The organism is Aliidiomarina sp. B3213 (genome assembly GCF_003290085.1).
Classification (GTDB): Bacteria; Pseudomonadota; Gammaproteobacteria; order Enterobacterales; family Alteromonadaceae; genus Aliidiomarina.
The window spans coordinates 173015-266684 of the sequence record NZ_QMKJ01000004.1 but is presented as its reverse complement, the minus strand read 5'-3'; the positions used below and the strand labels follow the sequence as shown (position 1 = coordinate 266684).

Below are 93670 nucleotides of genomic sequence, written 5' to 3'. Positions count from 1 at the left end.
GCAGGTTCTTGATGAAGCCAACAATTTGGCTTCATCCTGCTGAACGGGCTGAGCTCTGCGAAGGCCTGTCCAGGCTTAAAGCCCTTCGCGTTGAGCGAGGGGCTTTTTGTTGATGGCTCCTCCCAATTCCAGAGCAGCTGGGGTTTCGTTCATGCGCCCGGCTAAATTTAACCATTGCTTAAGCGCATAACTTCCATAAGGCTCCCGATAGTCTCTCCACAGAGACGCCGTAAACCCATCCATGGGGGCTTCTCTTCGACATCCTTGTCTCAGAGACTCTGTGGAGAGACTATCGGAATCCTTTCTTATGGAAGCTATGCTTATTCAACATGAGTTATCTCCACAAGATTATAAAGTCAGAGCACAAGCCAGGTGCATCGAGCACCTATCTTGTGCGTTCGTGCTAGGTATTGAGCTACGTTCGTACGGACCGCTGTGCGGTCTGTACGATGATGGTTGTACTCCTCGAATTCAACAGCTCGGTAAGCTAAAGAACAATCATTGACGTCCAACCAAGTCCTGCTATTACTTAAAGTTAAATTTCTCTTACTTGGTGAATATGCGAAAGTTACTAATCTTAATAACGTTAGCCTTTGTAGGTACAGGTGTATTCATTATTCCAGATCTTTTAAGGCAAGATGAGAAAACCAATCTCGGAAATTCCGCTACTCTAACATCTAGTAATGATCAGATTTTGCGTGCTTCGTCCGATATTAGCGATCGCGACTCTCCAGACGTACAGCAAGTAAATGATCCTGATCTTGCTGCGCAAAGCGATGCTGATCCTGTGACTTATGAAGGTTACGTTATTCCAGAATGGGTAGTCGAAGAAGTTAATGTCCTGATGTCTAGAGACATATCTCAACTATCCGGAATGGAACTAAGAAACTTTGTATGGCAGCTAGGGGCCGAAAATTCATGGTATGGCTACTATGCGTTAGATAGAATGAGTCTGGAACAGTTACAATTGTTTGCTGCGAGTATGGCTGATGACTTCCGAGCTCTATATGTTACAAATCAGGCGCAGGCTTTGTTCGTTGATAAATTTGAGGAACGGTTTCCCGTGGCTTTACATCACTCTACTGATGAAGAGACAAAGGCAGAAATTATTTCTCAATTATCCAATAATGCGGTCGAAGTTTTTAATCGCGAAACCATTATTGAGTTTCATAATACACTAGAAATCGTCCCGCGAAATCCTTAGTTAACCCCCTATCCTTGTGATTCTTGCAACAGTGTGAATATCACTATTTTTTAGTGAAAAGACCTACTTTCATCATTCGTTGTTTCAACAAATAAGGTGCTTAATTTGAATAAGTATCTGAAACCTAATAATTATTTTTTTTGGCATTGTTATTGAATAGTAGTTGTATCTTTAACGGTGGTTTGGAGTTTTGAAATGAAAGTTCTAGGTATTATTTTCTTATGTATTTTAGCTGTGATGTTCGGCCCTGCATTAATCGGTGCGATCTTGGGTGGCGCGTTCAGCTTAATCGTTTCATTAGGCGTACTTTTGCTAGTGGGTGGCCTTATCTATTTTGTGGCGTTCCTAGTTTTAGGTAGCGTTTTCTTAGCTTGTTTAGTTGCGGGCGCTGCGGTTTTACTTATGACCATGGGTGCTTGGCTACCGGTTCTGATCGTTGGTCTTATTGCAGTATGGTTTTATAAGCGTACCCAAGCGGCTTAATTTCGGGTAAAGTGATAGCTCAAATTTTTGTTAATTCTCAAGGGTTAATATGCGTTATTGTTTGAGTTTGTTATTCGCGCTTGTGTTCGCTTTTCCCGTTTTAGGTCAGGGCATAGTCGCTGATTCTTTATGGTTAAGAGAGAGCATACCGGGACAACCGAATGGTGCTGGATTTGGTACCATTGAGAACCATAGTTCAAACGACATGGTGTTGGTTAGCGCTCAGATTGATATAGCTGGCGAAGTTCAAGTGCACGAGCACGTGCATGAGAATGGTCAAATGCGTATGCAGCGTATGGAAGGCTTAACTATTAACGCTGGTAGCTCGGTGATGCTTCGCCCAGGAGGTTATCATTTAATGCTTCTTGGTTTACAACAGCCTTTGGTATCTGGCGATACCCATCGCGTAACATTGTTATTTTCCGACGGAACGCAAGTGGAAGTAGAAACAGAAGTTAAACCATTAGTGCGTCAGCACCAACATTAATAAAACCGTTAACTTCAGGAAATATCCTTGTTTTGTAGTAAAATACATAGCATAGACACGGACAAAGGGAATCCACATGAAATTGAATAAGCTAGCTTTAATCACTGCAACAGCAATCGCTGGTGTTGCAGTTATACCAAACGCCAATGCCGATTGGTTGTTCGGCGTTCATGCAGAGGCTCAATATTGGCAAGCGGAAAACGAAGGTGGGATTACGCAGTCTCCGTCTGATCATAACTGGAATTGGGACGACGAGGGCGCAAGTCGACTCAGCGTTAATGTGAATCATTTTGTACCGTTCGTGCCTAACGTCATGGTACAACGGCAGTGGTTAGAGAGTTCTGGTACTGCGGCTCACTTAAATCCTTTAACTATCCGCGGTACTACATTTAACGTACCCGCCGATCCGGGTAATTTGGAAACAAATTGGGATCTTGGCCACGACACATACACGCTTTATTATCGTTTGTTCGACAATAGCCTGATCGAGTTCTACTTTGGTCTGTCGGCTAAGAAATTTAACGGAAGCATGATGGTTTCAGATGGCAACTCTACGTTCAGCCAAGACATTTCTGAAACTGTGCCGATGGGCTATCTCAGACTTACAGCGGGCCTTCCGCTAACGGGGTTCTCTGTTCGAGCTCAAGGTCAGCCCGTGCCTATTGGCGATCATGATGTTTACGATATGGAAGCATCAATCCGTTATGAGTTTTTGGACACGATGGCTTTTGACGGTGTGATCGCCCTGGGGTATCGCCAGTTCGACTTTCAGCTAGACGATGCGTCTGGCCTTTATACCGACTTCTCGTTAACCGGACCGTTCCTGAACGTTTCGCTCCATTTTTAACGAGTAGATGTTCTTTGGAGTGAGAATATACCATGCAGATTCTCCTCCAAAGACTTCATATATCGGCTATTAGGCTCTACTTTAGTAAGCTTGCACAACTCTTCGCCTACCATGGTGTATTTCAAGTAATTCAATACCGAATTCGGTTTCATCGGACATATTTGTAAAACATCTCCGTTGAATTGAAACTTTAAACTCTCTCCGACCTTTAACAGGCCAGACTCAATACTCTCCCCATGTAGAATGCCAATATCCATGAGGGTAAGTAGATCTGGATAATTAAGTCCCGACTTCGCTAAGTTAATCTGTCTCTTTAACGGGGGTTGCAATACGTTCCATTTTGGTGGTCGCGCTTCTGTACCAATGATGATCTTACTTCGTTTCAGTCGATAGTCGAGTACCGTTATAGACTTAGCCTTACGCAAAATTGCTGCTTCATAAGGAGTTATTTTTGCAAGTAAACGTAGAGTTCTTAAAGAGAACGTTCCAGGAGCCATACTTTCAGCCACTAAAACCTTGGCCCAAAGTTCTTGCATTCTTGGGTTGGACGAGCGCTCTGCTAGCTCTATGAACTCCATCAGCCAGTCGGTTTCCGGTGGCGCTAACGACGGTGATGACGCTTTTTCCAGTGCTAAGGCTGTAATCGCTTCTATATTCTGCTGCTTCATTTCAGAAAATAGTGAAGCTCTATTGCTTGCTCGTTCAGCTAAATTACCGAAAAAGTTGTCGCTGTCACGCGGCAGAACACCTAGCGAATCCAAACTTAGCGCGAGCTTATTTAGTGTATTTAGCTTGGCTCTTTTTTGCTGAATCTGTGTGACTGATTTCATAGACTCAACCTCCCTACAATTTCCCCTAACCTCTGTTATCGGTTTATGATGAAAAATATTTAACTGAGAACGGTTTATTTTTATTTATTGGCTACACTTAGAATATCGATAGTGCGTCGTAGTTCTCTTATCGAGATAAGGTGGAAGGGCGAATGGGTGAAGTGGCAAAAGACGATTTATTAGTGTTCTCGGATGAACCCGAACGAGTAAGTCACAGTGGTAAAGCTCCATGGCAGGTACTGATAGCCGATGATGACCCAGAGATTCATGCTGTTACTAAGTTAGCGTTGTCTGACCTTGTATTAGAGGGGCGTCAATTAAAATTCTTCGACGCATATAGTGGAGAAGAAGCGATAAGTATTTTAGAAGCGGAACCCGATATCGCTATGGTTTTGCTGGATGTTGTAATGGAAGCCGAAGACGCAGGGTTAAAAGCAGTAAGGCGTATTCGTGAAGATTTAAAAAACGAAAGCGTCCGCATTGTACTTCGTACTGGCCAGCCTGGTTATGCTCCTGAAGAGGAAGTCATAACCGCGTATGATATCAACGACTACAAGACCAAAACAGATTTAACTCGCAATAAACTTTTAACTACGGTTGTTACAGCACTTCGGTCGTACCGGCAACTGAAAACCATCACCCAAAACCGCAAAGGCCTTGAGAAGATTATTCGAGCAGCCGCAACGCTTATGGAGCGGCACTCAATTATCAATTTCTCCGAGGGCGTTGTTACTCAATTGGCGTCACTTCTGGGTATGTCTCCAGAAGGGTTGTTGTGTGTGCGCACTCACAAGGAAGACAACACAGACGACATAGTCGTACTTGGAGCTGCCGGTCACTACGCGTCCTCTATTCAACGATCATTGTCGTCGATTAACAATAGATTAGTCGAGAGTGCGGTAACTAAATGCTTGGAAACACAAACGCATATCTACTTAGATGGTGCCTCGGTATTTTATATCGAAGGTAAGGGGCATCATGCCGCAGCCTACTTGGACAACCATCGCCCATTAGAGGATATTGACCATCAAATTATAGAGATTTTCTTGGCTAACATTTCTATTGGCTTTGAAAACGTGAACTTATTCGAAGAGCTACGAACAGCCGCATACAGAGACCCACTCACAGGATTGCCGAACAGAGCAGAATTTTGTCGTTTACTACAGTTTTCTTATGAGGAAGGCCACGATCATATTTACGCAATTTGTGATGTAAGTCATTTCAGTGATGTGAACGAAACACTGGGGCAAGAAGTGGGTAACTCATTATTGAAAGCGATTGGTGATAGGTTTCAGAGTTCATTCTCGGAAGACGTTGTTATCGCCCGCATTGGGGCTGATGTTTATGGAGTTATAGGACCGCGCAAGGAGGTAACCCCCGAACGTATCCGACAGATTGCTCAAGAACCGTACATGGCGGGCGAAGATCGAATCCCAGTTCAACTAGTTGCAGGCTTTACGCAAACTCACGGCGCTAGCACAGGGTTAGACATTCTTAAGCAAGGCTACATAGCCTTAAAGGCTGCCAAAGTGAATCGGCTTGATGGCTACGCGTATTTCCACCCGGCAATGGAAGAGGAAACCTCAAGGAGATTGCATCTAGTACGTCGGTTACGGAGTGATTTCCGAGACGAGAAGTTAGCGGTTTGGTATCAACCTCAAGTGAATATATCGACAGGAGAAGTCGTTGGCTTCGAAGCCTTATTAAGGTGGCCACAAGAAGACGGTAGCTTTATTCCGCCCAATGAGTTTATTCCATTGGCAGAGTACTCGGGGCTGGTCGTAGACATTGGCGCATGGGTTCTTGAAGAAGCATGCCGCGATTTACAAAGTCTGAGCGATATATGCGCACGCCCTCTTAGAATGGCAGTAAATGTATCGATTCCTCAGTTTCGTAATAGTGATTTTCCGTCTCAGGTAGAGCGCGTATTAAAACAATACAATATTTCTGAAGGTCGTCTGGAAATAGAAATCACCGAGTCCATCATTATGGATGACCCTGAAACTGTTATTGCTATTTTAAAGCGTCTAAGAAGTGAAGGAGTTGGTGTTGCGGTAGATGACTTCGGAGTTGGATTCTCTTCTTTGAATTACATTCAGAAGTTACCCATAAGCAAGTTAAAAATAGACCGCACATTCGTGCAGAACTCAGATACTAAAAGTGGAGCGGTGATCATTGAAACCATCACTCGGATGGGGCACGAATTAGGACTAACTACCATTGCAGAAGGTATTGAAACTCAAGAGCAACGTAAGCATTTTGAGGGGCTTAAAATACAAGAGGCTCAAGGTTTCTATTTCGCGAAACCCATGCCTCTTGAACAAGTTCAATCGTTTTTAAAGCAGACTAAATGTTGCTTACAGGAAGGTAAATCTTAGTAATAAGAGACAACTTCCTCGGCGACCATTTGGTAACCCACCAACGCTAAGTCAGAGTCTCTGTGCTCCACTTTAACCGTGCCCGTTACCCAAACTGCGTCGTATGTAACAGGGTAAGGAACCCCTTCAGGAAAAGTTACATGTATAATTTGGTTTGGTGGTGGTGGTGGAACGTGAATACAAGCGCCGTAATAAGGCACAAGTAAAAACTCAGTAACGTTACGGTCGTCGCCTTCTAATTGCACTACATAACCAGGAATCTTTATAGTCTCACCATCTAAAGCTTCTACAACAGGAGCGTCTAAGTTGGTTTGTACCTGAGCTTCCGGGTTCATTTCATAATAAGAAGGGTCTTGAACAGGAGGTGCTTCCCAATCACTCGGCTTTAATTCTGACCATCTAACTTCACGGACGTCTGCAATAGCTGTATTCGCCATTAGAAAACTAGCGGCAACAGCAATGAAAGCAGCTTTAACCGAAGAGTTGAAAAGCATAAAACCTCCTGAGTAATAACCTTATTAGGCTTTTTCTTGAGCGCGAGCGTAAGACGTTTTAATTTCTTCTTTCGCAGCTGCTGCGTCGGCCCAACCGTCTACTTTGACCCACTTGCCTTTCTCAAGTTCTTTGTAACGCTCGAAAAAGTGTTGAATCTGAGCTTTCAACAATTCAGGAACGTCATTGATATCTTGAATGTGGTCATATTCTTTGGTGAGCTTGCTTACAGGAACCGCAATAACTTTTGCGTCTTCGCCAGACTCGTCGGTCATGTTAAGAACACCAACAGGGCGGCAGCGGATCACTGAACCAGGTGCTAACGGGTACGGAGTTGGTACTAGTACGTCAACCGGATCACCGTCAAGAGATAGCGTTTCGTTTACGAAGCCATAATTGCATGGGTAGAACATAGGTGTAGACATAAAGCGGTCTACCCAAACGGTACCCGTGTCTTTGTCTACTTCATACTTAATCGGGTCGGCATTTGCTGGGATTTCAATAATCACATTTACTTCTTCTGGCATGTTCTTGCCAGCAGGAACGTCGCTAAGGCTCATGATGTTTTCCTTTTCTAAACACTAATAATTAATCTTGGGTTGTGACTACTGGTCAGGGCGGTCACAAGCTACTTTTTTGTGGTAGTCCAAACACGCATTCACCTCGTTTTTAGACCCCATAATCACTGATATGCGTTGATGTATGTCTGTCGGTTGCAAAGACATAATACGCTCGTAACCCGTGCTTGCTTTACCGCCTGCTTGTTCAACAATAAAGCTCATTGGATTTGCTTCATATAGCAAACGCAATTTACAGGGTTTATCCGCATTTTTATAGTCCGCAGGGTAAGTGAATATTCCACTGCGCGACAGAACGCGATGAACGTCGGCAACCATTGCTGCACACCAACGCATATTAAAATTCTTTTCCCTTGGGCCTTCCTTTCCTTTCAGCAAGTCTTGGATATATGCCTGCATAGGTGGCGTCCAAAAGCGCTCATTTGACATGTTAATGGCAAATTCTTGCGTGTCTTGAGCAATGTTGACTTGCTCGACAGTGAGTAAGAACTCACCCACAGTATGGTCTAGCGTGAATACACGAACACCTTTACCCGTAGTGAGCACTAACATGGTTGACGGACCATAAAGAATATAACCGGCAGCAATTTGCTCGTCGCCAGTTTGTAAAAATAGTTCTTTTCCAGACGCCGCGTGCTTTGGCTTTTCCAGAATTGAAAAAATAGTGCCGACAGAACCGTTAATGTCTATATTTGAACTGCCGTCTAATGGGTCATACGCAACAAGGTATTTTGCGTCAGGATTTCCCATAACCACGTCGTCTTCTTCTTCCGAAGCTACAGCATGAACTAGGTTGGTTTCCAACAACATATTTTTGATCAACTGGTTTGAAACAACATCCAGCTTTTTCTGAGTTTCACCCTGGATATTTTCGTCTAAGGTCGATCCTAAAGTGCCCGCTAAGCTACCTTGGTGAAGACGATGTGAAATTTCTTTTGCAGCAGTGAGGAGCGTATTGATAACAGATATTAAATGGAGCGGTACGTGGTCGTTATTTAATACCGGAATTAAGCGTTGCATGTATAGCCTCTCAATTGCTGGGTTTCAGTGAAAGTTAAGAGTGAACAAAAACGCGCGGTATTGTAACCGATTTCAATTATAAATGCCCGAATTAACGGAAGGTTGAATGTGAAATCCAGTCATGCGGTATTTAGCTAGCAATGTTACAATAAACCCTATCTTAAATTTGCTTCTAGCACAGGAAGTTATCTTGGCACAGCATATTCATATTCTCGGTATTTGCGGCACTTTTATGGGCGGTATTGCGGCCTTGGCTCGTGACATGGGATTGAAAGTTACCGGCTGGGACGCACATGTTTACCCACCGATGAGTACGCAGCTTGAAAACTTAGGCATTGATGTTACCGATAGCCTCGACCCGCAGCAATTTGAAACGCCTCCAGACCTCGTTATTGTCGGTAATGCCATGAGTCGTGGGCATCCTTTGGTCGAGTGGTTACTTGAGCAAAATATCCCGTTTCTTTCTGGCCCAGAGTGGTTGGGGAAAGCCTTACTACGGGATAAACACGTTCTTGCGGTGGCGGGTACACACGGAAAAACCACGACTGCGAGTATGTTAGTTAATATCCTAGAGGCGGCAGGACTCAATCCGGGGTTTTTAGTGGGGGGAGTTGTTCGCCCATTCAACCTAACGGCACGCAATACTGAGAGTCGTTACTTTGTTATTGAAGCCGATGAGTATGACACAGCGTTTTTCGACAAGCGTTCTAAATTTGTCCATTACTATCCAGATACTTTTGTCATTAATAATCTTGAGTTTGATCATGCCGATATTTTTCCTGATCTTGCGGCAATTCAAAGGCAGTTTGCTCATGCGCTTCGTCTCGTTCCTTCCTCGGGGCATGTCATAGTTCCTGAGCAAGACAACGCCATTGCACAAGTATTAGAACAAGGTGTTTGGTCAGAGGTTTACCCTGTTGGTGCGCAAGAGCATCTTCATGTTGAAGATAGTTCGGCTGCTGGCGAAAAATTTACGCTAGTGGAAACAACGAACAAGCAACAGGTTACATGGCCTCTTTTGGGCGAGCACAACGTGAAAAATGCATTGATGGCCACAGCGGCTGCTAGAAAGGTGGGAGTTAGCCTTGAGCAAGCTGCAGAAGCGCTACAGTCATTTGCTGCTCCAGCTCGACGTATGGAAGTAAGAGCGAAGTATCCATGGGTTACATTGTATGACGATTTTGCCCATCATCCGACAGCGATTGCCACAACCCTTTCAGGGCTGCGCCATAAGGTAGGCGAAGATGAAAGAATCATAGCGATTTTCGAGCCACGCTCAAACACCATGAAAGCGGGGGTGCATCAGGGAAAACTGGCATCTGCTCTGGCTGAAGCTGACGAGGTTTATGTGCTACAACCTGAAGGTGCACAGTGGCTAGAAAACGAGGCCCAACTTGCGAGCAATGGTTGGCACCTCTTTTCTGATTTAGCAACTCTAGTGACAGACCTTACTGAAAATTGCACGCCCCATTCAAAGACTGCAAAGGCGCATTGGCTGGTTATGAGTAATGGTGGCTTTGGTGGCATTCATGAAAAACTCATCGCGTTTCTAAACGAAGCCTATGGAGAATATAATGAAGTCTAAACAAGACATTACTTTGGCTTTAACAGGAGCTTCTGGTGCTCCGTATGCGCTTAGGTTGCTAGAGAAGCTTATTGAACAAAAGCAAACGGTACATGTACTGGTTTCTAGTGCCGCACGAGTGGTTCTAGCAACTGAGCATGGACTCAAGTTATCAGCTGCCCCAGAGTTACAGAAGCAGCAGTTGAGTGACTGGCTTACCGAGAACGGGGTTGAAGTTGGTCAAGAGAGCCTCCATGTATACGGCAAAGAAGAGTGGTTTTCCCCTGTTGCTTCGGGCTCTGCTGCGCCTCATCGTATGATTATTTGCCCGTGTTCTACTGGAACGCTATCAGCTGTAGCAACTGGGGCAAGCGACAACTTGATTGAACGTGCAGCGGATGTGGTGCTGAAAGAGCGTGGTCAACTGATTATGGTGCCACGGGAAATGCCGTTTAACGCGATTCACCTAGAGCATATGCATAAGCTCGCATTGATGGGCGTGACCATTATGCCTGCGTCGCCTGGGTTTTATCATCAACCACAGTCGATACAAGATTTAATAGACTTTGTTGTCGCACGCATTCTCGATCATCTCGATTTACCTCAAACCTTAGCCCCTAAGTGGGGCTACGGTCATCAAGAATAAAACGGTTAGGAGTTACACATGACCTATGCGCTGGAGATCAGTGGCTTAAAGAAAACATACCGAGGTGGCTTCCAAGCACTAAAAGGGCTTGATCTTAAAGTTCAGGCCGGAGACTTTTACGCGCTTCTTGGGCCGAATGGCGCTGGTAAATCCACCACTATTGGGGTTATTGCTTCTTTGGTGAATAAAACCGAAGGCAAAGTAAAGGTGTTTGGTTATGACATCGAGACCCAGCTTACCGAGGCCAAAAAGCAAATTGGCTTAGTTCCTCAAGAGTTTAATTTCAACCAGTTTGAAACGGTTCTACAGATAGTGGTTAACCAAGCCGGCTATTATGGCGTGCCTCGTTCTTTGGCTAAAGAGCGTGCGGAAAAGTACCTCACGCAACTTGGCTTATGGGAAAAGCGTAACGACCCAGCGCGCAACCTATCTGGCGGTATGAAGCGTCGTCTTATGATTGCTCGGGCGCTATTACACGAACCGAAGCTTCTCATTCTTGATGAGCCGACAGCAGGTGTAGATATAGAATTACGTCGCAGTATGTGGGACTTCTTGAAGCGAATTAACTCTGAAGGTATCAGTATTATTCTTACCACTCACTACTTGGAAGAAGCGGAAATGCTTTGTCGAAACATAGGTATCATCGACAAAGGTCGTATTATTGAAAATACCTCTATGAAGGCGCTATTAAGCAAATTGAATGTAGAAACCTTTATTCTTGACCTTGAGCCTACAGAAAAGGACATCCAAATTTCTTCCGTGCAAATGCGTCAAGTTGACGATCACACCATTGAGGTAGATGTTCCTAAAACTGAAGGACTAAACAAGGTGTTTGAAGAGTTAAGTGAACAGGGTGTGAAAGTGCTGTCTATGCGCAATAAAGCGAACAGACTTGAAGAGCTATTTGTAGACTTGGTCGAACAAGGTCGAGAAAAGGAGGCATCGTAAGCATGGGGAACTCAATACAATTTAATGCGCTAAAAACCATTTGGATTAAAGAGTGCACGCGGTTTCTACGTATTTGGGTGCAAACACTTGTTCCGCCAGCTATCACGATGTCTTTGTATTTTGTGATTTTCGGTAATCTTATCGGGGAACGCATCGGTCAAATGGGTAGTGTTGGCTACATGGAATTTATTGTGCCCGGTCTTATCATGATGTCGGTCATTACCAACAGCTATTCGAATGTGGCTTCATCGTTCTTTAGCGCCAAGTTCCAACGCAACATTGAAGAGATGCTCGTTTCTCCAGTATCGCACCTAACTATCGTATTAGGTTATGTGGGAGGCGGAGTTGCAAGAGCGCTTATCGTTGCGGTTATTGTAACGTTGGTGTCTAGCTTTTTCGTGCCGCTGAACATTGAAAACTACGGCATGATTATTTTAACCGTGCTGCTCACTTCGACGTTATTCGCATTGGGTGGTTTATTAAACGGTATATTTGGTAAAACCTTTGACGATATTTCTATTATCCCGACCTTTGTTCTTACTCCATTAACGTATTTAGGCGGCGTGTTTTATTCCACTGAGCTGCTCTCTGAGTTTTGGCAGGGCGTGTCGTTGCTAAATCCTATTATTTATATGGTAAATGGTTTTAGGGCAGGATTTATTGGTGTATCGGACATTGCGCCACAAACAGCGTTATTGGTACTTGTCGTGTTTAATGCCGTGTTCCTAACATTGGCATTAAGCCTACTTAAGCGCGGTGTAGGTATTCGTAGCTAATGACAGCTAAAGCTCCGCGATCGATTACGACAAACCAAGAGGGGGTCCACGAAGACCTTCTCGAAGTAGTCGAGCGTTATAAAACTGCCGAATATCGAAAGCCGATTGCGGAGCATACCCAAGTTGCGTTCGACGCCATTAATGAGGTTGTGCAAGGTTGGCAAGGGGACATTATTCTCGACTCTTGTTGTGGAGTTGGAGAAAGCACACTAGAAATTGCTACGCGTTATCCCGAAGCGTTAGTAATAGGTGTCGACAAGTCGGAGGTAAGGTTAAACCGCATAGAAAGTTATGGTGAGCAAAAGGGTGTAGATACCTCTCGCGTTTATATGGTTCGTGCGGACTTAAACGACTTTTGGCGTTTGGCAGTTAATGCCAACTGGTCTCTAGCAAGACACTATTTGCTTTACCCCAACCCGTACCCTAAAAAGAAACACTTACAAAGGCGCTGGCACGCAAGCCCTAGTTTCCCATTCTTACTGAGATTAGGTGGAGTGCTTGAGGTTCGTTCGAATTGGAAAACTTATGTCGATGAATTTGCCGCAGCGCTGCAATGTTATCAAGTAGCTGCCGAAACGAAGCAATACCAACCTGAAGGTGAATACTGGACACCGTTTGAAAGGAAATATCACGGAACAGGTCAAGACATTTGGTTCTTAACTGCTGATCTAGATTAATCCACTAGTTTCCGCAATAGTTTTAAGTTCTTTATGCAACCGCGGAGCCTGCTTCGCAATGTCACGTTGTTCCTGAATCACTTCTTCAAGCATTGCTTCTGTAGTGAGCGGGTTGGCTAATACAGTTCTAAAAACTACCGTAGGTTCACCATGGTACTGGGCCGGCGTTAGCTTTGTTCTCGATACAAACGATTTACCCGCTTCACGTTGGCTCTTCTGAATAAATCGAGTGAGTGAGTTCAATGTTGGACTCAGGGCCTTCATTTGTTCAGCTGTTGCATTGGCTAACGCAGGCTTCAGGAATTCAGGTACATAGCGGTAGGTTAGTAAGCACAATTCCGGCTGGGTTATGACTTCAAAGTCGGGTTGTTGACCAATGAGCTGAGCGAAGTGCTTGGCTTTGTCTAAGCTGGTGTCTATAAGTAATTCGAAACCTTTTCTACCCATTACGTGTAAAGCCGAGTAAACCAGCATTGCCATACCAGCACGTGAGCCCTCAAGAGTATGGCTTCCTAAGTCTTTAGAGCCTCTACGAATGACATATTCGGCGTGATGCTCAATAGAATTGGCAAGATGGGGCTCTTTAAAAAGGACCATACCCGCACCCATAGGCACATACATTTGCTTATGCGCATCAATGGTTACACTGTCGGCACATTCAATACCACGCATAAGAGAGCGGTGTTGGTTGGACAGAAGCGTTGCTCCACCCCATGCCGCGTCCACGTGAAAGTGAGCATTATATTCTTTTGCGATGTCTGCCATGTCTTGCAGAGGGTCGATATGTCCAGTTTCTGTAGTTCCCGCTATACCTACGATGGCAAAAACCTTTCCACCTTGCTGATGAATATCTTGGCAGTGCTGGCGCAAATCATCGGTACGAATACGGTTATTTTCGTCGGTAGCTACGGGTACTAGGTTTTTGCGGCCAATTCCAAGTACGTCAGCGGCCTTCGACAAAGAGTAGTGTCCACGCTCTGACACTAATATCACCAAGCGATTGAGCCCGTAATGTTGCAAGCCAGCTGCTATACCTTCAGCACTAACTCCTGCGAAGCCTTTTTCCGCCGGTAACGCTCTGTTTCGAGCAACCCAAAGGGCTGTAATATTCGCTATGGTTCCACCTGAACAGAATGCCCCTAAAGAATGCTCGGCACTGTGCATCCAGGTTTCATAAAAGGAGTCTTCTTGCTTATACACTAAGTGATGTAGCATTCCTAAAACTTGGCGTTCTAATGGCGTAAAGGCCTTAGAGGTTTCTATTTTTACCAAGTTCTGGTTCAACCCAACCATTAGCTTTGCCAAAGGCAGCAGGAAGTAGGGAAGAGCAGACGTCATGTGACCTATAAATCTCGGGGAAGCGGTATGTACCGAGTGCGCCACAAGCTTGTTTAATAGAGTTTCTGTATGTTCAGAAACAAATTCAGGATTTTCTGGAATCGCGGAATCAGAGAAGTCTCTCTCAATCTCATGAAGCGGCTTTTCTTTCGCAACAATATGGTCGGTAAGAAACCCTTCAAGGTTCTCCGACAAATGGCGTTCTATTCGACCTAACGTTGAATCGGGCGCTTCTGGGATGGTGAAAATACGATGAAGCGCATCAATATTAACGTCCGCTGTGCTTTTCCTAGTCAAACAACTTTCTCCAGAAAATTTGAGCCGCAAACTTTACCATACGAACGAGGAAAAAAGCCACTGTGGGAGGTTTTTGATTGACTACAGCTGAACTTCTAAATTGTCGATAAGACGTGTTTTCCCGACATAAGCAGCTGCCAAAATAACTAAGCTTTGGTCTGTGCTTTCTGGAAGGAGCAAATCAGACTGTCTTCGCACTTCTAAGTAATCGGGTTTAATATCGTGCTTAACCCAATCTTGTCTCGCCTCTGCTATTGCATCCGCCAAGGGTTGTTGGTTTTTCAATGCTTGGGACAAGCGCTGTAAACTCTTTTGAATAATAGTCGCGCAGTTGAGTTGTTCCGTACTGAGGTATCCATTACGAGAACTTAGAGCAAGCCCGTCTTCGTTTCTTTTTGTATCGACACCGACAATCTCGGTGGAAATCGACAAATCGGCGACCATCATTTTGATGACTAATAACTGCTGGTAATCCTTCTTTCCAAACACGGCAAATTCAGGTTGCAGCATATTAAAGAACTTACACACTACCGTTGCGACACCCTGAAAATGCCCCGGACGACTTGCGCCACATAGAATGTTCGAGATTGCAGGTACTTCTACCTGAGTTTGTTGTGCTAATCCTCGCGGGTAAACCTCTTCTGCATGCGGAGTGAAAACAACATTCACGCCCAACTCGGCTAGCGCAGCTTTGTCTTCTTCGAGTGTTCTAGGGTAAGTGGAAAGGTCTTCGTTTTGCCCAAATTGCATTGGGTTTACAAAAATAGAAACAACCACATAATCAGCAAGCGTTTTTGCCTTTTCTACTAAAGCAAGGTGACCAGCATGAAGATTACCCATGGTAGGCACAAAGGCTACGGTTTTCTTTTCTAGTCGCCAAGCGTTTCGCAAATTGCGTAGCTCGTTAATGGTTTCTATTTGCTGCATGAGTTTTACTCGAAAGTGTGCTCTTGGGCAGGGAATTCTTTTCGTTTAACGGCCTGAACATAAGCCGATACAGCACCTTCAAGGCTACCACCGTTAGCTAAAAAGTTCTTAGTAAACTTAGGTAAGTAATCTGCATTCATACCAAGCATGTCGTGCATAACTAGAATTTGACCGTCGGTTTCTGCTCCAGCACCAATCCCAATTACAGGTATGCTTAACGCTTCGCTAAAGCGTTTGCCTAATCCTTTAGGTATACACTCCACAACTAGAAGCTGTGCGCCTGCTTCTTGTAATGCTTTGCCTTCCTCAATTAACTGATTCGCTTGTTGCTCGGTTTTTCCTTGAACTCGGTAACCGCCGATCACGTTAACTTGTTGTGGTAACAAGCCTAAGTGGGCGCATACGGGTATGCCATGCTGCGTTAGATGCTTCACGGTGTCCGCTAAATGTTGCCCACCTTCCATTTTCACCATATTGGCACCTGCTCGCATGAGTTTTGCGGCAGACTGAGCTGCATCGTTGGGGGTGCTATAGCTCATAAATGGCATATCTGCGATAACAAAGCTATTCGGGGCGCCTTTTCGAACGCAAGACGTGTGGTAAGCAATATCTTCTACGGAAACGGCTAGAGTACTGTCATCACCGTGCAGAACCATGCCTAAAGAGTCGCCGATAAGCATAACTTCGACACCTGCGTCCGCAAATAGCTTGCTAAAGCTTGCGTCGTAAGCAGTTAGGGCGGTGATTTTCTCACCCTCTTTTTTCATTTTGAAAAGCTTTGAGATTTGGATGCGACTCATAGTGGGTTTCCTTAGCAACTTGGTCGCATTGTAACCCTATGAGCTACTTGTTAAAAGTACCGACTTAATTTTCTCAAGGCCATTGCGAGGTGTTTTAGCGAGCACATTTTCTATGCTGTTTCCGTCTGGAAATAAAAAGTTGGGAGATAGCTCTGCTAATGGGTACAACACAAATTCACGCTCGAGCACTCCGGGATGGGGAAGTGTGAGTCGGTCGTCCTCACATTGAAGGTCGTCGTAGTAAAGAATATCTAGGTCTAGCGTTCTTGCTCCCCAACGTTGTTTGCGCACCCGATGATGGTCGTTTTCAATGCCTTGGAGTGCGTCCAATAACGCATGAGGATTAAGTAGTGTAGAGAGCCGTGCGACAGCATTGACATAGTCGGGCTGATCTTGGGGGCCCATAGGCTTAGAGGCATATAGCGAAGAGCTTTGCAGTTCTTGAATGTGCTGGTGACTTTGTAAGGTCTTTAGCGCACTTTCAACTTGAGCTACGGGATCGCCCAAGTTCGCTCCAATACCAATAAACACTTCAGCCACAGGAATACCCTATGCACTCGGCTTTTTAGATTTGGGCTTTCTACGTCGGCGCGTTCCGCGACGCTTCTGCGGCTTACTTGGCTTTCCTGAATGCACTTCGTCGCTAAATTGCTCTTGCATGGAATTCCAAAATACAGAGAGTTTGGCTAATTCGTCGTCATTCTCAACAACTCCTCGTAACAACAAGAAATCGTAACCCGCTCTAAACTTAGGATGGCTGAGAAGCCGCTTAGCCTTCACTGGGTTTTGCTGGCGCAACCGTATTTGTAGCAACCAAATGTCGCGCATGGGTAAAGAAAAGCGCTTAGGTAGAGAAATGCTTCTCGCTTGAACAGAAGTGATTTCAGCTGCAGCTATTTGAAAAGCATCGTATTCGGCTAGTGTAGCTTCTTGCACTATTTCTTGAGCGCGAGCCACCATTGGATACCATAAAATCGCTGCGAAAAGGTATGCAGGGTTCACCGACTTGTTGGCGCTCAAGCGCTTGTCGGTGTCTTTCATCACTTGCATCATCATGCGGTATTCGTTGCTATTAGAATCTTTCAGCGGAGCTTTGAGAATAGGGAACAAATGCGACAATAAGCCGAGTTCATTCAGGACTTCAAAGTTAGCCACTGCACGTTGTGCTAAAAATAGCTTTAAAGACTCTTCAAACAAGCGCGCGGCCGGTATGTCGTCTAGCAAATATGACAGCTGTGGAATGGGTTGGCGGCAGTCGTCACTAATTTTCAAGCTCAGTTTAGTGGCAAATCGAGCCGCGCGAAGCATGCGTACAGGATCTTCGCGATAACGTTGTTCGGGGTCGCCAATAAGCTTTAAAACACCTTTTTCTAGGTCTTCCATACCGCCTACAAAGTCGTAGATGGAGAAGTCGGCGATGTTGTAGTAAAGCGCATTTACGGTAAAGTCTCTGCGAGCTGCGTCTTCTTCGATAGAGCCAAATACGTTGTCGCGCAGCACTAAACCTGTTTTAGATGTCTTTGACTTGTTGGAACCTTGTTCTTCATCGCTGTGATGACCGCGAAACGTAGCTACTTCAATAATGTCTCTGCCAAAGACAATATGAGCGAGGCGAAATCTGCGACCAATGAGCCGACAGTTTCTGAATAAACCTTTAATTTGCTCCGGAGTTGCGTTGGTTACAACGTCAAAGTCTTTAGGCGTAACACCAAGAAGTAAGTCGCGGACACACCCTCCAACAAGGTATGCGTCATAACCTGATTTGTGCAGGCGGTAAAGAACTTTTAAAGCATGCTCAGAAATGTCATCGCGCGATATAGGGTGCTTGTCGCGAGGGATAATCTGCACCGCAGGCTTGTTTTCGCGTTTGTCCTTTTTTAAAAACTTCTTAATGATGGCGGGAATCCTCAAGCCTAAAATCAATATTTTGAAACTAACCGTCTAGTCTATATTTTATCGCACAACTTTATTGTGCAACCGCGCGCATTTTAACCGATCGCGATGATATTGAACATATTATATTTTTTGGCTTTTCCATTTTTCAACGCCAAACGTAATGATTTCATCAACGCTTGCTGTTGCCAGGTTGTGGGGAATTTCAATATCAAGCGCAACTAATGCTTGGCAAAGGTTGTTTGAAGCTTGGTTGTTGTCGATAGCTGGTGCATGGTTTTGCTTACTCAGTTTGTTGCCATTCCGATCAAGTTGAAGTTTCACATGTGCGTAGTTCGGCACGTCGTGAGTCTGCTCTGGGCTTAAGAAACTTAGGTTTTGCAGATTTTTCCAAAGTTCAATTTGCCAAACTGTAGGGAACAATAAGTCTTGGCCACGTACCACATGAGTGATGCCTTGGCAGTAGTCGTCGGCAACTACCGCTAGCTGATAAGCCCATAAACCGTCTCTGCGTTTAAGAACAAAGTCTTCAAGGGCAAACTCTTGTGGCACTTTGATGTGACCGAGCAGACGGTCTTCAAAACTTTGACACGCGCCAGTATTCAGAAAGCGAACACTAGCATTTTCAGCTGCTCTATTTTTGTCTCGACAAAATCCATCGTAGTGGCCGCCACGTTGCTGAATTTCTTTGCGGGTACAATTGCAGTAGTAGGCTTGGCGTGCGCTCAATAAAGCTTGTAAGACTTTTTGAAAAACTTGCTCAGACTGCGATTGCCAAAGAACGGGTTCGTCCCATGCTAACCCATGTGCCTGTAGTTGCTCGAGAATGATGTCAGCTGCGCCCTCTACTTCTCTTGGTGGGTCTATGTCTTCAATACGAACAAGCCAACTGCCACGATTTGCGCGAGCATCTAAGTAGCTTGCTAGAGCTGCAACTAAAGAGCCCGCATGAAGCGGGCCCGATGGACTAGGGGCGAAACGCCCCCGATAGTGCGTAGCTAGGTCTGCCACCTTTGCTTAAGAGCCTTTCATTTGCTTTTCGCGGATTTCTGCAAGGCTTTTACAGTCTATACATAAGTCTGCAGTTGGTCTTGCTTCTAACCGGCGAATACCTATTTCCACACCGCACGACTCACAAAAGCCGAAATCGTTGTGCTCGATAAGCTCCAATGTTTTTTCAATTTTCTTAATCAATTTACGTTCTCTGTCGCGAGTACGTAACTCGATAGCAAACTCTTCTTCCTGTGCTGCTCGATCGACTGGGTCAGCGTAATTTTCAGCGTCTTCCTTCAAGTGGCCAACGGTACGGTCAACTTCTTCTCTAAGTTGTGCACGCCACACTTCTAAAATCTTTTTAAAATGAGCGCGCTGCGCTTCATTCATGTACTCTTCGCCTTTCTTCTCGGCGTAAGGCTCAAGCCCCGCTTGCGCAAGAATTCCGTGCGCTTTCCTTTCCTTAGCTGCCGCCATAGTTCATTCCCTCCGGGAGGTTTACAACTAACCTGTCTCAAAAAAGATGGGTATGTATATCAGATAAAAAAAATACGTGCAATTTTACCGCAAAAACAGCAAATGGGGGCTGGAAATCAAGATTCAAGCGCTCCAATTTGAAAATTCAATACCATATTGATTTATATTGAAAAAAGCCTTGAAAATAGTTAGCCCATTTGCCTCTGCTTGTTTACACATAGCAGCATAGTTTGGATCAATATGCGTTGCCGTCTGTACGTTTTTTATGCCGGTATGCATAACTGCATAAACAATCGCGATGTCGTTTCCCGTGTCATGTTTCAGTTGAATAAGTTCTTCTATTTGTCTTGTTGCTCGTGTTGAAACAGCATCAGGGAAGTAGCCGTTCTCATCTTCAAGCAATGTCACGGATTTTACCTCGATATAGGTGTCTGGTGCGTTATTTCTTTGTAACACAATGTCACATCTACTTTTTTCACCGTATTTAACTTCACGCTCCATTGCTGAGAAGCTTTCAAGCTCTTTCGGTAAAGAGGTATGTAAGGCTTCCACTACAAGCTCATTTGCGCGGTGCGTATTAATGCACACCCAATCTTTTGAGGGGAGTTTCGCAACTTCCCAAGTGTGTGCGTACTTTCGCTTTTTGTTGTCGCTCTCGCTCAGCCAAACTTCGCTGTCGGGGATAGCACAGCCAGTCATTGCACCTGTATTAGGGCAATGAACGGTAAGTTCAGAACCATCGGGCAGAGTTACGTCTGCTAAAAAGCGCTTGTATCTTTTTACTAATTTGGCGGCTTTCAGAGGAGGATTAAATTGCATAGCTGTTTATTTTCTCGTTACAGTACGTCTTCAGGTTTTGCTTTCTGTTTTTTAAAGTATGGCTTGCTATAATTCAAAGCTCTGTTTGAGTGCGCTGAAGTGATCACGCTCTCAGATTTATTTTTTACGGACTTAAACTACGTTGTGAGGTGAATGATGTCTAGTGCCATCCCGGTTTGGTTAACTAAGGAAGAGTGTCCACAAGGGGTACGCGATAACAGTGTCGTGTATGCTGCAGACTCTGGTTTCCGTGTGGTATTGCCGGAAACTCGCCAAGCAGAGCGGAAAAATGAAGACGACGAAGCCGAATTTCGTGTCATTCAAACCGCAGCTCGCAAACTAGATCAGCTGGGTTTAGCAAAGGTTTCTCTTGAAGGAGAAGGTTGGACAGAGGCGCGTCAATGGGCTTTTGCCAAAGGGTTCACAGACACGCGCTCAACTAATGAGATTGTGTTTAGTGACGATGCTCAGTCATCTCTCAAACCTCTTGTCGACACTTATCGTTGGGTGCGAAATCTTATTAACTTGCCCTCAAGTGAGATTTATCCAGAAAGCCTGTGTGAAAAAGTTATTGAAAAGGCTCAGGAAGTCGGCGGGAAAGCAGTTTCTGCGCGCATGGTGGTTGGCCCTGAATTAGTCAATGAAGAACGTTTTGGTATTCATACTGTGGGACGTGCGAGTCAGCATCCTCCAGTGCTTCTGGAACTAGACTTTAATCCAACCGGTGACGAGAAAGCAGAAGTAGAGTATGCCCTTATCGGTAAAGGTATTACGTTCGATACCGGTGGGTATAGCATTAAAGGCAACGAAGGCATGGTTGCTATGAAGTGTGACATGGGTGGGGCCGCAACGGTGTCTGGCGCTCTAATTCTTGCCATGCAGCAAGGTTTAAATAAGCGCGTGAAGTTACTGCTATGCTGTGCCGAAAACATGATCGACGGTAATGCATACAAGAATGGCGATATTATTTACTACAAGAACGGTCAATCGGTTGAGATTGTAAACACAGACGCTGAAGGTCGTCTTGTATTGGCAGACGGGTTAATTCGCGCAGGTGAGTTGAATGCCAAATATATTATTGATGCAGCAACGCTAACAGGTGCGGCACAAGTCGCTGTTGGTACAGAGTACAACGCCTTATTTAGCGTAGACGACAGTTTTGCCAATGAAGCGTTAAAAATTGCTGAACGTAGTCATGAAAATCTATGGCGTCTGCCCCTAAATTCTTGGCATCAATACAACTGTCCTTCGCCGTTTGCGGACACCGCAAATAGCAAGCCGATGAAGGGTGGTGGCTCTGGCGGCGCAAGTAATGCGGCAGGTTTCCTACTGAGATTTGCTCCGAATAAGGGGCAAGGTTGGTTGCACTTCGACTTAGCGGGTGCTTATCACGGTCAAGCAAACGCACTTTATCCTGCCGGTGCTACAGGCTTAGGTGTACAAACTATTGCGCGCATTCTTACGCGCTAGTCGTTAAGTTATTCAGCCCTTGGCGTTGAGGGCTGAATAACAATTCCTCTATTTCGCTCATTGTCTATTCGTAATAATCAGGCAAAGTCGCTTTCCCTAACTGCTTTTGGGCGTTACGCTATGGCAAAAAACAGAGGGTTGTTGTGTCCATCAAGTCGGCTTTAGCTTTCATTTTTAAATGCGCACTGGTTGGTGCGGTTGTTTTAGCTTTTTACGGCGTATATTTAGACGCTCAAGTAACAAAGCGTTTTGCCCATGCCCGTTATCAAGCCCCAGCGTTAATTTATAGCCGTGCTCTATCACTTGAACCTCATCAAAATATCTCGTTAGCTCAAGTTATCTCTGAACTTCATGCGTTAGATTACCGTGAGTCTAGATCTGCACGTGATCCAGGTGAATTTCAGCAAGCCAATCAGCAAATTCTATTGCATCGCAGAGCCTTTGACTTTCCTGACAACCTAGAGCCGGCAAAGCGCGTTCGTTTGCTTTTTAATGAGAGTAACGTGCTCGAAAGAATAGAGTCGTGGCCAGAACAAGATTCGATGACGGCAATTCGATTAGAGCCTCAACTTATGGGGAGGTTTCCTACTGGACAAGGAGAAGACCGGTTAATTCTGGGCTTAGAAGAAGTTCCGGCATTAATGAAAGAAACTTTATTGCTGGTCGAAGACCAAGATTTTTACCATCATGCGGGTGTTCGTCCAACAGCTATTGTTCGTGCTGTTCTTGCCAATATTGCCGCAGGTAGAACAGTTCAAGGTGGTAGTACAATTACGCAGCAGCTTGTGAAGAATATGTTCCTTTCTTCTGAGCAAACTTATATCCGGAAGTTTAACGAAGCATTAATGGCGCTTATCTTAGATTTCCGCTTCAGCAAAGACGAAATTTTAGAAGCCTATTTTAATGAAGTGTTTTTTGGGCAAGACGGTGGTCATGCTATTCACGGCATTGGTTTAGGTAGCCACTTCTACTTTGGAAAAACGCCACAGAACCTCAATGTAGACGAAATCGCATTACTTATCGGAATGGTAAAGGGACCTAGTCTTTATAATCCTCGACGAAATCCCGAAAATGCGAAAGGCCGAAGAGATTTAGTTTTACGGTTAATGTTTGAAAACGACTTAATCAATCAAACTCAGTATCTTGCTGCAATTGACCGTGAAGTGAGAACTCGAGAGCAAACTCGGCTAAGCCGTTATGGCCGCCCAGACTTTATCGATGCCGTACAAGCTGAATTAAATGATTATGTACAAGGCTCGCAATGGCATAGAACGGGATTAAAAATTTACACCACATTTGACCCAGAGCAGCAGGCAAGGCTCGAGTCTAGCGCTCGTAGCCAATTTATTCCCGATCAAGTGAAAAGTGCAGAACGTGCTCTATTGGTGACTGATTATCGTACGGGTGCTATTGAAGCGCTAATTGGCGGAGCAGAGCCAGTAAACGCCGGGTTTAACCGAGCTTTGAATGCGCAGCGTGCAATTGGTTCGCTGGTAAAGCCTTGGGTTTATGCGCTTGCGTTCGAAAATGAAGCCGAATTTAATCTGATTACGCCGGTACAAGACACTCCAATTGAGCTTGTAAACGAGCGTGGAGACCTTTGGCAGCCTCAGAATTACGATGAGACTTTCCGAGGGGAAATTACGTTATTAGAGGCTTTTATAGATTCTCGCAATGCTCCGGTGGTGCGCGTGGGTATGGAAATAGGAGCTGATCAGGTTAGACGTCGATTAGTCAACGCAGGAGCGCCAGCTAGTATCCATAGTTACCCAAGTTTGATGTTGGGTACGATAGAAATGTCTCCCTTTCAAATCTCGCAGCTATACGTGCCTCTGCTAAACGAGGGAAAGCGCGTTCCTTTGCATACCATTGAAGCGGTAACAACTCATCGTGGCGAATCCATATTTTTAAGAGAGAATACGGCTACACAGGTACTTACCCCAGAAGCGGCACGAATGGCTAGATATGCCATGGAGCAGGTTGTAGCGAGAGGGACTGGGCAAGCAATATCAGACGTAAGCGAGGATATTGGTGGCAAAACCGGATCTACAGATGATTTAAGAGATAGTTGGTTCGTTTCATTTGATGGGGCACGGATGCTGACAGTGTGGGTAGGCTACGATAATAATTCCCCGGTGGGACTAACGGGCAGTGCTGGCGCTTTACCGTTAGCCCGAGAATATTGGCGGCGCAGTAATATTCAGCCATTAGATCGCGTTCTTCCCGAAACGATGCATTGGATTTATGTCGACGCGATGAATATGAATCGCGTTGGCCCAGACTGCAGTGAAGCACTGCGCATTCCGATGATGGGCGTGGCCGCGACTGAATTCTATGACTGCCGAGGAAGACTAAGAGACCAAGAACAGAAAGAAGAGCGCTCTTGGTTTGAGCGCATCTTCGGTTAGCATGATTTAAAAGCTACAGGCTGACGCGACGATATTCTCGGTATTCAGGTTCCCAGAACACCTTGCTAATGCGTGAACGTAGCAGTTCGTCCGGAATTTCTAGAGCGTGGCCTTGTTCTTGGGCTACTTTTCCAACCGCAAATGCGATCTCTCTCGAAAGGGTTTCTATTTCCCTTAACGACGGCAGCAGACTCGCTCCAGAACCCAATACTTTAGGTGACATTGCTGCGAGGGTTTCGCTGGCAATGAGCATCATTTTTTCTGTAACGCGGCGTGACTTTACAGCCAATACACCTAAACCAATGCCGGGGAAAATGTAGCTGTTGTTACATTGAGCGATAGGGTAATTCACGCCGTCGACTACGACTTCGTCAAATGGACTGCCCGTGGCTAAAATGGCTTTGCCGTTTGTCCAACGCAATACGTCTCGAGGATGAGCTTCAACATGACGTGACGGGTTGCTCAGTGGAAAAATAATCGGCTCTTCACAATGTTCATGCATGGCACGAATGACTTGCTCTGTGAATAAGCCCGGCTGTCCGGATACGCCGATGAGCACCGTTGGTTTCGCGCAGTTCATCACATCGAGTAGTGAAGGATATTCGCCACTGAAGCTCCAATCTGCAATGACTTCGCTAGATTGGGTTAATGCCGCCTGAAAGTCGCGTAAGTTATCCATTTTGTCGGTTAACAAGCCGAAACGATCAACCATATAAATCTGGCTTTGCGCTTGTTCTCTTGTTAAACCCTCGGCCTGCATGTGAGCAATGATTTGTTCAGCGATACCACAACCCGCAGAGCCAGACCCAACAAAGGCAACGCGTTGTTCTGTAATCGACTGACCTTTTGCTTTACAGGCAGCTAGTAAAGTTCCGGCTGTAACAGCTGCCGTACCTTGAATATCGTCATTAAAACAACACACTTGGTCTTGATACTTTTTCAGGATCGGCATGGCATTTTGCTGAGCGAAGTCTTCAAACTGAATAAGTACCCCAGGCCAGCGCTTTTCTACTGCCTGAATAAAGGTGTCTATAAAGTCTTCGTACTCTTTACCAGTAACCCGTTTGTGGCGGGCGCCCATGTACATTGGGTCATTTAAAAGTTTTTCATTGTTCGTGCCCACGTCCAACATGACTGGGAGAGCATACGCAGGGCTAATACCACCACAGGCGGTATAAAGAGAGAGTTTTCCAATAGGAATTCCCATGCCGCCGATACCTTGGTCACCTAAGCCAAGAATACGCTCGCCGTCAGTAACCACGATAACTTTCACATTACGTTTGGTCGCATTGCGTAATATGTCGTCCATTTGATCGCGCTCTGCGTACGATAAGAACAAACCACGAGCACTGCGGTAGATATCTGAAAATTGCTCACAAGCATCACCTACCGTCGGAGTGTAGATAATGGGCATCATTTCTTCTACGTGGTCTTTGACCAAGCGGTAATACATGGTTTCGTTGGTGTCTTGAATTGCACGAAGAAAGATATGTTTATTCAACGGTGTTTCAAAACTTTTATATTGCATGTAAGCACGGCTTACTTGCTCTTCAATAGTTTCATAACGAGGAGGAAGCAAACCCGTTAAGTTGAATGCTTTGCGTTCCTCTGGACTAAAGGCACTACTTTTATTCAGCAACGGCGTCTCAAGCAATGAAGGGCCTGAGTAGTGAATGTACAGTGGGCTTTTAGACTTAGACTCGGTCATGAAAATTCCTATTTCAATATAGTGTTATTACTGAGCGATTTTCGCGAAAGCTTTGTCAGCACAGTCCAGCGTGTCTTGTATGTCCTGCTCGCTATGCGCCATAGACATAAACCCAGCTTCAAAAGCGCTTGGTGCTAAGTATATACCTTGCTTCAGCATTTCGTGGTAGAACGTCTTAAAGTGCTCCATGTTGCAAGCGGTTGCTTGCTCAAAGGTGGTTACCTTGTCTTCGTTAGTAAAGAAGAACCCGAACATGCCGCCAGCTTGGCTCGTGGTAAATGGAATACCATGTTTGTCAGCAAGCTTTTGCAAGCCTGTGGTGAGTGCTTTAACTTGTGCATTTAGCTGATGATAACGAGATTCGTCGTTTAATAAGCTTAATGTGGTTAGGCCTGCAGCCATGGCAATTGGATTTCCAGACAAGGTACCCGCTTGGTAAACTGGGCCAACTGGAGCGATATGGTCCATAATTTCAGCCTTACCACCAAATGCTCCCACCGGCATTCCGCCACCAATAACTTTACCTAAACAAGTAAGGTCAGGTGTCACATTGAAATGTTGTTGTGCGCCACCTTGTGAAACACGAAAACCGGTCATCACTTCATCGAAAATGAGTACAGAGTTGAACCGGTCACAAATGTCACGCAAACCTTCAAGGAAACCTTCCTCTGGTAAAATACAGTTCATGTTGCCGGCAACGGGCTCAACAATAATACATGCGATGTCGTCACCGACTTCCGCAAACACTTTTTCAACTTCGTCTAGTTTATTGAAGCTAACCGTAAGCGTGTGTTTGGCTACGTCTTCAGGAATGCCCGGAGAACTTGGAACGCCTAAGGTAAGGGCGCCTGAACCGGCTTTAACGAGTAAAGAGTCGGCATGACCATGGTAGCAACCTTCAAACTTCAATATTTTGTTTTTGCCTGTATAACCACGAGCAAGTCGAATAGCAGTCATAGTGGCTTCTGTGCCAGAGTTCACCATGCGAACTTTCTCAATTGATGGAACAATTGAAATCACTTTTTCCGCCATGGTCGTTTCGATAGCTGTAGGCGTTCCGAAGCTTAATCCGCGTTCTGCTGCTTCAATAGCTGCCGCGCGCACATCCGGGTGATTGTGGCCCAAGATCATTGGTCCCCACGAGCCCACGTAGTCGATGTAACGCTGACCGTCTTCGTCAAATAGATAAGCGCCATTCGCGCGTTCTACAAATACGGGCGTGCCGCCAACACCTTTAAAAGCACGGACGGGGGAGTTTACACCACCAGGAATAGAGCGTTGGGCTTGGTTAAATAGTTCTTCAGAACGGGACATAGATACCTCTAAAAATTCGCTTTTTCGCTATACCACACGACATCAGTGTCGTATTTGCTAACTAAGTCCTCAACACCAAGGGTTAAGGCAAAGAGTGCCATTCGAATGAGCACGCCGTTGTCAGCTTGTCTAAATATGGCTAAGTTGGGATTTTGGTTTAAGTCGTTATCAAGTTCATTTGCTTCTGCTCGGGAGTCTCGAGGCAAAGGGTGCATAATGACCGTGTTTGGCTTGTAATGGCGGGTGTATATCTCGCTGTTCAGACGGAACCTGCCGCGGTACTGGGCAGCTTCTTCCATACTGGCAAACCGCTCTTGCTGAATTCGCGTTTGATACACAATGTCGGCATCCATGACGCCTACCATTTCGTCTGAAACAAGAACTTCATGTCCGGCATTGGTCAGTAAGTCGATAACCTCACTGGGCATAGCAAGTTCTCTTGGGGAAATAAGCGTAAAACGCACATTTTTATATAAGCACAGTAGTTTCGATAACGAGTGAACTGTACGGCCATACTTGAGGTCGCCAATCATACAAATATGCATGCCATCAATGCTTCGTTGATGGTGGTTCAACTCTTTTTGGATCGTATATAAATCTAACAGTGCTTGTGTCGGATGTTCGTTTGCACCGTCACCACCGTTAATAACCGGTACTCGACTACCTTCCGCAAACTCTGCAACACTGCCAGCCTTGGGGTGGCGCATGGTGATTATGTCGCTGTAACTAGACAGCACACGCGCTGTATCGTATAGCGACTCACCTTTGGCGATGGCAGAGCTTTCCATGCCTGTGGTTTCTCGCACTTCACCGCCAAGCAGGTTGAACGCAGTACCGAAACTAACTCGCGTTCTTGTGGATGGCTCGAAGAATAAATTTCCCAAGATTGCGCCGTCTAAAACTCTTGTGCGCTTCTGCCGGTGAGCATAGGGTGCCATTTGGTCCGCAATCTGGAAGATTTTCTCTATTGCGGGTAAATCGAACTGCCCAACCGAGAGAATGTTTGCCCCTTTGAAGTTCATAGCTACCCTTACCAACGTGATGATTGTTGGCTGAATATGATAGCAGAGTCAGGCTAGTGTCGTCACTGATTTAACTGCCAAATGCAGGTTTTAATACCGCTAATAAAATGACCGAAAACAATACAATAACAGGAGCTTCATTAAACCAGCGGAACCATTTGCCTGAGTGACTGTTTTCACCCTTGGCGAATTGTTTAAGTAGTTTAAAGCAGTAGATATGGTAACCACACAGTGCAGCAACTAGAGTCAGTTTGATGTGCATCCAGCCCGAATGCTTAAGCCATTCTAAGCCATAGATATAAAGCATTCCTGCGCCGAATATTAACGTCAGAATGGCAAAGGGTGTGATAAAGTACAGCAATCGACGCTCCATAATGGTGAGCTGCGCATGAACAGAAGGCTCGTTCGACTCTGCATGGTATACAAACAGGCGTGGCAAATAGAAAATGCCCGCAAACCAAGCGACCATGGTTATAAGGTGTAATGCTTTAAACCATTGTAATACGAGAAGTTCTGTCATTGACGTTTACCGAAAGCTAGTCTTTCACATAATTTACCATTGGTGGGCCTTATACGCCACGCCATTCAAACGAGAGGATAGAACGTGTTTCAACCTGGACGTATTATTACCGTACGGACAATTTTGTTGGCCATTGCCTTGCTCATCGCGGCTATCTTTATTGGGTACTACGGTGGTCACAAGCGTATCGATTGGCAAACACAGCGTGTCGCATGGTTAGAGTCTCAAACTGAAACTTTGTATGAACGCTTAGATCGATTGGAATACGAAAATAATATTTTACAGGTGGAGCTCGACGTAGAGCGCGCGGCGACGCGATCGTTGCAGGATGATTTGCGTGACTCCATCGAAGATAAAGCGGTTATCGCTCGCGAGTTAACTTTCTATCAACGCGTCATGGCGCCTGAGCTCGATGCAAATGGGGTGGCTATCGACTCGTTTGTTATTTCAGAGGCGACCTCTTCTGGAAACTTCTATTTCAGACTCATTTTGTTGCAACTCGAACGAGCTCAGCAACTGGTTACAGGAAGCTTTTCGGTTCAGCTGACTGGGCAAGAGAATAACGAAACTAAAACCTATAACTTGCTCGAGCTTGCAGGAATTGAGGAAGGTGATTTTGCAATGAATTACTTCGCGTTGTCAGAAGGTACGTTTCGATTACCCGAGAACTTTGTCCCGAATACAGTGACTGTTAGGGTGCAAAGGCGTCGAGGGAGTGCGATAGACCAAATCTATCAGTGGCAAGAACTGTTGGCAGAAGATGTAGAAATTCAAGATATAGAAGGTTCTGGCGATCTTGAATGACGCGGAATGATGCGAGAAAATACGTAAAGTTTATTGATATAAATGTGGAGTAGTTCATGAGTGTAGTTGAACAAGCAATGCCTATAGAGTTTTCGGAAGCTGCGGCTGCGCGTGTCCACGAACTAATTTCTGAAGAAGAAAATACCGAGCTTAAACTTCGCGTCTTCGTTACCGGAGGCGGCTGCTCAGGTTTTCAGTACGGCTTTACCTTCGAAGAAAATACTAATCCTGATGATATGCAAATTGAGAAAAACGGGGTCACTTTAGTTGTCGACCCGATGAGTTTGCAGTATCTAATTGGTGGTGTTGTCGATTATGAAGAAGGGTTACAGGGCTCTAGATTTTTTGTGAATAATCCAAATGCGACAACAACGTGTGGTTGTGGCGCTTCATTTTCTGTCTAATCAGACCAGACAAAATATAACAATTTTTAACCAGTGTTTTTGTGGGCCTGTTCGAAAGAACGGGCTTTTTTGTACAAAAAAGAAACAAATCTGTTCAGGTTTAACATAACGAATTAACAAATTACGAACACGAAACTTATTGATTTAAGGTAGGAAATAACGAGAATAGCGCCATCGAAACGAACCCACTTGTTTAGGAGACTTCAAATGAGAACATTGATCGCTATCCTTGGTGCAGCACTAATTGGTAACATCGCAATTTCTACTCCAGCGCAAGCTTCAGCAGCTATTGCAGAAAGCTTATGTACAGCAGTAAGTGCAGACGACCGTCAGCGTTTCCGCACTATCTTGGATAACCACAATGTAAGACTTCGCAATGTATACAGCGGCGTTCGTTGTAACGGTTACAGCATGATTCAGTTCGCGATTACTGCAGAAGCAGCTAGCGTAGGTGAGTTGTTAATTCGTCAACTACCTTCAAGAAGCATTGAAGAAGACACAGTAAACGGCGTTCCAGTTCTTGAGTGGGCTGCACAGTCTGGCTACTCGAACTCTCCTGTAGTTTCTGTAGTCCGCGAGCGTCTAGCTGGCTAATTCTACAAGCATTTCGCCTTTTGAAAGCCCGATCACTTATGGTGGTCGGGCTTTTTTGTTACACTGCCCGGCATCTGAAGTTCTTATGAAGAGGGTTGTATGAGTTTATATCGAGGACATGTAGAAACTGTTAAAGCGCGCTTTGACGAGGCGTTAAAGGCGCAAGGTTTTGACAGTGTATTGATTTATGCGGGGCATCCAAGTGTCGCATTCCTTGACGATAACGCGTATCCGTATCGTGTAAATCCATTTTTTAAATACTGGGTACCTATTACCGAGAGCCCTAAGAGCTTTATTTTCTATCGTGTGGGTGAAACACCACAACTCTTTTTGCATCAAGCTAAAGACTTTTGGCATGCGCAGCCCGAAATTCCACCAGGAGACTGGCGTGAGCACATTGAATTGACGCTCATAGATAGCGAACAAACGGTTAAAAATGCACTTGCGAAAGAACTAACCAAAACAGCATTTATCGGTGAGAATTTCTATACGCTGGAAGACTGGCCAAAAATGGCTGTTAACCCTCAAGGTTTAATTGATCACCTGCACTTTCAGCGTGCAATTAAGACTGACTACGAGGTTGATTGCCTACGTAATGCCAATATTAAGGCTGCTAGAGGTCACAATGCGGCACGTGACGCTTTTTATAACCAAGAAAGTGAAGTCGATATTCATTTAGCTTATCAAAAGGCTGCTCGCTCTCTGGAAACCCAGCTGCCTTATCACAGCATTGTGGCGTTAAATAATCATGGTGCGATTTTGCATTATGACCATGCCGACATTAATGCTCCTGGGTCTCACTTGTCGTTTTTAATTGACGCTGGCGCCTACTACAACGGCTACTGTGCTGACATTACGCGAACCTATAGCGCGGAAAAAACTGGTTTCTATGCTGAGCTAGTGGAAGCTATGAACGAAGCTGAACTAGAAATTATCAGCGAGATTGAAGTAGGTAAAAGCTATTACGACTTACATGTGGCAATGCACATGAAAGTTGCCGAGATTTTGCATAAGTTCGGCTTTATGAAAGTCGACGCCGAAACCTGCTACAAGCGTGGTTACACCAATGCGTTCTTCCCTCATGGACTTGGGCATTATATCGGCTTACAAGTGCACGACGTGGGTGGTTTTTTGAAGAACGCAAATGGTGACAGTTTTACTCGAGACGCGCGTCATCCGTTCTTACGGCTACTACGTGACATAGAGCCAGGACAGGTATTCACGATTGAACCAGGACTTTACGTTGTTGATCAATTACTAGAAGAGTTCGCCGGCAATGAAGACTTTAACTGGCAGCGTATTGGCGAACTTCGTCCATATGGTGGTGTGCGTGTGGAAGACAGCGTGCTAGTTACCGCTGATGGAACAGAAAACATTACGCGAGAAGCTTTCAAGAAAGTGTAAGCTTTAGCTTAAATTGCGGGAGTGTAGCGGCCTAATAAAGCAGGACGACTCGCTCCCGTAACTTGTGTTAGGTCGGTAACAATACGATTCTCGAATCGCCGTGCTAACCACGCAAATAATATTCCTTCAACCCACTGTGGAGCTACACCTAACTCTTGTGTGTTAGACCACTTAGCCTGCTTCCATAGCTGCGCACAACGGGCCATGAGTGCGTCGTTAAAAACACCACCTCCGCAACAATAAACCTGCTGCGCTGGTGCAAACTCTTTAAGTGCCGAAACGAGTGTCACAGCTGTTAATTCAAGTACTGTGGCCTGGATATCTACTGCGCGTACTTCATTTCCATCTCGCTGGATATGTCGGTGCAGCCATTCTGGTGTGAAGTACTCTCGGCCAGTGCTTTTTGGCGGAGTTTTATCGAAGTATGGGTCGCTTAGCATAGCTTCCAATAAACGTTGGTTTACTTGGCCTTGCTTAGCCCAGTGCCCGCCGACGTCATAGGACGTTCTAGCATTTGGATGATGCTGCGTATACCAGTAATCGAGCAGGGTGCTTGCAGGCCCGCAGTCAAATCCGTTAAGTGTTCCATCAGACCCAAGAAAACTAATGTTGGCGATGCCTCCAAGGTTCACGACCGCAACATCAACGTCTTGTTGCGCGAACATGGCTTGGTGCAAAGCGGGCGCTAGCGGGGCACCTTGACCACCTAGTGCAATATCTTTTTGTCTGAAATGACTGATAACTGGGATGTTACAAAGCGTAGCCAGTGTTTCAGGGCAACCTAATTGCCAGGTGAAGGGCGTATCAATATCGGGGTGGTGGCGAATGGTTTGCCCATGGAAGCCGATAGCAGTGATTTCATCTGCGGCAATACCATGATCATCTAAAAAAGTGAGCACTGCTTCACTTACAGACTGCGAGAATAAACGGTCTGCAACCCCTAAACGAAAAATTTCATTGTTATTTTGGCAAGTGCAAAGTTGTGTTAATTGCTGACGAAGAGACTTTGGTATTTCAGCGGTGGTTGCCGCTACAACTTTGGGCTGTTCATTTGAAAAATCGGCAAGAACAATATCGATACCATCAATACTTGTCCCAGAAAGAATGCCAAGATACCAATCCTTCTGGGGTGCATGACGCATACGTTGAGCCACAATTAGTTCTGATTTAATGCCAAATAAACACGTTGGCGATTCTGCAGGCGAACCATTTGTTGCTCTGCAAAGCCTGTGAAGCTTGGCAACATATCTTGCGGTAACGACTCTGCCTGTGGAAGCTCAACTGTTCTTGGATTGCGGTGTACACCGTCAACTAAAAACTCGTAATGCAGGTGTGCGCCGGTTACTCGCCCGGTTGCACCAACGCGGCCAATAATTTGGCCCTGGCGAATGCGTTCACCACGGCTTACATGACGTCTACTTAGGTGTAAGTATTTAGTTACGTAGCGTTCACCATGCTGAACAAAAATATAATTACCGTTTAAGTTGTTGTAGCCGCTTTCTACAACTCTCCCGTCACCGGCAGCCATAACAGGCGTGCCTGTTGCTGCTGCGTAATCAATTCCACGGTGCGGTGAAACTCTACCGGTTACAGGGTGCAAACGTCTTGGGTTAAAACTAGAACTTACACGGGTAAAGTGGACCGGAGCGCGCAAGAATGATTTACGCATATTCTTACCTTCCGGTGTGTAGTAGTTGCCGTTTTCATGCAGCACAGCACGGAATGTCTCGTTCTGATTGATGAATTCAGCAGCTACGATTTTGCCATTACCGACAAAACGACCGTCGATATAGTTCTGTTCGAATAAAACACTGAAGCGGTCGCCTTCTCGAATATCTAATGCAAAGTCGATGTCCCAACCAAAAAGGTCGGCTAGGTTCATTATTTGTGACTGAGTTAAGCCTGCTTCTACACCTGCGTTCCAGAAGCTGCTTGAAATAGTTGCATGTGCAAACTCGAGACGGCTTTCGATCTCTTTTGATTCTGAATAACTTTCGTAATTACCTGACTCTCCGTGGCGGATAACCACAGATTCGGTCTCATTAAGTTCGTAGCGAAGCTCAATAATCTCTTTGTCTTCGGTCGTTGCGAATTGAAGCGTATCGCCTGGGTGAATACGGCGCAGTATGTCTTCGTGTTCGACTTGAGTAATGCGATACAGCTGCTGTGCACTAAATCCTAAGCTACTAAATATACGTGCAAGATTGTCACCCGAACGAACCTCATAGCTGATCCACTCGTAGTTCTGCTGAACAGAGTTTTCGATGATTTCGTCTTGAAGGTTTAGGCTGAGCGGGTATGGGCGACCAAGCTCTAGAAGCTCGGCGTTTGCAAGATTTCGAGACGCAGTGGCTCTCTCACTCGGCCAAAGCACGAGGAGAAGCAAAAATAGAGAGATTCCCGATATTGTTATTTTATGTCGACGAGGTAACTGTCGAACCACGTTTTTAATCGGTCTTACCATAAACTACTAGAACCCTGTTGTTGCGCAACGCCATAATAATAACACTTTTCTGTAGAACGCAACACTTCTGCGTTTCACTCGGTTATTCAAATACAGTAGAATACTTGTTTGCAGAAAAGTTCAGTAATTTTTGGAGTAAATAATGACGACATCGGTTAGCGATGCGCTTGCGATGATTTCGCGAGGGGTCGACGAGGTATTGTTACCTGAAGAATTGGAGAAAAAATTGAGTAAGGGCAAGCCTTTAACGGTAAAGGCAGGCTTCGACCCAACTGCTCCCGACCTTCATTTGGGCCACACTGTGTTATTAAATAAACTGCGTGTTTTTCAAGATCTAGGCCATCGTGTCATTTTCTTGATTGGCGACTTCACAGGCATGATAGGCGATCCCACGGGAAAAAATGCAACCCGTAAACCTCTTAGTAGGGAAGACGTAATTGCCAATGCTGAAACTTATAAAGAACAAGTGTTTAAAGTTCTCGACGCAGAAAAAACCGAAGTGCGCTTTAACAGTGAATGGATGAACGAGCTTGGTGCTTCGGGCATGACAAAGCTAGCTGCGCGACAAACCGTTGCTCGTATGCTCGAACGTGACGACTTCAAGAAGCGTTACAAAGAAGGCCAGGCTATCGCGATTCATGAATTCCTTTACCCACTTGTTCAAGGTTGGGATTCAGTAGCGCTGAAGGCGGATATCGAATTAGGTGGGACCGACCAACGTTTCAACTTGCTTATGGGTCGAGAATTGCAGCGTGAAGAAGGGCAAGAGCCGCAGACTGTTATTACGCTTCCTCTCTTAGAAGGCTTAGATGGTGTACAAAAAATGTCGAAGTCTTTAGGCAACTATATCGGCATTACAGACGCACCTAACGATATGTTTGGTAAGGTTATGTCAGCTTCTGACGACTTGATGTGGCGCTACTTTGAGCTTCTAAGCTTCAAGTCTGATCAAGAGCTTGCTGAAATTCGCGAAAAAGTAGAGCAGGGCATGAACCCTCGTGATGCGAAGATCATGCTAGCGAAAGAACTTATTGCACGCTTTCATTCTCAGGAAGATGCGGATAAAGCAGAGCAAGACTTCATTCAGCGCTTCCAAAAGAATGCAATTCCAGACGATATGCCAGAAGTAACACTAACGTTAGAAGAAGAACAGTTAGGGTTAGCCTCGGTGCTTAAGCAAGCAGGTTTGGTTGCCTCTACTTCGGAAGCGATGCGCATGATTAAACAGAACGCTGTGAAAATAGATGGTGAGAAAGTTTCAGACACCAAGTTTAGATGTGAATTGAATAGTGAGCACGTTTATCAGGTAGGCAAACGAAAGTTTGCAAAAATTAAGCTCTAATAAATTAAACTCAAATAAAAAACCCGCCGATTGGCGGGTTTTTTGTATCAAGTTTCTGCTTACAAGCGGAAGGTTCGAATAGAGTCTTGCATTTCCGCTGACAACCGCGCCACTTCAGCACTTGCCTCGTCGGTTTGAAGCGCTCCTGATTCTGCTCGTTCTGCAATTGCAACGATTTGCTCAAGCTTCTCACTAATCTCTTGGCTTGTTGCGTTTTGCTGCTCTGCGGCAGTAGCAATGTGCGTACTGCTGTCAGATGCTTGATGAACAGAGTCGGTAATGGCTTGCAATGCCGCAGCTGCTTCTTCGGTTTGCGTAACACAAGTTTCTGCCTGCGTACGGCCTCGGTCCATCACCTCAACGGCACGCCCAGAGTCGGTTTGTAGGCTTTCAATCATAGACTGAATTTCTTCTGTAGACTGCTGCGTGCGGCTTGCCAATGTGCGTACTTCGTCGGCAACCACTGCGAATCCACGACCTTGTTCACCTGCACGTGCAGCCTCGATAGCAGCGTTTAGTGCTAGCAAGTTAGTCTGGTCTGCAATGCCTCGGATTACGTCAAGAATACCGCCTATGTTCGAGCTGTTTTCTGACAATTGGTTAATCACTTCAGAGGCATTTTGAATTTCGCGAGCAAGACCTTCAATCGTTCTGCGGTTTTCGTCAGAAATAACCTTCACGCGACCTGCTTCTTCGTCCGAATGCTGAATTTCGCGTAACGCGTCGGTTGCAGCGCGTGCAACTTCAGCGGAAGTGCTTGTCATCTCTTGTGTCGCTGTAGCTACCTGTTCAACTTGGCTACGCTGCTCTTGGATAGCATTGCGGCTTTCGGCTGAAACTCCAGACGACTGCTCGGCTGCAGTTGCAAGCTGTGTTGCTCTTTCTGAGATGCCTTCAATAAGCGCTCGTAGGTTATCGATGAGCTTATTAACATAGGTCGCCAACTCGCCGAACTCATCTTGGCCAGAGTCATCCAGACGCTGCGTTAAGTCGCCGCCAGCTAGAGTATCTAACACCGTGTTAACTTCGCTAAGTGGACGGGTAATTGCACGAACAGTAAGGAAACTAATACCCGCTGCAAGCGCTATAGATACGATGGTTAGAATAATATTAATAACACTGCTACGCGTGATGACACTTTCCGCATCGGTTTTAGTTTGATCCGCAATTTCTTGAACCTGGCTTTGCAACGTAGCTAAGTCTTGCAGAAGCGTATCCATTCTGTTGGCGTTGTTTGAAACGATCTCATTCGCACGCTCTCTTAGACGCAGCGCTCTTTCCTTGGTTTCTACTAAGCTACCACTTGAACCAATTAAAGAGTCCTGCGCAGATTGCATGTCTCTTTGCACATTGCCAAGAAGTTCACTATTTGGAGCTAGTGCGCGAACTGCTTCGAAGCGTGTCGCTAGTGTTTCTTGCGCAACTTGGATTTCGCTGCGAATAATTTCGGCGCGACCCAGTTCTTCTACTTCCAAGAAGTCATAACCTAGAGTGATCAGGCTGTTTAAAGTATTTTCTAACTGACCTGCTTGGTTAAATAGCTCTCGAGAAATACCGTCTTGGTCTGTGAAGTCGATCAAACTCATAGCGGCGTCGCCAGCCGAGAATTCAACGTCGAGAATAAGGTCTTCGGTGCTTGCTGTTAGCGTAAGGTACTGTTCTTGAGCGTCTATAACCTCAAGAGTTTCACGAGTAAGGTTCGTCGCTCTGTTTTCTACTTCTTGAATGTTTGTACTATGACCGGCTTCGCGAAGAATTCTGTTTAATGTGCTAAACGAACGCTCTAATTGGTTTTGGTTTTCCTCAAAACGCGTTCTAGCTTGTGTAACAGCGTCCACATCTTGCGCGTAGAACGTTTCAAGCTCGATATTACTGATTTTCAGTAGTTGAGCTTGAACGTCGCCTGCACCCGTCAGTGAAGGTACCGCAACTGTATTAACTTCTTCATTAGAGGAACCAATGCTGCGTAAGCCAACAAACGAGCTTACACTTATCACGAACAGTAGTGCTGTGATTACAGCAAAGCCACCTATAATTCGCAGGGCAACAGTTATCTTCATAAACAGCTCCAAATATAGCCGGTGTCTTGGTGTTCATCGCAAGCTTGCTTTTAGTCGCAATTGGCTAGCGAAATTCTTTCTTGCTTGCTCCAGTCGTAAATGGTTAGGTTTTCACCCCACACACAACCAGTGTCTAATCCTATAATATCGTTTCGCTGAGTTTTTCCAGCGAGCGCAGCCCAATGACCAAAAAAAATAGTTTGAGGGACTGCTGGCCAGAAAGTATACCACGGTTCTAATGGCTCTGGCTTTGCTTTGTCAGTCGGTGCTTTCCAGCTCAACTCTAACGACTGATCGGGTCTTAAATACCGCATACGCGTTAAAACGTTGATTATAAATCGGTATCGGTCTAATTCAGATAAACTTAAGGACCAATTTTCCGGTTTGTTGCCATACATATTTTCTAATATTTTTTTGAAATCTTTTGACTGTAAGGACTTACTAACTTCATCCGCTAGCTGACTGGCGAGTTCTAGGTTCCAAGCTGGGTGGATTCCAGCGTGAACAATCGCAAATTTATCCGATTTTTTGTCGAGTAAAGGTTGCTCTCTTAACCAACTTTCAATCAAGTTGAATTTGGAGCTCGAAAGAATGGCTTGAGTATTGTCCTTTGGGTTTTGTGGCTTTATGCCATGGGCAACGGCCAAAAAGTGTAGGTCATGGTTGCCCAAGACACAGCGAAACGAATTCCCCAGCCCCATTAAATATTCAAGTGTTTCGAGTGCTCTCGGTCCTCGACCAATAAGGTCACCTACCGACCACAATGTATCTTTACTGGGGTTAAACTGTAATTCCGCAAGGAGCTTCTTTAATGTGCGCTCACAGCCATGGATGTCTCCGACAATGTATGCGCTCATAATAACCCTTTAATTTAATGCAGGAGTGTAGGAACAGCCAAACGAAAGCACGGAATAGGAATATCGACAGGGTTGCTGTCATTTAAAGTGATGATGCCGTATTGACCTTCCATAGTTCCAATTGGAGTTTTGAGTACAGCCCCACTGGTGTAACTGAAAGACTTACCCGGACCTATCATGGGTTGTTGGCCTACCACACCTTCGCCAGATACTTCAGTTACTTTGCCGTCCGCGTCAGTAATTGTCCACTCCCGGGTGAGCAGCTGAATGACTTCTGGGCACTGATTGGTAATCGTAATGGTATATGCAAATACGTAGTAGTCTTCATCAGGTTTAGACTGACCAGACAAGTACTTGGTTTTAATCTTTAAGCCAACTTCTACTTCACTCATGTTTTAACTTTGCTGTTCTACCCAATTTGCTATTTTTACAAAATCACTCACGGCTAGTGTCTCAGGGCGTGCCGACGGCGATAGCCCTAACTCAATGATTTGCTCTTCAGACATTAATTTCTTCAAGTTATTCCGCAGTGTTTTCCGGCGTTGATGAAAAGCCGTATGACAAACATGATTCAATGTTGCCAAATTCTCTACTGGATAGGGAGGGTTTGCATAAGGGGTTAGCCTAACCACTGCCGAATCGACTTTTGGGGCTGGTGTAAATGCATGAGGCGGTACATGAAGTACAGGCTCTACTTTGCAGCGCTGCTGTACCATCACCGACAAGCGGCCAAATGTTTTGCTACCAGGACCCGCCGCCATGCGGTCAACGACCTCTTTCTGCAGCATAAAATGCATGTCTTGTATGTGTTCCGCAGAATTCAGTAGATGAAAAATAAGTGGGGTTGAAATGTTGTAAGGCAAATTACCAAATACACGCAAGGGTTGCCCTAACTGTTCACTAAGTTCTATGAAGTTGAACTTCAGCGCATCACTACGGTGAACAATAACTCGATCGCCAATAGTGGGGTGGCTTTCTAGTCGGTCGGCTAAGTCGCGGTCGAGTTCAACTACATGCAATTTCTGAATGCTTTCCGCGACTGGAAGCGTTAGTGCAGCCAGGCCAGGACCTATCTCAACTAGAGCCTCACCATCTTGGGGTCGAATGGCCGCAACAATATTGTCGATAACTTGTTGGTCATTCAGAAAGTTCTGACCAAACCTTTTTCGGGCTCTGTGACCGTCTAATGAATTATTCATATTTTTTACTCTTCACCATCGAGATTGCTTGCTCAATGGCTAATTTAAAACTGCCTATGTCTATAGCTCCGCTACCCGCGAGGTCTAATGCGGTTCCATGGTCTACTGAAGTGCGAATAAAGGGTAAACCAAGGGTAATGTTCACAGCGTTGCCGAACCCTTTATATTTTAATACAGGAAGGCCTTGATCATGAAACATGGCGAGAACAACGTCTGCATCTTCTAAGTATTTAGGCTGAAACAATGTGTCCGCAGGAAGAGGACCTGAAAGGCGGTACCCTTTCTCTTCTATTAAGGCTTCGAGTGTCGGTGTAATAACCTCTATTTCTTCTCGGCCTAAATGCCCGCCTTCACCTGCATGTGGATTAAGCCCACACACTAGAATATGTGGTTTCTTGATACCAAACTTGTCTTGCAAGTCGTTGTGAATAATATCAATAACCTTGGTTAAACGATCTTGAGTAATGGCTTTAGAAACGTAGGCTAAGGGTATGTGAGTAGTTACTAACGCCACTCTTAAGCCTTCGGTAGCGAGCATCATAACGACATCTGAGCATCCTGCTTGGTGGGCGAAATATTCGGTATGCCCACTAAACGCGACGCCGGAGTCGTTAATAATGCCTTTATGTACAGGTCCGGTGACTACAGCATCACATTGTCCGTGCAGGTTCATCTCACTCGCTACGCGCAATGTTTCTACCACATAAGGACCATTTTCAGCGTTTAGAGTGCCTGGTTCTACTTGCGTTGCTAGTGAAACGTTATAAATAGTCACTTCACCGGCTTCAGATGAACGAGCAGGTTGGCTTACATCGAAGTCTCGAAATGTCAGATCAATTCCACGTTGCTGCGCTCGTTCTTGAAGGAGTTTTTTGTCAGCGATAACGACAAGTTCAGCCGGCCAATCAAACTGGGCCAGCTGAACCACTAAGTCCGGACCTATTCCCGCAGGTTCACCCGGAGTTATCGCTAAACGTGGTGTCATTCGGTTACGAACTCTACGTATGCTTCGTCTCTAATTTCCTGTAACCAAATGTTAAGTTCTTCACTGAACTTACGGCGATAAAGTAACTGTTGTGCGCGCTCTCGAATACGCTGTTCTGTAATGTCTTGAGTTCTGCGCTCGAGTACTTCCACAATGTGCCAGCCATGTGTACTTCTGAAAGGCTCACTAATTACGCCAATTTCCATACTCTGAATACGGTCACGAAACTCAGGTACAAATACGCTTGGGTCTGCAAAGCCTAAGTCACCGCCATTTTGCGCTGAACCTGTGTCACTTGAGTGTTCGCGTGCTAGTTCAGCAAAGTCTGCTTCACCACTTTCTAGTTGCTGTTTAAACTCAGAAAGCATCTGTTGAACACGCTCTTCAGACAAAATAACTGAAGGGCGAATTAAGATGTGACGCGAGCGCACTTCTTCAACCTGAGCCTGTTGTAATCCTCGAACATCATGAACTTTCAAGATGTGATAACCCACGCCGCTTCTTAATGGACCAAGAACTGCGCCAGGTTGATTGTTTGCTTCAACTGCTTCTGCGAACAAAGTAGGCATGGCGTTTAAAGTGAGCCATCCCATGTCGCCACCCTCAAGAGCATTCGACGCCGACGATGCAGATATAGCTATATCTTCAAACGGTTCTCCTGCTTCTAGCAACTCTAGAACTTGTTCTGCACGAGCTAACGATGCGTTCATATCTTGCTCGCCATTTTCGTCTTGGGTACGAATAAGAATGTGGCCGATGTTGTATTCCGTTTGAGAACCGCCTTGCTCTTTAATCATATTCACGAGCATGTCTACTTCTTGCGGACTCATGTAAATACGACGCTGAATAGCAATACGCTGTACTTCTTGAATCACAATTTGCTTGCGAATGTCTTCTCGATACGCTCTCCAGCTTTGACCTTCTCGCTCAATTTGGGTACGCATTTGGTCTAGTGTTAAATTATTTTCACCGGCAATACCCGTGATTGCTTGGTCTAGTTGAGCATCGTTAATGACAAGGCCCATGCGTTCCGCCATTTGAAGTTGCAAAGCTTCTGCAATCAGACGCTCTGTAACTTGGGTTCTAAGCGCTGAGCTTGAAGGCAGTGAGCGGCTTGAAGCCTGAAGTTCAGAGCGTACTTTGCCCATCATATCTTGAACTTCGCTTTCCAATACTACGCCGTTGTCCACGACAATTGCGATGCGATCGCTCATCTGTGCATTGCTTGGTGTACTTGTCACCGAAAATGCCAAGATCAAGCTGGCGATCATTACCTTAAATTGCTTCATACTTCTTCCATCAATCGTTTAAATAAAAAGGTCTTCGGTATCCGAAAATACTTTGTTGCAGCATATTAATTATTCCGCCACCACCGCCCAGTCCAGTTAACATAAACTGTAAACTTAACCCGTTGTCGAAACGTGCGTCAGGCACGTTATCGCCAGGAACCGTAATGTCGAACCTACGGTTTATGCGACGGTAAGCACTTAGTCTCAAAGACCAGCAACAACTTTCATACTGTAATGCGAGAAGAGCATCCATAGTCGTGCCTTCTCTAATGTCTTGGTATAAATGTGACGCGAGCACCCAGTCTTGGTTTAACCGCCACGCCGATACCACACCTACTTGCTCCACTTGCTGGTTGGCTTCGGTTAGGCCACGAACACGTCGATAGTTAAACTGTACCAAGTTCTCGCTATCTTTTCGATATTCTGCGGCTAGTCTTGCCTTGCGCGCCAATTCTAAGGTCGTGTCGTATTGAATTGCGCTACTAAAATACCAATTGTCAGACACTCGGAAATCAAGTTCGCCAGAAAGTTCCGAATTACTTGCAGTTATTCTGCTCGACTCGTCAAAAAGTTGTGTTTGGCTTTCGTCCAAGTAGAAAATTTGTCCCAAACTAAACCGAAGTAATTCTTGGCCTGTATCTGCGAAATAGCTGGTTGAGGCTCCAAGCGTTACTTGGTGTGCGTCGGCTATACGGTCTAAGCCAGCAAATCGCCTTGGGCGGAATAGGCTGTAGTAGTCGTCTTGAATTAAAATAGTGTCGTATATTCCTATTTCGCTTTGGTCTTCATATGGAACATACAAGTATTGTATTTGGGGAGATAGCGTTTGCATACGTCCGCTCTCGTCGAGAGAACGTTCTAAATGAATACGAGCACGCGCTCTAAGCTGAGGCAAACCGCGAGTAATTGACCGGTCTCTTCCTGAAAGGTCATTACTTTGTTCGTAATGGGTAAGGTAGTAGCTTAAGTCACTTTCAACGTCCCAGCCGGGTCTTTGCCACGCAAATGAAAGTTTTGGTTCTAAGTGTAAGCGAGTGGCGTAGTCATCCGCGTTTTCTGAATTACGGAAATGAGTAAACTCACTGAATAAAGAGACTTCTGTATGGTTGGCAAATGGCATCGTTTGCATGTAGCTGATACGAGGAACTGTTCTGTAAGGGCTGGTGTATGGCCCTAACATTTGGAAGTCTTCTATTTGAAACTGAGCTTCTATATTTTCGGCTTTGTAGTTAAGTTGCGCGCGGCGATATAAATGGGCGTCTGCCCGATTGGCAAACTCGCTGGTAAAGTCGTTGATATACCCGCTATCACTAACCTCCATAACTTCGATATAGCCCGTAAATTCATCGTTAAACTCAGTAAATGACTCGAGTCTGAAGGCATATCGGTCAGCCCGATCGTCTTGCTTTTTGTCAGAGCTTAAATACTCGATATTAAATTGATTGGAGGTGGTTTCGTCTAAGGTTCGATACTCGGTCATCATCATTAACCCACGTTCACTCATGTAGCGTGGGGTAATTGTGAGGTCTTCATTCGGCGCTAGGTTAATGTACCAAGGTGTCTCAACTTCAATTCCGTTTCTTGAGGTACTTTTCACTGTCGGGTAAAGCAGTCCTGTTTTACGCTCGTCAGTGAGTGGAAAAGTAAACTTAGGAATATAAAGTAGGGGAATATTAAACACTCTGAACTGAGCATTCCGAGCCGTTCCCCACGACTCTTGCTCGTTCATTTCAATGTCTTGAGCAATAATTTGCCACGCAGGATTTTCTCCGGGACAAGTGGTAAAACTACTTCCCCCCAAACGAACACTGCGTTGTCCAGCTTGCGCATCAATGTCGATAGACTCGGCTCGACCATGCGCGGAGTTTCTCAACATGACATACTCGGCTGCGCCTACGTGCGCATTCTGCCGCTCCATGTCAGCTGTAATTTCCTCTGCTCGAATTGCAATGTAGCCGTCACCGTATCGAATACCGTCAAAGGCTTTAATTTCTCCGGTAAACTGATCTACTTCTGCGCTCTCGGTGAGTAACCATTGGTTTTCCTGCCTGAAAGCGACATTACCCGAATATAAGGCGTTTCGGTTGCCGGTAATTTCCGCATAATCAGCCCATACATCAACACTACCTGGCTGACTCTCACCATTGAAAACCTCATCAGATGGCAGCCAGTCTGGGTCTGCAGAACATTGCTGAGTAAAAAGTGAAGATGACGACTGAGGTTCTTGGTTAGACACGGGCGAACGCGTATCAAGTGCTTGTGCATGGGCACTTAATGATACGGCAGATGCAATTAGAATAGTGAGGTGTCTAACGACCATTGAAACTCATGTTGTTTATCTATTTTATAACCGCCTATGATAAAGCAATTTTCTTCATGCGGCTATTTGATAAGATGCCATTTTAAAGGCACGAAAAAGTTTTTATCGTGTTCTCAAAATATTTTAACTTCGAGATCCTTTATGAGTAGTGAAAATCGTCAAGAGTTCCTGAAACAATGGATAAATAAAAGTGAACTTATATCGATTGAAAACATAGAGTTGCTAGCGGGCGATGCCAGTTTTCGTAAGTATTTTCGAGTTTCAGGGAAATTGAGAGATGATGCAGAGAAAAGTACGTTAGTTCTAGTTGATGCTCCACCTCCTGAGTCTTTAGAGCCGTTTGTGTCTGTGGCGATGGCTTATGAAGAACAGGGTGTTCGGGTTCCGCGTATTTATCTTTCAGACGAAAACCTCGGCGCAATGTTGCTTGAAGATATTGGAGATCGTTTACTGCTTTCAGATACCAACAACAATATTGAAGCCGTTACGCAAAGGTATAAACAAGCAATTGATTTGTTGCCGGGAGTTATGGCTGTTACAGGCACTCGCCAAGGCGATTTACCGCCCTACAACGAAGAGCTGCTGGCGCGCGAAAACGCATTGTTTAAGGACTGGCTACTCGAGCAGTATCTGGGTTTAACGCTGGATCATGAAGAGCTGAAGCTGTGGACCGAGTTTAGTACTCAACTTACTCAGAAAGCTCTTGCTCAGCAACAGGTTGGCGTACATCGTGATTATCACTCACGAAACCTTATGGTAAACGAACAGAACGAACTCGTGGCTATCGACTTCCAAGACGCGGTAGTTGGACCTATTAGTTATGATCTGGTGAGCTTAGTGAGAGACTGTTATGTAGATTGGCCAGCAGAACTTGTCGAGAACTTGCTGGGATATGGTTTCGATACTTTAAGAAAGCACAACTTATTAAACTCTTCATGCAGTGCCGCACAATTTCAGTCTGATTTCGACTGGATGGGTATGCAGCGTCATACTAAAGCAAGTGGTATTTTTGCACGGTTGTTTTTGCGAGACGGCAAAGCGGGTTACTTAAACGATATACCTCATACTGTGAATTATTTATTAGCTGTTTCAGCTCAATACCCTGAATGTGCCGAATATCATGACTGGTTAAAAAGCAGAGTTGTACCGGCATTAAATAAGGTTAGCTCATGAAAACTGCGATGATTCTCGCTGCGGGGCGCGGCAAACGAATGCAGCCGCTAACGGACCATTGCCCTAAGCCATTGCTTAAGGTCGGAGGGAAGCCTCTTATCGTTTGGCATATTGAGAAATTGAAGCGCATGGGCGTTACCGACATTGTTATTAATGTTGCTTGGTTGCCTCAGCAAGTCATTAGTACGCTTGGAGGTGGCGAACGTTGGGGCGTTAATATTCACTATTCAGAAGAGCCGGAAGGTGGCTTGGAAACCGCAGGCGGTATTGTTCGGGCACTGCCTATGCTCGGTGACGCTCCTTTTATTGTTGTAAACGGTGATATTTGGACTGATTTCGACTTTCAGCGCTTTCCTGAGCTGCCCTCGGATGAGCTTGCTCACTTAGTGCTGGTTGAAAATCCGAGCCATAACGAAAGCGGAGATTTCGGTTTAGTGCAAAACAAAGTTGTGAACAGTGGTGCTAGGTATACGTTTTCCGGAATGAGCGTGCTTCGTCCTGAACTATTTACGGGTATCACCGACTCTTTTTTAGCGCTCAAACCCATTTTTGATCAAGCAATTACTGGAGGCTATGTTTCTGGTCAATTATATCAAGGGGCTTGGACTGACGTAGGCACGCCGGAACGGTTGCAGGCGATCAACGCATCAATTGAGGAAAGTGAGTAAACGGTGACGGGAAAAATACTGGGTATATTGTTAGGAGCTTTGTTGGCCAGACTACCTGGAGCTGTCGTCGGCTTTCTTTTGGGCGCTTGGTTCGACTGGCAGTACGGCAAAAATCTATACGGCAAAGGTGGCTTTGGTGCCTTTTTTGAAGGTGATAAAAAGGCGGAAAGTGAAGCTTCATTTTTGTACGCGCTGTTTTCTGTTGCCGGCCATATCGCTAAAGCGAAAGGGCATGTCACGCAACAAGATATTCGAGCGTCACAAAGTTTAATGGAAGAGTTTGGTTTAGACCGAACTTTTACGAAGGAAGCTCAAGCTGCATTCCGAGAGGGGAAAAGTAAAGACTTTCCGGTGCGCCAGGTCCTCAAACAATTTCAGGAAGATCATCACGGCCGACGTGACATGCAATTGCTCTATTTAGAGTATTTAGTTGGGCTGTCTGTCGCTGCACAATCTCACGACAACCAAACGCTAAAAACATTAGTTAGAGCAGCCTCTTACTTAGACTTTGAAAAGGCCGATGTTGAACGTTTTATAAGTATGGTTATCGGGCGGAAAAAGTTCGAGCGAAACGCTTCAACACATAAACAACGCAATACTGAGCGTTTAGCTGCGGCTTATGAAGCGCTTGGGGTTAAAAGTCAGTGTAGCGACGAAGAACTGAAGCGAAGCTATAGAAAACTGATGCGAGAACATCACCCTGATAAGCTCGCGTCACAAGGCCTGCCAGCCGAAGTAGTGAAGTCTGCGACTCACAAAGCTCAAGAAATCCAGTCGGCTTACAATTTTATTAAGACGGTAAGAGAAAAAAGTTAGAACCCTTCGTAACTTAGCCAACCATAAATGACTTGCGCAAATGTATGCTCATTTTGACGATGGGTTTGTGGGCTTAATCCGCGTTGGCGATAACCCATATGTTGGTAGCGACTGGCTAACATGACTCTGCGCTCGGCTTCTTCTAAACTCCAATGGGTTGCTTCTGAACTTTGAAGGTCAAGCGTAGGAATGTCGAGTCGAGCTAATTTTCGACTCATCTCACGATTGAGCTGCCATTGCGGAATATTAGGATTAATCACTACTAACGCATCAATATCAGTAAGTTCACCGCGACTTATTAAGTCTATAACTATGCCTGCTGAAACCCCTTCGCTAATAAGAATCCTAAAGCCAGGTTCATCCGCTAAATGAGTCATTACAGCTTCGACACGAGTAAGTACTTGCTGCCTAATGTCATCAAGCTCACGGTCCTCTGCTGCGGTTGGGTACGGAGTACCATTCTCGGTTTGCCATGGGAAGGTCGATAAGTCAGAAGTGGGCGCATGAACTGCTAAGGTTTCCCAGCCATACTGTGGCATGGCTTGGTAAGACATTTTTGAATATGTTGTTGTGAGTGGGTGAAAGCCCCAATCCGGAAGAATAATGGCTGCTCCGCGTAAGAAAGGAAGCTGGTTTTCTCGATGCAAAACTAAATAGCGCGATTCTTCACTATCACCTAACCAAAAGTATTCGTGCGGCGGCAAATAATAGGCAAGATCGTCTTGCCCGGCCTGTAAAGGCTGGGAAATATAAAAGATTATAAATAGCGGTAACATTAAGTATTTGCTCATACGTTTAGTATCGGCAAAGACTTAGATATCTGGAATGATTTAACGAAAAAATGCGACGTTTAAAATGGTGTCGGAATCTCGAAACACATGGGTTCGTTTGTTATGGGGTGGTGAAACTCAATTTCTCTTGCATGCAACAACAACCGCGGTGATTGTTTAACTGCGACGGGTTCACCATATAATCGGTCACCTAAAATCGGATGTCCTAAAGACAACATATGAACGCGCAATTGGTGAGAGCGGCCCGTAATAGGTTTGAGTTCTACTCTTGTTGAGTTCGTTTGATGCGACAACACTTTGAAGTTCGTTTGCGCAGGTTTTCCTTCTTCGTGATCAACCATTTGCTTAGGTCGGTTGGGCCAGTCACACCGAAGAGGTAAATTCACCATTCCTTCATGTTCTGCGAGCTTCCCCAACACTTCTGCTTCGTAGGTTTTATGCACGGTGCGTTTTTCAAACTGCTTACCCATTTCACCTTGAGCTTTTTTATGCAAGGCCATAACAAGTATCCCAGAGGTAGCCATGTCGAGGCGATGAATAATTCGTGCGCTGGGTAAACTCGTGGTTACTCGGGTGTATACACTGTCTTTATGCTGAATATCTTTGCCTGGGACGGTGAGTAAGCCGGGCGGCTTGTTCACAACTATGATGTCTTCGTCGCGGTAAATAAATTCGAGCCAAGGCTCCGTAGGTGGGTTATAGACAAACATGACAGCCTCGTTGCGAATATGCGGCGAATTGTAACAATGTTTTCAAAAAAATTTAATCGATGTCATTACTTTTTAATCTCGGTCGGCTATGGTTAAAGTAACTACAACAAAAAATAATCGAGGCAAAAACTATGGCTGAAAGCGGTGGGAAATATTACCTTCTCGACACCAATATCCTGTTACATGAACCCCTCGCATTTCTTAATTTCCAAGAGCACAACGTTGTTATTCCCATGGTTGTTCTGGAAGAACTAGACCGCATTAAAGATCGCCAAAAAGACGTCAGTCGAGACGCCCGTGTAGCTATTCGAGCATTAGAAGATGCGTTAAGTGACGCCTCACCTGAAGATATTACAGCAGGTGTACCGCTGAAAAATATGGCAGGCGAACACAAAGCCCAAGGTACTCTTTCTATCTTCCCCGACTTCCAGCTGCGCCAAAACGAATCGGAACTTTCCCTAAGCGAAAACGATCATCGTATTATTCAAGCTGCTCTGGAGATGCAGAAAAAGCACAAGTCAGCGAGAGTCGTACTCGTTACAAAAGACATCAATATGCGCTTGAAGGCAAAAGGTGCGGGCGTGAAATTGGTGGAGGATTATCGTACCGACCAGCTAATTGACGATATCCAATTTTTAACGAAAGGTTTTTACCAATTTGAGGGCGATTTTTGGTCTAGCGTTGGTGATGTCACTAGCGAACAAGATGGACGTGACACTTACCATTTCTTGCCCCGTGAAGTATTTCCGTCGCTGTTCCCAAATGAGTATCTAATTGATGAAGAGGGCGCTTTTGCGGCGCGAGTAGAAAGCTTTACCGACACGCATGTAAAAATACTTGATTTAGGCCATGAGCGGCTGATGGCTCAACGGGCTTGGGGAGTTGCACCGAAGAACATTTACCAAGCTATGGGTATGCAGGCGTTACTTGACCCTACGTTAGACTTAGTCATCCTGACTGGTCCTGCAGGTTGCGGTAAAACCATTTTAGCCTTAGCAACAGCTTTAGAGCAGGTTATTGAGCGTGGCATTTATGAAAAAATTATTGTTACGCGTAATACCCCTGAAATTGCTGAGTCTATCGGTTATTTACCGGGCACTGAAGAAGAAAAAATGGCGCCTTGGCTAGCGGCGATTACGGACAGTTTAGAAGCGCTCCATAAGCAAGACGAAGACATGGAAGTAAGCCTGAACTACATTATGCAAAAGGCTAATATTCAGTTTAAGTCGCTTAATTTCATGCGCGGCCGTAGTATCCAGAACGCTATTGTTATTCTCGACGAAGCTCAAAACCTCACTGCTTCTCAACTCAAAACCATTGTAACGCGCTGTGGGGCAGGAACGAAGATTATTTGTTCAGGTAACCTTGCGCAAATAGACAGCTATTATCTTACTGCTGTGACGTCTGGCTTAACCTACATTGTAGAACGATTTAAAAACTACCATGGTAGCGCCACGATGAACTTAAATGGTGTTGTACGTAGCCCGTTGGCACAGTACGCAGAAGAGAATTTATAAGTTTCTAGGTGTAAAGTAGCGTAACGCAATAGAACCGTTCGCTAAATAAATGAGGCTAAATGGGGCTGGCTCTCCTAACTTTAATAGCGCTGGTCCCGTAGGCTCCATAATAAGAAGCTCAGCACCAGAATTTCTTATCGTTGTCTCATGATTTTCTGGCGATATGGCAACGGCAAAAACTGCGTGTTGAGGTAGATAAACGATAGCCATTTCTAAGTTAGGCATAAGGTTTCTAAGGATTGATGCCAGTAAAGTCACCTTACTGTCGCAATCACCTTGGTTGCTTAATAAAACATTCACGGGCGACTGAAAACCTGCACCATTGCTCTCCATACGATTAGAAAGCTCGTTATACGGTATAGACTGCACAAAGCTACTAATAACTTCGATATATTGGCGTGGTGTAGCGCCGCCTAAATACTGATAAAAAGCTGTTGCCAGCGGTGCTACTGCCTCTTCTGACTCTCGCGCAATTCGAACATGGTCTGGAATGTAGCCTGAAATATTTGGTGGCATTGAAATTCGAGTTAAATAATTCTCAGACAGGATGTTGTCAATTTCTTGCTGTGCTTGTGCGTGCATAAGCCGGATGCGACGCGAACTTTCCTCTTCATTTCTTATGTTGGGATTAAAGGTCACGTGTTCGCGCGAAGAGTCATAAGAGATATGCATTTGAAACCAGTCTCGGCTTCGAGCATAGCTCTGTAATGGCCGAACGATGTCACGCTGAAGGCGCGCAGGACTTAAATGTCTCAGATTGTTGGCGGCAAAGTTCTTTTGTTCTTTGTCTAGAGTGAATGATATCTCGTGTTGCCTTTCGTATTGGTCTTCCCAAACATAGTGAAAAGAAGTGCCGCTCTCAGTTGACGTCGTTTCAAACGCGAGTTGTTGTGCGTAAACAACAGGGGAGAGGAGAAGGGCAAAACAGGTGTAAAGCAAGACCCCGCGATAAATGGGTGAAGATACTCGCGAGGTCGCCATAAAGTTAAAGTTAAAACTTAACTTCGCTAATGGGCGCGTCTGCAAACTTCAAATCGACCTGGAATTCAACGCCGCCTGCGTTCACGAAAAAGTAGAGCTTTTCGCGCTTAAACAATTCGCTGAGATAGACATTTTTTACCCCAGGACGACGGTCTGGTTTCCAGTCCGTCATTTCTACGCCGTACCGGCTAACCAGAATATTGTCGAAGCGTTCTGGTGTAACGAGCAATAACTGCTTGTTCTCGTCTATTAGCGTAATGGTGTTCCCCGTAATGCGGTACGGTTCTTCTTGTCTGTACAAAGCTAACTCTCCTCAATAGGTTTCTGCTATCACTATAACTAAAGTTAATGAACTCGCCAAGTCATTGAAACTTTGTTGTGGTGTTCTCGTTTTCAGAATGTATTTGCCTAATTTTCCTAGTTCGAGAAAAAGTCTTCCGCAATTAAGCAGGCGGAAACGCTGTCTACCTTATCTTTGCTCAGACCTTTAAAGCCATACTCAGAAAAAATCTCTTCCCGAGCACTTACCGTTGTTAGTCGCTCATCTTGTAGCTCAACTTGAATGCCAAATCTGCCGTGTATGCGATTCGCGAACTTTCGTGCTTGCTGTGTAAGCAGTTGCTCGGTTCCGTCCATATTGAGTGGCAAACCCACGACGCATAAGTTTGGTTGCCATTCTTTGAGTAGCTTGTCGACAAGCTCCCAATTGGGCTTGCCTTCATTGGCTTTTAGGGCTGCCAATGGCGTAGCGCTTCCGGTTAGACTTTGCCCCACAGCAACGCCAATGCTTTTAGTTCCGAAATCGAACGCCAGAATAGTGATCGCGTTGCTCATGAATTAGGCGTGTCCCGCTTGGCTACTTAACTGCCACATGTCGATACCCAGCTTGCTGGTAGCCTTCTCCCAGCGCTCGTTGCTTGGGGTATGAAACAGGATGTCGGCGTCGGCCGGAATAGTTAGCCAGCTGTTTTCCGCAATTTCTTCTTCCAGTTGGCCAGCTTCCCACCCAGCATACCCCAGCGTAAGCAAGTAGTCGTGCGGTGCGCTGTCAGAGCCAAATGCCGCCAATATATCTTTGGAAGTTGTGACCATGATGTCGTCGCTCAACTGTAAGCTACTTTTCCAACCTTTTTGTGGCGTGTGTAAAACGAAGCCACGGTCGGTCGCAACTGGGCCTCCAGCGTAAACTGGCTTGTTGTCTAACTTTGCACCCTGCGGAGGAGTAATCTCAATTTGCTCTAATAGTTTAAGCAAAGAGAACTCTACCGGTTGGTTCACAATCAAGCCCATGGCCCCGTCTTGGTTGTGCTCGCAAATATAGGTTACAGACCGATTAAAAAAAGGGTCTTCTAAACCTGGCATAGCAATCAGGAAATGGTTTTGAAAGCTTTCAATCGTTTCTGTCAAAAGTACCACCTAGTTCACGTCTTCAGTTGCGCGTGAAGTCTGCTTCAATTGCCTCAAAGAACTGCTTTGCAATGTTAATGTCGAAGGCCGCTTCAATTTCTCTCATGCAGGTAGGGCTGGTGACATTAATTTCAGTAATTTTATTACCTATCACATCCAACCCAACTAAATATAAGCCTTTCTCTTTCAGGATTGGACCGATAGCTCTTGCTACTTCCCAGTCAGTGTCTGAAAGTGGTTGCGCACGACCTGTACCTCCTGCGGCTAAGTTGCCTCGCGTCTCACCTTTACTCGGAATTCGCGCTAGTGCGTAAGGTACTGGCTCGCCATTAATAATCAGAATACGCTTATCGCCGTCGACAATTTCAGGCAAAAACTGCTGCGCCATCGCGTATCGAGAACCATGCTCTGTTAGGGTTTCAATGATGACGCCTAAGTTGTTTCCATCAGGATTCACTTTAAATATAGACGCACCGCCCATGCCATCAAGCGGTTTCATGATAACTGTGCCATGTTTTTCATGGAATTTACGGATTTGCTGAGCGTCGCGAGTGACTAAAGTTGCTGGAATATGCTCGGGGAACCAAGCTGTGAATAGCTTTTCGCTGCAGTCTCTAAGACTCTGCGGATTGTTAGCTATCAGTGCGCCGTCTCTTTTCGCAAGGTCGAGTATGTGTGTCGCATAAACAAACTCGGTATCGAACGGTGGATCTTTGCGCATAATAATGGCGTCTAACTCACCCAGCTTTATTGTTTGCTGCTCACCCAAGGTGTAGAAATCTTGATTTTGGTCCCGAACTTCTAAGCTTTTTACTTGACCGTAAGGCGTGCCATTTTCAACGAATAAGTCTTTAAGTTCTAAATAAAATAAGTCATGCCCTCGGCTCTGACCTTCGAGCGCAAGACGAAAACTGGTGTCTTTGTAGGGGGTAATAGTTGCGATGGGATCCATCACGATGCCGATACGAGCCATACACACTCCGAAAGGTTATTGAAGGTCTCCAAACTTTAATTGTAACGCGGTTAAGGCTGCGAGCGCAGCAGTTTCTGTTCTTAAAATACGCGGACCTAACAGCACGCCTTTTGCACCTTGCGTTATACAATGTTCTATTTCTTGTTCACTCAGCCCACCTTCAGGGCCAATAACGAGCCCGAATGCATCTGATTTATCGAGTTGAGCAATACTATGTTTCGCAGTTGGGTCTAACACTAATACACGTTGTTCTGAATTCTGCTGCAACCATTGTTCTAGCGTAATAGCAGGATTCACTTGCGGCACGAAATTCCTACCACTTTGCTCACAGGCGCTAACCACTATTTTTTGCCACTGTTGCAGTTTCTTTTCTAACCGTTCGCCTTGTAGCTTTACTGTGCATCTTTCTGTAAATATTGGGGTTATTGTGTGTACGCCAAGTTCAACGGACTTTTGCAATGCAAAATCCATACGGTCACCACGAGAAATACCCTGCGCCAAATGAATACGAATAGGTGACTCTGTTTCAGTGGGCTGTTTGCTCTCGATGGCTACCTGAACATGCTTTTTCGACGCCGAAGTAATAGTTCCGAAATAACTACAATGATCGCCACAAAATAACTCTACTTTTGCTCCATCTGTTAGCCGAAGAACGCGACCAACATGGTTAGCGGCATCAGGATCTAATGCTATATTTTGCCCCACCTGAAGTGGGGCTGAATGGTATATTCGTGGAACTCTCATGCTTACACAGAGTTCTTCAAAAGTTCAGCTTTGTCGGTTTTTTCCCATGGGAACAAATCACGACCAAAGTGACCATATGCTGCAGTTGGCTTATATATCGGACGTTCCAAATCGAGCATTTGAATAAGCCCGTATGGACGCAGATCAAAGTGCTCACGCACCAACTTAATTAAGGTCTCTTCGCTGTATGGGCTAGTACCGAAAGTATCGATACTAATTGATGTTGGCTCAGCAACTCCAATCGCGTAAGACACTTGTAGCTCACAGCGGCTAGCTAAACCCGCTGCAACAATGTTCTTAGCAACATAGCGTGCAGCATACGCGGCACTGCGGTCTACTTTTGAAGGATCCTTACCTGAGAACGCACCACCACCGTGGCGTGCCATACCACCATAGGTATCTACGATAATTTTTCGACCTGTTAGACCGCAGTCACCCATAGGCCCACCAATAACAAAACGGCCTGTTGGGTTGATGTGGAACTGAGTATCTTTATGTAGCCACTCTGCTGGAAGCACCGGCTTAATAATGGTTTCCATAACCGCTTCACGTACTTGCTCTAACGTAACGTCTTCGCTGTGTTGAGTAGACAGTACTACTGCATCAATACCTACTGGCTTTCCGTCTTCATATACAAATGTAAGCTGACTTTTTGCGTCTGGTCGCAACCATGGCAATTCGCCTCTACGAACTTCAGCTTGTCGCTGTACTAGCTTGTGAGAATACATTACCGGTGCTGGCATTAGCTCTTTGGTTTCATCAGAGGCGTAGCCAAACATCAAACCTTGGTCGCCTGCGCCTTGTTCCGCAGGGTCACCGCGGTCAACTCCTTGGTTAATGTCAGACGACTGTTTACCGATTGCATTCAGTACCGCACAGCTACTTCCGTCAAAACCCATATCTGAATGGGTATAGCCGATGTTGCGAACAGTTTCGCGGGTAAGCTCTTCGATATCTACCCACGCAGACGTATTGATTTCGCCACCTACGAGAACCATGCCGGTTTTCACGAAAGTCTCACAGGCAACTCGCGCCCTAGGGTCTTGTTCTAGAATCGCATCTAGCACTGCATCAGAAATTTGGTCGGCAATTTTGTCTGGATGTCCTTCAGAAACCGATTCTGAGGTGAAAACATGACGTGTCATAAATTTGTGTACTCTTTATAGGTGGTAGGTTCGTAGTTTCAACTGTTACGAAGCAATTTGCCAAGAAGACTACCCGAAAATAAAAAATAAATCTAGTTTTAGACGTCTAAAAGTCTAAATAGAGAAATATCCCACGCTTTAATTTGCGCCAAAACGGCAGATGATAGACAATATCGCGCCATGCGAAATACGTGTGGTTGAATAAAAGCAAAAGGGGCTTTAAACATGACAGATCGTCGCAAGTTAGCGAACGCAATTCGTGCACTCAGCATGGATGCAGTACAAAAAGCAAAATCCGGTCACCCGGGTGCGCCTATGGGTATGGCAGACATCGCTGAAGTTCTATGGCGCGATTACATGACTCATAACCCGTTGAACCCTGAATGGGCGAACCGCGACCGATTTGTTCTGTCGAACGGCCACGGTTCAATGCTTATTTATTCATTGCTGCACCTCACCGGCTATGCATTGTCGATTGAAGATCTCAAGCAATTTAGGCAGTTACATTCTAAAACACCAGGTCACCCAGAGTATGGATATACGCCAGGCGTAGAAACAACAACTGGGCCTTTGGGGCAAGGTATCGCGAATGCTGTGGGCATGGCTTTGGCAGAGAAAACGCTGGCGGCACAGTTCAACAAGCCTAACTTCCCGATTGTGGACCACTACACATATACCTTCTTAGGCGACGGCTGTTTAATGGAAGGCATTTCTCATGAAGTGTGCTCTCTAGCAGGCACTTTAGGTTTGGGTAAACTGATTGCGTTCTACGACGACAACGGTATTTCCATCGATGGTGAAGTTGAAGGATGGTTTACCGACGACACTGCAAAAAGATTCGAAAGTTACGGCTGGCATGTCATTCGTAACGTAGACGGACACAACAGTACTGAAGTGAAAACTGCCATTGAAGCAGCACGTCAAGAAACAGACCGTCCAACCATGATTATTTGTAAAACAGTTATTGGTTTTGGTTCTCCTAACAAGCAAGGTAAAGAAAGCTGCCACGGCGCACCTTTAGGTGATGACGAAATTGCATTAGCACGTAAAGAGTTGGGTTGGGAACATGGTCCGTTCGAAGTGCCTGAAGATGTAATGCGTGATTGGTCGGCACAAGATGCAGGTCGAAAACAAGAAGCCGCTTGGAATGAGCTAATGGATGCTTATCGCCAAGAGTTTCCTGAGTTGGCAAAAGAGTTTGAACGCAGAATGGCAGGTAAATTACCTGAAGACTGGCGCGAGAAAACAGACCAATGGACAGAGCGTTTGCAAGCAAACCCAGAAGGTATTGCTACGCGTAAAGCCTCTCAAAATGCTTTGAATGAGATTGGCCCAATGTTACCGGAATTACTGGGCGGTTCTGCAGACCTTGCTGGTTCGAACCTAACACTTTGGAACGACAGTAAACCCGTTTCTGCGAAAGACGCAGACGGCAATTATATTTATTACGGTGTGCGTGAATTTGGCATGTCGGCAATTATGAATGGCATCGCATTGCACGGTGGCTTTAAACCTTACGGTGCAACGTTCCTTATGTTTATGGAATACGCGCGTAATGCAGTACGTATGTCTGCACTTATGAAGCAGCCTGTTGTTTATGTGTACACGCACGACTCAATTGGCTTAGGAGAAGACGGACCAACTCACCAACCGGTAGAGCAAATTGCAAGCTTGCGTATGACTCCGAATATGCAAACTTGGCGCCCTTGTGACCAAGTTGAATCAGCGATTGCTTGGCAAGCTGGCGTTGAGCGTTACGACGGGCCTTCTGCACTCGTGTTTACTCGCCAAGGTTTAGCGCAACAAGAGCGTACACCAGAGCAATTGGTAAACATTCGCCGCGGTGGTTACATCTTAAAAGACAGTGCTGGCGAGCCAGACTTAATTCTAATTGCCACGGGCTCTGAAGTGGCTTTAGCTGTAGAAGCCGCAGAGAAACTTACCGAGCAAGGTGAGAACGTGCGTGTTGTTTCTATGCCAAGCACCTGTGTTTTTGATATGCAAGAACCCGAGTATCGTGAAGAAGTTCTACCTGCAAAAGTACGTCGCAGAATAGCTGTGGAAGCAGGTATTGCTGACTTCTGGAACAAGTATGTGGGCCTAGACGGCAAAGTGTTAGGTATGACTACCTATGGTGAGTCTGCTCCTGCAGGAGATTTGTTCAAGCACTTTGGCTTTACTGTAGACAACCTTGTAGCGCTGGCGAAAGAGGTTTAAATGCAAAGGGCTCCGATTCGAGTTGCTATTAATGGTTTCGGTCGTATTGGCCGAAGCCTTTTGCGTGCTTGGATTGAATCTTCCAATGCTAATGCGATTGAAATTGTGGCGGTGAATGAGCTTGCAGAAATCGACGCAATGGCTCACCTACTGAAATACGACACAACGCATGGACGTTTTCAGGCTCAAGTTGAAAGTGTAAACGGAAAGCTTCAAATAGATGGTAAAGCGGTTGAGGTGTCTCACATTTCGGAGCTCCATGAGCTTCCTTGGGAAGCCTTGAATGTTGACGTGGTGATAGACTGCACGGGTGTTTTCCATAGCCGGGAGCATGCGCAAGCTCATATTGAAGCTGGCGCAAAACGCGTCATCTTCTCTCACCCTGCCGACCCAGACGTAGATGCGACAATTATTCAGGGAGTGAATGATTCACTCTTGCAGCCAGAGCACCGAATTATTTCGAATGGCTCGTGTACCACTAATTGTATCGTTCCAATTATTCAAGCTCTGGATGAAGCATTTGGTGTTGATAGCGGCACGATAACCACTATTCACTCGGTGATGAATGATCAACAAGTCATGGACAGTTATCATTCTGACATGAGATTGGCTAGGTCTGCTTCGCAGTCTATTATTCCCGTCGATACCCGTTTGGCGCGCGGAATTGAAAGAATTTTACCGAAGTTTGCAGGTCGTTTTGAAGCCATTGCAGTGCGGGTGCCTACCACCAACGTAACCGCTATGGACCTAAGTGTGACTCTGGAAACTGACGTTTCGATTGCAGCGGTGAACAGCGCGCTAGAAAAGGCTTCATTAGGAAGTTTGGCAGGCATTCTTGGATTTGAACAAACTCCGCTAGTTTCTTCAGATTATATTCACGATCCTCGTTCGTGCATTGTCGACAGCACTCAAACTCGAGTGAGCCACAAACGGTTGGTGAAAATACTGAGTTGGTGCGACAACGAATGGGGCTTCGCTAACAGGTTGCTAGACACCACCGTAGATGTAGGTCGGTTAATTGAACAGAATGAGAAATACTTAGAGGAAAGAACATGACTATCCAGTTAATGGAAAATATGGATTTACGCGGTAAGCGTGTGTTAATTCGTGAAGACTTAAACGTGCCGGTAAAAGACGGCAAAGTGACCTCAGACGCACGACTGCGTGCAGCACTACCAACTATTGAGCGTGCACTGCAGCAAGGTGCGAAAGTTATGGTGATGTCGCATTTGGGTCGTCCTGAAGAAGGTGTTTACGACGAAGCATTCTCGATGAGTCCAGTGGTGCGTTATCTCGAAGCAAAATTGTCATTCCCCGTTCGCCTAGAGTCTAATTACCTAGAGGGCGTAGAGGTTGCTGGCGGTGAATTAGTGGTGTTTGAGAACGTACGTTTTAACGCGGGCGAGAAAAAGAACGATCCAGAGTTAGCCAAGAAATTAGCCGCGCTTTGTGATGTGTTTGTTATGGACGCATTCGGCACAGCGCACCGTGCTCAAGCTTCTACATACGGCGTTGCTCAGTATGCACCGGTAGCTTGTGCAGGCCCTTTGCTCGCTAACGAACTCGACGCTTTAGGTAAAGCGTTAGAAAACCCGAAGCGCCCATTGGTTGCTATTGTCGGTGGCTCAAAAGTATCCACTAAACTTATGGTGCTTAATTCACTGGTGCGTAAAGTAGACCAACTAATTGTTGGTGGTGGTATCGCGAATACGTTTATCAAAGCAGCAGGCCATGGTGTTGGGAAATCGCTATACGAGGAAGACTTAGTATCTGAAGCACAGCGTTTATCAGAGTCTGCAAAAACCCGTGGTGCAGACATTCCTGTTCCAACTGACGTAGTTGTTGGTGATAAATTCGCGGACGATGCGGTAGCTGCAACGAAGGCCGTTCAAGACGTGAGCGATGAAGACATGATCTTTGACATTGGCCCTGACACTTCTGAGCAGCTGGCAGAGCTTTTGAAAAGTGCAGGAACAATCGTGTGGAACGGCCCTGTAGGCGTGTTTGAATTCGACGCTTTCGGCCAGGGTACAGAGAAGCTAGCGCGCGCTATTGCGGAGAGTCAGGCTTTTAGTATTGCTGGTGGTGGTGACACACTAGCCGCAATCGATAAATACGGTATTGCCGACGATATTTCGTACATATCGACCGGTGGTGGTGCCTTCCTTGAGTTTTTAGAAGGTAAAACCCTACCCGCGGTTGCAATTCTGCAGGCGCGTGGGCAAGATTCATAAATTATAAGCTGATTAGATATACAAATTTAAAAGAGAAAGGAGTTTCCAATGGCATTAGTTTCAATGCGCCAATTGCTAGACCACGCAGCAGAGAATGGCTACGGGGTACCAGCATTTAATGTGAACAACTTAGAGCAGATGCGCGCCATTATGGAAGCGGCGGACGAAACCAACAGTCCAGTAATTGTTCAAGCCTCGGCTGGCGCTAGGAAATATGCCGGTGCGCCGTTCTTACGCCACCTCATTCTGGCGGCAGTGGAAGAATTTCCGCATATTCCTGTGGTAATGCACCAAGACCACGGAACATCTCCGGCGGTTTGCCAACGTTCTATTCAGCTTGGATTCAGTTCAGTTATGATGGACGGTTCATTGCGTGAAGACGGTAAGACTCCCGCTGAATACGACTACAACGTAGACGTAACGCGTAGAACTGTAGAAATGGCTCACGCGTGTGGCGTGTCTGTGGAAGGTGAATTAGGTTGCTTAGGCTCACTTGAAACAGGTCAGGCAGGTGAAGAGGACGGCGTTGGCGCGGAAGGTACTTTATCTCACGACCAATTGTTAACCGACCCTGAAGAGGCAGCGCAATTTGTTGAAGCAACACAAGTTGACGCACTTGCAATTGCATGTGGTACTTCACATGGCGCATACAAGTTTACTCGTCCACCAACGGGTGACATTTTGTCTATCGACCGTATTAAAGAAATTCACAAGCGTATTCCTAATACTCACTTGGTTATGCACGGTTCTTCTTCGGTACCGCAAGAATGGCTAGCTATTATTAACGAGTACGGTGGTGAAATCCCAGAAACTTATGGTGTACCGGTTGAGCAAATCCAGGAAGGTATTCGCCACGGTGTACGTAAGGTGAACATCGACACCGACTTACGCCTAGCGTCTACAGGAGCTGTACGTCGTTTCTTAGCTCACAATAAATCTGAGTTTGATCCACGTAAATTCTTAACCACTACGGTTCAGGCGATGAAAGATATCTGTATCGATCGTTACCAAGCGTTTGGTACTGCTGGTCAAGCAAGCAAAATCAAGCCAATGTCTTTGGAAGTTATGTTCCAAAAATATGAAGCTGGTGAGCTAAAAGCAGTAATCAAATAACGATATAAAAATGTAAAGAGCCAGTTTCAGGTGCGAAACTGGCTTTTTTTTATCCAATTTTCTTATGTTTAGACTACGCATTCCCCTAATTGATTTGGTACACTACGCTATCTATCATATTTGCTAGCGATATTTTTTGGGGGATCTGTGCGCAAGTTTGTTTTAGCTACCAGTATACTTGCGGCACTATTTACAAGTGCTGTTCAGGCTTCTTCTTTCATGTTCGACGATATTCAGGATCGCGATCCCGCAGTTGAAGAAGACAGTTGGTCTGCAAGTGCAGAATTCGGTTTCTTGATGCGTTCGGGAAATACCGAAACGGAATCTTGGAAAGCCAAGTTTGACCTTTCTCGTGACGCAGGCATGTGGCGCCATAAAAGTATGCTCGACTACTACCGCCAAGAACGTGAAACTGACGCGGGTGACACTGCAATCGACGCAGATCGTTTGTTTATGTCTATTCAGTCTAATCGCTTGTTCAGAGGGTCAGAGCACTCTTCACTATTTATCTATGGTTCATACGAAGACGACGCACTGAACTCGTTTGATTACCAATCCACCATTGCGGCTGGTTACGGTGCTCGTTACCGTTTTACCGAGAAGCTTTATGCTGACTTCGAAGTGGGTCCGGGTATGTCATACAACAAATATGAGCTTACTGGTGAAACTGAAAGCGAAGGCATTTTGCGTATGGCAACAAACGTAAACTGGACGATTTCTGAAAACTCTAAGTTTACCCAACTAATTTCTACTGAAATTGGTGAAGATAATACGCGTTCTAGAGCGGTTTCTTCGCTAACGTCTAACTTGAACTCTAAATTGGCGATGCGTTTGTCATTAACACTTACGCATAATAGCCAAGTTACGATGCAAGGCGACGGTACTTTTCCTGAAAAACTCGATACCGAAACAGCGGTAACCTTAGTTTATACGTTCCAATAAGGTCGAGTTAAGCTTATGCAAAGGGTTGATAATTTTTCGAACTTGAAGCTATTGGAAATTATCAACCGTTTGGACTTCTTTCGGCAATTTTCCATTGAAGACCGCAAGGTGTTATTGGAAGACCGAATTGAAGTTTACGTTTGTAATCAAGACTTTAATGTTTTCAGAGAAGGTGAGGTAGACTCCACTTTCTATCTTCTTCTTGCGGGTAAAGTGAAGATTATTCAGAAGTCTGGAAATCGTAAATTGGGCTCTATTGGCCCTGGCGAGTTTCTGGGCGAGGGCGCTTTTGTCACTCGAGCTCCCCGAACGGCTTCAGCCGTTGCCGAGGTAAAATCTATTCTACTGAGAATTGACTCAAAAGCGTTGAGTTCAATGTCATCTTCGATTCGCGAAAAGCTCAAAGACGCTATTATTGCCGGATTAGGATTAAGAATTAACCAGTTAAATGAACGTTTAAAGACTCTCGAATAAATCTCACCCTGTCGTTCATCTCATCGCGTTCATTTCTAAATTAAGTTTGCTACAATGCAGCCCGAACGAGCATATCTAGATGTTGTAATGACACTGTTGTTAGACGCTTGTTGCGAAGCATAACAACCAGAGAAACTAAAAAAGGGGCAATGTATGCCAGCAAGTTCATTTTTAGGAGTGTTCGCAAAGTCTCCTATTAAGCCCGTGATTGAGCATATCAATCAGATTCAAGACACAGCCATGGCGCTGAAACCATTCTTTGAATCTGTATATGCGGGTGACTGGGAAGCAGCGGAGAAAGCGCAAAAGGAAATCGCGAAACTTGAAAAAGAAGCGGACCACACTAAACGCGAAATTCGTTTGAACCTTCCGAGTGGTTTGTTCTTGCCTGTAGAACGAGCAGATTTGTTAGAGCTTGTTTCGCAACAAGACAGAATTGCGAACAAAGCTAAAGACATCGCAGGTCTTATTGTCGGTAGACAACTTACAATCCCTGCCTCGTTGTTGGAACCATTCAAAAATTACCTCGACAGATGTCTGGACTCAACGAAGATGGCGAGAGACACCATCAACGAGTTTGATGACTTGCTAGAAACAGGGTTCAAAGGTAGAGAAAGAGACCTTGTTGTCAGCATGATCGCTGAACTCGACAAAATTGAAGGTGACACCGATGTTTTGCAAGTAAGTCTTAGACGTGGTTTGCGTGACATTGAACACGACATGAACCCACTTGATGTGATGTTCTTGTATCAAATCTTAGATTGGGTGGGCGACCTTGCTGACCTTTCCGAACGTGTAGGCAACCGTTTCGAGCTAATGCTCGCGCGCGTTTAGGCAGACAGCGGAGATAGACAATGGATTTTATTACTTCTTACGGAACAATCTTAATTGTTCTGGCAGCAGTTTTCGGCTTTTTAATGGCTTGGGGTATTGGTGCTAACGACGTTGCGAATGCAATGGGTACTTCAGTTGGCTCTAAAGCATTAACTATTAAACAAGCAATTATTATCGCGATGGTATTCGAGTTCGCCGGGGCTTATTTAGCCGGTGGCGAGGTAACATCAACGATTCGTAAGGGTATTATTGACCAAGCATACGTGGTGAATGCGCCAGATTTACTGGTTATAGGTATGATTTCGTCATTGCTAGCCGCCGGTTTGTGGTTGGTACTGGCGTCGTACTTAGGTTGGCCGGTATCTACAACACACTCCATCATTGGCGCGATCGTAGGCTTCGCGGCAGTAGGCATCTCTATGGACGCCGTAGAGTGGGGTAAGGTTGCAGGCATCGTAGGAAGCTGGATCGTTACCCCAGCCATATCCGGTATTATTGCTTACTTTATATTCATGAGTGCTCAGAAGCTCATCTTCAACAAGGAAAACCCGCTACAAGCGGCTAAAACCTACGTACCATTCTACATGGGTGCTGGTGGTTTTATCATGGCGCTTCTTACCATCAAGAAAGGTCTAAAGCACGTTGGCTTGGAGATGGGTAACCTTGAAGGTTACATATGGGCGATCGGTATCGGTCTTGCTTTGGTTGTTCTCGGAAGAATCGTTATTTCACGATTGAATTTTGAAGAAAGCAAAGACCGCCACGTGAACTTCGCCAACATCGAAAAAGTGTTCGCTATTCTTATGGTAGTTACCGCATGTTGTATGGCATTTGCACATGGTTCAAACGACGTGGCTAACGCGATTGGTCCATTGGCTGCAGTAGTCAGCGTAGTTTCTAGCGGCGGTATGGTTGAGTCGAAAGCAACTCTAGCTTGGTGGGTATTACCACTAGGCGCGTTAGGTATTGTTGCTGGCTTGGCACTGTTTGGTCATCGCGTTATCGCAACCATTGGTAAAGGTATTACACATCTTACGCCAAGCCGTGGCTTTGCGGCTGAACTTGCAGCAGCGAGTACCGTTATTATTGCTTCGGGGACAGGTTTGCCTATCTCCACAACGCAAACGCTAGTAGGTGCTGTGCTGGGTGTAGGTCTTGCGCGTGGTATTGCGGCACTTAACTTAAATGTTGTAGGTAGCATCGTAGTTTCATGGGTTATTACTCTACCTGCGGGCGCTATCATGTCGATTATCTTCTTCTTCGGCTTGCGCAACATTTTTGGTGTTTAATCTGAGTAAATTTATGAAGGAAAACAAGCGGTATGAAACGGCAAGATTTTTACTTTGAGTTACCTGATGAGTTAATAGCTCGGTATCCTCAGTCGGATCGTACAAGTAGTCGCTTACTTCATTTAGACGGCCCTACAGGGGCCGTTTCTCATTCTCGCTTTACTGACATTCTGGAGTTAGTTAATCCGGGTGACTTGATGATTTTCAATGACACTCGCGTTATTCCTGCTCGTTTGTTAGGTCAGAAAGTGTCGGGTGGAAAAGTTGAAGTTTTAATAGAACGGGTTTTAGACGAACACCGTGTTCTTGCTCACGTACGGAGCAATCGTAGCCCTAAGCCAGGTGCATTGTTCAAGTTAGAAGACGCGGTAGAAGTTGAAGTTCTGGGGCGACAAGATGCACTTTTTGAACTGCAATTTGACGCATCTAAACCCGTTTTGTCGTGGTTAGAAGAGTATGGGCATATGCCTTTACCGCCATATATCGATAGACCTGACGAAGAGTCAGACCGTGAGCGGTATCAAACTGTTTATGGTAAAAAGCCAGGTGCTGTAGCTGCACCAACAGCCGGTCTTCACTTTGACGAGAACGTGCTTACTGCACTTAAGAACAAAGGCGTGAGTATTGAACATGTAACTTTGCATGTTGGTGCTGGCACGTTCCAACCGGTACGTGTAGACGATATTCAAAGCCATGTGATGCATAGTGAATATGCAGAAGTACCGGCAAATGTAGTGGACGCAATAAAAGAAACCAAACAACGTGGTGGGCGTGTTATTGCGGTAGGTACAACTTCGGTAAGAAGTCTAGAGTCGGCGGCGCAAGCAAGCGAAGCAGAGCTGCAACCGTTCTATGATGAAACCGACATTTTTATCTACCCTGGGTACGAATTCAAAGTTGTAGACGCGATGCTGACGAACTTCCACTTGCCGGAGTCTACATTAATTATGCTGGTTTCTGCGTTTGCAGGTCAGCAAGAAGTATTGGCGGCCTATCAGGCTGCAGTCAACGAGAAATATCGGTTCTTTAGTTATGGCGACGCGATGTTCGTAACTAAAAAGCCTTTGAGAGGTTCATGATGAGTCGTATGTCCTTTACGTTAAAAGCAACACAAGGCAAAGCCCGCCGCGGAGAGCTTTCATTTCCGCGTGGAACTGTGCAAACACCAGCATTTATGCCCGTGGGTACTTTGGGTACGGTGAAGGGAATGACCCCAGAAGAGCTTGCCGACACAGGTGCAGAAATTTGTTTAGGAAATACGTTTCACCTCATGTTGCGCCCGGGTACTTCAATTATTCAGCAGCATGGTGATTTGCATGACTTCATGCACTGGGACAAGCCAATTTTAACCGACTCAGGCGGCTTCCAAGTATTTAGCTTAGGTGAGTTGCGTAAAATTTCAGAAGAGGGCGCTACGTTCCGGTCTCCGATTAACGGTGAGAAAATTTTGCTTACGCCTGAAAAGTCGATGGAAGTTCAGCGAGAGCTTGGTTCTGATATCGTTATGATTTTTGACGAGTGTACACCACACCCGGCGACGCATGAGCAAGCAAGAGTTTCTATGGAGTTGTCATTGCGTTGGGCAGAACGCTCTAAAACCGCGCATGAAGGTAATGACGCAGCACTCTTTGGAATTATTCAAGGTGGTATGTACGAAGAGCTGAGAACCATCTCTTTGGAAGGCTTAGAAAACATCGGTTTCGACGGTTACGCTATAGGAGGTCTTTCCGTAGGCGAACCGAAAGAAGACATGATGCGCATTTTAGACCATATCGCGCCGCAAATGCCCGAAGACAAGCCCCGTTACCTAATGGGCGTAGGAAAGCCTGAAGACTTAGTTGAAGCCGTTCGTCGTGGTGTAGACATGTTCGACTGCGTTATGCCTACACGGAACGCGCGAAATGGTCATTTGTTTACGTCGACGGGTGTCATTAAAATCCGTAACGCAAAACATCGCACAGACACTGGTCCTCTTGACACAGATTGTGGCTGTTACACATGTAAGAACTATAGCAGAGCCTACTTGCATCATTTAGACCGTTGTAACGAGATTCTTGGTGCGAGGTTGAACACAATTCACAACCTTTATCACTATCAACAAGTGATGAAAGGTATGCGAGATGCTTTAGATGCGGGGACATTCGACGCATTTGTGCAGAGTTTTTATGCTAAGTTGGGCTTAGAAGTGCCCGAAGTTAGTTGAATAAGTGCAGTGGAAGCCTTGCGCAATAGCTAATGCTTGCACACAATATGTAAAGATTTAAATTCTTAGGCCGACAATTAGTCACTATGAAATAGCAAGTTTGTTCAAGGAGTTGCAAGTATGAGTGCAGAGGGTTTTACCCCTTCCATTCGACCGGTGCCGGTGGAGATGGAACTTCGTTTTGGAACACACAATGAGCGTGTGAAAGGGCTTCTTGTTGGGCAGAGGCAACCTGAGTACCTTGCTGTTGAGATATCTAAAAAGTACAACTGGAACGAAGTGAATGACTGGTTTGGTAGTTGTGCAACAGTAGTGATTCGTGGAGTTCTAAACCAAGGGCAAATTGTTGCAGCTGCAACCGGATTTTTAAGTTCGATAACCCGTCCGCAGCGTATTGTCTTTTTACAGTACCCTAAACGATTCGAGGCTCGAGGCCTGCGCCAAGCACCAAGAATTGAAGTGGAATTAGACGCTACGATCCGTCCAGCGCCTAGTGTCCCCTCTCCGTTCCCACAAGGCTCTGGAATCGAAGAAGTGCAAGGTACAATTAAAGATATTTCTCGGGGTGGTATGGGATTTTCAGCGAAGGCCGATCCTACGATCAGTGCAGATAAACTGAATGGCGGGGTGGTTGAAGTTGAGATCAAAGACGGTGAAAAATCCTTACTGAAGACAGTTGCCGAGATACGTGGCTCTAAGCAGTCAGGTGTAAGTATGGTTATGGGATTATTGATTGATAAGAAAGATCAGGCGTACTTGGATGCACTAGATGATCTAGTTTTACATTCCAAATTGATCAAACAAGCGATCCACGGATAGAAATTACACAAAAGGGTTTACAGACCCTGTGTATTTGTTTAGAATTCAGCACCAATTTTTTCCGACTCTGATGTGTCGTTGAACAAGAGTTTCGAGACATCAATAGATAATGTTTTTGAGGTGAGAGGCTAATGCCAGCAGTTAAATTGAAAGAAAACGAGCCATTTGACGTAGCGTTACGTCGTTTTAAGCGTTCTTGTGAAAAAGCAGGCGTTTTGTCTGAAGTTCGTAGCCGTGAGTTCTATGAAAAGCCAACGGCAGAGCGTAAGCGCAAGAAAGCTGCGGCGGTAAAACGTCACGCAAAAAAATTGGCTCGTGAAAACGCACGTCGTACGCGTTTGTACTAAGAACTGCTTCACAGCTAAGTTTTCGAAAAAACCGTGCTCGGCACGGTTTTTTTGTGTCTGGTTTCTTTGTCGAAAAAGAAAGAGTACATTAACCGCATGGCTGGTTTAATTCCTCGTGACTTTATTCAAGACTTAATCGCTAGAGCCGACGTTGTGTCGGTTATAGACAGTCGCTTGCGCTTAAAAAAGGCGGGTAAGAACTACCAAGCCTGTTGCCCATTTCATGGCGAGAAAACTCCTTCCTTTACGGTTGCTCCTGACAAGCAGTTTTATCATTGCTTTGGTTGTGGAGCGCACGGCAATGCTCTCGATTTCATTATGGAGTACGAGGGCTTAGAGTTTCCTGACGCTGTAGAAGCGTTAGCAGCAGATATGGGTTTGGAAGTTCCGCGTGAGAAAGGAACCGGGCCTACTCGAGACAAGTCAGAAATAGAAGACGACTTTGCACTCATGGAGCAAGCCGGTCAGTTCTTTGCAAGCCAATTACGAAAGCATCCTAACTCCGAAAAGGTTATCGATTACCTAAAAGGGCGTGGCTTAACTGGTGAAATCGTTAAAGCTTTCGGTATTGGTTATGCGCCAGATGGCTGGGACGGCATACTTAAGCATTTAGGTGCTGGCGGTAAAAAAGAGAAGCAATTACTTGCTTTAAAACTGATCTCTGAGAACGATCGCGGTAAGCGCTTCGACTTTTTTAGAGACCGCATCATGTTTCCAATTCGAGACAAGCGGGGCAGAACCGTAGGTTTCGGAGGACGAGTTCTAGACAACGATCAAGGTCCTAAGTACCTAAACTCACCGGAAACACGGTTGTTTCATAAAGGTCGAGAGCTTTACGGCTTTTACGAAATGAAGCAGAAGATTAAGCAACTAGACACGGTGCTTATCGTTGAAGGCTATATGGATGTGGTTGCGTTATCGCAGCATGGAGTTCATTACTCCGTTGCCGCTCTGGGTACTGCTGCTACATCAGATCACTTACAGCTATTATTCCGCCAGGCGCCAAAAGTAGTTTGTTGTTTTGACGGTGACCGCGCAGGACGCGACGCGGCTTGGCGTGCATTAGAAAACGCGTTGCCACTTATGCGAGACGGCCAAGATTTACGCTTCTTATTTCTCCCTGACGGAGAAGATCCAGACAGTTTAATTCGCAGGGAAGGTAAGGAGCAGTTTGAAGCCAAGCTGAACGATGCTCGCTCATTTAAAGACTACTTCTTTGATCATTTGTGTGAGGGAGTAGATCTTACTCAAGATGCAGGTAAAGCCAAACTCATTGCTGACGCGAAACCTCTTATAGAGAAAGTACACAGTGACTTTTATGGCGACCTGTTGAAAGAAGAGCTTGCGAAGAGGCTAGGTCGAAGCGTGGCGCAGGTTGACCATATTACGCCGAAAACAAACAGTACCTTCAAAGCGCAAGAGAAGCGGCAAAAGTACACGCCTGTGGAGCGCGCTATTGGGTTGTTACTACAGAACCCGTGGTTAGGAAAATCAGTCAAGCCCAACAAAACGTTGGAAAAGCTGAAAATGGATCATGTGAAGGTGTTGCTAGCGTTACATCGTCAAACTCAGTCTGACGGACTTACCCCGGCTACAGTATTAGAAGGCTGGCGCGGAACGAAACATGAAGAAAAGCTTCGTGAACTCGCACTCTGGGACCATGCGGTAAGCGAGCAGAACATTGAGAGAGAATTTCAAGAAACGTTTCTATTTCTGGTGGACCGTTATTTCGAACAAAGATATGAAGAATTACGGTTATTACCGAAAGAAGAACTTACTCCAGAAAAGCAGCAAGAATTAGTTTTTATTTTAAAGTCTTTAAAAGGTATGAGTTAACAAGGCTTTTCAGAAAATATTATCATCTCGACTGGCTGAATCCTCGTATATTTGTTATACTATGCGGTCATTTCGAGCGGTTCCCAAAATTCTTTGATTGAGGTGTTGGCCTGTATGCAGACTAAACAGTCGCAACTTAAACTTCTTATTGCCAAAGGCAAGGAACAAGGCTACTTAACGTACGCTGAAGTAAACGATCATTTACCACAAGATTTAGTCGATTCGGATCAGATTGAAGACATCATCCGAATGATTAACGACATGGGTATCAAAACGTTTGAGAATGCCCCAGACGCTGATGAACTCATGATGAGCGAAGACACGGCTGACGAAGATGCAGCCGAAGCTGCAGCAGCTGCCCTAGCTACCGTAGAAAGCGAGATAGGTCGCACTACAGACCCTGTGCGTATGTATATGCGTGAAATGGGTACCGTTGAGCTACTTACGCGTGAAGGCGAAATTGATATCGCAAAGCGTATCGAAGACGGTATTAACCAGGTGCAGTGCTCTGTTGCGGAGTATCCTGAAGCAATTAACTTCCTACTCGACCAGTGGGATGCTTATGAAGCTGAAGAAATTCGCTTAACCGAAATTATTTCAGGCTTTATCGACCCAGACGAAGCTGACCAAGCGCCAGTAAGCGCAACTCATGTGGGCTCAGAGCTTACTGATGATCAGCTTGAAGATGAAGACGATGAAGATGAAGACGAAGACTCGGATGACGATGATTCTGCTGACAATGGTATCGACCCAGAGTTAGCGAAAGAAAAATTCGGTGAGCTTCGCAGTCAATACGAGTCGACGCGCACTGCAATTAAGAAGCACGGGCGCGGTCATAAGAAAGCTAAAGAAGAAATTGAAAAACTAAGCGACCTGTTTAAGCAGTTCCGTTTGGTTCCTAAGCAGTTCGACCGTTTAGTGCGTGACATGCGCGAAATGATGAACCGTGTACGCATTCAAGAACGCCTTATTATGAAAGTTGTTCTTGAACAAGCGAAGGTTCCTAAGCGTTCTTTTGTAACTTCTTTCTCTGGCCACGAAACGACTATGGAGTGGTTCGACGGCTTTGTTGAAAAAGGCACGGGCTCTACTGAAGTATTAACTGAGCAGCGTGAAGAAGTAGAGCGCTGTGTACAGAAGCTTCGCAGTATTGCAGAAGAAACTGGATTGTCGATTGCGAACGTAAAAGACATCAACCGTCGCATGTCTATTGGTGAAGCAAAAGCTCGCCGTGCGAAGAAAGAAATGGTAGAAGCCAACCTACGTTTGGTTATTTCAATCGCGAAAAAATATACGAACCGTGGTTTGCAGTTCTTGGACCTAATCCAGGAAGGTAACATTGGTTTGATGAAGGCTGTTGATAAGTTTGAATACCGTCGCGGTTATAAGTTCTCGACGTACGCCACATGGTGGATTCGTCAGGCAATCACGCGTTCTATTGCCGACCAAGCAAGAACAATCCGTATTCCGGTACACATGATTGAAACAATCAATAAGTTGAACCGTATTTCTCGTCAAATGCTTCAGGAAATGGGTCGTGAACCGCACCCTGAAGAACTGGCAGAGCGTATGGCTATGCCTGAAGACAAAATTCGTAAAGTGCTTAAAATTGCCAAAGAGCCAATTTCAATGGAGACGCCAATTGGCGACGACGAAGATTCGCATCTTGGTGATTTTATCGAAGACACAACGCTGGACCTTCCGGTTGACGCGGCGACTTCAGATAGCTTAACGAATGCTGTTGTAGAAGTACTTGGTGGCTTAACACAGCGTGAAGCGAAAGTGCTGCGTATGCGTTTTGGTATCGGTATGAATACTGACCATACGTTAGAAGAAGTAGGTAAGCAGTTCGACGTAACGCGTGAGCGTATTCGTCAAATTGAAGCCAAAGCACTTCGTAAACTGCGCCACCCAAGCCGCAGCGAATCTTTGAAGAGCTTCTTAGACGAATAAGTAGCCAACTTCATCAAAAAGCGTCTTCGGACGCTTTTTTGTTGCGTTCGATTTGGGTATACTTGCCGCCGCTTATCAAAAAGCACTTCCTGATATGGCCCCTTAGCTCAGTTGGTTAGAGCACCCGACTCATAATCGGTAGGTCCCCAGTTCAAGTCTGGGAGGGGCCACCATCTACGCTAAATTTGTATGTATTGCGAGAAGTTTAGAATTACTTTGCTTCTATTTATCAGTATTTTCCCAGTTCCGACCTTCAAAGTTGGTAGCTCGGAATACATGTTGTGATTTTAACTTCCTAAAACCTAGCTGAATAACTGGGTGGATTCGGACTAGTGTAATAAAAATCGTGTGACTCTGAATAGTTCGTTTCTCGCCACACTCTATCAGGTAACCCCAATTAAAAGTTAAATTTAGCATGGACTAAAGTGTACTTACTTTAAAGATATCGAGGGTCCTATACCTAAGATTGCCTTTTACTCAATAATGAGAGGATTCTAGGTCCTGTTCTGCTACGCAAACCCAAGTTCTAGGTTTTGGACATCAGAGAACATTGAACTATTTACTTAGTAACAGGTAACTTCAATCATACGGTGATTCGGCTCAAGAATTATGCTAGAAATCATCAATATTTATTTGGAAACGCCCAGAATGAACATTACGAGGATATTCATCCCTACAGTAATATATCAGACTCCGCATCTGTCTTTGAATCGAGGCTGGTAAGTCGGTTTAAAAAGCTAACTCTTTGATAGGAATTGAAGATTTCTTCCCCATACTTTTAGTGGTCAAAAATTTGCCACTGAGAGCTTGATTGTCATTAATGACAGTTGTTGTTAACATGCGTTAAAGTCTTTAATAATCAGGCATTTATGAAGATTCGGTGGTTATGGAAATCATTGATCTTAAAAGGGAAATTTATAAATGACGAAAAGTCTACGTAGTGTGCAGGTATCAGTCAATGTTCCGAAAACATTACTAAGCCGCATAGAGAAAAGCCGTAAAGGCTTGAGTAGGTCTGACTATATCAGGCAAGTGCTTGAGGAGTCGGAAAGCTATAAAGCGGAAAAAAAATTGAATGGTGTAGTATACACTCCGCAAAACCTTGCTGAGTATGTTTCTCATAAGGTGTTATCTTACTTTTTTTTAAATCAGAAGAATATAAAAAGGCTAGGTAGCCAATCAAAGAAATTAAGGGTCATTGATCCTGCATGTGGTGATGGCGAGCTTCTGCTAGCAATATCAAATGCCTCCTTTCCGGTAGATGGCTTTTTAAAGAGTGAACAACTTGAACTATATGGCTTAGATATTGATAAAAAATCCCTTTTGCAAACACAAAAAAGATTAACCGAGTATCATACTTTTACACCAATTCATACAAATGCTCTGTGTCCATTTAAGTCAGAACATGACATCGGTTGGTTGAATTTAAAGAAAAGACATTGTGGATTCGATAGCTTTGATATAGTTATAGCTAATCCCCCATGGGGAGCTGACGTTAGCGATTATTATAATCTTCTTTCAGATGGTAATTTTTCATTATTGAATAGGCAGTTCGATAGTTCAGATTTATTCATCGAATCAGCTCTAAAGAACCTTGAAGATGGTGGTTTTATTGCTTTCATTATTCCTGATTCGCTATTTTCTCAAGAAAGAGAGAGCTTGAGAGGTTATTTACTTTCTAAAACCAAAATCCACTTTATAGGCCGTTTCGGCGAAAAAATATTTAAGGATGTTAATCGGGCGTGCGCAGTCGTTATATGTGAAAAAGGTAAAGCTAATGACCAACATAAGATCGATTGTTTCAGACTTTCGGTTGAACATCGAAACCTTATTTTAGCTGGTAGTACTGACTTCCATTCCGCAGAGTTGGAATTGAGTCACAAAGTAGAGCAGTCCAGGTTCGAAAACAATAAAAACTATCTTTTTAACATTGATATAGATGCTGAGCTCGAAGCCACTTATAACAAGATACTCGGTCAATTAGATACTCTAGAAAATCATTTAAACAGTTCACGAGGTGTTGAGCTATCAAAAAAAGGTAATGTGATCCAATGCGTTAATTGTAAAAAATGGTCACCCTCACCCAGCAAAGAAACTTTCAAATGCTCTCATTGTAAATCATCTATGACGACTTTGGAGTGTCAAAAAGATATTATCATTCATAAACAAGTAATTAAAAACAGCAGACCTTTGATTGTTGGGGAGCACATCAGTCGTTACAGCTTACGATCTGATCTGTGGATAGATATTTCTAAGGATGGAATAAAGTATAAAAATTGTGACTTATATGAGAGTAATAAGTTAGTCGTCAGAAAAACTGGGATTGGAATTTCTGCTTCGATCGACTACTTGCAACGCATGACAAACCAAGTCGTATATATATTTAAATTAAAAGAAAAAAAGACAAAGTCATTTCCACTGGAATTTTTTTTAGCTTTGATAAATTCAAGACTAGCTTTTTTCCTAATAGCTATGTCGAATGGTGAGATTGAATGGAAATCCCATCCTTATATTACTCAGAAGCAAATTCTAGATTTCCCCGTACCAGATATTGAGAAGATTCCTACTGCCATGTTTGAAGAAATTTTATCAATTAGCAGTGAGATAAAAGAATCTCTAAAGCAAGGGGAGTTGATTTCTGAAACTCTTGACGCACGTTGTGAGAAGCTTATTGCTGCGCTCTATGGATTAAATAAAAAGGACTATAAATCGATTTTTATTGCAATAGAAAAATCTCAAGAACTTCTATCAGTTAAAGCTCTTAAAAATATTAAAATCGAAGATATATTTAATACAAAGGCTGTTTAATGGGATATAGATATATAGGCTCTAAATCGAAGATTATAGATGTCCTTTTAAAGAAAATTGGGGATATTGTTCCAGAAGGAGCCCACGTAGCCGACTTAATGACCGGTACTGCGACTGTGTCTATGGAGCTTCGTAAACTCGGATATAAGGTGACAGCAAATGATTTAATGACTTATTCGTATCATCATGCTGTTTCAGGATTAAAATTTTCAAAGCTTCCGACATTTCAACGGGCTAGAGATTTTGTTGAACAGTATTATAAACCAAAAGAAAATGAATCAAGCCCGACGCATTATCAAATGATGATTAACGCGCTGAATAACTCCAAACCCATTAAAGGTTATTTTTGGAAAGAGTTTTCACTTTCCGGAAAGCCAAGTAACACGGACAAACCGAGAAATTACTACAGTAGTGAAAATGCTGCGAAAATTGATGGCATTCGTGCAAATATTGAAAAACTGACAAAAAATAAGGCTTTAACTCATAACGAGAAAAGTCTTATTTTACACGACTTGATAATGGGGACGAATGATGTAGCTAATATTGCAGGGACATATGGACATCACATGGCGAATCTTGTCGGTCGCGCTAAAGATACTCTTAATTTATACCCCAGCAATTTGCTTTTGAAAAATGATGTTAAAAATCACACTGTACTACAAGGGTATGCTGAGGAGGTTTCAAGCAAAATTTCGTGTGATATCTGCTACATTGATCCTCCTTATATGAAAAGGCAATACGCTGCTAACTATCACATACTAGAAACTTTGGCTCGCGGAGATGAACCGGAAGCTATAGGAGTGAGTGGTCTGAGGCCTTGGCGAGACCAATATTCAAATTTTTGTACTAAAACAAAAATTCGTGACTCATTTCGGCTCATTTTCAATAATATGAAAACCAATAATTTTCTTATTAGCTACAGTGAAGATGGATTATTAAGTATTGAAGATTTTGTTGAACTATTATCTCCATTCGGAGATGTATACATAGACGAATTTGTTCACAAGCGGTTTAAAAGCAATAGCAGCCATCTCAAAAACCACTTAACTGAATATCTCATACATCTCAACAGATAATAGTTCAATCATAAGCTAACTCTAATTGGCATCTTTAAATAGCTCAGCATGTTCAGGATGCCAATGAATAGTGTAAGCCTTACCGTTAATATACAAGTCTAATAAAGCACTTCCATCTTCCATATGTAGCATGTCTTCCAAATTTATTGGAGAAACATCTGCATGATGGAGCATTGAATGTATTAGTGGGCTTAAGATTACCAAGTTTCTAGGGGCGTCAGAACCTCCTCTTCCAAGAGGGATCAAGTGATGAGCTTCAGTATAATTAACGCCATTTTTCTTCTTGAAGATAAACTCATCACCCGTAACTTGACATCTATTGTTATAAAGTCCTTTTAACTTTTTAACTAGTTTGGCGTTTCTTTTTCTAACCTTGACTGTCTTTTCAGAAGTCTCTACTTTTTCATCCGTAAAGTCTTCATCAAAAAGTTGGTCTATAACTTCAGTCTCGTCAATCTGATCTGCTTGGTTGTCAGGCTCTTTTACACTAATAACGCTGCTTGTTCTGAAAGGATGTTTAAGATCACCTATCGATAATAACAGTTGTCCATCATCGAAACTGAGAAAACCGGAAAATCCTTCCCGCCTAGACTCAGGTGAAAACATCTTTTCAAAAATTGAAGTGTCCTCTCCAACAAATGGAAGGTCTGCGGCGCCGTCATTTAAATACCAACCAGCCCATACTTGGCCATCAAAAGTTGATGCAATGAAGACTATCAGGCCGTCAGGACATTGATTGCGATCAGTAGGATCAATTGGCTTAGGAAAGCCGTAATGGGGCAACCATGCCTTAACTCTATTTGATCGGCTCGATTGTAGCTTCTGACTAGTTATACTCACCGATGCTGCTCGCCGCTGATAGATTTTTAATTCTTGACTAGAATCATGAGCCTCGTCTATACCAATACTAAAAATCGGAAACTCCCAGCAGGGGCCTTGAGTCGCAGTAGTTCTTTTTAAATTTTTAATCCCGGAAAAAAACTTTTCCCACTTATCAATACCTATTGATCTTACTGGAAAGTCGATATAGGCCTGCCCTCCACCACCAGTTTCAGTTCCCGGAGGTTTATTAATATTGAAGAAATCCGCTTGCGTTAAATGCCTAAAGATTAAATTTTTAACCGTCTTCAAGATAACCACCTGATTTTAATATAATACTCCCTTGACTTTTATTGTGTAGAACTCCGTATACTTACGCAAGTTCTAAAACTAAAAAGGAGTTAATTTATAATCTGTAAGTATGCCTTGCTCATAAAATCCTATAAATCCATGGGGTTAATTACCCTAAGGAATAAACTATTAGGAGAAGTGGTAGCGCTGGAATGACCCCTAATAAAAAAGTGCAATCATTTGTTTTTTGGTACTAACTCTGATAGACCAGTATTTTGGGGCTATATTGGAGACGATACAATGGATTGTGAAATAGGAAAAATAACTCTTTATTTATCCAAAACAGATAAATCCTTTGCGGACGTTATCGAGACTGGCAAACTTCCTGAAGAAGATTCTGATAAGTTCAAAATCAGGCGATTCACTGTTGCTGAACACCAATGTATTTTCTATTGCCAGCAAGTTAATAATCCTGCTCATGAAACACCCCCGTGGATAGACTTCATCAACGAAAATTTGGAGTATGAACAGCTTCTTAATTTCAGGCCTAGTTCAGAGCGTCCAAGTGGGTTACTACTAATCAAGAAGGAGAATCGCATATACGCTGCCGCTTTTGGAACAAGAGGCACAAGTTGGCTCGATAAGAAGAAATTTGAGCCTGACTTTGGTATTAAAGTAGCGATGAATATGTGTGGTAATGAAGAAGTTCGTCAAGCTAAGAGCGCAATCCAATCACATACAACCCAAATCATTGATCGGCAACTAACTAAACCTTCAAATTCATTTGATTTTGGCATGTCTGAAATTGAGTTTTTGAGATACATTTCTGCTCATATCCAAGACGATAATAATATTACATTACAAGGCAAAGACTGCTTAACAATTAAGATAATTGGCGAAGAAAAACTTAGTTGGGAAAGGTTAATTTATTTTCTTGACAAGTTTGTCGACTCATACGGTTCGGAGGCATATAAGGAGCTATTTCCGAATTACCCAAATTTATCGCCTGTTACAGAAGAAATACAAGAAACTTTAGATAACGTGCTCATAGAGAATTTAGTAAACGAACAGCTCGATACAATTCATTTGGCGATTCCGGACTTTTTATCTGATGACGAATATAGTTTTTCTTACTCCAACAAAGAAAAACGAAATAATTACATAGTCTCACACATTCGAATCGAAGATTTATACCAAGGTGCTCAAGCCATATTTAAAACAAAAGATGATATAACTGCCAAGTCAATAAAAAACAAGAAAGTTTACGCATATTCACATGATGAAGACAAAATCTTAGCTAACCTCTGTTGGAGCTTATACTCCTGCATAATAGCAGAGATTCAATACGAATCTCAGTGTTACATACTATCATTAGGTGAATGGCGGAAGGTCGACAATGACTTTTACGCTGCATTGAACAGCTTTGTTATAAATGACCTCCCCGAAGATAATCTAGCAGAACACTTTAACGGTATCGATATATCTTGCATTCAAAGCAGCCAAAATAGAGAAGGAATATTCAACGACAAGTATTGTGAAGTAAATCCCAATGCTATTAAATTTGATACTGCAAAACTTCGAATTGGCCTAGCAAGAAAAGACAAGGAGTTTTGCGACATACTAGAGCTTGAAAACGATATAGCTCGTATCGTTCAAGTCAAAAAGTATGGTGGTTGCAGTTCTATTAATTATTTATTTTCTCAGACTCGATTTTACTGTGAATTTTTCTTGACTGATGATGTATTTCTTGAGGAGATTAGAGGGTTCATTCAGAAATCCGGACACCCTAAAAGCAACGATTTCCTTGAACACATTAAGGAATCTACTGAAGATGTTGTTGGTGCTAATTATGAGGTTCAGATGTGGCTTCTCTATGATGAGAAAAAAGATAAACCTATGAAAGAAAATTTGCCTTTGATGGCTAAATATGAATTAAAGCTAACCTATGAACGCTTGCGAAAAACGTTAAAATATAAAAGGGTGAGCGTGGTTATGATTCCTGTAAAAATAGTAAACTTCACTAAAGCAAAGAAAAATAAAGTAACTTAAAATTGCCTATATTGCGCTCGTTACTTAACGTGGTAATGGATTATGCTTTCCAAAACATCTTATCTACCCCCCTGTTAATGCCTCACCGTGATCAAATGAAATTCCACCACGAACACAATCAGTATGGTTGAAATACGGCTAAGCGCATAGTGGGGAGCGCATTAATTGCTGCTATTTTTGTAGATTCTGAATCTCGTCTATGGGGCCTCATAATAGATAGGTCCCGAGGTCAAGTCTGGGTAAAAAGCGCCCGGAGCGAGCACCGCTCGATCAGCTTTTTACGCGAGGCATGGAGCGGAGCCTGACGATGCTCAGGGACGTTTTTTAGCTGGTGTCGAGAGCGCGCATAAGAAATAGCACCCAACTCTACTCTCTGTAACCCGACTCAGGGTTTTACCTCAAACCTCACAAAACATCTCTAGATTTTGATTAATATCACCAAAATATTTTTGTTGAAGCTCTTGGTATTCCGGTGTTTGCCAAACTTGGCTTTGGGCTTCATTGAACCGGTCTCTTAGGTTTGGGTCTTTAAACGCGACTTGGTAGTTGGTGGTAGCGATAGTGAGTCTGTTGAGCGGAGATGGATTATCGCTGGTGAGTAAGTAGTGGTTCAGAATGTTTCTGTCAATAACAATGGCTTGCACTCTGCCTCGTAACAGCATTTCTACTTGGGCACTCTGGTCGACTGTCTCATTGTAGTCTTCAGCTCGTTCTATGGCATTGCTAAAGTCTTCTCCGAGAACAATGTTTGCTGTTTGAAACGCTAACACGGAGAGCCCTAGTAAATCTTCCAAACTATTGATGGTTAGCCTGTCTTGCTGGCGCGTAACTACCATGTTCTGATACTGAATATAGGGGCAACTGTAGTAATAATCGTTAGGGCCAGTTTCTTCCTTTTGTAGGCTAGACGCGTCGAAAGCGTCCGCGCTTAAAGTTTCTCCTATCCGGCCGTTGGGAACATGAGTAAAGTTCACGTGAACACCCATGTGCGCGCCAATAAGTTCCATAAGCTCAATTTCATAACCGGAGTTAGACGTGAGGTCGATATAAGGTGGTTTGTGTAATCCCACTAAAACGTGCAAGGACGAAGCAGCTACCGGTGAAATCGAAAGCCATGTGACAAAGGCCAATGTAAGAGCCGTGTAACGTGCTGCTGCCTGAACCATAACTACCGCCTTAAGTCAGATTTATGCCTACTTAAGATCAGATTAGAATACTTTGGATGGAACGCACTATGACAAAAGGCAGAGTAACAACCAATTCTTAAAAATCACAGTGGGCGGCTAATTGCTGGTTCACTGTATTGAAATATTTTCTTTGCAGCTGTTGATAAGCCTCGGTTTGCCAAATACGTTGCTGTGCACTATCGAAGCGTTGTTGCAGAGAAGGGTCTTTAAACGCGACTTGATATCGTGTGGTGGCAATGGGGTATCTATTAAGTGTAGGCACATCACTGTATTGGCCAAGGTAGTAATTCAAAATATTTTCGTCTAACACTATGGCATTGGTGCGTTGGCGCATAAGCATTTCTACCTGGCTTCCTTGGTCTACGGTTTCAACATATTCGCTCGCTTGCTCAGCTGCGTTGGCAAAAGACGGTCCTAGAGCTCTGGTAGCGGTTTGAAAGGCAATAACATGGAGTCCAATGAGGTCATTGAGTTGGTTAATGACAATGTTATCGTCGGCTCGTGAAACAATTAAGTTGTGATACTCGATATAGGGGCAGCTGTAGTAAAAGTCGATGGTGTCGCTTGTTGGGCGCTGTAATGTAGCGGCATCAAATGCGTTTGCGGGCAAAGTGGTGCTGAGCCTTGCGATGGGAACATGGGTATAATTTACCGTTGCCCCCATTTCCTCTACGATCATTTCTATAAGTTCGAGTTCGTAACCCGTATTGGTCGACAAGTCTATATACGGAGGCATGTTCAGAGGAAGGAGAAAATGCAAAATTTCATCGGCGTCACTGGAGTCAGTGACACCGAAAAACAAGAATACCGCCGCTACTGTGCTTAATACCTTGCGCATATTTTGTGTAGAACCCGATTCTTTTTTGGTTTAATCCCTACACAAAGTTAGCATAACAGGGCGAAATTACGAATGACTCATTTTTGCACGGTGTGCATGAAGCTTTTTATAGCTTTCTATGAGTCGCAAGTGGCGATCTAGACCATCTAACTGCATATTTGTTTCAGTAAGTCCGTAAAAGCGTACAGAACCATTCACCGAGCCTGTAGCCGCCTGAAAGACATCGTCGCTATACATTCTAGCTAGGTTGTAGCTGTAGTCTTCTAGGTCTAAATCATCGTCCAGTGTAATTTCTAACACGGCTTCAAGTGCTCTATAAAATAGAACCCTAGCCACAGTGTTGTCGTTGTATTGTAAAAACTCTTGGACTAGCTCGTAGGCACTCTCTAGTTGTTCTAATGCAAGGTAAATAAGTAGCTTGAGCTCCAGAATGGTGAGCTGTCCCCAAACTGTATTCTCGTCAAACTCGACGCCAATAAGCGTAATAATGTCGATATAGTGGTCGAGCTGACTTTCTTCCAAGCGTTCAACTAGGCTTTGTAGTTGCTCTTCGTTAAGCCTGTGTAGGTTCAATATGTCTTCGCGGAATTGCAGCGCAACGTTGGTATTGTCCCAAATAAGGTCTTCTACTGGGTAAACCTCTGAATAGTTCGGAACGAGCATGCGTACAGCTGGTGCGCCTAAGTCGGTATAGATCGCGGTGTACACTTCTTTGCCCATATCCTGCAATATCGCCATCAGAGTTTGTACCTCTTCATCGTTCGAGCCTGAAAAGTCCCACTCAACAAAATCAAAGTCAGGTTTAGCGCTGAAAAACCGCCAAGAAATAACTCCGGTAGAATCGATAAAGTGCTCTACAAAGTTATTCGGCTCGGTGACTGCCATCGAATTAAAAGTGGGCAGTGGAATGTCGTTTAAGCCCTCAAAACTTCTTCCTTGCAATAGCTCTGTTAAGCTTCTTTCTAGAGCAATGGAGAAGCTGGGGTGAGCACCAAATGAGGCAAAAACGCCACCTGTTTTTGGATTCATAATGGTGACGCAGGCGACCGGGAATTGCCCCCCGAGAGAGGCGTCTTTAACTAGCACTGGAAATCCTTGGGCCTCCAGCGCATCAATACCTTCTACAAGATGCGGATACTGCTCCAACACATCTCTCGGCACTTCTGGAAGCGCAATTTCGTTCTCAATGATTTCACGCTTAACTGCGCGTTCGAAAATTTCTGATAAACACTGAACTTTAGCTTCTGCCAGCGTATTTCCGGCACTCATGCCATTACTAAGAAATAGGTTCTCAATCAGGTTAGAGGGAAAGTAAACCGTTTGTTGGTCTGATTCTCGTACGTAGGGTAACGAGACGATACCTCGGTCGATACGTCCAGAGTTAGTATCGATTAAGTGCGAGCCTCGCAATTCTTGTTCAGGGTTGTAAATACTTAAGCAATAGTCGTCGAGTAAGCCTGCTGGAATACTGTCGTCTTTTTCCAACGCAAACCATTTCTCGTTGGGATAATGCACAAAGTCGCTATGGGCAATTTCTTCTCCAAAATACTGGTCGTTGTAGAAGAAGTTGCAGTTGAGACGCTCGATAAATTCCCCTAAAGCGGAACATAAAGCGCTTTCCTTCGTTGCGCCTTTTCCGTTGGTAAAACAAGGTGGTGAAGCCGCGTCGCGAATGTGAAGTGACCAAACATGAGGAACAATATTTCTCCATGAAGCAATTTCTATTTTCATGCCGAGGTCTGCAAGAATTGAAGACATGTTAGAAATAGTTGTTTCGAGTGGAAGGTCTTTCCCTTCAATGTAGGTTTGAGAAGAGCCGTCGGGCGCACCTGTTAATAAAGCCTGTGCGTCTTCATCTAAATTCTCAACCACTTCAATTTCAAACTCTGGACCAGTTTGAACGACCTTCTTCACAGTACAACGGTCGATAGAACGCAAAATGCCTTGGCGATCCTTCTCGGAAATATCCTCGGGTAGCTCGACCTGAATTTTGAAGGTTTGGTTGTATCTATTTTCCGGATCAATAATATTATTTTGCGAGAGTCGAATATTCTCTGTCGGAATATTTCTGGCAACACAATATACTTTTACAAAATATGCAGCGCACATGGCTGACGAGGCAAGGAAGTAGTCAAACGGACTCGGCGCAGAACCGTCGCCTTTGTAACGTATCGGCTGATCGGTAATGACCGTAAAGTCGTCGAATTTAGCTTCTAGTCTTAAATTGTCTAGAAAGTTAACTTTTATTTCCATGGGAATGCCTAATTGAAGTGTACATTGCGTTTAGTGTGTATTATCGCCCGAATGCACCTGTCTTGTCACATCATTGGCAGCGCAGTAGCAATATAAAAATAGGAATAAGTATAGAATGCGGTTATTGATTAGGGTTGGCTCACAGAACCCAGTGAAAGTGAATGCAGCAAAAGTCACACTAGCTCGATATTTCCCTGAAGCTGAGTTGGACGTGCAAGGTGTTAGCGTGCCTTCTGAAGTTTCTGACCAACCGATGTCTGAGCAAGAAACATTGCTTGGAGCGAAGAACCGAGTAGTAAACCTACAACAGCAAACTGAAGCCGATTTTTATGTAGCATTTGAAGGTGGTGTGGACCAATTTTCGTATGGCACAGCCACGTTCGCTTACGTGGTTATTCAACATAAAAACCAGACTGCTGTAGGGCGCACTGGAGACTTACCTATTCCAGATGTTTTTTACCAAGAATTGAAAGCGGGTAAAGAGTTAGGCGACGTGCTTGATGACCACTTCCAAACCCAAAACATTAAGCAAAAGGGCGGAGCCATCGCGTTATTAACCGAGCAGCTTGAAACACGTGAAAGCACGTATGTTCAAGCGATGACTCTGGCAATGGCTCGAATAGTCAATTCTAGCCTTTTCACTTCATAATTGTGCCATTAGATCGTGAAGCTCGCGGTCGTTGTTGGCGCTATTTTCAAGAGCTAAGTTTTTGTAATGGGTTACTAGGTCTGCGTTGTTTTCTAAGCTTTGAAGTTGTGCCATGCGAGCGTAAGCCCATGGCAAGTCGGGTATTTCTAACTCGGAGTTGTAGTCAGTAATATATCGCTCCATAGCTTCAATGCCTTGGCTCACCCTTTGATGACTAAATACGGCGTTTCTGCCGATTTGATACAAGGCATTGAAATACGTGTCGTCGTGTTCAAAACCCTGTGAAGTAATGCGTACAAAAGACTCATGTGCCAATTCGTATTCTCCATGCTCTTGCAGGTTTAATCCCAGTCGTAATTGAATATTCGTAGCCTGCGGGTATTGCTCAGCCATTTTGTGTAACTCTTCTGAGTATCGCTCTGTATCAAACTCACGAACTATGCGTAGGTGAGCGACAGCTCCTTGAACTTCGTCGAGCTCCTGAATATTGCGCATTTCTTGTTTCGCAGCTTCCTCCCCGCCACCTACAATACTGGGGGCACTTAGATAGTAGTTGAATAAGGCGAGTCGGTAAGTCAAATTCCTAGGCTCGAGAGTTACCGCGTTTTCTAAACAACGGCGGCTCTTTCCGGCGAAGCGCATCGCTTTCATTATGCCTTCACTGGCTCGTATGCCGTAAATAACACCACAGTAGTAATTCACTTGAGCATGGTTAGGAGCAATATCTAGGGCTTGCTCCATGAACTGCTGCGCTTGGTTCAACCGGTCAGGAAAATGTATTTCGATGTTTTCAACTAGGCTGTTTACATGCTGCTCTTCTGCATTTAATTGGGTCGAACAGACAATGAGTGCGATCAACAGGCCGTTTTTGATTCTGGATATAAATTTCATAAGGTATCTCCCGTTTATTGCCGCACTTAAATAGTGCTCGTGGACTCTGGTTTATGTTGTTTAGGAGGGTCGTATTTTCTAGAAAGCTTGGCGACAAAAAATGTACCTATAATGCCCGGAGCAATCCAAAGCGCTGTGTAAAAGTCACCCGTAACGGACAACCACGTAGCGCCGCCAAAAACTAAAAAAGCAGTGTATGCGCCAATCCCTGATCCGATATAGGCACCGAGATGCTCGCGCAACCATGCCTTTTTAGAAAATGACTTTGAGAAAATGAACTTGATATTGGAGAGGCCGACCCACGCACCTAAAGCTCCAAAAACAATATGCAAAATTAAACCGTTGAGCGAACCCACAATAATGAGTGCTAATCCATTCAGGGCTAACACCCCACATACCGCGATAAGGTAGGGCTTTTTTAGGCCCTCGTGATTACTTTTGTTGCGGAGCACTGCGTTGCCATAAAGCACCGAAGAGTGAATAAGTACGCCCAAGTGAATGAGAAACCATGCGAAAAGGTGAGCGTATTGCACCCGTTGTTCCGCCAAGTGGGCTACCGAATAGAGATGAGGTTTAACCTGAGCGGTAAAAAGTAATACGAGTAAAGACATTGCTATACCACTGAAAGCGACAGTGTTCATGCTTAAACCGTAATACCCACCAAATTTCTTGTGGTTTAACCCTCCCTTTCTTGATACAGCAGGTATCCAGAAAAGAAGGAGTGATAAGGTTCCTGCAACCACGTGTGTTATTAGGAAAATGTGAAATAGATTTTGCATAACAAGCCCCCGATGGGTGTTTAACGATGAGGCAATGGTAGGGAAAAGGAAAAGCTGCGTGCAGTGACAAAAGTCATGACTTGAAAAGTGACTTTTGACCTATTGGTCTTATTAAAGAGGCAGGGCATACTTGCTCAATGAACTTTAAATCATTCAATTTCAAAGTAGGTGCTGATCAAGTAAGCGGTGTGTTTACCGTTGCACTGGTCGCTTGTATCGACATTTGGCTCTTATGGAGTCAAATGGGCGCAAGTGTGGGTAGGTTGGCGCTACTCGCGCTGATTTATGGCGCTTTTGCTGTTTTATTTTTTGTGTCTACGCTCGACACGAAACCACCACAAGCACCTAAGCTAAAGGCAATATTAATTGCTATACAGTTCACTTTAGTTTGCGGCATTGTCGTAACTACACCGAACCCTTTCGCTGCCATTCTGTTAGTGATATGGATAGCCCAACTGCCATATTTGATGTCGTTTAGATTGGCGTTAGCCTTGTCTCCTGTGTGGAGTGTTATTACTTGGTCGTTGTATGCCTGGCGCTGGGAAACCGACGGTGTCTTTATTATGGGGTTGCTTTATTTTGCATTCAACGTGTTTGCTTTAATTATGATGGAGGCGCGTAAAGAGGCTGAATTTGAACGCGAACGTGCAGAACAAGCAAATAGAGAGTTAATAGCCATGCAGTCATTGTTGCAAGAAGGAAGCAAGCAAGAAGAGCGGCTGCGTATTGCGCGTGATATTCACGATTTGGTGGGGCATCACTTAACTGCTCTTAACTTGCAGTTACAAGTATTGACGCGAACCGTTCCTGAAAACTGTAAGCGAGAGGTAGAGCAGAGTCATGCTATAGCCAAACTGTTACTGGCAGACGTGCGAGAAGCTGTCAGCGATATCCGTGCACATGACTACTTAGACCTGAAACAAGCAATTGAAAAATTGATAGATCGCCTGCCAGGAGTAGAGGTACGTTTGACTATTCCAGAGAAGGTGGCTGTTTTAAATTTAGAGCAAGGCATGGTGCTCTTACGAAGCGTGCAAGAGGCAATGACTAACGCCATAAAGCATGGAAGGGCTTCACTGATTCACATTCGAGTAAGGCAGAGCAAAACAGAGTTGCTCGCAGAAGTTGAAGACAACGGAATAGGTGCTCACTACTTAGTAAAAGGCAATGGCTTAACGGGCATGCAAGAACGTATTCACCAGTTAGGCGGAGAGCTAACGTTGCAATCCTTAGAGCCAGGCTTTTTGCTGCGTTTAACGCTGCCACTTAAGAGGCTTGTATGAGTCAGAAATCCTATCGTGTGCTGCTCGTAGACGACCAGAAGCTCGTACGTCAAGGTTTAAAGAGTCTATTGTCGCTCTCACCAGAAATAGACGTAATCCATGACGTTCCCGACGGTACTGAAGCGTTAGAGTGGCTGCGTGAACATTCCAGCTCCGTTGATGTCATTTTACTCGATATTCGTATGCCGAAGTTGAATGGTATCGAGACCCTGCAAGCGATGCATAGTGAAGGTATTCATATTCCAACGTTGATTCTAACTACGTTTGACGACCATGAGTTGTTGCTTGACGCGTTAAAAGCCGGGGCTAAAGGGTATTTACTAAAAGACGTTGAATTAGAAACACTAGTCAACGGTATTGAGCGGGTATTTCATGGCGAATCAATGATTCAGCCTTCGATTACCACTCAGCTGTTGAGTGGCTTAAGCAACTTGAAGTCCGAGTTTGATGCTTTTGAACAGCCAGAGCCATTGTCTGTAAAAGAGGTTGAAATATTAAGGCTGATGGCTGCAGGGTGCAGTAACAAGGAGATTGCAGAAGCTTTGTTTAAGTCAGAGGGAACGGTGAAAAACCAAGTGAGTACGATTATGTCTAAACTTGGAGTTAGAGACCGAACCCGCGCTGTTCTTAAAGCTATCGAGCTCGGTCTTCTATCTTCTTAAGCTATAGTTAGTGCTGCTCTTGCGCTATTGCGTCGTCCATTTCACTTTCAAGTTTGGCACTTTCGTCAGCACGTGGCTTCACAAATCGAGCAAGCCCTAAATACAGCACAGGTGTCAGATAAAGCGTAAACACCACAGCGATACCGAGCCCACCGAAGACAACCCAACCAATTGCGTTACGCGCTTCTGCACCTGCTCCTGTGGATAGAATAAGAGGTAATGCACCGAGCAAGGTTGATACCAAAGTCATCACAATCGGGCGCAATCGAATAGTGGCAGCTTTCTCAACCGCCTCGCGTACCGAAAGTCCTTTGTCTCTTAATTGGTCGGCAAACTCTACGAGTAGTATTGAGTTCTTCGCCAGTAGACCAATAAGCATGACCAAACCAATTTGTGAATAGATGTTGATACTATTGCCGGTGAGGAACAGGGCAAATAAAGCTGCTGCAATACCAAACGGCACAGTAATCATCACCACAATGGCACTATTCACACTTTCAAACTGTGCGGCCAATACCAAAAATACAATAAGGAAAGCTAACACATAGGTTAAGACAACCTCGCGAGCGGTTTCTTCAAAGGTTTGTGCTTCACCCAAGAAAATTAGACCGATGCCTGCTGGCAGCTCGTCTTGCGCTATGGCTCGAAGAGACTCAACAGCTTCTTCAATTGTAAGGTTTGGTGGCAGTTCCATGTCTATTTCAATGGCACGACGCTGTGACTGGCGCTCTAGCTCCGCTGCAACACCTTCTTCGGTAATGGTAGCAAGGCTGGACAGTGGTACTAATGTTCCGTCTTGCGCGCCCACATAGAGGTTTCTCAAATCACTTGGATCTTGAACACGGCTTCTATTCGCGCGCAGCATAATAGGAATAGATTGGTCTCCCACATTTAGGTCTGCAATATCGTCGCCGTTAATCGCTACCCGAAGTGTGGTGGATATGTCTGAAAGGGCTACACCAAGTTCCTCGGCTCTTCGGCGATCAATGTTGACTCGAAGCTGAGGCTGGGTTGGCTGGTAGCCGATACGCGGGTAACCGACTTCCGGAAGTTCGCTGCGAATTCTAGCGGTGAATGCCAAAGCAGCTTCATATATGCCTTCGTATGTAGGCCCAGTAAGTGCTAACTCAAGACCTCCGCCTTGCCCACGTAGGTTCAAACTATTACTACCAAAGGCACGTCCGGATACACCCGCAACATTGGAAATAGGCCCATTTATTTCTTCAATAATTTGCTGCTGCGACTTTTCCCTTTCATCCCAGTGTTTAAGCTGGACGGTAATGAAGGTTAAGTTCGGATCCCACTGACCTACCACCGTATAAATAGAGTCGATTTCTCCTTCCGCAGCATAAGGCAGTAAAATCTCTTCTAGTTTATACGCTTGGCGATCCATAAAGTCTAAGCCGACTCCGTCAGGACCTCGTGCGAATATTCTCACTGTTCCGCGGTCTTCGGTTGGCATAAGCTCATTTTCAAGTAACTGGTATGCGCTGAACGCTCCTGCAGCCAGTAGCACGCTAATTCCAAATACCCACCATGCATGGTTTAAGCAAAATTTAAGTGAGCTGCCATATAGCTTTACTAGTTTGTCGCCAATGCGTACTAGCATGCTTTTCTTATGGTTTTTCAACGGAAGCTTTGCTGTTAACGCTGGAACCAAAGAAAGTGCCACGAAAGACGAAATAATTACTGCTATGGCAAGTGTTCCGCCAAACTCTCGGAACAGCATTCCCGCTGTAGAAGGCAAAAAGGCGATAGGAATAAATACAGCAGCCAGCACAGCAGTAGTTGCGACTACCGCGAAGAAAACTTCACGCGTTCCTATTACTGCTGCAGCTCTTTTACCCAGCCCCATAGCTCTGCGCCGCTGAATATTCTCGGTAACAACGATGGCATCGTCCACAATAAGACCCGTGGCGAGTACAAGGGCTAACAAAGTCAAAATGTTGATCGAGAAGCCAAGTACCCAAAGTGCAGAAAGTGCACCCACAAGTGCTACTGGAATGCTTGCGGCAGGAATAATTGTCGCGCGCCATGAACCAATGAATAAACGAAGCGTGAGCACGACCAGAATAATCGTCAGGGTAAGTGAGAAAATAACTTCTCTTACGGAACCACGTATGAACTCTGCATCATCAGACGTCACCTGGAAGGTTAAATCAGGAAATCGTGTTTTAAGGTTTTCGATTTGCGCTAAAACCTCATTAGAAATCTCTATGGTATTAGAGCCAGCTTGACGCAATATCCCTAGTCCGATAACTGGGCGCCCGTCTAAGCGAACCATATTTCCCGCATCTGCTGGACCAAAAAATACATTGGCGACGTCACTTACTCTAGTCGTTCCAGAAATAACAATGTCTTCAACTTGCTCTGCGCTTACTGAAGTAGCGTCGGCTCGCACGATGAGCTGCTGATCGGTCGACTTCAATGACCCAGCAGGAACGTCAAACGGCGCTTGGCGCAGCGCGTTTGCTACATCCACTGCTGTTAAATTAAAACTCGCCAAACGCAGCGGATCTATATTTACGCGCATGACACGCTCACGCGCCCCGCGTAGTTGCACGTCGGCAACGCCTGGAATATTTAGGAAAAGCGGCGCTAAGTCCGTTTCAATACGTTCTGTGAGCTGTTCGAGCTGCAGGGTTTCACTAGAAATAGCGACACTAACAACCGACTGAGCGTCGTTGTCGGCTTTAATAATAGCTACTTGCTCTACCTCTGGTGGTAGCTGGCGCTGTACTCGGCTGACAGACTCCCGCGTTTCATTGGCAGCAGTGTCCAAGTCGACGTTCGGGCGAAACTCAATCACTATCCGTGAACTGCCTTCTTCACTAGACGAGCGAATCGACTTAACTCCACTCACGCGAGCGGCTGCAGCTTCTAATCGGCTGGTAACTTCGTTATCTACGGTTTCTGGAGAACCGCCTGGGAATCGAGCGGTTACCGACACAATGGGTCGGTCTACGTCTGGAAGTTCACGAACTTCAAGGCCGTTCAACGCTGCTATACCCGCAATAATAATAAGCAGGTTGAGTACAACAATAAGAACAGGTCGTCTTATGGAAAGAGACGGTAAGTCATTGGTGAGTTTGTCTGTTTCGTGGCTCATGGCTACTCTCCTTGCATACTCACCGAAAGTGCTTGTCCAGGGCGCAGGGTTTGAACACCCTCAACAACAATAATGTCTTGCGCGGTTAATGCTGACTCCACAAGTATTTCGCCGCGGCGACGTTGCTGTATTTCTACATTGACGCGCTCTGCTTTGTCGTCGTTAACCCGCCATACGTAAGCGCCTTCAGCCCCCCACATTAGCGCTGCTTCTGGTACTACAGCGTAAAATTCCCCTTCTACTTCTAGGTTCACTCGAAAGCTCATACCTGGGCGATATTTGTCTTCTTCATTGTCGAGAATCGCACGTACGCGAATGGTTCGTGATTGGGCGTCTACGCGCGAGTCGATGTCGGCAATGCGTAGTGTTAAGGCCTGAGTACTATTCTGCCAAGGTGTAGCTGTAACTGTGTCTTCTGTTTGCAGCATGTTAAGTGCGGTTTCTGGTGCTTGGAAATTCACAAATAGACGCTCGCGCGAATCGATCGTTGTGATCACAGTACTGGTTGAAATACGGTCGCCTACTTCAATATCTGTTAAGCCAACAACCCCGTCGAATGGTGCGCGTACAAACCTATCTTCCAAGTTGGTTTCTGCTTCTCTTTTTCTTACCTCTGCTAAGTCTCTGGCTGTTATGGCGTCGTCTAATTCGCTTTGTGGAATAGCACCGCGTTCTCGGCTGGCTGCTAATCTTTCTACGGTGCGCTGTGCGTCAGCAAGCTCAATTTCAGCACGAGCTAGGTCGGTGCGTTGACGGCGGCTATCTAACTCAACAAGTACGTCGCCTTGCTCTACACGCTGGCCGGTACCGAAATGCACGTTAGTCACTAAGTCGCCTACTGCTGGATAAATCACAACAGAATTTATCGCTTCGGTATTACCTACAGCTTCCACCCGCTGTGTTCTGGCGTCGAAAGTAATAGTGGATGCCACCACTTGCGCTGCTCTGCTTCCCCCCCATTGTTGAGCGTGGGAGCTCGGTGCAAAGGCTATGAAAATAGTAAGAAGTGCGACTACAGCAATGCGCATGAAAAATTCCTTGTAAAGATAAAGAAAAAAGCTCGTGACTATAGTACGTATTCTTGCGGAAGTTGATCAAAAAATGCCATCAGATGAGAATAATTTGCGATTAGAGAAGGTTTTGAGAACGCTTACGTCAAAACTGTCAAAAAGTGTTCGTAAATGTTACGAACTGTGCTTTTCGCTTGCGTTTGAATTATGAGGTTCATAATATCCGTACGTAACCTATTTGGAGGCGTTATGAAAATTATAAAATCAATTTTAATTTTAACTTTCGCAGCTGTTGCTGCTGTGGGATGTGCAAGTTCTTCTAACGAGAGTTCTATTTCTCCTACAACGGTAAGTGTGCCTGAGTACCGTACATTTTTGAATGAACTAGACGTAGCGGTTCAGCAAGGCGTACCACGTGAAATGGAAGAAGACGAAATTAACCAAGTGAATGCATTAACTAGTGGCATTCGTCGTATTCTTGAAGGCCATGAGTCAATTGATACTGTGAGTGAAATGGACCGTACTCGCGTTTTCAACATGCACGAGAACTTACAAGCTGTATTGTTAGGTGACCGCGCAAGCCAAGTTATTTGCCGTAGTGAACGTTCTACAGGTACGAACTTTAAAACTACAAGCTGCATGACTCGTGCAGAGTGGGATATGCGTAAACAAGCTGTAGAGCGCTTATTCAACCAAGGCACTGGTTTCGGTTCGAGTATGTCAGCACCTGAAGGGCGATAATCGTTCCTTGTTAATCTTTGAAAGCCCTTGATGAGCAATCGTCAGGGGCTTTTTTGTTTCTGCTCTGCGGTAACAGTAGTGTTTTTCCCAAGTTTCTTGGCTTGGTAAAGCGCAGAGTCTGCTTGCTCTATAAGCTCGTACGCTCCAGTCTCATGCTCCGCATAACTGGCAATTCCGATACTAATTTGAAGCTTGGTGGTGTCGTTATCGATATCAAAAGTTTGTTTTTGTAAGTCCTGATGCAACTGGTGAGCAAGTTGCTCAGCTTGTGTTGAGTTCAAACCCGGCAACATAAACAGGAATTCGTCACCGCCAAAGCGGAATATAATGTCAGAACCGCGCCTATTGGAGCGGAGAAAACGACCGAAGTCTCTCAGAACTTGGTCACCCACTTGATGTCCGTAATTGTCGTTGAGCTGTTTAAAGTTATCTAAATCGACCATCATTATGGAAAGTGGAACTTTTTGGCGCTGTGAGCGAGCGATTTCATGATGAAGAAACTCGTCAAGATGTCTTCGGTTCAATAAGCTCGTAAGCGGGTCGCGCATCGACTCTTCAGCGAGTTGCTTGTGCACAACTTCCAGTTCTCTAACTTTACTCTCAAGCTTACGTTTGCTGAGTTCTAACGACTCTTCGATCGATTTTCTCAAGCTTATATTTCTACTTATACCGCCAATGCGGTACTGGCCAGTTTCTGGGTCTTCAAAACGAAATAAGCTTGTTTCAAAAACTTCGTAGTCAAAGTCTGTGCCTCCACTGTCTTCTTCATAAACAAGGTGACGACCTGACTCCAATACTTGCTGATATGTCGCAATAATCCTTTCTGCCGCAGCTCCCTCTCCTAAAACTTGTCTTAGCGTTCTTCCAATCACTTGTTCTGGTTCCATACCAAAAAACCTAAGCATGGTCGCGTTTCCAGAGACAAGCTCAAAGTCTCCATCCTCGCAGGGCTTTGCGATAAACAAGTGATCGGTGAGTTGGTTGAAGTACTCAACTAACACTGAGTTGGGTATTGGAAAATGCTTAGATTCCATGGTCGACGTATTCCTTACAACAAGAGTTTGCAAGATAGCACGATTTTTAAACACTGCTCAACGCGTTCCAGCGTGAAAAACTTCTCTAAAATTGTGTATCATTCGGATGAACATAATTTAGGGCGCTGCTTATTATCAACGCTCACATATAAAAACAGAAGGCAGTGAATATGAAATTAGCACAGTTAAGCCGTCTTACCATTGCCATGGGCATTGGTGGTTTGCTGATGGCATGTAGTCCAGCAAGCAACGACACAACAGAAACAGCAGCACAGAATGAGTCTTCAGTACTTGTTGCCGGAGCAGAAGACAGACTAGATATTTATCAATCGGTAACTATCGATACCGACTTAAGCCATTTGTCTGA

General features: G+C 44.8%; 86 protein-coding genes and 1 tRNA gene (1 of these 87 only partly in view). 44 read left to right on the top strand and 43 right to left on the bottom strand.

The genetic code is table 11. The features are described 5' to 3' along the window. The first annotated feature begins 694 nt into the window (after positions 1 to 694). The 4 genes from DQX04_RS12290 (at position 695) to DQX04_RS12275 (ending at position 3021) form a co-directional block, all read left to right on the top strand. Positions 695 to 1204, top strand: a complete 510-nt coding sequence (locus DQX04_RS12290; protein WP_126266363.1) for a hypothetical protein — start codon at positions 695 to 697, stop codon at positions 1202 to 1204. 195 nt (positions 1205 to 1399) lie between these two features. Beyond that, positions 1400 to 1687, top strand: a complete 288-nt coding sequence (locus tag DQX04_RS12285; protein WP_111916230.1) for a hypothetical protein — start codon at positions 1400 to 1402, stop codon at positions 1685 to 1687. 61 nt (positions 1688 to 1748) lie between these two features. Then, entirely contained in the window at positions 1749 to 2174 is a 426-nt protein-coding gene (locus DQX04_RS12280) for a copper chaperone PCu(A)C (RefSeq protein WP_165831998.1), read from the top strand. 76 nt (positions 2175 to 2250) lie between these two features. After that, positions 2251 to 3021 (top strand): TIGR04219 family outer membrane beta-barrel protein, encoded by a 771-nt coding sequence (locus DQX04_RS12275; RefSeq protein ID WP_111916228.1) that lies wholly within the window; start codon positions 2251 to 2253, stop codon positions 3019 to 3021. On the opposite strand, the gene DQX04_RS12270 is transcribed toward DQX04_RS12275, so the two are convergent. Then, positions 3018 to 3851, bottom strand: a complete 834-nt coding sequence (locus DQX04_RS12270) for a TIGR03899 family protein (protein ID WP_111916227.1) — start codon at positions 3849 to 3851, stop codon at positions 3018 to 3020. The genes DQX04_RS12275 and DQX04_RS12270 overlap by 4 nt on opposite strands. 152 nt (positions 3852 to 4003) lie before the next feature. Here DQX04_RS12270 and DQX04_RS12265 point away from each other — a divergent pair, with 152 nt between their 5' ends. Next, the gene (locus DQX04_RS12265) at positions 4004 to 6229 is read left to right on the top strand and encodes an EAL domain-containing protein (protein ID WP_111916226.1); all 2226 of its coding nucleotides are present in this window, start codon (positions 4004 to 4006) and stop codon (positions 6227 to 6229) included. Here DQX04_RS12265 and DQX04_RS12260 read toward each other — a convergent pair. Genes DQX04_RS12260 through DQX04_RS12250 form a run of 3 tightly spaced genes read right to left on the bottom strand, consistent with a single transcriptional unit; the run spans position 6226 to position 8319 of the window. Beyond that, a complete protein-coding gene (locus DQX04_RS12260) occupies positions 6226 to 6723 on the bottom strand; it encodes a DUF3299 domain-containing protein (RefSeq protein WP_207916393.1) in 498 nt (165 codons plus the stop codon). The genes DQX04_RS12265 and DQX04_RS12260 overlap by 4 nt on opposite strands. Before the next feature lie 24 nt (positions 6724 to 6747). Continuing rightward, a complete protein-coding gene (gene ppa, locus DQX04_RS12255) occupies positions 6748 to 7281 on the bottom strand; it encodes an inorganic diphosphatase (protein WP_111916225.1) in 534 nt (177 codons plus the stop codon). Between the two features lie 45 nt (positions 7282 to 7326). Next, the gene (locus tag DQX04_RS12250; protein ID WP_111916224.1) at positions 7327 to 8319 is read right to left on the bottom strand and encodes a class 1 fructose-bisphosphatase; all 993 of its coding nucleotides are present in this window, start codon (positions 8317 to 8319) and stop codon (positions 7327 to 7329) included. 190 nt (positions 8320 to 8509) lie between these two features. On the opposite strand from DQX04_RS12250, the gene mpl reads away from it, so the two are divergent. Genes mpl through DQX04_RS12225 form a run of 5 tightly spaced genes read left to right on the top strand, consistent with a single transcriptional unit; the run spans position 8510 to position 12930 of the window. Next, positions 8510 to 9904, top strand: coding sequence for a UDP-N-acetylmuramate:L-alanyl-gamma-D-glutamyl-meso-diaminopimelate ligase (gene mpl / locus DQX04_RS12245; protein WP_256371954.1), 1395 nt, complete (start codon positions 8510 to 8512; stop codon positions 9902 to 9904). Continuing rightward, complete coding sequence (locus tag DQX04_RS12240) at positions 9894 to 10529, top strand: flavin prenyltransferase UbiX (protein ID WP_207801119.1); 636 nt, start codon at positions 9894 to 9896, stop codon at positions 10527 to 10529. The genes mpl and DQX04_RS12240 overlap by 11 nt, the downstream gene beginning before the upstream one ends. 18 nt (positions 10530 to 10547) lie before the next feature. Beyond that, the gene (locus DQX04_RS12235) at positions 10548 to 11477 is read left to right on the top strand and encodes an ABC transporter ATP-binding protein (protein ID WP_111916221.1); all 930 of its coding nucleotides are present in this window, start codon (positions 10548 to 10550) and stop codon (positions 11475 to 11477) included. 2 nt (positions 11478 to 11479) lie between these two features. After that, positions 11480 to 12253 carry an ABC transporter permease gene (locus DQX04_RS12230; protein ID WP_111916220.1) on the top strand — a complete coding sequence of 258 codons (774 nt, stop codon included), beginning with the start codon at positions 11480 to 11482 and terminating at the stop codon, positions 12251 to 12253. Continuing rightward, positions 12253 to 12930 carry a tRNA (guanosine(46)-N(7))-methyltransferase TrmB gene (locus DQX04_RS12225; RefSeq protein ID WP_111916219.1) on the top strand — a complete coding sequence of 226 codons (678 nt, stop codon included), beginning with the start codon at positions 12253 to 12255 and terminating at the stop codon, positions 12928 to 12930. Before DQX04_RS12230 ends, DQX04_RS12225 begins: the two co-directional genes overlap by 1 nt. On the opposite strand, the gene panP is transcribed toward DQX04_RS12225, so the two are convergent. From panP to sfsA, 8 genes are all read right to left on the bottom strand, one after another. Next, positions 12922 to 14565 carry a pyridoxal-dependent aspartate 1-decarboxylase PanP gene (gene panP / locus DQX04_RS12220; protein WP_111916218.1) on the bottom strand — a complete coding sequence of 548 codons (1644 nt, stop codon included), beginning with the start codon at positions 14563 to 14565 and terminating at the stop codon, positions 12922 to 12924. The genes DQX04_RS12225 and panP overlap by 9 nt on opposite strands. An 81-nt stretch (positions 14566 to 14646) precedes the next feature. After that, on the bottom strand, positions 14647 to 15492 hold the full coding sequence (gene panC / locus DQX04_RS12215; RefSeq protein WP_111916217.1) for a pantoate--beta-alanine ligase: 846 nt from the start codon (positions 15490 to 15492) through the stop codon (positions 14647 to 14649). A gap of 5 nt (positions 15493 to 15497) precedes the next feature. After that, positions 15498 to 16292, bottom strand: coding sequence for a 3-methyl-2-oxobutanoate hydroxymethyltransferase (gene panB, locus DQX04_RS12210; RefSeq protein ID WP_111916216.1), 795 nt, complete (start codon positions 16290 to 16292; stop codon positions 15498 to 15500). Between the two features lie 36 nt (positions 16293 to 16328). After that, positions 16329 to 16832 carry a 2-amino-4-hydroxy-6-hydroxymethyldihydropteridine diphosphokinase gene (folK, locus tag DQX04_RS12205; protein ID WP_111916215.1) on the bottom strand — a complete coding sequence of 168 codons (504 nt, stop codon included), beginning with the start codon at positions 16830 to 16832 and terminating at the stop codon, positions 16329 to 16331. A 9-nt stretch (positions 16833 to 16841) separates the two neighbouring features. Continuing rightward, complete coding sequence (gene pcnB / locus DQX04_RS12200; RefSeq protein ID WP_368665648.1) at positions 16842 to 18140, bottom strand: polynucleotide adenylyltransferase PcnB; 1299 nt, start codon at positions 18138 to 18140, stop codon at positions 16842 to 16844. Between the two features lie 168 nt (positions 18141 to 18308). Then, complete coding sequence (gene gluQRS, locus DQX04_RS12195) at positions 18309 to 19196, bottom strand: tRNA glutamyl-Q(34) synthetase GluQRS (RefSeq protein WP_111916214.1); 888 nt, start codon at positions 19194 to 19196, stop codon at positions 18309 to 18311. Positions 19197 to 19202: 6 nt separating this feature from the next. Further along, complete coding sequence (gene dksA / locus DQX04_RS12190) at positions 19203 to 19655, bottom strand: RNA polymerase-binding protein DksA (protein ID WP_111916213.1); 453 nt, start codon at positions 19653 to 19655, stop codon at positions 19203 to 19205. A 123-nt stretch (positions 19656 to 19778) separates the two neighbouring features. Continuing rightward, positions 19779 to 20474 (bottom strand): DNA/RNA nuclease SfsA, encoded by a 696-nt coding sequence (sfsA, locus tag DQX04_RS12185; RefSeq protein ID WP_111916212.1) that lies wholly within the window; start codon positions 20472 to 20474, stop codon positions 19779 to 19781. Between the two features lie 156 nt (positions 20475 to 20630). On the opposite strand from sfsA, the gene pepB reads away from it, so the two are divergent. Next, positions 20631 to 21944, top strand: a complete 1314-nt coding sequence (pepB, locus tag DQX04_RS12180; RefSeq protein ID WP_111916211.1) for an aminopeptidase PepB — start codon at positions 20631 to 20633, stop codon at positions 21942 to 21944. 143 nt (positions 21945 to 22087) lie between these two features. After that, positions 22088 to 24352 carry a penicillin-binding protein 1B gene (gene mrcB, locus DQX04_RS12175; protein WP_111916210.1) on the top strand — a complete coding sequence of 755 codons (2265 nt, stop codon included), beginning with the start codon at positions 22088 to 22090 and terminating at the stop codon, positions 24350 to 24352. 13 nt (positions 24353 to 24365) lie between these two features. On the opposite strand, the gene DQX04_RS12170 is transcribed toward mrcB, so the two are convergent. From DQX04_RS12170 to hemJ, 4 genes are all read right to left on the bottom strand, one after another. Beyond that, positions 24366 to 26060 carry an NAD-dependent malic enzyme gene (locus DQX04_RS12170; RefSeq protein WP_111916209.1) on the bottom strand — a complete coding sequence of 565 codons (1695 nt, stop codon included), beginning with the start codon at positions 26058 to 26060 and terminating at the stop codon, positions 24366 to 24368. Between the two features lie 27 nt (positions 26061 to 26087). Then, complete coding sequence (gene hemL / locus DQX04_RS12165) at positions 26088 to 27374, bottom strand: glutamate-1-semialdehyde 2,1-aminomutase (RefSeq protein WP_111916208.1); 1287 nt, start codon at positions 27372 to 27374, stop codon at positions 26088 to 26090. Positions 27375 to 27382: 8 nt separating this feature from the next. Then, entirely contained in the window at positions 27383 to 28396 is a 1014-nt protein-coding gene (locus tag DQX04_RS12160; RefSeq protein WP_111916207.1) for an aspartate carbamoyltransferase, read from the bottom strand. A gap of 70 nt (positions 28397 to 28466) precedes the next feature. Then, a complete protein-coding gene (hemJ, locus tag DQX04_RS12155; RefSeq protein ID WP_111916206.1) occupies positions 28467 to 28916 on the bottom strand; it encodes a protoporphyrinogen oxidase HemJ in 450 nt (149 codons plus the stop codon). Between the two features lie 84 nt (positions 28917 to 29000). On the opposite strand from hemJ, the gene DQX04_RS12150 reads away from it, so the two are divergent. The 4 genes from DQX04_RS12150 (at position 29001) to pepQ (ending at position 32122) form a co-directional block, all read left to right on the top strand. Further along, positions 29001 to 29720, top strand: a complete 720-nt coding sequence (locus DQX04_RS12150) for a DUF6776 family protein (RefSeq protein WP_111916205.1) — start codon at positions 29001 to 29003, stop codon at positions 29718 to 29720. Positions 29721 to 29776: 56 nt separating this feature from the next. Further along, a complete protein-coding gene (gene erpA, locus DQX04_RS12145; protein WP_111916204.1) occupies positions 29777 to 30124 on the top strand; it encodes an iron-sulfur cluster insertion protein ErpA in 348 nt (115 codons plus the stop codon). Positions 30125 to 30331: 207 nt separating this feature from the next. Then, the gene (locus DQX04_RS12140) at positions 30332 to 30718 is read left to right on the top strand and encodes a DUF3718 domain-containing protein (protein ID WP_111916203.1); all 387 of its coding nucleotides are present in this window, start codon (positions 30332 to 30334) and stop codon (positions 30716 to 30718) included. A 99-nt stretch (positions 30719 to 30817) separates the two neighbouring features. Continuing rightward, the gene (gene pepQ, locus DQX04_RS12135; RefSeq protein ID WP_111916202.1) at positions 30818 to 32122 is read left to right on the top strand and encodes a Xaa-Pro dipeptidase; all 1305 of its coding nucleotides are present in this window, start codon (positions 30818 to 30820) and stop codon (positions 32120 to 32122) included. An 8-nt stretch (positions 32123 to 32130) separates the two neighbouring features. On the opposite strand, the gene DQX04_RS12130 is transcribed toward pepQ, so the two are convergent. Together DQX04_RS12130 and DQX04_RS12125 are read right to left on the bottom strand one after the other, a co-directional pair. After that, positions 32131 to 33264: an anhydro-N-acetylmuramic acid kinase gene (locus DQX04_RS12130; RefSeq protein WP_126266362.1), complete on the bottom strand. Its 1134-nt coding sequence runs from the start codon at positions 33262 to 33264 to the stop codon at positions 32131 to 32133. A 14-nt stretch (positions 33265 to 33278) separates the two neighbouring features. Next, positions 33279 to 34586, bottom strand: a complete 1308-nt coding sequence (locus DQX04_RS12125; protein ID WP_111916200.1) for a peptidoglycan DD-metalloendopeptidase family protein — start codon at positions 34584 to 34586, stop codon at positions 33279 to 33281. A gap of 142 nt (positions 34587 to 34728) precedes the next feature. Here DQX04_RS12125 and tyrS point away from each other — a divergent pair, with 142 nt between their 5' ends. Continuing rightward, on the top strand, positions 34729 to 35928 hold the full coding sequence (gene tyrS, locus DQX04_RS12120) for a tyrosine--tRNA ligase (protein WP_111916199.1): 1200 nt from the start codon (positions 34729 to 34731) through the stop codon (positions 35926 to 35928). 59 nt (positions 35929 to 35987) lie between these two features. Here the strand turns inward: tyrS and DQX04_RS12115 are convergent, their stop codons facing one another. The 7 genes from DQX04_RS12115 to DQX04_RS12085 are packed head-to-tail and all read right to left on the bottom strand — an operon-like array spanning position 35988 to position 44638. Beyond that, complete coding sequence (locus tag DQX04_RS12115) at positions 35988 to 37988, bottom strand: methyl-accepting chemotaxis protein (protein WP_111916198.1); 2001 nt, start codon at positions 37986 to 37988, stop codon at positions 35988 to 35990. Positions 37989 to 38038: 50 nt separating this feature from the next. After that, the gene (locus DQX04_RS12110; RefSeq protein ID WP_111916197.1) at positions 38039 to 38845 is read right to left on the bottom strand and encodes a symmetrical bis(5'-nucleosyl)-tetraphosphatase; all 807 of its coding nucleotides are present in this window, start codon (positions 38843 to 38845) and stop codon (positions 38039 to 38041) included. Positions 38846 to 38859: 14 nt separating this feature from the next. Beyond that, positions 38860 to 39237, bottom strand: a complete 378-nt coding sequence (gene apaG, locus DQX04_RS12105; RefSeq protein ID WP_111916196.1) for a Co2+/Mg2+ efflux protein ApaG — start codon at positions 39235 to 39237, stop codon at positions 38860 to 38862. Positions 39238 to 39240: 3 nt separating this feature from the next. Continuing rightward, a complete protein-coding gene (gene rsmA, locus DQX04_RS12100; protein WP_111916195.1) occupies positions 39241 to 40044 on the bottom strand; it encodes a 16S rRNA (adenine(1518)-N(6)/adenine(1519)-N(6))-dimethyltransferase RsmA in 804 nt (267 codons plus the stop codon). After that, positions 40037 to 41029 carry a 4-hydroxythreonine-4-phosphate dehydrogenase PdxA gene (gene pdxA, locus DQX04_RS12095; RefSeq protein ID WP_111916194.1) on the bottom strand — a complete coding sequence of 331 codons (993 nt, stop codon included), beginning with the start codon at positions 41027 to 41029 and terminating at the stop codon, positions 40037 to 40039. The genes rsmA and pdxA overlap by 8 nt, the downstream gene beginning before the upstream one ends. Beyond that, a complete protein-coding gene (surA, locus tag DQX04_RS12090) occupies positions 41026 to 42318 on the bottom strand; it encodes a peptidylprolyl isomerase SurA (RefSeq protein WP_111916193.1) in 1293 nt (430 codons plus the stop codon). Before surA ends, pdxA begins: the two co-directional genes overlap by 4 nt. A gap of 10 nt (positions 42319 to 42328) precedes the next feature. Next, the gene (locus DQX04_RS12085; protein WP_111916192.1) at positions 42329 to 44638 is read right to left on the bottom strand and encodes an LPS-assembly protein LptD; all 2310 of its coding nucleotides are present in this window, start codon (positions 44636 to 44638) and stop codon (positions 42329 to 42331) included. A gap of 141 nt (positions 44639 to 44779) precedes the next feature. Here DQX04_RS12085 and DQX04_RS12080 point away from each other — a divergent pair, with 141 nt between their 5' ends. The 3 genes from DQX04_RS12080 to djlA are packed head-to-tail and all read left to right on the top strand — an operon-like array spanning position 44780 to position 47295. Beyond that, complete coding sequence (locus DQX04_RS12080) at positions 44780 to 45811, top strand: aminoglycoside phosphotransferase family protein (RefSeq protein ID WP_165831997.1); 1032 nt, start codon at positions 44780 to 44782, stop codon at positions 45809 to 45811. Further along, entirely contained in the window at positions 45808 to 46479 is a 672-nt protein-coding gene (gene murU, locus DQX04_RS12075) for an N-acetylmuramate alpha-1-phosphate uridylyltransferase MurU (RefSeq protein ID WP_111916190.1), read from the top strand. The genes DQX04_RS12080 and murU overlap by 4 nt, the downstream gene beginning before the upstream one ends. Positions 46480 to 46482: 3 nt before the next feature. Beyond that, positions 46483 to 47295: a co-chaperone DjlA gene (gene djlA, locus DQX04_RS12070; RefSeq protein ID WP_111916189.1), complete on the top strand. Its 813-nt coding sequence runs from the start codon at positions 46483 to 46485 to the stop codon at positions 47293 to 47295. Here the strand turns inward: djlA and DQX04_RS12065 are convergent. Further along, positions 47292 to 48071 (bottom strand): DUF3530 family protein, encoded by a 780-nt coding sequence (locus DQX04_RS12065; RefSeq protein WP_165831996.1) that lies wholly within the window; start codon positions 48069 to 48071, stop codon positions 47292 to 47294. The genes djlA and DQX04_RS12065 overlap by 4 nt on opposite strands. Before the next feature lie 74 nt (positions 48072 to 48145). Continuing rightward, positions 48146 to 48796, bottom strand: a complete 651-nt coding sequence (locus DQX04_RS12060) for an RluA family pseudouridine synthase (RefSeq protein ID WP_111916187.1) — start codon at positions 48794 to 48796, stop codon at positions 48146 to 48148. A 131-nt stretch (positions 48797 to 48927) separates the two neighbouring features. Between DQX04_RS12060 and DQX04_RS12055 the strand changes: the two genes are divergently transcribed. Continuing rightward, positions 48928 to 50313 (top strand): PhoH family protein, encoded by a 1386-nt coding sequence (locus DQX04_RS12055; protein WP_111916186.1) that lies wholly within the window; start codon positions 48928 to 48930, stop codon positions 50311 to 50313. Here the strand turns inward: DQX04_RS12055 and DQX04_RS12050 are convergent. The 7 genes from DQX04_RS12050 to metK form a co-directional block, all read right to left on the bottom strand. Beyond that, on the bottom strand, positions 50308 to 51294 hold the full coding sequence (locus tag DQX04_RS12050; protein ID WP_111916185.1) for a hypothetical protein: 987 nt from the start codon (positions 51292 to 51294) through the stop codon (positions 50308 to 50310). The two genes, DQX04_RS12055 and DQX04_RS12050, sit on opposite strands and share 6 nt — an antisense overlap. 10 nt (positions 51295 to 51304) lie before the next feature. Continuing rightward, the gene (locus DQX04_RS12045) at positions 51305 to 51595 is read right to left on the bottom strand and encodes a hypothetical protein (protein ID WP_111916184.1); all 291 of its coding nucleotides are present in this window, start codon (positions 51593 to 51595) and stop codon (positions 51305 to 51307) included. A 116-nt stretch (positions 51596 to 51711) separates the two neighbouring features. Beyond that, positions 51712 to 52128 carry a Holliday junction resolvase RuvX gene (gene ruvX / locus DQX04_RS12040; RefSeq protein ID WP_111916183.1) on the bottom strand — a complete coding sequence of 139 codons (417 nt, stop codon included), beginning with the start codon at positions 52126 to 52128 and terminating at the stop codon, positions 51712 to 51714. Positions 52129 to 52131: 3 nt separating this feature from the next. Next, complete coding sequence (locus tag DQX04_RS12035) at positions 52132 to 52689, bottom strand: YqgE/AlgH family protein (protein WP_111916244.1); 558 nt, start codon at positions 52687 to 52689, stop codon at positions 52132 to 52134. A gap of 34 nt (positions 52690 to 52723) precedes the next feature. Further along, positions 52724 to 53674 (bottom strand): glutathione synthase, encoded by a 951-nt coding sequence (gene gshB, locus DQX04_RS12030; protein WP_111916182.1) that lies wholly within the window; start codon positions 53672 to 53674, stop codon positions 52724 to 52726. A gap of 15 nt (positions 53675 to 53689) precedes the next feature. Next, positions 53690 to 54418 carry a 16S rRNA (uracil(1498)-N(3))-methyltransferase gene (locus DQX04_RS12025; RefSeq protein WP_111916181.1) on the bottom strand — a complete coding sequence of 243 codons (729 nt, stop codon included), beginning with the start codon at positions 54416 to 54418 and terminating at the stop codon, positions 53690 to 53692. Positions 54419 to 54420: 2 nt separating this feature from the next. Further along, positions 54421 to 55563, bottom strand: coding sequence for a methionine adenosyltransferase (gene metK, locus DQX04_RS12020; protein WP_111916180.1), 1143 nt, complete (start codon positions 55561 to 55563; stop codon positions 54421 to 54423). A gap of 225 nt (positions 55564 to 55788) precedes the next feature. Between metK and tkt the strand changes: the two genes are divergently transcribed. From tkt to DQX04_RS11935, 17 genes are all read left to right on the top strand, one after another. Beyond that, complete coding sequence (gene tkt, locus DQX04_RS12015) at positions 55789 to 57780, top strand: transketolase (RefSeq protein ID WP_111916179.1); 1992 nt, start codon at positions 55789 to 55791, stop codon at positions 57778 to 57780. Continuing rightward, positions 57781 to 58836 carry an erythrose-4-phosphate dehydrogenase gene (gene epd, locus DQX04_RS12010; RefSeq protein WP_111916178.1) on the top strand — a complete coding sequence of 352 codons (1056 nt, stop codon included), beginning with the start codon at positions 57781 to 57783 and terminating at the stop codon, positions 58834 to 58836. Continuing rightward, the gene (locus DQX04_RS12005; RefSeq protein ID WP_111916177.1) at positions 58833 to 60014 is read left to right on the top strand and encodes a phosphoglycerate kinase; all 1182 of its coding nucleotides are present in this window, start codon (positions 58833 to 58835) and stop codon (positions 60012 to 60014) included. Before epd ends, DQX04_RS12005 begins: the two co-directional genes overlap by 4 nt. A gap of 48 nt (positions 60015 to 60062) precedes the next feature. Further along, positions 60063 to 61127, top strand: coding sequence for a class II fructose-bisphosphate aldolase (gene fba, locus DQX04_RS12000; protein WP_111916176.1), 1065 nt, complete (start codon positions 60063 to 60065; stop codon positions 61125 to 61127). Between the two features lie 147 nt (positions 61128 to 61274). Beyond that, the gene (locus DQX04_RS11995; RefSeq protein WP_207916387.1) at positions 61275 to 62069 is read left to right on the top strand and encodes a YdiY family protein; all 795 of its coding nucleotides are present in this window, start codon (positions 61275 to 61277) and stop codon (positions 62067 to 62069) included. A 15-nt stretch (positions 62070 to 62084) separates the two neighbouring features. Further along, positions 62085 to 62543: a cyclic nucleotide-binding domain-containing protein gene (locus tag DQX04_RS11990; protein WP_111916175.1), complete on the top strand. Its 459-nt coding sequence runs from the start codon at positions 62085 to 62087 to the stop codon at positions 62541 to 62543. A gap of 153 nt (positions 62544 to 62696) precedes the next feature. Next, complete coding sequence (locus tag DQX04_RS11985) at positions 62697 to 63377, top strand: TIGR00153 family protein (protein WP_111916174.1); 681 nt, start codon at positions 62697 to 62699, stop codon at positions 63375 to 63377. 20 nt (positions 63378 to 63397) lie between these two features. Continuing rightward, positions 63398 to 64666 (top strand): inorganic phosphate transporter, encoded by a 1269-nt coding sequence (locus DQX04_RS11980; RefSeq protein ID WP_111916173.1) that lies wholly within the window; start codon positions 63398 to 63400, stop codon positions 64664 to 64666. 32 nt (positions 64667 to 64698) lie between these two features. Further along, a complete protein-coding gene (gene queA, locus DQX04_RS11975) occupies positions 64699 to 65745 on the top strand; it encodes a tRNA preQ1(34) S-adenosylmethionine ribosyltransferase-isomerase QueA (RefSeq protein WP_111916172.1) in 1047 nt (348 codons plus the stop codon). Positions 65746 to 65753: 8 nt separating this feature from the next. Next, entirely contained in the window at positions 65754 to 66869 is a 1116-nt protein-coding gene (tgt, locus tag DQX04_RS11970) for a tRNA guanosine(34) transglycosylase Tgt (RefSeq protein ID WP_111916242.1), read from the top strand. Positions 66870 to 66989: 120 nt separating this feature from the next. After that, positions 66990 to 67688, top strand: coding sequence for a PilZ domain-containing protein (locus DQX04_RS11965; RefSeq protein ID WP_111916171.1), 699 nt, complete (start codon positions 66990 to 66992; stop codon positions 67686 to 67688). 131 nt (positions 67689 to 67819) lie between these two features. Next, entirely contained in the window at positions 67820 to 68035 is a 216-nt protein-coding gene (gene rpsU / locus DQX04_RS11960) for a 30S ribosomal protein S21 (protein ID WP_111916170.1), read from the top strand. A gap of 96 nt (positions 68036 to 68131) precedes the next feature. Then, a complete protein-coding gene (gene dnaG, locus DQX04_RS11955) occupies positions 68132 to 69871 on the top strand; it encodes a DNA primase (RefSeq protein WP_111916169.1) in 1740 nt (579 codons plus the stop codon). 114 nt (positions 69872 to 69985) lie between these two features. Beyond that, complete coding sequence (rpoD, locus tag DQX04_RS11950; protein WP_111916168.1) at positions 69986 to 71824, top strand: RNA polymerase sigma factor RpoD; 1839 nt, start codon at positions 69986 to 69988, stop codon at positions 71822 to 71824. A 96-nt stretch (positions 71825 to 71920) separates the two neighbouring features. Next, positions 71921 to 71997: transfer RNA gene (locus tag DQX04_RS11945), tRNA-Ile, on the top strand. Between the two features lie 748 nt (positions 71998 to 72745). Beyond that, positions 72746 to 74632: an N-6 DNA methylase gene (locus DQX04_RS11940; protein ID WP_111916167.1), complete on the top strand. Its 1887-nt coding sequence runs from the start codon at positions 72746 to 72748 to the stop codon at positions 74630 to 74632. After that, entirely contained in the window at positions 74632 to 75708 is a 1077-nt protein-coding gene (locus DQX04_RS11935; protein WP_111916166.1) for a DNA adenine methylase, read from the top strand. Before DQX04_RS11940 ends, DQX04_RS11935 begins: the two co-directional genes overlap by 1 nt. A gap of 21 nt (positions 75709 to 75729) precedes the next feature. On the opposite strand, the gene DQX04_RS11930 is transcribed toward DQX04_RS11935, so the two are convergent. After that, positions 75730 to 76839 (bottom strand): HNH endonuclease, encoded by a 1110-nt coding sequence (locus tag DQX04_RS11930; RefSeq protein ID WP_111916165.1) that lies wholly within the window; start codon positions 76837 to 76839, stop codon positions 75730 to 75732. Positions 76840 to 77118: 279 nt separating this feature from the next. On the opposite strand from DQX04_RS11930, the gene DQX04_RS11925 reads away from it, so the two are divergent. After that, positions 77119 to 78867, top strand: a complete 1749-nt coding sequence (locus DQX04_RS11925) for a DUF6119 family protein (protein ID WP_111916164.1) — start codon at positions 77119 to 77121, stop codon at positions 78865 to 78867. A gap of 398 nt (positions 78868 to 79265) precedes the next feature. Here the strand turns inward: DQX04_RS11925 and DQX04_RS11920 are convergent, their stop codons facing one another. The 3 genes from DQX04_RS11920 to DQX04_RS11910 all read right to left on the bottom strand — a co-directional run bounded on the left by DQX04_RS11920 (position 79266) and on the right by DQX04_RS11910 (position 83145). Next, positions 79266 to 80033, bottom strand: a complete 768-nt coding sequence (locus DQX04_RS11920) for an ABC transporter substrate-binding protein (protein ID WP_111916163.1) — start codon at positions 80031 to 80033, stop codon at positions 79266 to 79268. 97 nt (positions 80034 to 80130) lie between these two features. Next, the gene (locus tag DQX04_RS11915; protein WP_111916162.1) at positions 80131 to 80892 is read right to left on the bottom strand and encodes an ABC transporter substrate-binding protein; all 762 of its coding nucleotides are present in this window, start codon (positions 80890 to 80892) and stop codon (positions 80131 to 80133) included. Between the two features lie 66 nt (positions 80893 to 80958). After that, positions 80959 to 83145 carry an OsmC domain/YcaO domain-containing protein gene (locus DQX04_RS11910; protein WP_111916161.1) on the bottom strand — a complete coding sequence of 729 codons (2187 nt, stop codon included), beginning with the start codon at positions 83143 to 83145 and terminating at the stop codon, positions 80959 to 80961. 115 nt (positions 83146 to 83260) lie between these two features. Between DQX04_RS11910 and yjjX the strand changes: the two genes are divergently transcribed. Next, positions 83261 to 83794 (top strand): inosine/xanthosine triphosphatase, encoded by a 534-nt coding sequence (gene yjjX, locus DQX04_RS11905; protein WP_111916160.1) that lies wholly within the window; start codon positions 83261 to 83263, stop codon positions 83792 to 83794. On the opposite strand, the gene DQX04_RS11900 is transcribed toward yjjX, so the two are convergent. Both DQX04_RS11900 and DQX04_RS11895 read right to left on the bottom strand, forming a co-directional pair. Continuing rightward, on the bottom strand, positions 83789 to 84685 hold the full coding sequence (locus tag DQX04_RS11900) for a lipopolysaccharide assembly protein LapB (RefSeq protein ID WP_111916159.1): 897 nt from the start codon (positions 84683 to 84685) through the stop codon (positions 83789 to 83791). The genes yjjX and DQX04_RS11900 overlap by 6 nt on opposite strands. A 26-nt stretch (positions 84686 to 84711) precedes the next feature. Then, on the bottom strand, positions 84712 to 85326 hold the full coding sequence (locus DQX04_RS11895) for a hypothetical protein (RefSeq protein ID WP_126266361.1): 615 nt from the start codon (positions 85324 to 85326) through the stop codon (positions 84712 to 84714). A gap of 275 nt (positions 85327 to 85601) precedes the next feature. On the opposite strand from DQX04_RS11895, the gene DQX04_RS11890 reads away from it, so the two are divergent. After that, positions 85602 to 86747, top strand: coding sequence for a sensor histidine kinase (locus DQX04_RS11890; RefSeq protein WP_111916157.1), 1146 nt, complete (start codon positions 85602 to 85604; stop codon positions 86745 to 86747). Beyond that, positions 86744 to 87409 carry a response regulator transcription factor gene (locus tag DQX04_RS11885; RefSeq protein WP_111916156.1) on the top strand — a complete coding sequence of 222 codons (666 nt, stop codon included), beginning with the start codon at positions 86744 to 86746 and terminating at the stop codon, positions 87407 to 87409. Before DQX04_RS11890 ends, DQX04_RS11885 begins: the two co-directional genes overlap by 4 nt. A 7-nt stretch (positions 87410 to 87416) precedes the next feature. On the opposite strand, the gene DQX04_RS11880 is transcribed toward DQX04_RS11885, so the two are convergent. Beyond that, on the bottom strand, positions 87417 to 90518 hold the full coding sequence (locus DQX04_RS11880; RefSeq protein WP_111916155.1) for an efflux RND transporter permease subunit: 3102 nt from the start codon (positions 90516 to 90518) through the stop codon (positions 87417 to 87419). Positions 90519 to 90520: 2 nt separating this feature from the next. Continuing rightward, entirely contained in the window at positions 90521 to 91546 is a 1026-nt protein-coding gene (locus DQX04_RS11875; protein ID WP_111916154.1) for an efflux RND transporter periplasmic adaptor subunit, read from the bottom strand. A gap of 231 nt (positions 91547 to 91777) precedes the next feature. Between DQX04_RS11875 and DQX04_RS11870 the strand changes: the two genes are divergently transcribed. Then, positions 91778 to 92269: a hypothetical protein gene (locus DQX04_RS11870; RefSeq protein ID WP_111916153.1), complete on the top strand. Its 492-nt coding sequence runs from the start codon at positions 91778 to 91780 to the stop codon at positions 92267 to 92269. 41 nt (positions 92270 to 92310) lie between these two features. Here DQX04_RS11870 and DQX04_RS11865 read toward each other — a convergent pair whose 3' ends face one another. Continuing rightward, positions 92311 to 93303 carry a sensor domain-containing diguanylate cyclase gene (locus DQX04_RS11865; protein WP_111916152.1) on the bottom strand — a complete coding sequence of 331 codons (993 nt, stop codon included), beginning with the start codon at positions 93301 to 93303 and terminating at the stop codon, positions 92311 to 92313. Between the two features lie 170 nt (positions 93304 to 93473). Between DQX04_RS11865 and DQX04_RS11860 the strand changes: the two genes are divergently transcribed. Continuing rightward, positions 93474 to 93670 carry the beginning of a Zn-dependent hydrolase gene (locus DQX04_RS11860; RefSeq protein WP_111916151.1) on the top strand. It continues 1480 nt past the right edge of the window, so the window shows 197 of its 1677 coding nt (coding positions 1-197); its start codon is at positions 93474 to 93476; its stop codon lies beyond the right edge, outside the window.

Excerpts from the sequence above, each read along its gene's own strand:
- DQX04_RS12285 (WP_111916230.1), top strand. The coding sequence starts at position 1,400 with ATGAAAGTTCTAGGTATTATTTTCTTATGTATTTTAGCTGTGATGTTC.
- DQX04_RS12275 (WP_111916228.1), top strand. The coding sequence starts at position 2,251 with ATGAAATTGAATAAGCTAGCTTTAATCACTGCAACAGCAATCGCTGGT.
- DQX04_RS12270 (WP_111916227.1), bottom strand. The coding sequence starts at position 3,851 with ATGAAATCAGTCACACAGATTCAGCAAAAAAGAGCCAAGCTAAATACA.
- DQX04_RS12265 (WP_111916226.1), top strand. The coding sequence starts at position 4,004 with ATGGGTGAAGTGGCAAAAGACGATTTATTAGTGTTCTCGGATGAACCC.
- DQX04_RS12260 (WP_207916393.1), bottom strand. The coding sequence starts at position 6,723 with ATGCTTTTCAACTCTTCGGTTAAAGCTGCTTTCATTGCTGTTGCCGCT.
- ppa (WP_111916225.1), bottom strand. The coding sequence starts at position 7,281 with ATGAGCCTTAGCGACGTTCCTGCTGGCAAGAACATGCCAGAAGAAGTA.
- DQX04_RS12250 (WP_111916224.1), bottom strand. The coding sequence starts at position 8,319 with ATGCAACGCTTAATTCCGGTATTAAATAACGACCACGTACCGCTCCAT.
- DQX04_RS12240 (WP_207801119.1), top strand. The coding sequence starts at position 9,894 with ATGAAGTCTAAACAAGACATTACTTTGGCTTTAACAGGAGCTTCTGGT.
- DQX04_RS12235 (WP_111916221.1), top strand. The coding sequence starts at position 10,548 with ATGACCTATGCGCTGGAGATCAGTGGCTTAAAGAAAACATACCGAGGT.
- DQX04_RS12230 (WP_111916220.1), top strand. The coding sequence starts at position 11,480 with ATGGGGAACTCAATACAATTTAATGCGCTAAAAACCATTTGGATTAAA.
- DQX04_RS12225 (WP_111916219.1), top strand. The coding sequence starts at position 12,253 with ATGACAGCTAAAGCTCCGCGATCGATTACGACAAACCAAGAGGGGGTC.
- panC (WP_111916217.1), bottom strand. The coding sequence starts at position 15,492 with ATGCAGCAAATAGAAACCATTAACGAGCTACGCAATTTGCGAAACGCT.
- panB (WP_111916216.1), bottom strand. The coding sequence starts at position 16,292 with ATGAGTCGCATCCAAATCTCAAAGCTTTTCAAAATGAAAAAAGAGGGT.
- dksA (WP_111916213.1), bottom strand. The coding sequence starts at position 19,655 with ATGGCGGCAGCTAAGGAAAGGAAAGCGCACGGAATTCTTGCGCAAGCG.
- sfsA (WP_111916212.1), bottom strand. The coding sequence starts at position 20,474 with ATGCAATTTAATCCTCCTCTGAAAGCCGCCAAATTAGTAAAAAGATAC.
- pepB (WP_111916211.1), top strand. The coding sequence starts at position 20,631 with ATGTCTAGTGCCATCCCGGTTTGGTTAACTAAGGAAGAGTGTCCACAA.
- DQX04_RS12170 (WP_111916209.1), bottom strand. The coding sequence starts at position 26,060 with ATGACCGAGTCTAAGTCTAAAAGCCCACTGTACATTCACTACTCAGGC.
- hemL (WP_111916208.1), bottom strand. The coding sequence starts at position 27,374 with ATGTCCCGTTCTGAAGAACTATTTAACCAAGCCCAACGCTCTATTCCT.
- DQX04_RS12160 (WP_111916207.1), bottom strand. The coding sequence starts at position 28,396 with ATGAACTTCAAAGGGGCAAACATTCTCTCGGTTGGGCAGTTCGATTTA.
- hemJ (WP_111916206.1), bottom strand. The coding sequence starts at position 28,916 with ATGACAGAACTTCTCGTATTACAATGGTTTAAAGCATTACACCTTATA.
- erpA (WP_111916204.1), top strand. The coding sequence starts at position 29,777 with ATGAGTGTAGTTGAACAAGCAATGCCTATAGAGTTTTCGGAAGCTGCG.
- DQX04_RS12140 (WP_111916203.1), top strand. The coding sequence starts at position 30,332 with ATGAGAACATTGATCGCTATCCTTGGTGCAGCACTAATTGGTAACATC.
- pepQ (WP_111916202.1), top strand. The coding sequence starts at position 30,818 with ATGAGTTTATATCGAGGACATGTAGAAACTGTTAAAGCGCGCTTTGAC.
- DQX04_RS12130 (WP_126266362.1), bottom strand. The coding sequence starts at position 33,264 with ATGCGTCATGCACCCCAGAAGGATTGGTATCTTGGCATTCTTTCTGGG.
- DQX04_RS12125 (WP_111916200.1), bottom strand. The coding sequence starts at position 34,586 with ATGGTAAGACCGATTAAAAACGTGGTTCGACAGTTACCTCGTCGACAT.
- tyrS (WP_111916199.1), top strand. The coding sequence starts at position 34,729 with ATGACGACATCGGTTAGCGATGCGCTTGCGATGATTTCGCGAGGGGTC.
- DQX04_RS12115 (WP_111916198.1), bottom strand. The coding sequence starts at position 37,988 with ATGAAGATAACTGTTGCCCTGCGAATTATAGGTGGCTTTGCTGTAATC.
- DQX04_RS12110 (WP_111916197.1), bottom strand. The coding sequence starts at position 38,845 with ATGAGCGCATACATTGTCGGAGACATCCATGGCTGTGAGCGCACATTA.
- apaG (WP_111916196.1), bottom strand. The coding sequence starts at position 39,237 with ATGAGTGAAGTAGAAGTTGGCTTAAAGATTAAAACCAAGTACTTGTCT.
- rsmA (WP_111916195.1), bottom strand. The coding sequence starts at position 40,044 with ATGAATAATTCATTAGACGGTCACAGAGCCCGAAAAAGGTTTGGTCAG.
- pdxA (WP_111916194.1), bottom strand. The coding sequence starts at position 41,029 with ATGACACCACGTTTAGCGATAACTCCGGGTGAACCTGCGGGAATAGGT.
- surA (WP_111916193.1), bottom strand. The coding sequence starts at position 42,318 with ATGAAGCAATTTAAGGTAATGATCGCCAGCTTGATCTTGGCATTTTCG.
- DQX04_RS12085 (WP_111916192.1), bottom strand. The coding sequence starts at position 44,638 with ATGGTCGTTAGACACCTCACTATTCTAATTGCATCTGCCGTATCATTA.
- DQX04_RS12080 (WP_165831997.1), top strand. The coding sequence starts at position 44,780 with ATGAGTAGTGAAAATCGTCAAGAGTTCCTGAAACAATGGATAAATAAA.
- murU (WP_111916190.1), top strand. The coding sequence starts at position 45,808 with ATGAAAACTGCGATGATTCTCGCTGCGGGGCGCGGCAAACGAATGCAG.
- DQX04_RS12065 (WP_165831996.1), bottom strand. The coding sequence starts at position 48,071 with ATGTTACCGCTATTTATAATCTTTTATATTTCCCAGCCTTTACAGGCC.
- DQX04_RS12060 (WP_111916187.1), bottom strand. The coding sequence starts at position 48,796 with ATGTTTGTCTATAACCCACCTACGGAGCCTTGGCTCGAATTTATTTAC.
- DQX04_RS12055 (WP_111916186.1), top strand. The coding sequence starts at position 48,928 with ATGGCTGAAAGCGGTGGGAAATATTACCTTCTCGACACCAATATCCTG.
- DQX04_RS12050 (WP_111916185.1), bottom strand. The coding sequence starts at position 51,294 with ATGGCGACCTCGCGAGTATCTTCACCCATTTATCGCGGGGTCTTGCTT.
- ruvX (WP_111916183.1), bottom strand. The coding sequence starts at position 52,128 with ATGAGCAACGCGATCACTATTCTGGCGTTCGATTTCGGAACTAAAAGC.
- gshB (WP_111916182.1), bottom strand. The coding sequence starts at position 53,674 with ATGGCTCGTATCGGCATCGTGATGGATCCCATCGCAACTATTACCCCC.
- DQX04_RS12025 (WP_111916181.1), bottom strand. The coding sequence starts at position 54,418 with ATGAGAGTTCCACGAATATACCATTCAGCCCCACTTCAGGTGGGGCAA.
- metK (WP_111916180.1), bottom strand. The coding sequence starts at position 55,563 with ATGACACGTCATGTTTTCACCTCAGAATCGGTTTCTGAAGGACATCCA.
- tkt (WP_111916179.1), top strand. The coding sequence starts at position 55,789 with ATGACAGATCGTCGCAAGTTAGCGAACGCAATTCGTGCACTCAGCATG.
- epd (WP_111916178.1), top strand. The coding sequence starts at position 57,781 with ATGCAAAGGGCTCCGATTCGAGTTGCTATTAATGGTTTCGGTCGTATT.
- DQX04_RS12005 (WP_111916177.1), top strand. The coding sequence starts at position 58,833 with ATGACTATCCAGTTAATGGAAAATATGGATTTACGCGGTAAGCGTGTG.
- fba (WP_111916176.1), top strand. The coding sequence starts at position 60,063 with ATGGCATTAGTTTCAATGCGCCAATTGCTAGACCACGCAGCAGAGAAT.
- DQX04_RS11990 (WP_111916175.1), top strand. The coding sequence starts at position 62,085 with ATGCAAAGGGTTGATAATTTTTCGAACTTGAAGCTATTGGAAATTATC.
- DQX04_RS11985 (WP_111916174.1), top strand. The coding sequence starts at position 62,697 with ATGCCAGCAAGTTCATTTTTAGGAGTGTTCGCAAAGTCTCCTATTAAG.
- DQX04_RS11980 (WP_111916173.1), top strand. The coding sequence starts at position 63,398 with ATGGATTTTATTACTTCTTACGGAACAATCTTAATTGTTCTGGCAGCA.
- queA (WP_111916172.1), top strand. The coding sequence starts at position 64,699 with ATGAAACGGCAAGATTTTTACTTTGAGTTACCTGATGAGTTAATAGCT.
- tgt (WP_111916242.1), top strand. The coding sequence starts at position 65,754 with ATGTCCTTTACGTTAAAAGCAACACAAGGCAAAGCCCGCCGCGGAGAG.
- DQX04_RS11965 (WP_111916171.1), top strand. The coding sequence starts at position 66,990 with ATGAGTGCAGAGGGTTTTACCCCTTCCATTCGACCGGTGCCGGTGGAG.
- rpsU (WP_111916170.1), top strand. The coding sequence starts at position 67,820 with ATGCCAGCAGTTAAATTGAAAGAAAACGAGCCATTTGACGTAGCGTTA.
- dnaG (WP_111916169.1), top strand. The coding sequence starts at position 68,132 with ATGGCTGGTTTAATTCCTCGTGACTTTATTCAAGACTTAATCGCTAGA.
- rpoD (WP_111916168.1), top strand. The coding sequence starts at position 69,986 with ATGCAGACTAAACAGTCGCAACTTAAACTTCTTATTGCCAAAGGCAAG.
- DQX04_RS11940 (WP_111916167.1), top strand. The coding sequence starts at position 72,746 with ATGACGAAAAGTCTACGTAGTGTGCAGGTATCAGTCAATGTTCCGAAA.
- DQX04_RS11935 (WP_111916166.1), top strand. The coding sequence starts at position 74,632 with ATGGGATATAGATATATAGGCTCTAAATCGAAGATTATAGATGTCCTT.
- DQX04_RS11925 (WP_111916164.1), top strand. The coding sequence starts at position 77,119 with ATGGATTGTGAAATAGGAAAAATAACTCTTTATTTATCCAAAACAGAT.
- DQX04_RS11920 (WP_111916163.1), bottom strand. The coding sequence starts at position 80,033 with ATGGTTCAGGCAGCAGCACGTTACACGGCTCTTACATTGGCCTTTGTC.
- DQX04_RS11915 (WP_111916162.1), bottom strand. The coding sequence starts at position 80,892 with ATGCGCAAGGTATTAAGCACAGTAGCGGCGGTATTCTTGTTTTTCGGT.
- DQX04_RS11910 (WP_111916161.1), bottom strand. The coding sequence starts at position 83,145 with ATGGAAATAAAAGTTAACTTTCTAGACAATTTAAGACTAGAAGCTAAA.
- yjjX (WP_111916160.1), top strand. The coding sequence starts at position 83,261 with ATGCGGTTATTGATTAGGGTTGGCTCACAGAACCCAGTGAAAGTGAAT.
- DQX04_RS11900 (WP_111916159.1), bottom strand. The coding sequence starts at position 84,685 with ATGAAATTTATATCCAGAATCAAAAACGGCCTGTTGATCGCACTCATT.
- DQX04_RS11895 (WP_126266361.1), bottom strand. The coding sequence starts at position 85,326 with ATGAACACTGTCGCTTTCAGTGGTATAGCAATGTCTTTACTCGTATTA.
- DQX04_RS11890 (WP_111916157.1), top strand. The coding sequence starts at position 85,602 with ATGAACTTTAAATCATTCAATTTCAAAGTAGGTGCTGATCAAGTAAGC.
- DQX04_RS11885 (WP_111916156.1), top strand. The coding sequence starts at position 86,744 with ATGAGTCAGAAATCCTATCGTGTGCTGCTCGTAGACGACCAGAAGCTC.
- DQX04_RS11880 (WP_111916155.1), bottom strand. The coding sequence starts at position 90,518 with ATGAGCCACGAAACAGACAAACTCACCAATGACTTACCGTCTCTTTCC.
- DQX04_RS11875 (WP_111916154.1), bottom strand. The coding sequence starts at position 91,546 with ATGCGCATTGCTGTAGTCGCACTTCTTACTATTTTCATAGCCTTTGCA.
- DQX04_RS11870 (WP_111916153.1), top strand. The coding sequence starts at position 91,778 with ATGAAAATTATAAAATCAATTTTAATTTTAACTTTCGCAGCTGTTGCT.
- DQX04_RS11865 (WP_111916152.1), bottom strand. The coding sequence starts at position 93,303 with ATGGAATCTAAGCATTTTCCAATACCCAACTCAGTGTTAGTTGAGTAC.